General features: G+C 71.3%; 77 protein-coding genes. 21 read left to right on the forward strand and 56 right to left on the reverse strand.

Annotated features, from left to right (window positions below; genetic code table 11):
• Positions 1–167 precede the first annotated feature (167 nt).
• From pheT to infC, 7 genes are all read right to left on the reverse strand, one after another.
• Complete coding sequence (gene pheT / locus ACGFYP_RS23200) at positions 168–2681, reverse strand: phenylalanine--tRNA ligase subunit beta (RefSeq protein ID WP_393496666.1); 2514 nt, start codon at positions 2679–2681, stop codon at positions 168–170.
• On the reverse strand, positions 2681–3808 hold the full coding sequence (gene pheS, locus ACGFYP_RS23205) for a phenylalanine--tRNA ligase subunit alpha (RefSeq protein ID WP_361963539.1): 1128 nt from the start codon (positions 3806–3808) through the stop codon (positions 2681–2683). Before pheS ends, pheT begins: the two co-directional genes overlap by 1 nt.
• A gap of 135 nt (positions 3809–3943) precedes the next feature.
• The gene (locus ACGFYP_RS23210; protein ID WP_393496670.1) at positions 3944–5092 is read right to left on the reverse strand and encodes an ATP-binding protein; all 1149 of its coding nucleotides are present in this window, start codon (positions 5090–5092) and stop codon (positions 3944–3946) included.
• 82 nt (positions 5093–5174) lie between these two features.
• Positions 5175–6014: an RNA methyltransferase gene (locus tag ACGFYP_RS23215; protein ID WP_361963543.1), complete on the reverse strand. Its 840-nt coding sequence runs from the start codon at positions 6012–6014 to the stop codon at positions 5175–5177.
• A 136-nt stretch (positions 6015–6150) separates the two neighbouring features.
• On the reverse strand, positions 6151–6537 hold the full coding sequence (gene rplT / locus ACGFYP_RS23220) for a 50S ribosomal protein L20 (protein ID WP_361963545.1): 387 nt from the start codon (positions 6535–6537) through the stop codon (positions 6151–6153).
• A gap of 107 nt (positions 6538–6644) precedes the next feature.
• A complete protein-coding gene (gene rpmI, locus ACGFYP_RS23225; protein ID WP_019884943.1) occupies positions 6645–6839 on the reverse strand; it encodes a 50S ribosomal protein L35 in 195 nt (64 codons plus the stop codon).
• Between the two features lie 122 nt (positions 6840–6961).
• Positions 6962–7663, reverse strand: a complete 702-nt coding sequence (infC, locus tag ACGFYP_RS23230) for a translation initiation factor IF-3 (protein ID WP_393496677.1) — start codon at positions 7661–7663, stop codon at positions 6962–6964.
• Positions 7664–7997: 334 nt separating this feature from the next.
• Between infC and ACGFYP_RS23235 the strand changes: the two genes are divergently transcribed.
• Positions 7998–8357 carry a DUF1844 domain-containing protein gene (locus tag ACGFYP_RS23235; protein WP_361963549.1) on the forward strand — a complete coding sequence of 120 codons (360 nt, stop codon included), beginning with the start codon at positions 7998–8000 and terminating at the stop codon, positions 8355–8357.
• Positions 8358–8462: 105 nt separating this feature from the next.
• On the opposite strand, the gene ACGFYP_RS23240 is transcribed toward ACGFYP_RS23235, so the two are convergent.
• From ACGFYP_RS23240 to ACGFYP_RS23250, 3 genes are read right to left on the reverse strand one after another with little or no spacing between them, the layout of a single operon-like run.
• Positions 8463–9197, reverse strand: coding sequence for an SseB family protein (locus ACGFYP_RS23240; RefSeq protein WP_393496682.1), 735 nt, complete (start codon positions 9195–9197; stop codon positions 8463–8465).
• Between the two features lie 30 nt (positions 9198–9227).
• A complete protein-coding gene (gene mycP, locus ACGFYP_RS23245) occupies positions 9228–10424 on the reverse strand; it encodes a type VII secretion-associated serine protease mycosin (RefSeq protein WP_393496685.1) in 1197 nt (398 codons plus the stop codon).
• Positions 10421–11815 carry a hypothetical protein gene (locus ACGFYP_RS23250; RefSeq protein ID WP_393496688.1) on the reverse strand — a complete coding sequence of 465 codons (1395 nt, stop codon included), beginning with the start codon at positions 11813–11815 and terminating at the stop codon, positions 10421–10423. Before ACGFYP_RS23250 ends, mycP begins: the two co-directional genes overlap by 4 nt.
• 127 nt (positions 11816–11942) lie before the next feature.
• On the opposite strand from ACGFYP_RS23250, the gene ACGFYP_RS23255 reads away from it, so the two are divergent.
• The gene (locus ACGFYP_RS23255; RefSeq protein WP_361963557.1) at positions 11943–13145 is read left to right on the forward strand and encodes an amino acid deaminase/aldolase; all 1203 of its coding nucleotides are present in this window, start codon (positions 11943–11945) and stop codon (positions 13143–13145) included.
• Between the two features lie 18 nt (positions 13146–13163).
• On the opposite strand, the gene ACGFYP_RS23260 is transcribed toward ACGFYP_RS23255, so the two are convergent.
• Genes ACGFYP_RS23260 through ACGFYP_RS23275 form a run of 4 tightly spaced genes read right to left on the reverse strand, consistent with a single transcriptional unit; the run spans position 13164 to position 17691 of the window.
• On the reverse strand, positions 13164–14120 hold the full coding sequence (locus tag ACGFYP_RS23260; protein WP_393496692.1) for a DUF2510 domain-containing protein: 957 nt from the start codon (positions 14118–14120) through the stop codon (positions 13164–13166).
• A gap of 30 nt (positions 14121–14150) precedes the next feature.
• A complete protein-coding gene (locus ACGFYP_RS23265; protein ID WP_393497182.1) occupies positions 14151–14933 on the reverse strand; it encodes a 3-oxoacyl-ACP reductase in 783 nt (260 codons plus the stop codon).
• 11 nt (positions 14934–14944) lie between these two features.
• The gene (locus ACGFYP_RS23270) at positions 14945–16360 is read right to left on the reverse strand and encodes an aldehyde dehydrogenase family protein (protein WP_393497185.1); all 1416 of its coding nucleotides are present in this window, start codon (positions 16358–16360) and stop codon (positions 14945–14947) included.
• The gene (locus ACGFYP_RS23275) at positions 16327–17691 is read right to left on the reverse strand and encodes a glutamine synthetase family protein (protein WP_361963562.1); all 1365 of its coding nucleotides are present in this window, start codon (positions 17689–17691) and stop codon (positions 16327–16329) included. Before ACGFYP_RS23275 ends, ACGFYP_RS23270 begins: the two co-directional genes overlap by 34 nt.
• 78 nt (positions 17692–17769) lie before the next feature.
• On the opposite strand from ACGFYP_RS23275, the gene ACGFYP_RS23280 reads away from it, so the two are divergent.
• From ACGFYP_RS23280 to ACGFYP_RS23290, 3 genes are all read left to right on the forward strand, one after another.
• Complete coding sequence (locus ACGFYP_RS23280) at positions 17770–18510, forward strand: FadR/GntR family transcriptional regulator (protein ID WP_393496696.1); 741 nt, start codon at positions 17770–17772, stop codon at positions 18508–18510.
• A gap of 131 nt (positions 18511–18641) precedes the next feature.
• Entirely contained in the window at positions 18642–20123 is a 1482-nt protein-coding gene (gene eat / locus ACGFYP_RS23285) for an ethanolamine permease (protein ID WP_393496699.1), read from the forward strand.
• Between the two features lie 35 nt (positions 20124–20158).
• Positions 20159–20836, forward strand: a complete 678-nt coding sequence (locus ACGFYP_RS23290) for a gamma-glutamyl-gamma-aminobutyrate hydrolase family protein (RefSeq protein ID WP_393496702.1) — start codon at positions 20159–20161, stop codon at positions 20834–20836.
• 112 nt (positions 20837–20948) lie between these two features.
• On the opposite strand, the gene ACGFYP_RS23295 is transcribed toward ACGFYP_RS23290, so the two are convergent.
• Positions 20949–21884, reverse strand: a complete 936-nt coding sequence (locus tag ACGFYP_RS23295; RefSeq protein ID WP_393496705.1) for a LysR family transcriptional regulator — start codon at positions 21882–21884, stop codon at positions 20949–20951.
• A 70-nt stretch (positions 21885–21954) separates the two neighbouring features.
• Here ACGFYP_RS23295 and ACGFYP_RS23300 point away from each other — a divergent pair, with 70 nt between their 5' ends.
• The gene (locus ACGFYP_RS23300) at positions 21955–23112 is read left to right on the forward strand and encodes a TDT family transporter (RefSeq protein WP_393496708.1); all 1158 of its coding nucleotides are present in this window, start codon (positions 21955–21957) and stop codon (positions 23110–23112) included.
• Here ACGFYP_RS23300 and ACGFYP_RS23305 read toward each other — a convergent pair.
• The 4 genes from ACGFYP_RS23305 to ACGFYP_RS23320 form a co-directional block, all read right to left on the reverse strand.
• Positions 23039–23785 carry a helical backbone metal receptor gene (locus tag ACGFYP_RS23305; RefSeq protein ID WP_393497188.1) on the reverse strand — a complete coding sequence of 249 codons (747 nt, stop codon included), beginning with the start codon at positions 23783–23785 and terminating at the stop codon, positions 23039–23041. The genes ACGFYP_RS23300 and ACGFYP_RS23305 overlap by 74 nt on opposite strands.
• Positions 23786–23787: 2 nt before the next feature.
• Entirely contained in the window at positions 23788–24339 is a 552-nt protein-coding gene (locus tag ACGFYP_RS23310) for an XRE family transcriptional regulator (protein ID WP_361963574.1), read from the reverse strand.
• 161 nt (positions 24340–24500) lie between these two features.
• Entirely contained in the window at positions 24501–26306 is a 1806-nt protein-coding gene (locus tag ACGFYP_RS23315) for an ABC transporter permease/substrate binding protein (RefSeq protein WP_393496711.1), read from the reverse strand.
• A complete protein-coding gene (locus tag ACGFYP_RS23320) occupies positions 26299–27384 on the reverse strand; it encodes a glycine betaine/L-proline ABC transporter ATP-binding protein (RefSeq protein WP_393496714.1) in 1086 nt (361 codons plus the stop codon). The genes ACGFYP_RS23315 and ACGFYP_RS23320 overlap by 8 nt, the downstream gene beginning before the upstream one ends.
• Before the next feature lie 342 nt (positions 27385–27726).
• Here ACGFYP_RS23320 and ACGFYP_RS23325 point away from each other — a divergent pair, with 342 nt between their 5' ends.
• The gene (locus ACGFYP_RS23325; RefSeq protein ID WP_393497192.1) at positions 27727–28632 is read left to right on the forward strand and encodes a 5'-3' exonuclease H3TH domain-containing protein; all 906 of its coding nucleotides are present in this window, start codon (positions 27727–27729) and stop codon (positions 28630–28632) included.
• Between the two features lie 94 nt (positions 28633–28726).
• Entirely contained in the window at positions 28727–29563 is an 837-nt protein-coding gene (locus tag ACGFYP_RS23330) for a siderophore-interacting protein (RefSeq protein WP_393496717.1), read from the forward strand.
• A gap of 110 nt (positions 29564–29673) precedes the next feature.
• Here the strand turns inward: ACGFYP_RS23330 and ACGFYP_RS23335 are convergent, their stop codons facing one another.
• The 15 genes from ACGFYP_RS23335 to ACGFYP_RS23405 form a co-directional block, all read right to left on the reverse strand.
• Complete coding sequence (locus ACGFYP_RS23335; protein ID WP_361963582.1) at positions 29674–30306, reverse strand: MerR family transcriptional regulator; 633 nt, start codon at positions 30304–30306, stop codon at positions 29674–29676.
• 110 nt (positions 30307–30416) lie between these two features.
• Positions 30417–31562, reverse strand: a complete 1146-nt coding sequence (locus tag ACGFYP_RS23340; protein ID WP_393496721.1) for a winged helix DNA-binding domain-containing protein — start codon at positions 31560–31562, stop codon at positions 30417–30419.
• 19 nt (positions 31563–31581) lie between these two features.
• Positions 31582–32970 (reverse strand): cytochrome P450, encoded by a 1389-nt coding sequence (locus ACGFYP_RS23345; protein ID WP_393496724.1) that lies wholly within the window; start codon positions 32968–32970, stop codon positions 31582–31584.
• Between the two features lie 267 nt (positions 32971–33237).
• Positions 33238–36066 (reverse strand): DEAD/DEAH box helicase, encoded by a 2829-nt coding sequence (locus tag ACGFYP_RS23350; RefSeq protein ID WP_393496728.1) that lies wholly within the window; start codon positions 36064–36066, stop codon positions 33238–33240.
• Between the two features lie 105 nt (positions 36067–36171).
• Entirely contained in the window at positions 36172–37062 is an 891-nt protein-coding gene (locus ACGFYP_RS23355) for a diacylglycerol kinase (RefSeq protein WP_393496731.1), read from the reverse strand.
• Between the two features lie 42 nt (positions 37063–37104).
• Positions 37105–38016 (reverse strand): twin-arginine translocase subunit TatC, encoded by a 912-nt coding sequence (gene tatC / locus ACGFYP_RS23360; RefSeq protein ID WP_393497195.1) that lies wholly within the window; start codon positions 38014–38016, stop codon positions 37105–37107.
• A 107-nt stretch (positions 38017–38123) separates the two neighbouring features.
• A complete protein-coding gene (tatA, locus tag ACGFYP_RS23365; protein ID WP_260230272.1) occupies positions 38124–38405 on the reverse strand; it encodes a Sec-independent protein translocase subunit TatA in 282 nt (93 codons plus the stop codon).
• Between the two features lie 264 nt (positions 38406–38669).
• Positions 38670–38867: a hypothetical protein gene (locus tag ACGFYP_RS23370; protein ID WP_361963597.1), complete on the reverse strand. Its 198-nt coding sequence runs from the start codon at positions 38865–38867 to the stop codon at positions 38670–38672.
• Positions 38868–38902: 35 nt separating this feature from the next.
• On the reverse strand, positions 38903–39157 hold the full coding sequence (locus ACGFYP_RS23375) for a hypothetical protein (RefSeq protein ID WP_361963599.1): 255 nt from the start codon (positions 39155–39157) through the stop codon (positions 38903–38905).
• Positions 39158–39181: 24 nt separating this feature from the next.
• Positions 39182–40138, reverse strand: coding sequence for a WYL domain-containing protein (locus ACGFYP_RS23380; protein WP_361963601.1), 957 nt, complete (start codon positions 40136–40138; stop codon positions 39182–39184).
• A gap of 17 nt (positions 40139–40155) precedes the next feature.
• Complete coding sequence (locus tag ACGFYP_RS23385; RefSeq protein ID WP_361963603.1) at positions 40156–41112, reverse strand: WYL domain-containing protein; 957 nt, start codon at positions 41110–41112, stop codon at positions 40156–40158.
• A gap of 126 nt (positions 41113–41238) precedes the next feature.
• Positions 41239–41619, reverse strand: a complete 381-nt coding sequence (locus ACGFYP_RS23390) for an FKBP-type peptidyl-prolyl cis-trans isomerase (RefSeq protein ID WP_393496738.1) — start codon at positions 41617–41619, stop codon at positions 41239–41241.
• A 60-nt stretch (positions 41620–41679) separates the two neighbouring features.
• The gene (locus tag ACGFYP_RS23395; protein ID WP_393496741.1) at positions 41680–42618 is read right to left on the reverse strand and encodes an FKBP-type peptidyl-prolyl cis-trans isomerase; all 939 of its coding nucleotides are present in this window, start codon (positions 42616–42618) and stop codon (positions 41680–41682) included.
• Between the two features lie 118 nt (positions 42619–42736).
• Positions 42737–44098 (reverse strand): Pup--protein ligase, encoded by a 1362-nt coding sequence (pafA, locus tag ACGFYP_RS23400; RefSeq protein ID WP_361963609.1) that lies wholly within the window; start codon positions 44096–44098, stop codon positions 42737–42739.
• A gap of 9 nt (positions 44099–44107) precedes the next feature.
• Entirely contained in the window at positions 44108–45430 is a 1323-nt protein-coding gene (locus tag ACGFYP_RS23405) for an MFS transporter (protein WP_393496746.1), read from the reverse strand.
• Positions 45431–45555: 125 nt separating this feature from the next.
• On the opposite strand from ACGFYP_RS23405, the gene ACGFYP_RS23410 reads away from it, so the two are divergent.
• Entirely contained in the window at positions 45556–46584 is a 1029-nt protein-coding gene (locus ACGFYP_RS23410; RefSeq protein ID WP_393496750.1) for a LacI family DNA-binding transcriptional regulator, read from the forward strand.
• A gap of 88 nt (positions 46585–46672) precedes the next feature.
• Here ACGFYP_RS23410 and prcA read toward each other — a convergent pair whose 3' ends face one another.
• From prcA to arc, 6 genes are all read right to left on the reverse strand, one after another.
• A complete protein-coding gene (gene prcA / locus ACGFYP_RS23415; RefSeq protein ID WP_361963615.1) occupies positions 46673–47434 on the reverse strand; it encodes a proteasome subunit alpha in 762 nt (253 codons plus the stop codon).
• 45 nt (positions 47435–47479) lie between these two features.
• Positions 47480–48319, reverse strand: coding sequence for a proteasome subunit beta (gene prcB / locus ACGFYP_RS23420; RefSeq protein ID WP_393496754.1), 840 nt, complete (start codon positions 48317–48319; stop codon positions 47480–47482).
• Positions 48271–48864 (reverse strand): endonuclease VII domain-containing protein, encoded by a 594-nt coding sequence (locus ACGFYP_RS23425; protein ID WP_393496757.1) that lies wholly within the window; start codon positions 48862–48864, stop codon positions 48271–48273. Before ACGFYP_RS23425 ends, prcB begins: the two co-directional genes overlap by 49 nt.
• 37 nt (positions 48865–48901) lie before the next feature.
• Positions 48902–49114 carry a ubiquitin-like protein Pup gene (locus ACGFYP_RS23430; protein WP_030315996.1) on the reverse strand — a complete coding sequence of 71 codons (213 nt, stop codon included), beginning with the start codon at positions 49112–49114 and terminating at the stop codon, positions 48902–48904.
• Positions 49115–49250: 136 nt separating this feature from the next.
• Positions 49251–50762, reverse strand: a complete 1512-nt coding sequence (gene dop, locus ACGFYP_RS23435; protein ID WP_393496761.1) for a depupylase/deamidase Dop — start codon at positions 50760–50762, stop codon at positions 49251–49253.
• 167 nt (positions 50763–50929) lie between these two features.
• On the reverse strand, positions 50930–52696 hold the full coding sequence (arc, locus tag ACGFYP_RS23440; RefSeq protein WP_361963619.1) for a proteasome ATPase: 1767 nt from the start codon (positions 52694–52696) through the stop codon (positions 50930–50932).
• Between the two features lie 256 nt (positions 52697–52952).
• Between arc and ACGFYP_RS23445 the strand changes: the two genes are divergently transcribed.
• A complete protein-coding gene (locus ACGFYP_RS23445; protein ID WP_361963621.1) occupies positions 52953–53264 on the forward strand; it encodes a ferredoxin in 312 nt (103 codons plus the stop codon).
• A gap of 4 nt (positions 53265–53268) precedes the next feature.
• Here ACGFYP_RS23445 and ACGFYP_RS23450 read toward each other — a convergent pair whose 3' ends face one another.
• The 3 genes from ACGFYP_RS23450 to ACGFYP_RS23460 all read right to left on the reverse strand — a co-directional run bounded on the left by ACGFYP_RS23450 (position 53269) and on the right by ACGFYP_RS23460 (position 56180).
• Positions 53269–53841 carry a hypothetical protein gene (locus tag ACGFYP_RS23450; RefSeq protein WP_393496766.1) on the reverse strand — a complete coding sequence of 191 codons (573 nt, stop codon included), beginning with the start codon at positions 53839–53841 and terminating at the stop codon, positions 53269–53271.
• A 182-nt stretch (positions 53842–54023) separates the two neighbouring features.
• The gene (locus ACGFYP_RS23455; protein ID WP_015032448.1) at positions 54024–54911 is read right to left on the reverse strand and encodes a tRNA (adenine-N1)-methyltransferase; all 888 of its coding nucleotides are present in this window, start codon (positions 54909–54911) and stop codon (positions 54024–54026) included.
• Positions 54912–54929: 18 nt separating this feature from the next.
• Positions 54930–56180 carry a site-2 protease family protein gene (locus ACGFYP_RS23460; RefSeq protein ID WP_393496769.1) on the reverse strand — a complete coding sequence of 417 codons (1251 nt, stop codon included), beginning with the start codon at positions 56178–56180 and terminating at the stop codon, positions 54930–54932.
• A 124-nt stretch (positions 56181–56304) separates the two neighbouring features.
• Here ACGFYP_RS23460 and ACGFYP_RS23465 point away from each other — a divergent pair, with 124 nt between their 5' ends.
• Both ACGFYP_RS23465 and ACGFYP_RS23470 read left to right on the forward strand, forming a co-directional pair.
• Positions 56305–57243, forward strand: a complete 939-nt coding sequence (locus ACGFYP_RS23465; RefSeq protein ID WP_393496772.1) for a RecB family exonuclease — start codon at positions 56305–56307, stop codon at positions 57241–57243.
• Positions 57244–57253: 10 nt separating this feature from the next.
• Positions 57254–57925, forward strand: coding sequence for a response regulator (locus tag ACGFYP_RS23470; RefSeq protein WP_393496775.1), 672 nt, complete (start codon positions 57254–57256; stop codon positions 57923–57925).
• A gap of 147 nt (positions 57926–58072) precedes the next feature.
• Here the strand turns inward: ACGFYP_RS23470 and ACGFYP_RS23475 are convergent, their stop codons facing one another.
• The 4 genes from ACGFYP_RS23475 to metH all read right to left on the reverse strand — a co-directional run bounded on the left by ACGFYP_RS23475 (position 58073) and on the right by metH (position 66205).
• Positions 58073–59656 carry an ABC transporter substrate-binding protein gene (locus tag ACGFYP_RS23475; RefSeq protein ID WP_393496778.1) on the reverse strand — a complete coding sequence of 528 codons (1584 nt, stop codon included), beginning with the start codon at positions 59654–59656 and terminating at the stop codon, positions 58073–58075.
• A 76-nt stretch (positions 59657–59732) separates the two neighbouring features.
• A complete protein-coding gene (locus ACGFYP_RS23480; protein WP_393496781.1) occupies positions 59733–61322 on the reverse strand; it encodes an ABC transporter substrate-binding protein in 1590 nt (529 codons plus the stop codon).
• Positions 61323–61742: 420 nt separating this feature from the next.
• The gene (locus ACGFYP_RS23485; protein WP_393496784.1) at positions 61743–62441 is read right to left on the reverse strand and encodes an HAD family hydrolase; all 699 of its coding nucleotides are present in this window, start codon (positions 62439–62441) and stop codon (positions 61743–61745) included.
• Positions 62442–62692: 251 nt separating this feature from the next.
• Positions 62693–66205, reverse strand: coding sequence for a methionine synthase (metH, locus tag ACGFYP_RS23490; RefSeq protein ID WP_393496787.1), 3513 nt, complete (start codon positions 66203–66205; stop codon positions 62693–62695).
• A gap of 302 nt (positions 66206–66507) precedes the next feature.
• Here metH and ACGFYP_RS23495 point away from each other — a divergent pair, with 302 nt between their 5' ends.
• The 5 genes from ACGFYP_RS23495 to ACGFYP_RS23515 all read left to right on the forward strand — a co-directional run bounded on the left by ACGFYP_RS23495 (position 66508) and on the right by ACGFYP_RS23515 (position 72351).
• Positions 66508–67272, forward strand: coding sequence for an IclR family transcriptional regulator (locus tag ACGFYP_RS23495; RefSeq protein WP_393496790.1), 765 nt, complete (start codon positions 66508–66510; stop codon positions 67270–67272).
• 258 nt (positions 67273–67530) lie between these two features.
• Positions 67531–68316: an MIP/aquaporin family protein gene (locus ACGFYP_RS23500; RefSeq protein ID WP_393496792.1), complete on the forward strand. Its 786-nt coding sequence runs from the start codon at positions 67531–67533 to the stop codon at positions 68314–68316.
• Between the two features lie 35 nt (positions 68317–68351).
• Complete coding sequence (gene glpK / locus ACGFYP_RS23505; RefSeq protein WP_393496794.1) at positions 68352–69899, forward strand: glycerol kinase GlpK; 1548 nt, start codon at positions 68352–68354, stop codon at positions 69897–69899.
• A gap of 6 nt (positions 69900–69905) precedes the next feature.
• Positions 69906–71510 carry a glycerol-3-phosphate dehydrogenase/oxidase gene (locus ACGFYP_RS23510; RefSeq protein ID WP_361963643.1) on the forward strand — a complete coding sequence of 535 codons (1605 nt, stop codon included), beginning with the start codon at positions 69906–69908 and terminating at the stop codon, positions 71508–71510.
• Between the two features lie 439 nt (positions 71511–71949).
• Entirely contained in the window at positions 71950–72351 is a 402-nt protein-coding gene (locus ACGFYP_RS23515; RefSeq protein WP_393496799.1) for an SMI1/KNR4 family protein, read from the forward strand.
• A 60-nt stretch (positions 72352–72411) separates the two neighbouring features.
• Here the strand turns inward: ACGFYP_RS23515 and ACGFYP_RS23520 are convergent, their stop codons facing one another.
• Both ACGFYP_RS23520 and ACGFYP_RS23525 read right to left on the reverse strand, forming a co-directional pair.
• On the reverse strand, positions 72412–72846 hold the full coding sequence (locus tag ACGFYP_RS23520; RefSeq protein ID WP_393496803.1) for a pyridoxamine 5'-phosphate oxidase family protein: 435 nt from the start codon (positions 72844–72846) through the stop codon (positions 72412–72414).
• Between the two features lie 497 nt (positions 72847–73343).
• Positions 73344–74750 (reverse strand): FAD-binding oxidoreductase, encoded by a 1407-nt coding sequence (locus ACGFYP_RS23525; RefSeq protein WP_393496805.1) that lies wholly within the window; start codon positions 74748–74750, stop codon positions 73344–73346.
• Between the two features lie 775 nt (positions 74751–75525).
• On the opposite strand from ACGFYP_RS23525, the gene ACGFYP_RS23530 reads away from it, so the two are divergent.
• A complete protein-coding gene (locus ACGFYP_RS23530) occupies positions 75526–76692 on the forward strand; it encodes a PAC2 family protein (RefSeq protein ID WP_393496809.1) in 1167 nt (388 codons plus the stop codon).
• 73 nt (positions 76693–76765) lie between these two features.
• Here the strand turns inward: ACGFYP_RS23530 and ACGFYP_RS23535 are convergent, their stop codons facing one another.
• From ACGFYP_RS23535 to ACGFYP_RS23555, 5 genes are all read right to left on the reverse strand, one after another.
• Positions 76766–79804 (reverse strand): NPCBM/NEW2 domain-containing protein, encoded by a 3039-nt coding sequence (locus ACGFYP_RS23535; protein ID WP_393496812.1) that lies wholly within the window; start codon positions 79802–79804, stop codon positions 76766–76768.
• 131 nt (positions 79805–79935) lie between these two features.
• Positions 79936–81165 carry a cysteine--1-D-myo-inosityl 2-amino-2-deoxy-alpha-D-glucopyranoside ligase gene (gene mshC, locus ACGFYP_RS23540; protein WP_393496815.1) on the reverse strand — a complete coding sequence of 410 codons (1230 nt, stop codon included), beginning with the start codon at positions 81163–81165 and terminating at the stop codon, positions 79936–79938.
• 175 nt (positions 81166–81340) lie between these two features.
• Positions 81341–82144, reverse strand: a complete 804-nt coding sequence (locus ACGFYP_RS23545; RefSeq protein WP_361963657.1) for an SCO1664 family protein — start codon at positions 82142–82144, stop codon at positions 81341–81343.
• Complete coding sequence (locus ACGFYP_RS23550) at positions 82141–82731, reverse strand: DUF3090 domain-containing protein (protein ID WP_393496819.1); 591 nt, start codon at positions 82729–82731, stop codon at positions 82141–82143. Before ACGFYP_RS23550 ends, ACGFYP_RS23545 begins: the two co-directional genes overlap by 4 nt.
• A 77-nt stretch (positions 82732–82808) precedes the next feature.
• Positions 82809–83498, reverse strand: coding sequence for a histidine phosphatase family protein (locus tag ACGFYP_RS23555; protein WP_361963661.1), 690 nt, complete (start codon positions 83496–83498; stop codon positions 82809–82811).
• Between the two features lie 74 nt (positions 83499–83572).
• Between ACGFYP_RS23555 and corA the strand changes: the two genes are divergently transcribed.
• Complete coding sequence (gene corA / locus ACGFYP_RS23560) at positions 83573–84565, forward strand: magnesium/cobalt transporter CorA (protein ID WP_393496823.1); 993 nt, start codon at positions 83573–83575, stop codon at positions 84563–84565.
• 24 nt (positions 84566–84589) lie between these two features.
• On the opposite strand, the gene ACGFYP_RS23565 is transcribed toward corA, so the two are convergent.
• Together ACGFYP_RS23565 and ACGFYP_RS23570 are read right to left on the reverse strand one after the other, a co-directional pair.
• Positions 84590–85375 (reverse strand): ferritin-like domain-containing protein, encoded by a 786-nt coding sequence (locus ACGFYP_RS23565; protein WP_393496826.1) that lies wholly within the window; start codon positions 85373–85375, stop codon positions 84590–84592.
• A gap of 211 nt (positions 85376–85586) precedes the next feature.
• On the reverse strand, positions 85587–86636 hold the full coding sequence (locus ACGFYP_RS23570) for an LLM class F420-dependent oxidoreductase (protein ID WP_361963667.1): 1050 nt from the start codon (positions 86634–86636) through the stop codon (positions 85587–85589).
• Positions 86637–86767: 131 nt separating this feature from the next.
• On the opposite strand from ACGFYP_RS23570, the gene ACGFYP_RS23575 reads away from it, so the two are divergent.
• The gene (locus ACGFYP_RS23575; protein ID WP_393496833.1) at positions 86768–87754 is read left to right on the forward strand and encodes an aldo/keto reductase; all 987 of its coding nucleotides are present in this window, start codon (positions 86768–86770) and stop codon (positions 87752–87754) included.
• Positions 87751–89967 carry a helix-hairpin-helix domain-containing protein gene (locus ACGFYP_RS23580; RefSeq protein ID WP_393496836.1) on the forward strand — a complete coding sequence of 739 codons (2217 nt, stop codon included), beginning with the start codon at positions 87751–87753 and terminating at the stop codon, positions 89965–89967. Before ACGFYP_RS23575 ends, ACGFYP_RS23580 begins: the two co-directional genes overlap by 4 nt.
• The last annotated feature ends 87 nt before the right edge of the window (positions 89968–90054 follow it).

Here is a 90054-nt window from a genome sequence, read left to right on the forward strand (position 1 = left end):
CGCCTGGGAGGACGTCCTGGACAGCGACAACTGGCCCTTCTGACGGCCACCCCCACGGGGGGGGGGGGGGGGGGGCAACCCCCCCCCGGCCCCGCCCCCCCCCCCCCGCCGGGGGCCCCCCCCCCCCCCCCCCCCCCCCCCCCCCCCCCCTCCGTGAGCGGGACGCGTCAGGCGCCGCGGAGCACGGCTCCCGTGCGCTCGGACGCGAGGGCGACGGCCGCGTCGCGCGCGGCGCTGGCCTCGTCGACCGTGAGCGTACGGTCCGTGGCGCGGAACCTCAGCGCGTACGCCAGGGACTTCTTGCCCGCACCGACCTGGTCGCCGGTGTACACGTCGAACAGCCGGATGGCCTCGAGGAGTTCACCGGCGCCGTCGCGCAGCGCCGTCTCGACCGTCTCGGCCGGGACCGACGCGTCGACGACCAGGGCGACGTCCTGCGTGGCGACCGGGAAGGAGGAGATGCTCGGGGCCTTCAGGGGGCCCTCGTTGGCCTGCTCCACCAGGTCCAGGTCCAGCTCCATCGCACAGGTGCGGTCGGGCAGGCCGAGCGCCTTGACGACGCGCGGGTGCAGCTCGCCGCCGTGGCCGACGAGGACCTTCTCGCCGCCCGCGACCACGTGGAACGCGGCGCAGCGGCCCGGGTGCCAGGGGGCGTGCTGGTCGGAGCTGATGATCAGCTCGACACCGGCCTCGGCGGCCACCGTACGCGCCGCCTGGATGGCGTCGGCCCAGTCGGCCGGGCGGCCCTTGCCCCACCAGCCGGCCTGCTCGCGCGCCCCGGCGAGGACGACGGCCACGCGGCGCGGCTGCGCGGGCAGCGCGGCGTTGACCGTGGCGATCTCCTCGTCGGTGGGACGGCGGTCGACGGGCAGCCGGACGGCGACGCCCGGACGGTCGCCCGGCCGGAAGACCAGACCGGTCTCGAAGAGCGCCAGGTCGTGGCTGCCGCGCGCGTTGTTGCGGCGCAGCGCGCCGAGCAGGCCCGGCAGCAGCGTCGTACGGAGCGCGGGCTCCTCGTCGGAGAGCGGGTTGACCAGCGTGACCACGCGACGACGGGCGTCGTCCGCGTCCAGGCCGAGCTGGTCGAGGACCTGCGCACCGATGAACGGGTAGTTCGGCGCCTCGACGTAACCGGCGCCGGCCAGCGCGCGGCCGACCCGGCGGTGGGTGCGCTGGCTCTCGGTGAGGCCACGCCCGGCGGGCGGCTTGGGCAGCGTCGAGGGCAGGTTCTCGTACCCCTCCAGCCGGATGACCTCTTCGGCGAGGTCGTTCGGCTCGGCGAGGTCGGGACGCCACGACGGGACGGTGACGATCAGCTCGTCCTGGCCGTAGACGTCGCAGCCGACCTCCTGGAGGCGGCGGACGACGGTCTCGCGACCGTAGGCGACGCCGGCGACGCGGTCCGGGTGGTCCGCCGGCATGGTGACCGTACGGGGTGCGGACGGCGCGAGGATCTCGGTGACGCCGGCCTCGGCCGTGCCGCCCGCGAGCAGCACGAGCAGGTCGACGGTGCGCTGCGCGGCGGCAGCCGCGGCCTGCGGGTCGACGCCGCGCTCGAAGCGCTTGGACGCCTCGGAGGCCAGCTTGTGCCGACGAGCGGTACGGGCGATCGAGATCGGGTCGAAGTGCGCGGACTCGATGACGACCTCGGTGGTGGCGCCCGCGAGGTCCGCGTGATCGGCGATCTCCGTGTTGGCGCCGCCCATGACGCCCGCGATGCCGATCGGCCCGCGGTCGTCGGTGATGACGAGGTCGGCGGCGTCCAGGACGCGCACGGTGCCGTCGAGCGTGGTGATCTTCTCGCCCTGCTCGGCGCGGCGGACCCCGATGGGGCCCACGAGCCGGGTGCGGTCGTAGGCGTGCAGCGGCTGACCGAGCTCCAGCATCACGTAGTTGGTGATGTCCACGGCGAGCGAGATCGGGCGCATGCCGGCCTTCTGCAGTCGGCGCTGCATCCAGATCGGCGTGCGCGCCTCCGGCTCCAGGCCGACGACGGTGCGCGCGGTGAAGCGGTCGCAGCCGATCGGGTCGGTGACCTGGACCGGGTAGCCGTACGAGTTCGGCGCGGGCACGTCGAGCAACGCCGGGTCGCGCAGCGGCAGGCCGTACGCGATGGCGGTCTCGCGGGCGACGCCGCGCATCGAGAGGCAGTAGCCGCGGTCGGGCGTGACGGCGATGTCGAGGACCTCGTCGTGCAGCTCCAGGAGCGCGGCGGCGTCGATGCCGATCTCGAGCTCGGGCGGCAGCACGATGATGCCGTGCGAGCCGTCGTCGCCCATGCCGAGCTCGTCGCCGGAGCAGATCATGCCGCGGGAGACCCGGCCGTACGTCTTGCGCTCGGCGATCCGGAAGTCACCGGGGAGCACGGCGCCGGGCAGGGCCACGACGACCTTGTCGCCCTCGGCGAAGTTCCGGGCGCCGCAGATGATCTCCTGGGGCTCGCCGGTGCCGTTGGCCTGGCCGACGTCGACGGTGCAGAAGCGGATGGGCTTCTTGAACTCCGTCAGCTCCTCGATGGTGAGGACCTTGCCGACGACCAGCGGGCCGGTCAGGCCGGCGCCGAGCCGCTCGACGGTCTCGACCTCGAGCCCTGCCGAAATGAGCTTGGCCTGGACGTCACGTCCGGTCTCCGTCGCCGGCAGGTCGACGTACTCCCGCAGCCAAGAAAGCGGGACCCGCATCAGATCTCCATCCCGAACGGCCGGGTGAACCTGACGTCACCCTCGACCATGTCTCGCATGTCATCGACGTTGTGGCGGAACATCAGCATCCGCTCGATGCCGAACCCGAAGGCGAATCCGCTGTACTTCTCCGGGTCGACACCGCAGGCGACGAGCACCTTGGGGTTGACCATGCCGCAGCCGCCCAGCTCGATCCAGCCCTCGCTGCCGCAGGTGCGGCAGGGCCGGTCGGGGTTGCCGACGGACTCGCCGCGGCAGACGTAGCAGAGCATGTCCATCTCGGCGGACGGCTCGGTGAAGGGGAAGAAGTTCGGGCGCAGCCGGGTCTTCATGTCGGCCCCGAAGAGCGCCTGGACCATGTGGTCGAGGGTGCCCTTGAGGTCGGCCATGGTCAGGCCCTCGTCGACGGCGAGCAGCTCGATCTGGTGGAAGACCGGGGTGTGCGTGGCGTCGAGCTCGTCGGTGCGGTAGACGCGGCCGGGGCAGACGACGTAGACCGGAGGCTTCCGCTCGATGAGCGTGCGGGCCTGCACCGGGGAGGTGTGCGTCCGCAGCACGACACCGGACTCGTCGCCGGTCGTCCCCTCGGGGCCCTGGACGAAGAAGGTGTCCTGCATCTGGCGCGCCGGGTGGTCCGGCACAAAGTTCAGGGCGTCGAAGTTGAACCACTCCGCCTCGACCTCGGGGCCCTCGGCGACCTCGTACCCCATGGATACGAAGACGTCGGCGACCCGCTCCATGAGCGTGGTCAGCGGGTGGCGGGCGCCGGCCGGAACGCGGTCGTACGGCAGGGTGACGTCGACCGCCTCCTCGACCAGGACGCGGGCGTCGCGCTCGTCCTCCAGCTCGGCCTGGCGGGCGGCGAGGGCCTTGGAGACCGCGCCGCGGGCCTGGCCCACGAGCTTGCCGGCCGCGGCCTTGGCCTGCGGCGGCAGCGCGCCGATCTCGCGGTTGGCCAGCGCGAGCGGCGAGGTGCCGCCCGTGTGCGCGACCTTCGCGTGCGCGAGCGCGTCGAGGTCACCCGCGGCGGCGAAGGCGGCGAGCGCCTCGTCCCGCATGCGCTCGATCTCTGCCGGTTTCAAGGCCTCGACCTCGACCGGGTCGTACGACTTATTGGGTGCGGACATCTCTTCCCGTGCTTCCGTTTGGCTGGCTGGGCGGCCCCGCTCGACGACAAGGGCGCAAACGTGCCAAAGGTCGAGTCTAACGGGGCGCGGGGACGCGAATGAGCCCGTGGGCGGCCCGGGCGGCTGGTGATCTCGTCAGGCGAGATAGGCCGGGGCGCCGACGGGCAGGATAAATCGGAACTCGGCGCCGCCGCGGGGACCGCGTCCGACGGTGATCGTTCCGCCGTGGGCCTCGACGATGCCCTTGACGATGTAGAGGCCGAGTCCGGTGCCACCACGCTTGCTCCCCCGCCAGAAGCGGGTGAAGACACGGCCCATCGACTCCTCGGGGATGCCGGGGCCTTCGTCGCTCACGGTGACCGCCGTTCCCTTCTCTCCGTCGGGGGTGTCGCAGGTGGGTGCCACCTCGATGGTGACGGTTCCCTCGCCGTGGCGCACCGCATTTTCGAGGAGGTTGCCGAGGACCTGGTCGACCTTGTCGGGGTCGGCCCACAGGTCGGGCAGCTGGGGCCGTACGCGGACGAAGAAGCGGTCGGGGGACTGGCCGCCGGTGGTGTGGGCCTGGATGTGGCGGCCGACGGCGGCGGCGATGTCGACGGGCTGGCGACGCACCTCGAGACGGCCGGAGTCGATCCGGGAGATGTCGAGGAGCTCGGCGATGAGCCGGGTGACGCGGTTGGCGTCGGCGTCGACGGTCTCCAGCATCAGCCGCTTCTGGTCGTCGGTGAACCGCTCCCACTTGGCGAGCAGCGTCGCGGTGAAGCCCTTGACGGAGGTCAGCGGGGAGCGGAGTTCGTGGGCGACGGTGGCGATGAGCTCGGCGTGGCTGCGTTCGGTACGACGCCGGGCCTCGGTGCCGCGCAGCGAGACGACGACGCGGCGGACCGGCCCTTTGGGGTGCTCGCGGACGTACCGGGCGGAGACGAGGACCTCGCGGCCGCCGGGCAGGAGCAGATTGCGCTCCGGCTGGCCGCGCCGGGTGGCGAGGCCGCCGTAGGGGTCGGTGAGGGTCCACCAGCGGCGGCCCTTGAGGTCCTCCAGGGGCAGCGCCTGGTCGAGCGGGAGGCCGAGGGCCTTCCCCGGGGCCACGGAGGTGATGCGGGCGGCGGCGGCGTTGAAACAGACGACGTGTCCGGTGGCGTCGGCGACGACGAGACCGTCGGGCAGCTCGTCGGGGTCGATGCCGAGGATGCCGGGCGCCGCGGTGGAGGACCCGTCCGGGTCCTCCGGGGCATCCGGCGCGCCGCTCCGTGCCTGTGCGGGACTGTCCGTGCCGACCGTCATCCCCGTTCCCCACCCCTCCGTGTAGCGCAGTGGGCCCCCGAGTTCGTCACCCTACTAGGTGCGGGTGACGCTTAGGAGCCCCTCAGCCGGAGGTTCGGGGGCGCTGCGCACGCGCGGAGGCGTAGAGGCACACGGCGGCGGCCGTCGCGAGGTTGAGGCTCTCGGCCTTGCCGTGGATCGGTACGCGGACCACGGCGTCGGCCAGGGCCCGGGTCTCCTCGGGCAGCCCCCAGGCCTCGTTGCCGAAGACCCAGGCGGTGGGGCCGCCCATGGTGCCGGCGTCCAGCTCGTCGTCGAGGTCGTCCTGCCCTGCGCCGTCGGCGGCGAGGATCCGTACGCCCGCGCTCTTCAGACCGGCGACGGCCTGCTCGACCGGTACGCCGACGACGACCGGGAGGTGGAAGAGGGAGCCGACGGAGGCGCGGACGGACTTGGGGTTGTAGAGGTCGACGGAGGCGTCGGTGAGGATGACGGCGTCGGCGCCGGCCGCGTCGGCGCAGCGCAGCACGGTGCCCGCGTTCCCGGGGTCCCGTACGTGGGCGAGGACGGCGACCAGCTTGGGCTTGGCCGCGAGGACCTCCTCGAACGGCGAGTCGAGGAAGCGGCAGACCCCGACGAGGCCCTGCGGGGTGACGGTCTGGGAGACCTCGGCGAGGACGGCGGCGTCGGCGTAGTGGACCCGGGCGCCGGCCGCGCGGGCGGCGTCGACGATCCCGTCGTACCGCTCGGCGGCCTCGACGGTGGTGAAGAGCTCGACGAGGGTGGGCTCACCGGAGCCGCTGCGGTGCTCGACGGCCTCACGGACGGCCTGCGGGCCCTCGGCGATGAAGAGGCGGTCCTTGCCCCGGAAGTTGCGCTTGGCGAGCCGCCTGGCGGCGACGACGCGCGGCGAACGCGGGGAGATCAGCTCGGGGGTACCCATGGGGTCGGTGGCTCTTTTCGGGGTCCGGGCGGGTCGGGGGTCCGGGGCGTGCTCGGGGCTTGTGCGCCCCGAACACGACCGGACCCGCAGGCCCGAAGGCCTGCGGGTCCGGTGCAGAAGATCTGCGGCCTGGAGATCAGGCAGCGGCCTTCGGGGCGTTGACGTCGGCCGGGAGGGCCTTCTGCGCGACCTCGACGAGCGCGGCGAACGCGTTCGAGTCGTTGACGGCCAGCTCGGCGAGGATCTTGCGGTCCACCTCGACGTTGGCGGCCTTCAGACCCTGGATGAGGCGGTTGTACGTCATGCCGTTGGCGCGGGCAGCGGCGTTGATGCGCTGGATCCACAGCTGACGGAAGTCGCCCTTGCGCTTCTTGCGGTCGTTGTAGTTGTAGACCAGGGAGTGGGTGACCTGCTCCTTGGCCTTGCGGTACAGACGCGAACGCTGACCGCGGTAGCCGGAGGCCGCCTCGAGGATCGCCCGGCGCTTCTTGTGGGCGTTGACTGCCCGCTTGACGCGTGCCACTTCTTAACTCCTTGTAGCGGGGCCGTGGGGGTACTCACACGACCCGGAAAACGGATGGGTCCCGGTCTTGGCCGGATGCCCTCGTCGCCGAGGGCGGGAGATCAAGATCAGATGCCCAGCATCTTCTTGATCTTGGCCGCGTCGCCCGGGGCCATCTCGGCGTTGCCGGTGAGGCGACGCGTCAGCTTGGACGACTTGTGCTCGAGCAGGTGGCGCTTGCCGGCGCGCTCGCGCAGCACCTTGCCGGAGCCGGTGATCTTGAAGCGCTTCTTGGCACCGGAGTGCGTCTTGTTCTTCGGCATCGCGCCGTTATCTCCTCGTCAGTGGCGCTCCCCCGGTGCGGACACCGGACATCCAGGAGCGTCAGTTCTCGTGTGGTGGTTCCGGGCGAGGCCCGGGGCTGCCTGGATGGCAGCCCCTCGGGTCACGCCTCGGGGTTCTCGGCCTCGGCGGGAGCCTCGGCCGAAGCCTCCTCGGCCGGAGCCTCGGCGGTCTCGTCGGACGAGACGCCCTGACGCTCCGCCTTGCGCGCGGCCTGAGCCTCACGCGCCTCGGCCATGGCCTCGGTCTTCTTCTTGTGCGGGCCGAGAACCATGATCATGTTCCGGCCGTCCTGCTTCGGGTTGGACTCGATGAAGCCAAGCTCCTCGACGTCCGAAGCCAGCCGCTGCAGCAGCCGGAAGCCAAGCTCGGGGCGGGACTGCTCACGACCACGGAACATGATCGTGATCTTGACCTTGTCACCCTGCTTGAGGAACCGGACGACGTGACCCTTCTTGGTGTCGTAGTCGTGCGGGTCGATCTTCGGCCGGAGCTTCATCTCCTTGATGACCGTGTGCGCCTGGTTCTTGCGCGCCTCACGGGCCTTCATGGCCGACTCGTACTTGAACTTCCCGTAGTCCATGAGCTTGCACACGGGCGGACGGGCGGTCGCCGCGACCTCGACCAGGTCGAGGTCGTACTCCTGTGCGAGCTCCAGGGCCTTGGCAAGCGGAACAATCCCGACCTGCTCGCCGCTGGGACCGACAAGTCGCACCTCGGGAACGCGAATCCGGTCGTTGATGCGGGGCTCGGCGCTGATGGATCCTCCTCGGTAGCACCACGTGACCGCCTGGCGGACGGACACGTATGTCTGTAACAGTGAGACCAACCGCGCCGGAACATGAAAAACGCCCCGGACGGGACACAGGCGGGGCTCCACGGAAATACCGGAGCACCGCCGCGGTCAACCGCGGGGCGCACATCGGGCGGTTCCATCGTCCGTACGGAACGATGGGCACCACCTGACCGGTGACCCGCCGCCCGCGAGGGCGGCCAGGTGGGAGATCGGAGCCTCCACTTGTGGGCCGGGCACATAGGTGTCCGGCCGGTCGTTACACCAGGTTAGCAGGGACCGTCCCGGTTCGCGAACGGGGACGGCGGCGCCGGGAGTGCGCCCGGGTCCGCATATCGTGTGGGGCATGAGCGAGACGCCCCAGAACGAGTCCCCCGACTTCGACGACATGACCCGTGACATCGCGGAGGTCCCCGCGGTGGAGGTCATCGTGACCGTCGCGGTGAACCTGATGAGCGCCGCCGCGGTGAAGCTCGGTCTCACCGAGGACGGTGAGAAGCACAAGGACCTCGACGAGGCCCGCAAGCTGGTCCACGCCCTGGCCGGGCTCCTGGACGCCGGCGCGACGGAGATCAGCTCCTTCCACGCGGCGCCGCTGCGGGACGGCCTGAAGTCCCTGCAGCTGGCCTTCCGCGAGGCGTCGATCATCCCGGACGAGCCGGGCCAGGGCCCGGGCGAGAAGTACACGGGGCCGGTGTACGGATAAGCCCACGGTCGGGGGTACGGGGGTCGCCCCCCGGGAGATCACAGCCACGGGGCCGGTGTACGGATAAGCCCACGGTCGGGGGTACGGGGGCCCCGACCCCGTCAGTCAGTTCCGTACGTAGAAGGGCTCGCCAGGAGGCGTGGCCGAGGCCGGCAGGAGTGCCAGGTCGAGGCCGCGTACCAGGCGGGCCCTCAGTGTTTCGTCGGCGGCCAGACCACGGGCCACCCGCTGGGCGGCCTCCGCGGGGGCCGCGTCGTCGGCGAGGACGAGCGCGAGGGTGCCGTCGGCGGTGCCGGGGCCGAGGTGGGCGCGGAGGACCGCGGGCTCGGCGGCGACCGCGTTCCGTACCGCCTCCCGTACCGCCGGGTCGTCCAGCGGGTCCAGGCTGGTGCGGCCCTCCGCGAGGGCGAGCAGCGCCGGTCCGGTCAGCTGGTACGGGACGGGGCCCGCGAGGTCGAGGACGACGGTGTCCGCCTTCTCGTGCGCGGCGGCCTGCAGGGCCTGGTGCAGAGGGACGGCCACCGGGCGGGCCTCGGGGTCCCAGAGCGCGAGCGAGGCGATCGAGGTGAACGCGGGGAGCGCGCGGCGGTCGCCCGCGGTGAGCGTGGGCACCGCCATGTCGCTGGTCTTCTCGCGGCGCAGCCCCGTCCCGGGGTCCTCCTCGACCTCGCCGAGGACGGCGACGACGGGGACGAGGAGTCGCGCGTCCTTCAGCGCCGCCAGGACGGGGCCGTGGGCGGTTCTGTCCGTCGCCCAGGCCGCGAGGGCCTCGGCGAGCCGCGGGTCGGCGGTTCCGTCGTCGTCGGAGAAACCGGGGTCAGGGATGTTCTTGAGCGCCACGCACCGAGCCTAACCGCCGTGGCGGGGCGGTCAGCGCGGAGGGCGGGGCCCGGTGGTGCGGCCGCCGCGCCAGAGGACGACCGCCGCGACGAGCAGGACGGCGCCGAGGCCGCCGGCGGCCGGGGCGAGCAGGCCGATCGGCTTGCTCTCGTCGTCGGCGACGGGCTGCGGTCCCGGACCGAAGAAGCGGCCCGCGTACCCGGCGGCCGCGTTCTTGGGGTCGGCGGCCTTGAGCCGGAGGCCCGCCTTGATCGCGGCGGCCGGGTCGACCGTGCCGTAGCCCTTCTCGTCGCTGCGGCCGTTCTTGGGACGGTTGCGGGCGGTGTCGATGAGGAGCTGCTTGACCTGGGCGGGGGTCAGGCCGGGGTGGGCGGAGCGGACGAGGGCGACGGCGCCGGAGACGAAGGCGGCGGCGGCGCTGGTGCCCCAGCCCGAGTAGTAGCGGCGGTCCGGGTCGGCGATGACGATGTCGAGGCCGGGGGCGCTGACGGTGGAGTACCAGCGGCTGGTGGAGAAGGCGGCGGGGGTGCCCCACCGGTCCACGGCGGTGACAGCGACGACGCCGGGGTAGGCGGCGGGGTACGAGATGTGGTCGCCCTTCTCGCCGCCGTTGCCGGCAGAGGCGACGACGGAGACGCCCTTGGCCAGGGCGTACTGGACGGCGGCGTCCTCGCCCGCGTCCGGGTGGGCGGACTTGGAGTCGTCGCCGAGGGAGAGGTTGATGACGTCGGCGCCGTGGTCGACGGCCCAGCGGATGCCCTCGGCGAGGGCGGTGCCACGGGTCTTGCGGGCCTTGTCGCGGGCCTTGTCGGCGCCTTCGAGGATGACGCGGACGGGCAGGATCTCGGCCTTGGGCGCGATGCCGAGGACGCCGTCCTGACGGCCGCTGCCGTGGCCGTGACCGGCGATGATGCCGGCCATGGCCGTGCCGTGCCGGGCCCACGCGCGCTCGCCGGGCGTGGCGCCGAAGCCGACGAGGTCCTTGCCGGGGAGGACGGAGCCGGCGAGGTCGGGGTGGTCGGCGTCGACACCGGTGTCGAGGACGGCGACGGTGATGCCCTCGCCCTTGGTGGTGCGCCAGGCCTCGGTCGTGTGGAGGGCTTCGAGGCCCCACTGGCGGGCGCGGATGGTGTCGGCGTACGCCGGGGTGGTGGTGGCCGGGAGGACGGCGAAGGCGGCGGCGAGGAGGCCCGCGAGGGTGCGGGGGCCGCGGAGGGTCCGGTTCACGTGTCGGCGTCCTTCGCTGCCGTGGCGACCGTGGCGCGCAGGGTGCGTTCGATCTGGTCGGCGACGCCCTTGGCCTCGTGGCCGAGGCCGGACTGCGCGGTGGGGCTGGTCTGTCCGTCGGCCATGGCCTTGGCGGCGGGTTCGGGGGTGGCGACGGGGCGGCCGTCGGCGAAGCCGGAGACGGCGGTGACGAGGACGGGCAGGTCCGCGAGGGCGCGGGTCGACCAACTGGCGCGCTGCGCGGGGCCGAAGCGGGCGGCCACGGTGCCGGGGCCGGCGAGCGCGGGGGGCACGTCGGCGGCGAGGCGGGCGGCGGACCCGGTGGCGAGGGTACGGCTGGTCGTGGGGTCGGCCTGGGTGAAGACGAGGCCGACGGTGATGACGCTGGAGGAGGTCGCGTCGGTGTAGGTGGCGCGCAGGACGCGGTCGCAGCCGACGGGCCCGAGGGTGGTGAGCACGCTCTTGGGCAGGACGGCCGCCGTGCAGGGGGTGTCGGGGGCGACGACGATCCGCGTCCAGGTGCGGTCGGCGGCGCCGGGGCCCTTGCGGGGACCGGCGAGGGTACGGGGGAAGAGCGTGTCGACGGGGACGCTGTGCCACAGGGTGCCCGCCTCGGTGTAGCCCTCCGGCTCGGGGATCGCTCCGGCGTCGGTCGCGGCGAGGACGGCTCCGGCGAGGGCGCCGCCGAGGAGGCCGACGCCGAGGACGAGGCAGGCCCCGGCCGCGACGACCCGGCCGACGCGGCGCTCACGGATGGGCCGGAGGCGGGTGGTGGTCTCGACGGGCGTCTCGGGCGGCGCGGTGAAGGCGCGGTAGGCGCCGTACGTCCCGTACGTCTGCGCACTCCGGGGCACGGCGTCGGTACCGGGTGCGGCATCACGGATCGGCCGCAGCCGCGTGGTCGTCTCGACGCGGTGCACGTCGTCCCCGGCGGTTCCGGGGCGGGGCACGGCGACGCCCGGACGCGGCGGGGTGCCGGGTGCGGGACGTGGGCCGGCGACCGGGCCGGTGGCACGGTCGGACGCGGCACCCGTGCGCGGCGCGGAAGTCGGCCGCGGCGGGATCGCGGCCACGGGCGCGGTGCTCGGAGCGGTCGACGGGCGCGGTGGGAGGCCGGGCGGTGGGGCCGGGACGGTGGGCGCGGGACGCGCGGAGGGGACGTTGGTGGGGGGTACGGAGGGGACGGTCGTGGGGCGTGCGGAGGGGACGGTCGTGGGGCGCTCGGCCGTCGGCGGGGGTGCCGTGGGCCTCGGGGGGACGAGCGGGCCCCGAGGGGCGGGGCCGGGAGCGCTCTCCTCGCCCGGTGCGTCGGCGTCGCGGCCGGTCGGCTCGGAGGGCGGCAGCAGGGCGTCCGGGATGCGGGAGCCGGGACGGTGCGCGTCAGTGGTCAATGCCCGCCCCCCTGGTCGTTCCTACGTCGTGCCTGCCCTCGCAATGCCCGCCACTCTACGGGCTGTTCCCCTCACCACGGGAACTCAGGGGCTACCCACCCGTAAACCCGTCTGGCAAGCTCGGGCCATGACTCCCCGCGCCGCCGACCGGGCCCGGTACGACCGGGCCACCGCCCATCTCGACGCGCCCGTCGCCATCGTCGACCTGGAGGCCTTCGACGCCAACGCCGACGATCTCGTACGGCGGGCCGGGGGCAAGCCGATCCGGGTGGCGAGCAAGTCGGTGCGGTGCCGGGCGCTCCTGGAGCGGGTCCTGGCGCGCGAGGGGTTCGCGGGGATCATGTCGTTCACGCTCGACGAGAGCCTCTGGCTGGCCCGGGCCGGGTTCGAGGACGTGCTGCTCGCGTATCCGTCCGCCGACCGCACGTCGTTCGGCGAGCTGGCGAACGACGCGAAGCTCGCCGCGGCCGTGACCGTGATGGTCGACGACCCGGCGCAGCTGGAGTTGATCGACGCGGCCCGCGCGGGCGGCGGCGAGGAGATCCGGGTCTGCCTGGAGCTGGACACCTCCCTCCGGCTGCTCGGCGGCAAGGTGCGGATAGGCGCGCTGCGCTCGCCGCTGCGCGAGCCCGCCCAGCTCGCCGAGCTGGCCCGCTCGATCGCCCGCCGCCCCGGTTTCCGGCTCGTCGGGATCATGGCGTACGAGGGGCACGTGGCCGGGGTCGGGGACGCGGTGGCAGGGCGGCCGCTGCGGTCCCGGGCGATCCGGTTGATGCAGTCGGCCGCCCGCCGGGAGCTGGCGGCCCGGCGCGCGGCCGTGGTCCGTGCCGTACGGGCGGTGGCGCCGGACCTGGAGTTCGTCAACGGCGGTGGCACGGGCAGCGTGCAGCAGACGGCGGCCGAGGAGGCGGTGACCGAGATCGCGGCCGGTTCGGGGCTCTACGTCCCGCGCCTCTTCGACAACTACACGTCCTTCACCGGCCGTCCCGCGGCCCTCTTCGCCCAGCCGGTCGTGCGCCGCCCGGGCGTCGGTGTGGTGACCGTGCTCGGTGGCGGCTACCCGGCCTCGGGCGCGGCGGGGGCGGACCGGCTGCCGGTCCCGTACCTGCCGGAGGGGCTGCGCTACGACCCGAAGGAGGGTCCTGGCGAGGTGCAGACCCCGCTGCTCGGCTCGGCGGCGGACGATCTCCTCATCGGGGACAAGGTGTGGTTCCGGCACGCGAAGGCAGGGGAGCTGTGCGAGCGGTTCGACAGCCTGCGGCTGATCGAGGGCGACCGGATCACGGCGACCGTACCGACGTACCGGGGCGAGGGCCGCACGTTCCTGTAGGACCGGGCTGCGCGCCGCTCACGTACCCGGGGTGCCCGGAGTACCCGGGGTGATCGAGGTGCCCACTCCCCCGTTGGTGTCGCTGCCGATGGGGCGGATGCCGCGCGTGATCTCGTCCATCACGGTGAGCGCGGGTCCGTCCGGACCGGCGTCGAAGAGGAAGCGCACGACGACCGGGGACTCGCTGCCCGTCGGGGACGGGAAGGCGAGCGACTGGACGTAGCCGCCGGGGCCCTTGTCGGTGACGACCTGCCAGCGGACCAGGTAGCCGGTGCGGCCCGCGACGACGGCGGGGCGGGCGGCGACCACCTTGTGGGAGACCATCGTGCCGTAGGGGAAGGTGTCGAGGATGTCCTCCTGGAAGGTCTCCTTGACGGCCAGGACGATGTCCTCCTTGGCGACGGCCTCGGGGGTCGCGGTGCTGCTGCCCCCTACCGGGTGGGAGGAGACCGTGCCGTGGCGGCACTTCTTCGTGGCGGCCCCGGGGCACTGATAGGTGCCGACGGTCGTGATCGTCGGCGCCGGGTCCGAGGAGAACTCCGGCTTCTCCCAGCCCTTGATCACGGGGAGGGTGATGCCGTTGAGCTGGTCGTCGACCTGCGTGGGCTTCTCGTCCTCCTCCTCGTCGACGGGCGCGTCGGAGGTGGCCGAGGTGGTCGGCGCGGTGGGCGTGGCCCCGGTCGGACCCGCCGCGGGCGGCGCGTCCCCCTTGTCGTCGCCGCCGAACACGAGCACGCCCGCGACGACCGCCGCGACCACGGCCACCGCGACGGCGCCGAGGACGACGGCCCGGCTCCGCCCGTTGCGTACGGACGGAGCCGGTGCGACGACCGTGGACGGCGCCATGGGCGTCGCCGGGTAGGCGCCTGTCGGGGCCTGCCGGGTGTGCGCGGTCCAGTTCGTGCCGTCCCACCATCGTTCGACGGTGGGCGCTGCCGGGTCCGGGTACCAGCCCGGCGGGGTCGTCATGCTCATCCCGCAAGCCTAGGACCCGGGTCGCGGCCGCTACAGCGGGGTCACGTACGCGCCCGAAATGCCGCCGTCGACAAGGAAATCGGTGGCATTGACGAAGGACGAGTCGTCGCTGGCGAGGAAGGCCACCGCGGCGGCGATCTCCTCGGCCTCGGCGAACCGGCCGACGGGGATGTGGACGAGCCGGCGCGCGGCGCGCTCCGGGTCCTTGGCGAACAGCTCCTGCAGGAGCGGGGTGTTGACAGGACCGGGGCAGAGCGCGTTGACGCGGATGCCCTCGCGGGCGAACTGGACGCCCAGTTCGCGGGACATGGCGAGCACGCCGCCCTTGGAGGCGGTGTACGAGATCTGGCTGGTGGCCGCGCCCATGATCGCGACGAAGGAGGCGGTGTTGATGATGGAGCCCCGGCCCTGCTGCCGCATGTAGGGCAGGGCGGCCTTGCAGCAGAGGTAGACGGAGGTGAGGTTGACGTCCTGGACGCGCTTCCAGGCCTCCAGGCCCGTCGTGAGGATCGAGTCGTCGTCGGGCGGCGAGATGCCCGCGTTGTTGAAGGCGATGTCGACGGAGCCGTAGGTGTCGAAGGCGGTCTTGAAGAGCGCCTCGACCTGCTCCGGGTCGGTGACGTCGACCTGCACGAAGGTCCCGCCGACCTCCTCGGCGGCGGCCTTGCCGGCCGTCTCGTCGATGTCGCCGCAGACGACGTTCGCGCCCTCGGAGGCGAGGCGGCGGGCGGTGGCCAGGCCGATGCCGCTGCCGGCGCCGGTGATGACGGCGGTGCGGCCGACGAGGCGGCGGCAGACGGTCTCGTTGCTCAGGGTCTCGTTGCTCACAGTGCGGGGCCCTCCGTGCTGATGAAGACGTTCTTGGTTTCGGTGAAGGCGGTCAGTGCGTCGGGGCCGAGCTCCCGGCCGAGGCCGGACTGCCGGTAGCCGCCGAAGGGGGTCCAGTAGCGGACGCTGGAGTGGGAGTTGACGGAGAGGTTGCCGGCCCGGACTGCGCGCGAGACGCGCAGGGCACGGCCGACGTCGCGGGTCCAGATCGAGCCGGAGAGGCCGTACTCGGTGGCGTTGGCGAGCCGTACGGCGTCGGCCTCGTCCTCGAAGGGCAGGACGACGGCGACCGGTCCGAAGACCTCCTCGACGGCGCAGGGCGCGTCCTCGGCGATGTCGGTGAGGACGGTCGGCGGGAACCAGAAGCCGGGGCCCTCGGGTGCCTTGCCCCGGATGCCGGGCAGGGCGTCGGGGACGTACGCCCGTACGCGCTCCAGCTGGGCCTTGGAGATCAGCGGGCCCATCTGGGTCTTCTCGTCGGTCGGGTCGCCGACGACGATCTCCTCGACGGCGGGGGTGAGGAGCTCCAGGAAGCGGTCGTACACGCTCCGCTGGACCAGGATGCGGGTGCGGGCGCAGCAGTCCTGGCCGCTGTTGTCGAGGAAGGACATCGGAGCGGCGGCCGCCGCCGCCTCGATGTCGGCGTCGGCGAAGACGATGTTCGGGCTCTTGCCGCCGAGTTCGAGCGTCAGGCGCTTCACCTGGTCGGCGCACTTCGCCATGATGCTCTTGCCGACCCGCGTCGAGCCGGTGAAGACGATCTTGGCGATGCCGGGGTGTTCGACGAGCGCGTCGCCCGCGACGGCGCCCTCGCCGGGGAGGACCTGGAAGAGGCCCTCGGGGAGCCCGGCCTCCAGGGCGAGTTCGGCGAGGCGGAGTGCGGTGAGCGGGGTGGTCTCGGCCGGCTTGAGGATGACCGCGTTGCCGGCGGCGAGGGCCGGGGCGGTGGCCCAGGCGGCGATCGGCATGGGGAAGTTCCAGGGCGCGATCACGCCGACGACGCCGAGGGGTTCGAGGATGGTGACGTCGAGCCCGCCGGCGACCGGGATCTGACGGCCGTTCAGCCGTTCCACTCCCCCGGCCGCGTAGTCGAGCAGATCGCGGACGTTCCCCGCCTCCCAGCGGGCGTTGCCGAGGGTGTGGCCGGCCTCGCGGACTTCGAGGAGGGCCAGCTCCTCGGTGTGGGCGTCGACGACGGCGGCGAAGCGGCGCAGCAGCCGGGCCCGGTCGGCGGGGGCGGCCGCGGCCCAGCCGCGCTGGGCCTCGGTGGCCCGTACGACGGCGGCGTCGACGTCCTGCGGCGTGGCGGCGGGGACGGTGGCGACGAGCTCCTCGGTCGCCGGGTTCAGGACAAGCAGTTCGTGCGGCAACTCGTTCCTCACATGCGTTCGAAGGAGCGGCGCAGCTCCCAGTCGGTCACCGCGGCGTCGTACGCGTCCAGTTCGACGCGGGCCATGTTGCGGTAGTGCGCGACGACCTCGTCGCCGAAGGCGGCCTTGGCGATGGGGCTGGTCTCCCAGAGTTCGGCGGCCTCGCGCAGGGTGGTGGGGACGTGGGCGTAGTCGGCGGTGTAGGCGTTCCCGTCGCAGCCCTCGGGGAGTTCGAGCTTCTGCTCGATGCCGTACAGGCCGGCGGCGACCAGGCCCGCGACGGCGAGGTGGGGGTTGACGTCTCCGCCCGGGAGCCGGTTCTCGAAGCGCGTGGAGCGGCCGTGGCCGACGACGCGCAGGGAACAGGTGCGGTTGTCGACGCCCCAGGCCACGGCGGTGGGGGCGAAGGAGCCGGGCTGGAAGCGCTTGTAGGAGTTGATGTTGGGGGCGTAGAGGAGGGAGAAGTCACGCAGGGCGGCGAGCTGCCCGGCGAGGAAGTGCCGCATGACCTCCGACATCCCGGCGGGCCCGTCCCCGGCCATCACGTTCGTGCCCTGCGCGTCCTGGAGCGAGAGGTGGATGTGGCAGGAGTTGCCCTCGCGCTCGTTGTACTTCGCCATGAAGGTGAGCGAGACGCCTTCCTGGGCGGCGATCTCCTTGGCACCGGTCTTGTAGACGGCGTGCTGGTCGCAGGTGACGAGGGCCTCGTCGTACTTGAAGGCGATCTCGTGCTGGCCGGGGTTGCACTCGCCCTTGGCGGACTCGACGATCAGGCCGGCGCCGGCCATCTCGTTGCGGATCCGGCGCAGGAGGGGCTCGACGCGGCCGGTGCCGAGGACCGAGTAGTCGACGTTGTACTGGTTGACCGGTGTCAGGCCCCGATAGTTCGCGTCCCAGGCCTGTTCGTAGGTGTCCTTGAAGACGATGAACTCGAGCTCCGTGCCGACATGCGCGGTGTAGCCGTGCTCCGCGAGCCGTTCCAGCTGGCGGCGGAGGATCTGGCGGGGCGCGGCGACGACGGGCGAGCCGTCGCTCCAGGCGAGGTCGGCGACGAGCATCGCCGTACCCTCGTTCCAGGGGACGCGGCGCAGGGTGGCGAGGTCGGGGCGCATGGCGAAGTCGCCGTAGCCGCGGTCCCACGAGGACATCGCGTATCCGTCGACCGTGTTCATCTCGGCGTCGACGGCGAGGAGATAGTTGCAGCCCTCGGTGCCGTGGTCGAGGACCTCGTCGAGGAAGAACGGTGCGGCGAACCGCTTGCCCTGGAGCCGTCCCTGCATGTCGGGGAAGGCCAGGACGACCGTGTCGATCTCACCGCTCGCGACGAGGGCGCGGAGCTCCTCGACGGAGAGCGGGGCTTTGCGGTCTGCCACGGGATTGTTCCTCCTTGGGTCAGCCGGAAGCCATAAGGTATTGCGGAAGACCATTGCTTGGGAAGGGGAAACGGGAACGTGTCCAGTACGAGTGAATCGCCCGCCCCGCAGGTTGACCGGCTGACGCCCGTGCTGCGGCCGGTCCGGGCGGGCAACGGCTTCGAGGAGGCCCTGGAGCAGATCCTCCAGGTCGTGCGGCTCGGGCTGGTCCCCGGCGGCGAACGGCTCCCCGCCGAACGGGAACTCGCCGACCGGATGGGGATCAGCCGGGTCACCCTGCGCGAGGTCCTGAAGGTCCTCCAGGAGCAGGGGCTCGTGGAGAGCCGGCGCGGGCGGTACGGCGGAACGTTCGTGCTCGCCCGCCCGCAGAGGGCCGACGAGGACGAGCTGCGGCGCCGGATCGCCTCCGTCGACGTCGAGGACACGCTGCGGTTCCGGGAGGTCCTGGAGGTCGGCGCGGCGGGACTGTGCGCGGCGCACGGGCTCGACGACGAGGGCGCGGAGCGGCTCCGTACCGCCCTCGCCGCCACGCACGACGCCCCGCTGGCCGACTACCGGCGCCAGGACACGCTGCTCCACCTCACGCTGGCCGAGCTCTCCGGCTCCCCGACGCTGACCGCGCAGTACGCCGCCGTGCGGGCGACGGTCAACGACCTCCTGGACTGCATCCCGCTGCTCGTACGGAACCTGGAGCACTCCCAGCACCAGCACACGGCCCTGGTGGAGGCGGTCCTCGACGGCGACGCGGACGCGGCGCGCGAGGTGATGCGGGAGCACTGCGGGGGTACGGCGGCGCTGCTGCGGGGATTCCTGACGTGAGGGGCCGCTGTCGCGAGGGGGGCCGGGCGCTCACGTAACCCGAAAGTAACGCACGGGGGTTGCGTTCCAGCCGGGGCGGCGCAAAGGTATGGCACCAATCCATTGGGCCCGACACGGGAGCTGACGCTGCCATGACGCTCGAAGACACCACCGGGGACAAGACGGCACCAGGGAACGGGACCGCACCGGACGACTACCTCGAACGCCGGGCCCTGCGCCGGGGCAGCGCAGGCTGGCTGCTGCTCACCGGGCTCGGCGTCGCCTACGTCGTCTCCGGCGACTTCTCCGGCTGGAACATCGGCCTGTCCAAGGGCGGTTTCGGCGGCCTCGCCATCGCGACCGTCCTGATGGGCGCGATGTACGCCTGTCTCGTCTTCGCGCTCGCCGAACTCTCCGCCATCCTGCCGACCGCGGGCGGAGGCTACGGCTTCGCCCGCCGGGCGCTCGGCACCTGGGGCGGTTTCCTCACCGGCACCGCGATCCTCATCGAGTACATCCTCGCGCCCGCCGCGATCTCCATCTTCATCGGCGACTACGTCGAATCGCTCGGCCTCTTCGGCCTGGAGTCCGGCTGGCCGGTCTATCTCGCCTGCTTCGCCGTCTTCATCGGCATCCATCTCTGGGGCGTGGGCGAGGCGCTCCGCTTCAGCCTGATCGTGACGGCGATCGCGGTCGCCGCGCTCGTCATCTTCGCGCTCGGCGCGCTGAGCGACTTCCACGTCGACGGTCTCGACGACATCCCGGTCGACGGGGAGGCGTTCGGCGCCAACTCCTGGCTGCCGTTCGGCCTCCTCGGGATCTGGGCCGCGTTCCCCTTCGGCATGTGGTTCTTCCTCGGCGTCGAGGGGGTGCCGCTCGCGGCGGAGGAGGCCAAGGACCCGGTCCGCTCGATGCCCAGGGCGCTCGCGCTCTCGATGGGCATCCTGGTGCTGCTCGCCGTGGTGACCTTCGTCGCCGCGACGGGGGCGCGCGGCTCGGCCGCGATCCAGGAGGCGGGCAACCCGCTGGTCGTGGCGCTGCAGGGCGAAGGCGACCCGACGACGCTCAGCCGCTTCGTCAACTACGCGGGGCTCGCGGGGCTCGTGGCCTCGTTCTTCTCGCTGATCTACGCCGGTTCGCGCCAGCTCTTCGCCCTCTCCCGGGCCGGCTACCTTCCCCGGTTCCTCTCTCTGACGAGCCGCCGGAAGTCCCCGTACCTGGGGCTGCTGATCCCCGGCGGGATCGGCTTCGCCCTGGCGGCGGGGACCGGGGACGGCGCCCGGATGCTGAACATCGCGGTGTTCGGCGCGACCATCTCGTACGCCCTGATGGCGCTCTCGCACATCGTGCTGCGGCGCCGCGAGCCGGAGCTGCCGCGCCCGTACCGGACGCCGGGCGGTGTCGTGACCTCGTCGGTGGCGTTCGTCCTCGCCCTGTCGGCGCTCGTGGCGACGTTCCTTGTCGACAAGGACGCGGCGTTCATCGCGCTCGGGGTCTATGTGATCGCCCTCGCCTACTTCGCGTTCTACAGTCGGCACCATCTGGTGGCCAAGGCGCCGGAGGAGGAGTTCGCGGCGCTTGCGGCGGCCGAGGCCGAGCTCGAACGCGACCGCGCCGACGGCGGACGCGACTGACCCACCGTCCATCCCGTACTTCTGGAGGAACATCCGTGTCCAAGCCGCTCATCGGCGTGACGACCTATCTGGACCAGGCCCGTTGGGGCGTGTGGGAGATGCCGGCGGCGCTGCTGCCCGCGCAGTACCCGCGTCTGGTGCAGGCGAGCGGGGGTCTCGCGACGATGCTCCCGCCGGACGAGCCGTCCGCCGCCGCGTCGGTGGTCGCACGCCTCGACGGCCTGGTGATCGCGGGCGGGGCGGACGTCGAGCCGGTACGGTACGGGGCCGAGCCCGACCCCCGTACCGGCCCGCCGGCCCGGGCCAGGGACACCTGGGAGCTGGCCCTGATCGACGCGGCCCTGTCCTCCGGCACCCCGGTGCTCGGCATCTGCCGGGGCATGCAGCTCCTGAACGTGGCCCTCGGCGGCACGCTGGTCCAGCACCTGGACGGCCATGTCGATGCGGTCGGCGTGATCGGCCGCCACGCGGTGAAGCCGGTCCCGGGCACGCGGTACGCGTCCCTGGTCCCGGAGCTGACCTCGGTGCCGACCTACCACCACCAGGCGGTGGACCGCCTCGGCGCGGACCTGACCCCGTCGGCGTACGCGGAGGACGGCACGATCGAGGCGATCGAACTCCCGGACCCGACCTGGGCCCTGGGCGTCCAGTGGCACCCGGAGATGGGCGAAGACCTGAGACTGATGCAGGGCCTCATCATGGCAACGACCTGAGGGACGTCAGGGGCCTTCAGGGGCCTTGGGGGCGCGGGGAACTGCGCGAACAACCACAGCGCGCCCGCACTCGCCCACCGGCCGCTCCCACCCCCACCCACGCCCCCCGCCCTCACCCCGCCGGCGTCGCCCTCGTCAAAGACAGGAGGTCCCGCGCCGGCCCCGTCGGCCGATGCCCCGTAGGCCAGACCGCACGCAGCTCACGCCGCAACAGGACCCCCGCGACCGGGATCTCGACAAGCCGCCGCGACGCCAGCTCCTCCGCGATCGCCAGCTCGCTCAGGACCGCCGGCCCCGCCCCACTCACCGCCGCCGCCTTCACGGCCGTGGTCGAGGCCAGTTCCAGCAGCGGCTGCGCGAGGCCGCCGTGGGCGGAGAGCGCGGAGTCCAGGACCTGGCGGGTGCCCGAGCCGCGCTCGCGCAGGATCAGCGGGGTCGCGGCCAGCTCCCCGGGGTCCACCTCCCGACGCCGCCGGGCCCACGCGTGCGACGGCGCGGCGACCACGACGAGCCGGTCGCGGGCGACGACCGCCCCGTCCAGGCCGTCCGGCACGGCGAGCCCCTCCACGAACCCCAGGTCCGCCTCGTCGCCGAGGAGCCGCTCCGCGACCGCCGCCGAGTTCCCCGCCATCAGCGAGACCGCCGTGTCCGGCCGCTCCGCGCGCAGCGCGATCAGCCACCCCGGCAGCAGGTACTCGGCGATCGTCATCGACGCCGCCACCCGCAGCCGCGAGTCCCGCCGCCCCCGCAGCGCCTGCGCGCCGGCGTCGAAGGCCTCCGCCGCCTCGACGATCCGCCGCGCCCAGTCCGTCACGAGCGCCCCCGCGTCCGTGAGCCGAGAACCGCGCGGCGAACGGTCCACCAGGGCGACCCCGAGCTGCCGCTCCATCGACCGGATCCGGCTGCTCGCGGCGGGCTGGGTGATGCCCACCTCGCGGGCGGCCCGCCCCAGGCTCCCGTGCCGGGCGACGGCGAGCAGCAGTTCGAGCGCGCCGAGGTCGGGGACCCGGTGGGACAGGGGCGAGGTCTCGGCAGGCTCGTTGCTCATAAAGTCAGCTTATGACGTCATAGCGCCAAGATCCCTGGTCGGGCCCGTCCCCCCGCGCGAGTGTGGAGCCATGGCAACACTCGCACCTTCCCGTCCGGCCCCCCTCGCCACCACCCCCGGCGTGCGGGCGGCCGCGGTCCGTCACCTCGGCCCCAACTGGTACGCCTCGGTCATGGGCACCGCGATCGTCGCCAACGCGGGAGCCACCCTCCCCGTCGACGCCCCCGGCCTCCGCACCGCCTGCACCGCCGTCTGGGCGCTCTCCCTCGCGATGCTCCTCACCCTGCTCACGGCCCGCGCGCTGCACTGGATCCACCACCGCGACCGCGCCCGCGAGCACCTCCTCGACCCGGCCGTGGCCCCGTTCTACGGCTGTCTGTCGATGGCCCTGCTCGCCGTCGGCGCCGGCGCCCTGATCGTCGGCCAGGACTGGATCGGCCCGACCGCGGCCGTCGCCCTCGACACCGTCCTCTTCACGGCCGGTACGGTCATCGGCCTGGCCGCCGCCGTGACCATCCCGTACCTGATGGTGGTGCACCACAAGATCGAGGGCGCCTCCCCCGTCTGGCTGCTGCCCGTCGTCGCGCCGATGGTCTCCGCCGCCGTCGGCCCGCTGCTCCTGCCCCACCTGCCCGCCGGGCAGCCCCAGCAGACCCTGCTGATCGCCTGCTACGCCATGTTCGGCATCAGCCTGCTCGCCACCCTCGTCATGCTGCCCCTGGTCTTCGGCCGGCTGGTCACCGGCGGGCCGCTGCCCCTCGCGCTCACGCCGACGCTCTTCCTGGTCCTCGGCCCGCTGGGCCAGTCGACGACCGCCGCGAACAAGTTCGCCGACGCCGCCCCCGGCCTGCTGCCCGAGCCGTACGCCCACGGCTTCGCCGCCTTCGCCGTCCTCTACGGCGTGCCCGTCATGGGCTTCGCCCTGCTGTGGCTCGCGCTCGCGGGGGCGCTGGTCCTGCGGGCACGACGGCAGGGCATGGGGTTCGCGATGACCTGGTGGGCCTTCACCTTCCCCGTCGGCACCTGCGTGACGGGCGCGGAGGGGCTCGCCCACCACACCGGCCTCGCCGTCTTCCGCTGGCTCGCGATCGCGCTGTACGTGTTCCTCGTCGCCGCCTGGCTGGTGGCCGGAACCCACACCCTGCGCGGGCTGTTCAGCGGTGCGCTGCTCGCAGGGCCCGGGCGAGGACCCGTGGCGCCTCGGCCAGTGACGGTCCGTACCAGGTGAGATGACGCCCGCTGACGAGCGCGGCGGCGGTCCCGGGGAACGCCTCGGGGCCGTCGTCGCGCGTGAAGCGGTACGGCTCGTCGGGCAGGACCACGAGGTCGGCGCCGGCCGCCCGGAGCTCGTCGAGCGGGACGCGCGGGTAGCGCTCGGGGTGGTCGGCGTACAGGTGCCGGACGCCGAGACGGGCCAGCAGGTCGCCCGCGAAGGTGTCGCGGCCGAGGACCATCCAGGGGCGGCGCCAGATCGGCACGACGGCGGTCGGCGGCCGGCCCTTCGCCGCGCCGACGGGCACCGCCTCGACGGCGGCCCACGCCTCCTCGGCCTCGTCCAGCCAGCGCGGCCGGTCCGGTAGGCCGCAGGCCCGCAGCACCCGGTCCAGCTCCCGGAACGCCTGGTCGAGGGTGCGCACCTCGGTGACCAGGACCTCGATCCCGGCGGCGCGCAGGGCGGCCAGATCGGGGGCGCGGTTCTCCTCCTCGTTGGCGATCACGAGGTCGGGGCGGAGCGCGGTGATCGCGGTGACGTCGGGGTTCTTGGTGCCCCCGATCCGTACGACGTCGAGGTCCACCGGGTGCTCGCACCAGTCCGTGGCGCCGACGAGCAGGCCGGGCGCGGTGACGGCCACGGCCTCGGTGAGGGAGGGCACGAGGGAGACGACTCGGGCCGGCCGCACGCTCACGTGTCGTCGGCCTCGATGTGCTCGGCGACGGCCACGACCAGGAGGCGGGTGCCGGGCTCGGTGGCGCGCCACCGGTGCCGTACGCCGCCGGAGAGGTAGAGCGTGTCGCCGCGCTCCAGCCGGTACGCCCGGCCCTCGGCCTCGACCTCGGCGGCGCCGTCGGCGACGAAGAGCAACTCGTCGTTGCGGTGCTGGAATTCGCGGCCCGCGTCCCGCTCCCCGGTGAACTCCAGCGCGTGCAGCTGGTGCCGGCCGCGGACCAGGGACCGTACGCCCTCGGGCATCGCGTGCGGATGCTCCTCGGCCCGTACGACATCGACGGTGCGGGCGGCCTCCGCGGCGGCCAGGAGTTCGCCGGCCGAGGTCTCCAGGGCGCCGGCGACGAGCTCGAGGGAGCGCTTGCTGGGGCGGGCCCGCTCGTTCTCGATCTGGCTCAGGAAGGGCACGGACAGGCCGCTGCGGGAGGCCACGACGGCCAGGGTGAGCTTGAGGGCCCTGCGGCGCTTCTTGACGGCCGCGCCCACGCGTAGGGATTCCTTGTCGTCCATGTCGGCTCCCTCCCTCGTGCCTCGGTGCCTGCGTACTGGTCGGTTACCTGAACCTTACGCAGCTTTGGCACGGGGTTTCGCGTCGTGGCGAAAAGGGGTGGCCGCCGAACACGCTCGGCGACCACCCCTTTTCGGACAGGAGTCAGAATCCTGCGTGGGTGCTACTGCGGGGCGAGCTTCTCGGCGAGGCCGGGGTTCTTCTCCAGCCAGCCGCGGACGGCCTCCTGCTCCTTGCCCTTGCCGGTCTCCTGGATGGCCGCTTCGAGATCCGTGAGCTGCTTCTCGGTCAGCTCGAAGTTCTTCAGCCAGGCGCCGACCTCGGGGTTGTCGGCGGTGAAGCCCTTACGGGCGAGGGTGTGGACGCCGTCACCGGCGCCCCAGGTGCCCTTGGGGTCCTTGAGCTTCTTCAGGTCGTACGTGGAGTAGGCCCAGTGCGGCGACCACAGCGTGACGACGACCGGCTCCTTCTTGTCGTACGCGCGCTTCAGCTCGGCGAGCATGCCGGGCGTGGAGCCGTCGACGACCTTGTACTCGCCCTCCAGGCCGTACTCCTTCAGGACCTTGTCCTTGAGGATGCCCATCATTCCGGCGCTCGGCTCGATGCCGATGATCCGGCCCTTGAACTCGCCGCTCTTCCCCTTGAGGTCGTCGAGCGAGTCGACGCCCTTCATGTAGGACGGCACGGACAGTTCGAGCGAGGTGGGGCCGTACCAGGAGCCGAGGTCCTCCAGCTTGTTCTGGTACTTCTCCCAGTACTGGGCGTGCGTGACCGGGAGCCAGGAGTCGGTCTGGAAGTCGATCTGGCCGCCCGCGAGACCGGTGTAGAGCGCGCCGGCCTCCAGCTGCTTGGTGTCGACCTCGTAGCCGCGCCGTTCGAGCAGTTCCTTCCAGAGGAAGGTGGAGGCGATGCCCTCGTCCCAGGGGATGTAGCCGAGGCTGATCTTCTTGCCGTGGCCGATGTCCTTGCCGCCGGCCGTCGTCGACGCCGTACCGCCGCCGAGGAAGCCCATGCCGCCCGCGACGAGGGCGAGGACGACCACGCCGACGAGGGCGGTGACGGGCTGGGGGCGGTGGTTCCAGAGCTTCGCTCCGGCGCGCGCGGCGGTCGCGGCCCGCGCCTTGGCGAGGGCGCGGCGGCCGAGCGGCGAGACCTGGCGGCCGAGCGCGCCGGTCATCCGGTCCAGGTACATGGCGAGGATGACGATGGAGATGCCCGCCTCGAAGCCGAGGCCGATGTCGACGTTGCCGATGGCGCGGTAGACCGCGCCGCCGAGCCCGCCGCCGCCGACCATGCCGGCGATGACGACCATCGAAAGGCCCAGCATGATGACCTGGTTGATGCCGGCCATGATCGTCGGCAGGGCGAGCGGCAGCTGCACGCGCATCAGCGTGGCGCGCGGGGTGGTGCCGAACGCCTCGGCCGCCTCGACGAGTTCGCCGTCGACCTGACGGATGCCGAGCTCGGTCATCCGGACGCCCGGCGGCAGGGCGAAGACGATGGTGGCGATGATGCCGGGGACCACGCCGACGCCGAAGAAGATGATGCCGGGGATCAGATAGACCATGGCGGGCATGGTCTGCATGAAGTCGAGGACCGGGCGCAGCACCGCGCTGACGGTCTTGGACCGGGCGGCCCAGATGCCGAGCGGGACCGCGATCACCAGGGTCACGAGCGTCGCGACGAGCACCAGGGAGAGCGTCGACATGGCGTCGTCCCACAGGTCGACGGAGTCGACGAGCGCGAAGCCCGCGAAGGCGAGCACACCGGCGGGCAGGCCGCGCAGCCACCAGGCGACGACGGCGAGGATGCCGGCGAAGAGCAGGGGCTCGGGCGCGGAGAGGACCGCGTCGATGCCGTCGTAGAGACCGGTGACGACGGTGGTGATGGCGTCGAAGAGCCACGAGAGCTGGGCCTGGAGCCAGTCGACGGAGCTGTCGACCCACTGGCCGAGGGGGAGCCTAGGCATGGGCGGCCACCTCCTTCGTACCGGTGCTGCCGGGGGTGCAGGCGACGGGCGGGCGCTGCTCGTCGCCGATGAAGCCGATCAGCCGGGACTGCGGTACGACGCCGAGGACGGTGCCGTCGCCGTCCTTCACGGCCACCGGGTGCGGGACGCGGGCGCTGACCGCGCACAGGTCCGCGACGAGGGTGTCGGGGCCGACGGTCTCGCAGCCGCAGGCGTCCGCGGCCTTGGGGCCCTCGGCGTCCGTCATGACGGCGGCGGCCGTGAGGACGCGGGAGCGGTCGACGTCCTGGATGAAGGAGGCGACGTAGTCGTTGGCGGGGCGGACCAGGATGTCCTCGGCGCTGCCGAGCTGGACGATCCGGCCGTCGCGCATGACCGCGATGCGGTCGCCGAGGCGCATGGCCTCGTTGAGGTCGTGGGTGATGAAGACGATGGTCTTCTTCAGTCGCTTCTGCAGTTCGAGGAGCTGGTCCTGCATGTCGCGGCGGATCAGCGGGTCGAGGGCGCTGAAGGACTCGTCCATGAGGAGCAGGTCGGCGTCGGTGGCGAGCGCGCGGGCCAGGCCCACACGCTGCTGCATGCCGCCGGACAGCTCGTCGGGCCAGGACTTCTCCCAGCCGGCGAGGCCGCACATCTCCAGGGCCTCGGCGGCCCGGGTCTCGCGCTCGGCGCGCGGGACTCCCTGGACCTCCAGGCCGTAGGCGGCGTTCTCGAGGACGCTGCGGTGCGGGAAGAGGGCGAAGTGCTGGAAGACCATGCTGATCTTCGTGGACCGCACGGTGCGCAGATCGCGGGGGCTGAGCGCCGTGAGGTCGTCGCCGTCGAACAGCACGCGGCCCGCGGTGGGCTCCAGCAGGCCGTTGAGCATGCGCAGGAGGGTGGACTTGCCGGATCCGGACAGACCCATCACGACGAAGATCTGGCCGGGCTCGACGGTGAAGGAGGCATCGATCACCGCCGCCGTGGTGCCGTCTGCGCGGAGCTCGTCGCGGTCCGCACCGTCACTGAGTTTCTTGACGGCTTCGTCGGGTCGTCTGCCGAACACCTTGTACAGGTGGTCGGCCTGGAGCCTGGACACATATACCTCACGCGTTGAAACGAAAACGGCCCTGCCACCCCCGCAGCCAGGCCGTGGAGCGGGGCGGTTTCGGCCCGCGCCTCCCGTGTGTACGTCGATTCGTCGGTGAGTCCGTTGAATCACCTTGAATCCCGTACCGGGTCCGCTCCGGGCCCGCGCCTGCCCGGGGGTCGCGGACGCAAACGCAAAGGTGACGGGGGTCACTGAAAGTGGTCCGGGCGGTCGTGCGTGCGGGGCCATGTCGGCCGGGGCGGGAGTCGGCGTCGGCCGGGGCGGGAGTCGGCGTCGGTCGGGGCGGGTGTCAGTGGGGTGCGGCATGATCGGGGTGTGACGCGACGCCTGATGCTCCTCGACACCGCCTCTCTCTACTTCCGCGCGTACTTCGGCGTGCCGGACTCGGTCCGGGCCCCGGACGGCACGCCGGTCAACGCCGTGCGCGGTCTGCTGGACTTCATCACCCGGCTCGTCCAGGACCACCACCCGGACGACCTGGTGGCCTGCATGGACGCCGACTGGCGCCCGCAGTGGCGGGTGGACCTGATCCCGTCGTACAAGGCGCACCGAGTCGCTGTGGAGACGGAGACGGGCCCGGACGAGGAGGAGATCCCGGACACGCTCTCCCCCCAGGTGCCGGTGATCGAGGACGTCCTTGACGCGTTCGGCATCGCCCGGGTCGGGGTCGCGGGCTACGAGGCGGACGACGTGATCGGCACGCTGACCGGGCAGGCGAAGGGCCCGGTGGACATCGTCACGGGCGACCGTGACCTCTTCCAGCTGGTGGACGACGAGCGCGCGGTGCGCGTGCTGTACCCGCGCAAGGGCGTCGGGGACTGCGATCTGGTCGACGACGAGCTGATCCGTACGAAGTACGGGGTGCGGGCGGACCAGTACGCCGACTTCGCCGCGCTGCGCGGGGACGCCAGCGACGGGCTGCCGGGCGTGAAGGGGATCGGCGAGAAGACGGCCGCGCAGCTGATCACGGAGTACGGCGACCTGGCGGGCGTGCGTGCGGCGGCCGTGGACCGTACGTCGAAGCTGACCCCGGCCAAGCGGCGCGGGATCGTGGAGGCGGCGGAGTATCTGGACGTGGCCCCCACGGTCGTCAGGGTGGCCGGGGACGTACCCCTGCCGGAGTTCGATCCTGCGCTGCCTCGCGTACCCAAGGACCCGGAGGCGCTGGCGGGGCTTGTGGCGCGCTGGGGTCTCGGCGGGGCGGTGGGCCGGCTGCTGCCGGTCCTGGAGCGCTGAGGGCCTGCGGGCCTCCGAGGCGCTCTGGGCTGTCGACCGTACGGAGTGCTAGCTTAGGCAAACCTAAGTTCGCGAGTCAGTCAGGGAGACCGTCGTGGCAGAGCAGCCGGCGCGCAAGGCACCGCAGGCCCATGAGGCACGGGTGGTACGCACGGAGCGGATCACCCCACACATGGTGCGGGTCGTGCTGGGCGGGGACGGCCTCGACGCGTTCTCGGTGGGCGAGTACGCCGACCACTACGTGAAGCTGCTCTTCGCGCCCGAGGGCGTGAGCTATCCGGAGCCGTTCGACATGGAGCGGATCCGCGCGGAGTTCCCGCGCGAGCAGTGGCCCACCACGCGGACGTACACGGTACGGAGCTGGGACCCGGTCCACCGCGAGCTGACCGTCGACTTCGTGGTCCACGGCGACGAGGGCCTGGCCGGGCCGTGGGCGGCGCGGGCCACGGCGGGCGAGACCATGCGCTTCCTGGGCCCGGGCGGCGGTTACGCCCCGGACGCCGAGGCGGACTGGCACCTGCTGGTGGGCGACGAGAGCGCGCTGCCGGCGATCGCGGTGGCCCTGGAGCGGCTGCCGGAGGGCGCGACCGTGCACGCCTTCGTGGAGGTCGCGGACGCGGCCGAGGAGCAGAAGTTCGCGACGGCGGCGGGCATCGAGGTGACCTGGCTGCACCGCGGCGACCGCCCGGCGGGCGAGGCCCTCCTCGACGCGGTCCGCACCCTGGACTTCCCGGCGGGCGACGTCCACGCCTTCGTCCACGGCGAGGCGGGCTTCGTGAAGGAACTCCGCCGCCACCTGCGCCTGGAGCGCGAGGTCCCGCGCGAGCGCCTGTCGATCTCGGGCTACTGGCGCCAGGGCAAGACGGACGAGGCCTGGCGCGCGATCAAGCGCGAATGGAACGACCAGGTGGAACGCGAACAGGAGAACTGAGCGGGAGGCGGCGGGGCCGGGGCGTCGCCCCCGGCCCCGCCGCCGTCGCGAACGGCCCGCAGACCGCCGAGCGCAGAGGGGCGGGCGTCGGCGCCGCGCGAGCCGACCACTCACTTCCCCGTACCGAACACCCTCCCCGACGCGTCCACGTGCGCGAGCCGCCGTAGCGCCGCGAAGATCGCGTCCCCCAGGACCGTCCCCACGACCACGCTCTCCACCAGCTCGTCCCGCTCCACATTGCGTGCGACGTACTCCAGATCCGCCCCGGCCACCTGCTCCGCCGCCCCCGCGTACGCGTCGAGCACCTCCGCGAACCCCGCGTGGCCGATCTCCGTCAGCGCCGCCAGGGCGACCGCGAGCGCCTCCGCCGCCGCGCTGCCCTCGTACGTGTGCCAGCCGCGCCGCTCGATCAGATCGGCGACGGCCGCCCGCGCCTCGACGATCCCCTCACTCGCATCGTCGCTGTAGCGCGGCACCACCCGGTCGGCGGCCGCGCCCAGCATCTTGTGCACGGGTCGGTCGCGGTCCTCGATCGCCTCGAGGACCTCACGGATCGAGGCGACCGACAGCCCGCCCACGTCCAGGAGCGCCCGGATCAGGCGCAGGCGCCGCTCGTGCGCCTCCCCGTACGAGGCCTGGTTCGGGCTCGTCAACTCCCCGGCCGGCAGCAGCCCTTCCCGTACGTAGTACTTGATCGTCGGCACCGACACCCCGGTCCTACGACTCAACTCTCCGATGCGCACCCTGCGTTCACCTTCCCGATCCTGCTCCGGTCTTGCCGACCGACCCACCCATCATAGATAGCACCGCTATCAGATAGCAGAGAGTGCCACTATCGATAATGCCCGACCCCTCAAACCCCAGGCAGCACCCGCGTCTCGCCGGTCGGGAGCTTGGTCCACCAGTGGTTGTAGCGGCGGTAGACGCGGGGGTCGCGGGTGGCGAGGAAGGTCCTCAGGGCGCCGGCCTCCTCCGCGAGGGCTTCCCATGTCTCGGCCGGCAGGTCGTGGAAGGCGGTCGCCTCGATGCCTCCCTCGGTCGGTCTCCATACGCCCGCGACGTAGCCGTCGACCAGCAGGGTCGGCAGCACGTCTCCGTTCCTGCGGATGACCGTCGCCCGGTACGCGGGCGGGATGACCCGTGAGCGGTCGGCGTAGGCCAGCAGGGTGCTGTCCCACATGGCCATCAGCCGGGGCGGGGCGGGGGTGTCCCCGTCCGGGCGGGGTGCGGCCGGTACGTCGAACAGGTCCTCGCCGTCCGGGCCCTCGACCCTTTCCAGGTCGTCCGTCAGCGTCTCCAGCACCCTTCTGACCCTGGCCCGCTGGACCAGCGCGAACTGCGCCATGTCCGCCGCTGACGCGGGCCCGAAGCCTTCGAGGTAGCGAAGGAGCAGCGTCCGCAGCGCGGCGTCGGACGCCTCCGGACCCGCCGGCGCCGGCGGGTCGGGGGGTGCGACGTACGACGGGCGTTCCCCGAAGGACCACGGTGGCGTGGTGGGCGCGTGCACCAGCGGCGTGTAGTGCCGCAGCGCCCACCACGCACCGGACTTCGGCGCGGCCCCCACCCGCTCCTGGATCCAGGCCTCGTACTCGGCACCCGTCCGGGGCCGGTCGCCGAAGGCCAGCAGCTCCGGCACGAGCAGGTCCGCGTCCTCGGCGGTCAGGCCCGACGCCGCGAACCGAGGGTCGCCGATCCTGCCCGCCCTGAGCAGGGGATGCACTGCCTCACGGAAGGTCCGGAAGTCGTCGACGTGGACGGCATGCAGGGTGATCCGCATCAGCGTCGACTTGACGACCGTCCCCCGGGCGAAGGCCCCGTCGAGGTCGGCGGCGTCGAATCCGACGGTCCTGTTCCACAGCGCGAGATACGGGGAGGCCGGCTGCTGGGCCTGCAGCGCGACCACCTTCCGTACCGCTTCGGATGCGCCGATCCGCTCCCGTCGAAGGAGCAACTGCCGTGCCAGAGTCGAGCGGTTGAGCCCCCGCGCGCTGATCTTCATACCGGGATCATCCCGCACCTCACGAACGCGCTCGGACCGTGGCGAGGACCTCCCGGTCCGGCTGGAGGGTCAGGCTCGGCACGGGGCGTATCTCCCCGGCTCCGAGGTCCAGGTCGAGCCGGAACCGGCGGGCGAGGACGGCGAGGATCAGGACGGCCTCGACCATCGCGAACCGGGTCCCGAGGCAGACCCGGGGCCCGCCGCCGAACGGGAACCACGCGTACTCGGGTATCTCCTCCGCGGGCTCGCCCTCCGCGGCGCCCCAGCGCTCCGGCCGGAACTCCTCCGGATCGGTGAACCACCGCCCGTCCCGGTGCGTGGCCCACTGGCTGGACCACACGCGGGTCCCGGGCGGGATCGTCATCCCGCCGAGGGTCGCGCCCTCCCGGGCGATACCGGTGAGCAGCCAGATCGTCGGGTAGAGGCGGAGCGTCTCCTTCACCACGGCCTGGGTGTACGGCAGGCGGGCGTAGTCGTCGAAGCCCGGCTCACGGTCCCCGAGGACCCGGTCGAGTTCCTGGGCGAGGGCGTCCCGCACACGGGGGTTGTGCGAGAGGAGCTGCCACGCCCAGACGAGGGTGGAGCTGGTGGTCTCGTGTCCGCCGATGTACAGCGTGACGGTCTCGTCGCGGATCTCCTCGTCGGAGAGGTGCGCGCCGGTCTCGTCCTGGGCGGCGAGGAGCCGGCTGAGCAGATCGGGCCGCTCGGTGTCACCGTCGCGGTGGCGGGCGACGACCCGACCGACCTCGGCGTCGATGACGGCGGTCGCGCGCTTGATGCGGGCCCGACCCGGCGTGGGCACCCAGTCGGGCAACAGCGCGCCGATCCCGCTGAATTCGGCGCCGATCTCCTTCTGCGCGACATCCATGGCACGGCCGATGGCCTCGGCGTCGGCGGCGGTGTCGACACCGAAGATGGTGCGGACGGCGATCAGCTGGGTGAGGGCGGCCATCTCCTTCTTGATGTCGACGCGCTCCCCGTCACCCCAACGGTCGGCCAGGGCGATGGCGCACTCCGCCATCGTCGCGGCGTAGGACCGCACCTGCTTGGGCCGGACGGAGGGCTGGACGAGGGAGCGCTTGCGGCGCCAGTCGGCGCCCTTGGCGACGACCACTCCGTTCCCCAGCAACGTACGGAACGCGATGCCGAGGTCGGGCTGGTCGAAGGTGCGCTCCACCTCGGTGAGAAGTTCACCGATGGTCTCGGGGTGGGCGATGAAGAGCGCAGGGCCCGACCCGAACCGCCAGCTGACGAAGTCTCCGCGCTCGCGCAGCCGCTCGAAGAAGGCGAGCGGGTCCTTGCCGAACTCCGGCAGGTTCCCGAGCAGCGGTACGCCCCGTGGCCCCGGCACGATCTTCTGTCCGTCGGCCGCCTCGTCGACGGCGGCCGAACCGGCTTGCGTGGTCACGTGGGTCCCCTCCCAGCGGTCTTGCCCGGTGTGTGCGTACGTCCATGGAATCGGAGACCTCCGACCCTCCGCCACCCCTGTGGACAACGCCCTGTGGACAACACCCCGCAGGAAAGTACGGAGACTCGGACAACCCGCCCGCACCCCCGAGCCGCACCCGCCCCCAAGCCGCACCCGCCCGCACCCCCGAGCCGCGCCCGCCCCCACCCCCAACCCAAAGGGCCCGTGGCGTCAACCACGGGCCCCCACAAGCGACATGACAGTACGTCAGCCCACCGAGCTGTACGCCACCACGCCCCGCAGCAGCGAGTCGACCGCCTTGCGCGCGTTCTTGGAGACCGTGCTGGTCTCCTTCGGCGCGGCGGCCGCGATCTGCCCGAGGACGTCGATGACCTGCTTGCACCAGCGCACGAAGTCACCGGCGGGCATCTCCGCCTCCCGCAGGACCTCGTCGAGCCCCTTGTCGGAGGCCCACTGGAAGGCGGCCCAGGCGAAGCCCAGGTCCGGTTCGCGCTGGCCGACGCCCTCCGTCTGGCTGATCTTGAACTCTTCCTCCAGGGCGTCGAGCTTCCCCCAGATCCGCACCATCTCGCCGAGCGCGGCCTTGGCGTTCCCGGTGGGAAGCTTCGGCGGCACGGCGTCGTCGGACTGCCGGGCCTCATACACCAACGCCGAGACGCACGCCGCCAGTTCGGGCGGGGTGAGACCCTCCCAGACCCGGTCGCGCAGGCATTCGCTGGCCAGCAGGTCGAGTTCGCCGTAGAGCCGGGCGAGCCGCTTGCCGTTGTCCGTGACGTCGTCACCGCGCAGATAGTCGAGCTCGGTGAGGAGCGCGACGATCCGGTCGAAGGTACGGGCGATGGTGTTCGTCCGGCCTTCGATGCGCCGCTCCAGCTGCTTGGTGTCACGCTGCAGGCGGTGGTAACGCTCCGCCCACCGGGCGTGGTCCTCGCGCTCGTCGCAGCCGTGGCACGGGTGCGCCCGCAGCTCGGTGCGGAGCCGGGCGATCTCGCGGTCGTCGGCGGCGGCCGAGCGGTCCTTGCGGTGTCGCTCGGGGTTGATGTGTCCCGCCTTGGTCCGCAGGGCGGATGCCAGGTCCCGACGGGACTGCGGGGAGCGGGGGTTGAAGGACTTCGGGATCCTCATCCGCTCCATCGCCTCGACCGGGATCGGGAAGTCGATCGAGGCGAGCCGCTTGACCTGACGCTCGGCGGTGAGCACGAGCGGGCGGGGCCCGTCGTGCTGCTCGAAGCCCCGGTGGCCGTTGGTCCGCCCGGCCGGGATCCCCGGGTCGAGGACGAGGGCGAGTCCGGCGAACTTGCCCGTGGGCACGTGGATGACGTCCCCCGGCTTCAGCTTCTCCAGGGAGGCGGCGGCCGCCGCACGGCGCTGCGCCGCGCCCTGCTTGGCCAGTTCGGTCTCGCGGTCCTTGAGGTCGCGGCGCAGCCGCGCGTACTCCTCGAAGTCTCCGAGGTGGCAGGTCATGCCCTCGCGGTAGCCCTCTAGGCCCTCCTCGTTCTTCTGGACCTGGCGCGAGATGCCGACGACCGACCGGTCCGCCTGGAACTGCGCGAACGAGGTCTCCAGGAGCTCGCGCGAGCGGTGGCGGCCGAACTGGTCGACCAGGTTGACCGCCATGTTGTACGACGGCTTGAAGCTGGAACGCAGCGGGTACGTGCGGGTGCCCGCGAGTCCGGCGAGGTGGCCCGGGTCCAGACCGCGCTGCCAGAGGACGACGGCGTGCCCCTCGACGTCGATGCCGCGCCGCCCTGCGCGCCCGGTGAGCTGGGTGTACTCGCCGGGGGTGATGTCGGCGTGCTGCTCGCCGTTCCACTTGACGAGCTTCTCCAGGACCACGGACCTGGCGGGCATGTTGATGCCGAGGGCGAGGGTCTCGGTCGCGAAGACCGCCTTCACGAGGCCGCGGACGAAGAGCTCCTCGACGACCTCCTTGAAGGTCGGCAGCATGCCGGCGTGGTGGGCGGCGATGCCGCGCTCCAGGCCTTCCAGCCATTCGTAATAGCCGAGGACGTGGAGGTCCTCGGAGGGGATGGCGGCGGTGCGCGCCTCGACGATCTCGCGGACGCGCTGCCGCGCCTCGTCGTTGTTGAGCCGCAGTCCGGCGTAGAGGCACTGCTGGACGGCGGCCTCGCAGCCGGCGCGGCTGAAGATGAAGGTGATGGCGGGCAGCAGCCCTTCGGCGTCGAGGCGTTCGATGACCTCGGGCCGTCCGGGCGTCCAGATGCGGGAGCGCTGACGGCGCTCGCGCTCGCGGTCGGCCTCGCGGATCATCTTGCCGCGCCGCCGCTCACGCGGGTTGTACGTACGGGTGTTCTCCGTGCGGGCCAGGCGCAGCAGGTCGGGGTTGACCTCGCGGCGGGACGCGCCGCGGCCGCCGTGGTCGGTCTCCTCCTCGAAGAGGTCGTACATCCGGCGGCCTGCCAGGACGTGCTGCCAGAGCGGCACGGGGCGGCTCTCGGAGACGATGACCTCGGTGTCGCCGCGTACGGTGTCGAGCCAGTCGCCGAACTCCTCGGCGTTCGAGACGGTCGCGGAGAGTGAGACCAGCGTCACCGACTCGGGGAGGTGGATGATCACTTCCTCCCAGACGGCGCCCCGGAAGCGGTCCGAGAGGTAGTGCACCTCGTCCATGACCACGTAGCCGAGGCCGCTGAGGGCCTGGGAGCCCGCGTACAGCATGTTGCGGAGGACCTCGGTGGTCATGACGATGACCGGAGCGTCTCCGTTGACACTGTTGTCGCCGGTGAGGAGGCCGACCTTGTCAGGGCCGTACCGCTTCACGAGGTCGGCGTACTTCTGGTTCGACAGCGCCTTGATGGGTGTCGTGTAGAAGCACTTGCGCCCTTGGAGCAGGGCGAGGTGGACGGCGAACTCGCCGACGATGGTCTTGCCGGAGCCCGTGGGCGCGGCGACGAGCACCCCCTTGCCCGCTTCGAGGGCCTGGCAGGCCTCGATCTGGAAGGGGTCCAGACCGAACTCGTACATCTCGCGGAAGGGGGCCAGCGCCGTGGCCTGCTCGGCGTTGCGGGCGCGAGCAGCTGCGTACGCTTCGGCTGGTGTGAGGTCCTCTGTCATCTTGTTGTCGAGCCTACCCGCCACCTCTGACAGTGACGCGATCTTTAATGACCGAGCGAGAACCGAGCGAGAACCGAGCGGAATCCGGGCCGCGCGGAGCCCGTCTCACGGCGCCAGCACCCGCAGCGCTCCGGGCACGCACGTCGCGGTGAGCGGCAGCGGTCCGAGCGGCTCGCCGTCCGCGTAGCCGGTGATTCCGGGGGCGTCGACGGAGACGGATCTGGCGCGGTGGACCGTGACGGCCGGGTGGTCGAGGTGGGTGCCCCGGTAGACCTTCGGGAAGACCTTGATCAGGGTCGTGCGGCTGCAGTCTCCGACGACAGTGACGTCGAAGAGGCCGTCGTCCATGCGGGCGTCGGCGCAGATCCGCATCCCGCCGCCGTACGACGTTCCGTTGCCGACGGCCACGAGGGTCGCGTCGACCTCCCGCTCGGTGCCGTCGTCGAGCGTGAGGCGGTACGGCACGGGCCGGAACGCGGCGAGCTCGGCGATCATGGCGAGGTCGTACTTGAACCGCCCGGCGGGGAACCGCATGCGGTTGCCGCGGTCGTTGACGCGTGAGTCGAAGCCGGAGGCGAGGACGGTGCCGAACCAGCGGTCGCCGACCCGGCCGAGGTCGATGTCGCGCCCGCCGCCGCCCTTGAGGAGCTCGGCGGCCAGCCGTCCCGCGGCCGACGGATCGCGGACGGGCAGGCCGAGGGATCTGGCGAAGTCGTTGCCGGTGCCGACGGCCACCACGCCGAGGGGGGTGCGGGTGCCGGCCAGGGCCTGGAGGGCGAGCGAGACCATGCCGTCGCCGCCGACGGCGACCAGCGCACCGGTTCCGCCCGCGACGGCCTCGCGGGCGCGCCGCAGGGCGTCCTCCGCGTCGGCGCCCAGGACGGTCCGGACGGAGAATCCGGCGTCCCGGAGCGCGCGAGCGGCCGGCTGCGCGGCGTGCGCGCCCCGGCCGCGTCCCGCGGTGGGATTGACGAAGAGGGTGATCTCGCTGGTCATGGGTGTCCCCCCGGAGGAGTCTGGGGGGAGGACCCTACAAGATCAGGTGACGTCGTCGTAACTGCCGGGACCGAGGGCCCTGCCGCCGTCCGCCTGTCCGCCGGCCTGCTCGGGCAGGGCAGGGGCCGCACCGACGGGTGCGACGGCTCCGACGGACTCGGGCGTGAGGTCCAGGCTGGAGGCCTCGTCGTCGTCCAGCTCGGCATCCGGGTCGTTGCGGGCACGGCGCCGGTCGTTGAGCATCGAGATGCCGACCGCGATGAAGTAGAGGACGATGATCGGCCCGGAGAGGGCGATCATGCCGAAGGGGTCGGTCGACGGGGTGGCGATCGCTCCGAAGACGAAGACGCCCATGATCACGCCGCGCCACCAGCCGGCCATGCGCTTGCCGGTCACGACTCCGGCGAAGTTCAGCATGATCAGCAGCAGGGGCAGTTCGAAGGCGAGTCCGAAGACGAGCACCATGCGGGTGGTGAAGTCCAGGATGTCGTCGAGCGAGACGAAGTTCGAGGCGACGTCGGGCGTGATGCTGATCAGGACCTTCACGCTGACCGGCATGATCAGGTACGCGACGTAGGCACCGGCGCCGAAGAGGGGCACGGCGACGGCCGCGAAGTAGTACGTGTACCGCTTCTCACTCTTGTGCAGGCCGGGCGCGACGAACGCCCACAGCTGGTACAGCCAGACCGGGGAGGCGGCGATCACACCCGCGAGCATGACCACCTTCACCGTCGAGGTGAAGGGTGACAGCACGGTCTGGTACGCGATGACGACGCAGCGCCCGCCGGTGTTCTCGGCGATCGAGGTGCCGGGCGCGCACTTCTCGACGGGCGAGGAGAGGAATTCCATCAGCTGCTGGCTGAAGAACGCGGCCACGACCGAGGCCACGACGACCGCGAGCATCGCCTTGGCGACCCGGTTGCGGAGCTCGCGCAGGTGCTCCACGAGCGGCATCCGCCCCTCGGGGTCCTTCTCCTTCTTCGTGCGGGCAGGCTTGAGCAACCCACGTCCTCATCTCGTGCGGCAGGCCGGCATGCGGCGGCCTTGGGGGTCGAACGGGGTCAGCGCTGCGTGGTGTCCGAGGGCTCGGTGACGGGCCGGGCGGAGGTGACGTCGCCGGGGGCGGCCTTGATGGTGCGCTGGGCGGCGGGCTGCTCGGCCGGCGGGTCGGCGGGGGCGGGCTGCTGGCCACCCTCCGTCTTCATCGCCTTCGCCTCGCTCTTCAGGATGCGCGCCGACTTGCCGAGGGAACGGGCCATCTCGGGAAGCTTCTTGGCGCCGAAGAGGAGAACGATGACAAGGAGGATCAGGCTGATCTCGAGGGGACCGATCTGACGGAACATAAGCGTGGTCTACCTTCTCATCGAGGCGGCTGGGGTGGGGCTGGCGGTCGCCGCCCGGACTGGTGCCCGAACTCCGACCTCAGCGATCGTAACGCGCACGAGTAAACGCAGGGCAATCCCCGTGCGTACACCCGTTTGCGACCCGCACCTCTTGATCTCGGGGCCGCGATCACGAGCGTACCCCGCGGTGTCGCGCGGGAGGAGAGCACTACCGGCCGCCCGACGGGAGCGCCCGCACGCGCGCCACGGTCCGCCCGACAGCCCCTAGCGCAGCGCCCCGCCGGTCCGGGAGAGATCCGCGGCGGCCTTCTCCAGCTCCTCGGCGGCGCGGTTGATGCGCTCGGTGGTGTGGGTCACCTGGCGGCCGAGCCGCTGGGCTTCGAGGAAGACCTTGATACCGAGGACGCCGAGGACGGCGATGCCGAGGAACCCGAGGGCGATGGCGAGCATGGGCCAGAACATGGGGCGAGCCTAGACGGTGTGCGGTTGTCGGGACGTCAGACGGTGGAGTGCAGACGCAGGGTGCGGACGCCGCCGCCGGTGAGGAGTTCGACGATCCGCTCGCCCGCCGGCTTGCGGACGGAGCTGCCGCACTCGGGGCAGGTGAACGAGTAGAAGGTCGTACGGCGGCTGGCGCCGATGGCGAGGCGCAGGGAGCCCGCGGCGAGCTCGAAGCGGGCGCGGCAGTCCGGGCAGGCGGCCTTGAAGAGGACCGGTGCGATCGAAGCCGTCATTCCGTGCATCAAGGACATGTCCCTCAATCCCTCTCCGGTGCCTCAGGCCTGGCCCTCGTAGGCGGCGAGCGCCGCGGTCGCCGCCTCCCGCGCGCTGTCGGCGAGGTCCTGCGGGGAGACGATCCGGCCGTCGCTGCCCAGCCGCAGCGCGAGGCGCCGCAGCGAGGCGGGGGCGGGGGTCCGCAGCGTGATGCGCAGCCCGCCGTCGGGCAGCTCGTCGGCCCGGTCGTGCGGGTAGTACTCCGCGACCCAGCGGCCGCCGGGGCCCACCTCGACGACGACCTCGGGGTCCTCGGCGGACGGCTGGACCAGCCCCTCCGACAGGTCCCTGAGCTCGATCTCCGGCGGCGCGGACTGCTCCTCCAGGATCCGGATCTCGGCGACCCGGTCGAGACGGAAGGTGCGGCGCGCCTCGGAGAGCCGGCACCAGGCCTCCATGTACGTGTGGCCGACGGCGAAGAGCCGGATCGGATCCACCTCGCGCTCGGTCAGCTCGTCGCGCGCGGGTGAGTAGTACCGCACCCACAGCCGCCTGCGCTCCGAGATCGCCCGGTCCACCTCGGCGAAGACACCGCCCTCGGACTCGAAGGTGACCGAGAGCCGCGCGCTCGCCCCGGCGACCTCACCGGCGGCGGTCTCCAGCTTGGCGGTGGCCCGCAGCAGGGCCTCCCGGTCGCTCTCGCGCAGCCCGGGCAGGGTGGCCACGGCGCGCGCGGCGACCAGCAGGGCCGTCGCCTCGTCGGCGGCCAGCCGCAGCGGCTCGGCCACGTCGTCCGGGTTGTGCCACCAGATCCGGTCGCCGTCGGTGTCGATGTCGAGCAGGTCGCCACCACGGAAGCTCGTGCCGCACATCGGCAGCACGTCGAGGTCCGAGATCAGCTCGTCCTCGGTGATCCCGAAGGCGCGCGCCACATCGGCGACATGCGCGCCGGGACGCTCGCGGAGGTAGGTGACGAGGGAGAGCATCCGCCTCGTCTGGTCGATCGCGTTCGCAGCCATGCTGTACGTCTCCCCCTTCAGCCCTTGGCCACGGCGCGCAGCCGGTCCACCACGTCGGCCCGCAGATCCGCGGGCTCCAGTACGACGACATCGGGACCGAACTCCACGAGCCAGGCGTCCAGGCCGTGCCCGTACGGAATCTCCAGCTCGTCCCAGCCGTCCGCGCCCTCGCGCACGGACTGGGCGCGGGCCCGCAGCGGGTAGCCGCTGCCGGCGCGCAGCCGGATCCGGGCGGACCGGGTGGCGGTCTCGCCGGCCCAGCTCTCCACGGTCTCGCGGACGGTGACGACGTCGGGCACGGGCGCGGTGAAGGCGCCGGCCCGGGAGCGGACCTTGCCGGTGATGCGGGAGAGGCGGAAGACGCGCTCGGCGCCGCGGTCGCGGTCCCAGCCGGCCAGGTACCAGTGGCCGCGCCAGCACTCCAGGGTCCACGGCTCGACCTGGCGGGTCTCCGGGCGGGCGGCCGTGGCCTTGCGGTAGTCGAAGACGACCGGGCGGCGGTCGCGGCAGGCCAGCATCAGGGGCTCGAACGCCGTCTCGTGGACCGGGATCCGCGGTTCGAGGGCGCTGTGCTGGGCGTCGTACGAGTCCTCGGCCTCGGGCATGCCGGCCGCGCGGAGCTTCTGCAGGGCGCCGCTGGCGGCCCCGGCGAGCCGGGCCTGCTGCCAGACCTTGGCGGCCAGACCGAGCGCGGCGGCCTCCTCGGCGTCCAGGGTGATCGGCGGGAGGCGGTTGGAGTCGCGGCGGGCCAGGTAGCCGGTCTCGCCCTCCAGGTTCTCGACGGTCTCGATGACCAGGCCGAGTTCGCGCAGATCGTCCTTGTCCCGCTCGAACATCCGGTTGAAGGAGTCGTCCGTGCCGGCTTCCATGTAGGCCTCGATGGAGCCGCGCAGCTCACGTTTGCTGAGCGGTCTGCGGGTCCCGAGCAGGCAGAGGGCCAGATTCATCAGCCGCTCGGCCTTGGCAATCGCCATCGACGCCCTGCACCTCTTCTGCCGGATTGACTTCGGGGACATCCGACCGTACCGCCCCGGGGTGTCGTGGCAAAAGCCGAGGGCCCGTGCCTGGGCAGGCACGGGCCCTCGTTCGAGCGGATCCGGTCAGCGCTTGGTGACGCCGACCAGGTCGCAGACGAAGATCAGGGTCTCGCCCGGGGCGATCGCGCTGCCCGCGCCCCGGTCGCCGTAGGCGAGGTGCGCGGGGATGACCAGCTGGCGGCGGCCGCCGACCTTCATGCCCTGCACGCCCTGGTCCCAGCCCGCGATGACCTGGCCGACACCGAGCTGGAAGTCCAGCGCGCTGCCGCGGTTCCAGGAGGCGTCGAACTCCTCGCCGGTGGAGAAGGCGACACCCACGTAGTGGACCTTGACGAAGTCGCCCTTGCCGGCCACCTCGCCGTCGCCCTGCCAGATGTCCTTGATCTCCAGGTCGGCCGGCGGCTCGCCGCCCGGGAACTCGACCTCGGGCTTCTCGATGCTCACTGCAGTGTGCTCCTCAAACTGATGAACCGCGCAACGGTGAACTGCGCGACGGGGACAGTCTTACATCTTCGCCAGGATGTCGACGGCGAACACCAGCGTGGAGTTCTTCGGGATGCCCTGCTGCTCCTTGTCGCCGAACGCCTCGGCCGGCGGGGCGACGATCAGGACGCGGCTGCCGACCTTCTTGCCGGTGATGCCGTCCTTGAGGCCCTTCAGGGTCAGCTGCGCCAGCGGGAAGTTGGCGGTCTTGCCCGTCTGGTACGTCGAGTCGAAGACCTTGCCGTCCTTCCACAGCGCGGCGACGTAGTTCACCACGACCGTGTCGGTGGCCGCGACGACCTCGCCCTTGGACTCCAGGACGTAGTTGGAGACGAGCTTGGTCGGCGGGTCGACCTTCGGCACCGTCAGCGAGGGGGCCTTGCCGTCGGTGTTGGTACCGACCTTCGGCAGGTCCTTGTTGTCCTGGGCGACCTCGGTGCCCTCGGCGGACTTCGGGATGGTGGTGGACTTCAGGATGTCCACGACGAAGACGAGGGTGGCGTTCGGCTTGATGTCGCCCTGGCCCTGCTCCCCGTAGCCGAGCTCCGGCGGGATGCCGATCTCGATGCGGCTGCCGACCTTCTGGCCCTCGAGACCCTGGTCCCAGCCCTTGATGACCTGGCCGGCGCCGAGGGTCAGGTCGAACGGCTGACCCCGGTCGAAGCTGTTGTCGAAGGGGGTGGTGGAGTCCCAGGCCTGGCCCAGGTAGTTCACCTGGAGCGCGTCGCCCTTCTTCGTGACGGCGCCGTCGCCCTCGCTGATCACATTGACCTTGAGTTCCTTCGGCGGGTCGCCCTCACCCTTGGCGAGGGTGGGCTTCTCGCCGAACTTCGCACCCGCGGTGATGGCGGGCAGCCCGTTCGTCATCGAGGCGTTATCGGAGCCCTTGTCGTCGCTGCCGCACGCCGCTGTCGAGAGCAGCAGCAGTGGGACGACCAGTAGGCCGGCAAGTCGGCGCACGTGTTCCTCAGATCTCAGACGGCACAGTAGTTGCTCGACACTCTAGGGGACCGTCCGGACAGGGCCAGGGCCCCGCACGTCACACGCACGGGGCCCTGGCGCTTCGTACAGCGTTGTCCTACATTCCCGCGATCAGCTTTTCCACCCGGTCGTCGACCGAGCGGAAGGGGTCCTTGCACAACACGGTGCGCTGCGCCTGGTCGTTGAGCTTGAGGTGGACCCAGTCGACGGTGAAGTCCCGCCGCTGCTCCTGGGCGCGGCGGATGAAGTCGCCGCGCAACCGTGCCCTGGTGGTCTGCGGGGGCACGGACTTGCCCTCGAAGATCTTCAGGTCGTTGCAGATCCGGGCGGTCTGCCCCTTCCGCTCCAGGAGGTAGTACAGCCCCCGGCGGCGGTGGATGTCGTGGTACGCGAGGTCTATCTGCGCGACCCGGGGGTTCGACATGGTCATGTTGTGCTTGGCCCGGTACCGCTCGATGAGCTTGTACTTCATGACCCAGTCGATCTCGGTGCCGATCCGGTCCAGGTCCTCGGCCTCGATGGCGTCGAGGGTGCGGCCCCAGAGCTCCAGGACCTGGGCGACCGTGCCCGTACGGATGCCCCGGCGGTCGACGAAGTCGGCGGCCTTCTCGTAGTACTCGCGCTGGACCTCCAGGGCGGAGGCCTCGCGGCCGCTGGCGAGCCGGACCTTGCGCTGGCCGGTGATGTCGTGGCTGACCTCACGGATGGCCCGGATCGGGTTCTCCAGCGTCAGGTCGCGCATCACGGTGCCCGCCTCGATCATGCGCAGCACGAGGTCGGTGGCGCCGACCTTGAGCAGCATGGTCGTCTCGGACATGTTCGAGTCGCCGACGATGACGTGCAGCCGGCGGTAGCGCTCGGCGTCCGCGTGCGGCTCGTCGCGGGTGTTGATGATGGGACGGGAGCGGGTCGTCGCGGAGCTGACGCCCTCCCAGATGTGCTCGGCCCGCTGGGAGACGCAGTAGACCGCGCCGCGGGGGGTCTGGAGCACCTTTCCGGCGCCGCAGATGAGCTGTCGGGTGACGAGGAAGGGAATGAGGATGTCCGCGAGCCGGGAGAACTCTCCGTGCCGGGCGACCAGATAGTTCTCGTGGCAGCCGTACGAGTTTCCGGCCGAGTCGGTGTTGTTCTTGAAGAGATAGACGTCGCCGGCGATTCCCTCCTCGTGCAGGCGGCGTTCGGCGTCGACGAGCAGACCTTCGAGAATGCGCTCGCCGGCCTTGTCGTGCGTGACCAGTTCGGTCACGTTGTCGCATTCGGGTGTTGCATATTCCGGATGCGAACCCACGTCGAGGTAGAGGCGGGCGCCGTTCCGCAGGAAGACATTGCTGCTGCGGCCCCATGACACGACACGGCGGAAGAGGTAGCGCGCCACTTCGTCAGGAGACAGTCGGCGCTGTCCCCTGAACGTGCACGTGACGCCGTACTCGTTCTCCAGCCCGAAAATGCGGCGGTCCATGTCTGAACATTACGCCTGATGGCCTGAGCTGAAACCGGGTTCGACAACCCCGTTTCGATCATTTTCCGATGAGTGCGTGTTCTTTTCGGTGTGTCCGGCCCCGGCGGTGCCCGCGCTGACGGCGTGTCGCACGCTGCGGCCCGGCACCCACAGCACCCGGCCGGTCGCCAGGAGGACCAGGAGGGCCACGAGACCGCCGGCTCCGGCGACGGCGAAGCCCGCGGTGGTTCCGGCGAGTTCGACGGCCGGTCCCGCGACGGCGGAGCCGAGCGCCGCGCCCACACCGAAGGTGGTGACGAGCCAGGAGAAGGCCTCGGTGACGGTGCCGGTGGGCGCGTGCCGGTCGACGACGATGAAGCCGCAGGCGAGGGCCGGGGCGAGGAAGACACCGGAGAGCGCGGCGAGGGCCGTCATCGGCAGCACTCCGGGGGTGAGCATCAGCGGCAGATAGCCCAGTGCGAGCAGGCCGACGATGACCGTGAGCCGCCGCTCGGGAGCGCCGACCCAGCGCCGGGCTCCGTAGGCGACGCCGCCGATGAGCGCGCCGAGGCCGAGAGCGGCCATCAGCCAGCCGTACGCCGACTCGTTGCCCTGCTCGTCGGCGTAGGCGAGGCCCGCGACGGTGATGGAGCCGAGGGCGAGCCCGACGAAGAAGAAGGAGCCGAGCAGGGCCAGCAGGCCAGGCGAGCGCAGGGCGCCGAGCCAGTGGGCCTCGCGGGGAGCCGAGCGCCACGCTCGCGAGGGCTCGGAGAGGACGACGGAGAGGGCGCCGAGGACGCCGAGGACGTTGATGACCAGCAGGGCGGCGGCCGGGGACCAGAGGGCGACCAGGAGGGTCACGAGCAGCGGTCCGACGGTGAACATGACTTCCTGGGCCACCGCGTCCAGGGCGTAGGCCCGGTGGACCCGGTCCTCGCGGCCGAGGACGCTCGGCCACAGGGCGCGCAGTCCGCCTTCGAGGGGCGGGGTGAAGAGTCCGGCCACGACGACCGCCGCGTAGGCGAGGACGAGGGGGCTGATTCCGGCCACGGCGAGGACGATCATGCCGAGCGCGGAGACCAGCGCCGCGGGCAGCTGGACGCGCGGCTGGCCCTTCAGGTCGACCGCGCGACCGAGGAGCGGCTGGCCGACGGCGGTGGCGATGCCGTACGCGGCGGTGAGCCCGCCCGCCAGGCTGTAGCTGCCGCCCTCGGAGCGGACGAAGAGCACGATGGCGATGGGCCCGGTGCCGTTGGGGAGCCGGCCGACGAGGGTGCCTGTGAGCAGTCGCAGGGCGTGCGGGGCCCTGAGTATGTCGAGATAGCCGCCGCTCTCCTTGGCCTCGGTGGCCATGTCCGTCTCCTCTCCCCCGGCGTCCACCCCCGAGGTTTTACGTATAACGTCAGGGGTCATACGTACCATGGCGGCATCCCGCGGGTCCACCCCGCGGTCGGCGACCACCTCTCGCGGAGGCACGAGTGCAGACCCCAGACTCCCCCGGCGCAGCGCGGCCCACCAGCCGGGACGTCGCCCGGGTCGCCGGGGTGTCCCAGGCCACGGTCTCCCTCGTCCTCGGCGACAAGTGGCGGGGCAGGGTCTCCGAGCGCACCGCGGACGCCGTACGGGAGGCCGCCCGCGAGCTCGGATATCGGCCGAATCTCGCCGCCCGCAATCTCCGTCTCGGCCGCACGAGGACCGCGCTTCTCGTCGTCCCGGCCCTCACCAACGAGTTCTTCGCCCGCGTCTACACCGGCGCGGCCACGGTCGCCGCCCGGCACGGCTTCGGGGTCGTCCTCTACCCCTCCCCCGACGGCGTCGGCCCCGCCAGGGACCCCTTCGCCTCCGCCCGCGCCGCGCTCGACGGCATCATCGCCTCGTCGATGGCCGCCGACGCCCTGAAGGCCTTCCACGGCACCGACCTGCCGCTGGTCATGCTCGACAGCGACCCCTCCGACGCCGGGGCGGCCGCCCACGTCAACCTCGACATCGCCGACGGGATGCGCCAGGTCACGGCGCACCTCCTGGGCCTCGGCCACCGCCGCTTCGTCCATCTCGCCTCGGCGGTCCCGTCCTGGACCTTCGACGTCCGCGCGGCCGCCCTCGCCGACGCGCTGGGCGACCCGGCGGACGGGGCGACGGTACGCACGGTCCGCGCGCCCCTCGACGTGGACGGGGCGCGCACCGCCGCCGAACGCGCCCTCACCGGCCCCGGCCCCCGCCCCACGGCGCTGATCTGCGACGACGACATCCTCGCCGCCGGCGCCTGCAAAGCCGCCCGCCGCCTCGGGCTGCGCGTCCCCGAGGACGTCTCCGTCACCGGCTTCGACGACCTGGCCCTCGCCACCGCCGTGGAGCCGGAGCTCACCACGGTCCGGCTGCCCGCCGAGCGGATCGGCGAGCGTGGCATGGCCGCGCTGCTGGCCGTCCTGGCGGGCCGGAGCCCCGAGCCCGGGGACCTCCCGGTCACGCTCATGGCCCGCGACTCCTCCGGCCCGGCCCCGGCCTGAGCACGGCCTGAGCACGGCCTGAGCACGGCGAAACCCCGGCCCACCGAAGCGGACCGGGGTTTCGTCAGGCACTCTCGGGTCGGCGGGACTACTCCTCCGAGTCCTCCGCGATCTCGTCGGACGGCTCGTCCGTCTTGGCGATCGCCGCGTTGTCCGCCTCCAGGAGGCGGACCAGCTGACGTCCGACGATCCGCTTGAACTTCCGCTGCTGCGGACGCGTGCGGTCCAGGACGGCCACCTCCAGGCGCTCGGCGGGGATCTCCCGCTCGCTGCCGTTGGTGTCCCGGGAGAGGGCCTGCACAGCCAACTTCAGCGCCTCGGCGAGCGACATTCCGTCACGGTGCCGCTGGTCGAGGAAGCTGCCGATCTGCTCCGCGTTGCCACCGACCGCGACCGAGCCGTGCTCGTCCACGATCGATCCGTCGTGCGGCAGCCGGTAGATCTGGTCGCCGTCGGGCTCCGCGCCCACCTCGGCGACGACCAGCTCCACCTCGTACGGCTTCTCGCCGGCGCTGGAGAAGATCGTGCCCAGCGTCTGCGCGTACACGTTCGCCAGGCCCCGGGCCGTCACGTCGTCCCGGTCGTAGGTGTAGCCCCGCAGGTCGGCGTAGCGCACGCCGCCGATGCGGAGGTTCTCGTACTCGTTGTACTTGCCGGCCGCGGCGAACCCGATCCGGTCGTAGATCTCGCTGAACTTGTGCAGCGCGCGGGACGGGTTCTCGCCGACGAACACGATGCCGTCGGTGTACTGAAGGACGACCAGGCTGCGGCCGCGGGCGATGCCCTTGCGGGCGTACTCCGCCCGGTCGGCCATGGCCTGCTGGGGTGAGACATAGAACGGAGTCGACACCGGCTACCCGTCCCTTTCTTCTGAGGTACTGCGGATGACGAGGGATCAGAGCAGGGCCGCGCGCGGGCCGTCGGGCTGCTCCAGGCGCCGATCGGTGACCGAGCGGGCGAGGGCCGAGGACTCGTCTTCGTCGAGCCTTCGGAAGCCCTCGTCGGTGATGACGGTGACGATGGGATAGATACGGCGGTACAGGTCAGGACCGCCGGTCGCCGAGTCGTCGTCGGCGGCGTCGTAGAGGGCCTGCACGACCAGCGTGGCGGCCTGCTCCTCCGTCAGATCGGGGCGGTACAGCTTCTTCATGGAACCGCGGGCGAAGACAGAACCGGAGCCGGTGGCGGCGAATCCGTGCTCCTCGGAACGGCCGCCGGTGACGTCGTAGGAGAAGATCCGGCCCTTCTCCTTGCCCTCGTCCCAGCCGGCGAAGAGCGGCACGACCGCGAGCCCCTGCATGGCCATGCCGAGGTTGCCGCGGATCATGGTGGACAGGCGGTTCGCCTTGCCCTCCAGGGAGAGCGTCGCGCCCTCCACCTTCTCGAAGTGCTCCAGCTCCAGCTGGAAGAGCTTGACCATCTCGACGGCGAGACCGGCGGTGCCGGCGATGCCCACGGCCGAGTACTCGTCGGCCGGGAACACCTTCTCGATGTCGCGCTGCGCGATCATGTTGCCCATGGTCGCCCGCCGGTCACCGGCGAGCACGACACCGCCCGGGAAGGTCACGGCGACGATCGTGGTGCCGTGCGGGGCCTCGACGACCCCCTCGGGCAGCTTCCGGTTCCCCGGGAGCATCTCCGGCGAGTGGTCGGACAGGAAATCCAGGAACGACGACGAGCCCGGCGTCAGGAAGGCAGCTGGTAGACGCCCGGTGCTACGAGTGTTGGCTTCCACGCGTGTCCCTCCAGATATGAGATGGCCCGACGCAGAGTGTTGGGATCGTCTCCCAACTTGCCGATGGCCGAATTGCAGTTGAAGCACAGTACGCCACGGACCCTACCCGTCTCGTGACAATGATCAACATGGACTGCCGGGGCAGCCAGGCAGATCGTGCAGATACCCATCTGGTCGGCGATCATCTCGTCACGTTCGGCTTCGGTGATGCCGTACTGGCGCTTGAAGTACGCTGCGCGATTGTTCTTCGCCCGACACGTCCGGCAATAGCTGGCCCAGCCGTCGGATGACGTCTTGTTGCGCTCCCACTCCGAGTGCGGCTTGATCTCCTCGCACTGAGGGCACCGCTTGTGACCGTGCGGGACGGGCACTTTGACCCGCACCGCACGACCTTTGGCTTCCTGCCGCTGCTTGTAGTACTCGGCGGAGCAATCGCGGCAGTACGCCTGAAGACCGTCGCGCGCCGCACGATTGCTCGCATAGTCCGAGCGCGGCTTCTCTGTGCCGCACCGCGGGCAGCGCTTGCCCTCTGGACGATCAACCACCAAGCCCCACCCCTACACCTTTGAATCTAAGGTGAACTTACTCTCCGCCCTTTTGAACGAAGCTTCGAACGAAGTCCTCGGCATTCTCTTCGAGCACATCATCGATTTCGTCCAGCACGGAGTCCACGTCGTCGCTCAGCTTCTCCTGGCGCTCCTGGAGGTCGGAGCTCGCCTCCGTGGTCGTCTCCTCGACCTCCTCCGTGGAACGCGTCGCCTTCTGCTGTCCGCCGCCGGTGTCCTTGGTCGCCATATACCTCACCCCGCTCGAATCGGCCCGCTCGGTTGGGTCTCTCAAGATCAGACCCTACAAGCCAGGTCTGACATCGGCCCCGCAGTTTGCTACAACGTCCGGGCACTAGTCCCATGATTCCCAGTGCCCGGGTATTTCAGCCGCCCGACAGGACGCGGACCAGTTCTTCCGCCGTACGGCAACGGTCCAGGAGCTCCTTCACGTGGTTCCTGGTGCCCCGCAGGGGCTCCAGGGTGGGCACCCGCTGGAGGGAGTCCCGGCCCGGCAGGTCGAAGATCACCGAGTCCCAGGACGCGGCCGCCACGTCGTCCGCGTACTGCTCCAGGCAGCGGCCCCGGAAATAGGCCCTGGTGTCCTCCGGAGGCTTCGTCTCGGCCCTCTCGACCTCGGACTCGTCCAGGAGCCGTTTCATCCGCCCCCGGGCCACCAGACGGTTGTACAGACCCTTCTCGGGGCGTACGTCGGCGTACTGCAGGTCCACGAGGTGCAGCCGGGCCGCGTCCCAGTCCAGGCTGTCGCGCCGCCGGTAGCCCTCCATGAGCTCCCGCTTGGCGATCCAGTCCAGCTCGCCGGCCAGGCTCATCGGATCGTTCTCGAGCCGGTTGAGGGTGTCCTCCCAGCGGATCAGGACGTCCTTGGTCTGCTCGTCGGCGTCCGCGCCGTAGCGCTCCTCCACGTACTTCCTCGCCAGCTCGAAGTACTCCATCTGGAGCTGGACCGCGGTGAGTGTGCGGCCGCTGCGCAGCGTGACCAGGTGCTGGAGGCCGGGGTCGTGGGAGACCTGGTGCAGGGTGCGGACGGGCTGGTCGACGGCGAGGTCCACGTTGATGAACGAGTCCTCGATCATGGACAGGACCAGGGCGGTCGTGCCCAGCTTGAGGTAGGTGGAGATCTCCGAGAGGTTCGCGTCGCCGATGATCACATGGAGCCTGCGGTACTTCTCCGCGTCCGCGTGCGGCTCGTCGCGCGTGTTGATGATGGGCCGCTTCAGGGTCGTCTCCAGACCCACCTCGACCTCGAAGTAGTCGGCGCGCTGACTGATCTGGAAGCCGTGCTCGCGGCCGTCCTGACCGATACCGACCCGCCCCGCGCCGGTGACGACCTGGCGGGAGACGAAGAACGGGGTGAGGTGGCGGACGATGTCCGAGAAGGGCGTCTCCCGCTTCATCAGGTAGTTCTCGTGGGTGCCGTAGGAGGCGCCCTTGTTGTCGGTGTTGTTCTTGTACAGGTGGATCGGCTGGGCTCCGGGGAGCTGGGCGGCCCGCTCGGCCGCCTCCGCCATGATCCGCTCGCCGGCCTTGTCCCAGAGGACGGCGTCACGGGGGTTGGTGACCTCGGGCGCGCTGTACTCGGGGTGGGCGTGGTCCACGTAGAGCCGGGCACCGTTGGTGAGGATCACGTTGGCCAGGCCGATGTCCTCGTCCGTGAGCTGGCTGTTGTCCGCGGCCTCGCGGGCGAGGTCGAAGCCCCGGGCGTCCCGCAGCGGGTTCTCCTCCTCGAAGTCCCAGCGAGCGCGGCGCGCCCGGTGCATCGCCGCCGCGTAGGCGTTGACGATCTGGGACGAGGTGAGCATGGCATTGGCGTTCGGGTGGCCCGGAACGGAGATCCCGTACTCCGTCTCGATGCCCATTACTCGCCGTACGGTCATGCGGCCCTCCTTGCCCGGCGGCGCTCCCCATCGGGTGCGGCGCTACAAGTACCGACGAGCCTAGAGCGACTCCGCGCCGGTGGGGAGATCGATTACGTCATTCCTGCGGGGAAAAGCGTCCGGCTGCGGAGGTCCGTGGGTCCGGACCTCCGCAGCCGGTGTGCGAACTACAGGTACTGACCGGTGTTGGCCACCGTGTCGATGGAGCGTCCGGTGTCCGCGCCCTGCTTTCCGGTGACGAGGGTGCGGATGAACACGATCCGCTCGCCCTTCTTTCCGGAGATCCGGGCCCAGTCGTCGGGGTTGGTGGTGTTGGGCAGGTCCTCGTTCTCCTTGAACTCGTCCACGCAGGCCTGGAGGAGGTGGGAGACGCGGATGCCCTTCTGGTTGTGGTCGAGGAAGGCCTTGATGGCCATCTTCTTGGCCCGGTCGACGATGTTCTGGATCATCGCTCCGGAGTTGAAGTCCTTGAAGTACAGGACTTCCTTGTCGCCGTTGGCGTACGTGACCTCGAGGAAGCGGTTCTCCTCGGTTTCCGCGTACATCTGCTCGACCACGGACTGGATCATTCCGTGGGCCGCGGCCTCCTTGGACCCGTGGTGCTCGGAGAGGTCGTCGGAGTGCAGCGGCAGGGTGGCCGTGAGGTACTTCGCGAAGATGTCCTTCGCGGCCTCCGCGTCCGGGCGCTCGATCTTGATCTTGACGTCGAGCCGGCCGGGCCGGAGGATCGCCGGGTCGATCATGTCCTCGCGGTTGGAGGCGCCGATGACGATGACGTTCTCCAGGCCTTCCACGCCGTCGATCTCGGCGAGCAGCTGGGGGACGATCGTGTTCTCGACGTCCGAGCTGACTCCGGATCCGCGGGTGCGGAAGAGGGATTCCATCTCGTCGAAGAAGACGATGACGGGGGTGCCCTCGCTCGCCTTCTCCCGGGCACGCTGGAAGACGAGGCGGATGTGCCGCTCGGTCTCACCGACGTACTTGTTGAGGAGCTCGGGGCCCTTGATGTTCAGGAAGTAGGACTTCCCTGCGGGCTGCCCGGTCACCTCGGCGACCTTCTTGGCAAGGGAGTTGGCGACGGCCTTCGCGATCAGCGTCTTGCCGCAGCCGGGCGGACCGTAGAGCAGGATGCCCTTCGGTGGCCGCAGCTCGTGCTCCTTGAACAGGTCCGGGTAGAGGTACGGAAGCTCGACGGCGTCCCGGATCATCTCGATCTGGCCGCCGAGGCCGCCGATCTTGTTGTAGTCGACGTCGGGGACCTCTTCGAGGACGAGCTCCTCGACCTCGCTCTTCGGCACCACCTCGTAGACGTAGCCGGAGCGGGGTTCGAGCAGCAGGGCGTCGCCGGGGCGGATGGTGATGTCCAGCAGCGGCTCGGCGAGCCTGACCACCCGTTCCTCGTCGGTGTGCCCGACCACCAGGGCGCGCTCGCCGTCCTCGAGGATCTCCTTGAGGGTGACGATGTCCCCGGCGCGCTCGAACTCCATGGCCTCGACCACGTTGAGCGCTTCGTTGAGCATGACTTCCTGGCCGCGCCGGAGCTCTTCGAGCTCGACGCTCGGGCTGACGTTCACCCGGAGCTTGCGGCCCCCGGTGAAGATGTCGCACGTGCCGTCCTCGTTGGCGTGCAAGAACACTCCGAAGCCGGCCGGTGGCTGTGCGAGCCGGTCGACCTCCTCCTTGAGGGCCACGATCTGGTCGCGGGCCTCACGGAGTGTGTTGGCGAGCCGCTCGTTCTGCGCGGACACGCCGGCCAGGTTTGTCTGCAGCTCGACGATCCGCTCTTCGAGAATCCTCGTATGACGCGGAGAGTCGGCGAGCTTGCGGCGCAGGACGGCGATTTCCTGCTCAAGATAGGCAACCTGGCCGGCGGGGTCTTCAGACCCCCGCCCCGGCCGGATGCCGCGGTTGATGTCGTCGTCGTGGGCTGCCACGGTCCTCACCTCCTCCAAGGGGAGCTGGACGCTTCCTGACCCTACCTGCGTGGGTGGTGATTGAAACCCCTAGATCACAAAGACTGTCGAGGCGTGTCCGATCTTCACCCTTGCGCTTCCCCTCACGCCAGGTGAATACCCACCCATCAACATCGGAAAGCGGGCGGTTGTATCGTCGTCAGTGGTCAACACCCGTCAGGCTTGACCGGACTTAGAAGAACGAGCTCTTTTTCTACGCTCAGGAACGGCAGGAGACATGACCGTGCAGCACGAGGCCCCGACGCAGGGCGCCGGCGAGGCGCTGGAGGTCTGGATCGACCAGGATCTCTGCACCGGGGACGGGATCTGCGCGCAGTACGCTCCGGAGGTCTTCGAGCTGGACATCGACGGCCTCGCCTACGTGAAGAGCTCCGACGACGAGCTGCTGCAGGACGCCGGGGCGACGACTCCGGTGCCGCTGCCGCTGCTCCAGGACGTCGTGGACTCCGCGAAGGAGTGCCCGGGCGACTGCATTCACGTACGCCGGGTTTCGGACAGGGTCGAGGTCTACGGACCTGACGCGGAGTGAGCGATCACACACGCTGAGCGTCGGACCTGGCGGCGCGCACGAAGCTTCCGCCCTTCCAGCGCCAGCTGACGTCCTCGCGCTCGTCCGGGCAGCAACTGGGCACCTCGGGGGACGAGTAGCCGAGCAGGGTGGCGGTGACCGCCCCGTCGCGTACGGCGAGCTCCGCGACGTTCTGCTGCCGGCTGGGCTCGACGAGCGTGGCGACCACGCGCACGTGCGGGCCCGTCTTGGCGTGGGTCAGGACGTAGAGGGCGTGCGGGGGCGTGCCCGAGCCGGCTTCGCAGTGTACGACTGCGACGGTCTCGGGGTTTCCGTCGCCGTCGAGGTCCCCGCTCGCGCGCTGCGCGATCTTGACGGGGGCCCCTCCGCACTTCAGGGGGTAGTCGGCCGACGACGCGTCGGGCGCGGGGCGTGCGACGGCCGGTTCGCCGCCGGGGGCGGCGGTGGTCGCTGTGGCGGGGCCGGGCTGCAGCAGGCCTGCGGCGGCCACGACGGCGGCCATGGCGGTCGCGGTGGCCAGCCAGTGCACCGGCCGGGCGTGGGTGTGCGCGAGGTCCGGGACGGCGGGGGGCTGCACGCGGGATGTCTCCTGTGAACGTGGTGCGGAAGGAGTTGCGGGCATCGTGCCATACGTCACAGGCGGGCGGAACAGGTGGGGTGCGGGCACCGCAGCAAAGATGCCGAACGTGAAGGTGCCGCCGTCGAGTTCCCTGCCCTGAGGCTGGAACTCGACGGCGGCACGCGTTCGTTGTCGGGGCGTCAGCCCTTGTTGGGGCCTTCGTAGTCCTCGCCGTAGGCGCCCTTCGCGGGGCGGCGGCGGCGCATGGGGGGCTCGACGCCGTCGGCGAGGCGCCGGGCGGTGACGAGGAAGCCGGTGTGCCCGATCATGCGGTGGTCGGGGCGGACGGCGAGGCCCTCCACGTGCCAGTTGCGGATCATGGACTCCCAGGGCTGCGGTTCGGCGTAGCAGCCGAACTCGCGGATGGACTCCACGGTGCGCGCGAGCTGGGTGGTGGTCGCCACGTAGCAGCAGAGGATGCCGCCGGGGACGAGGGCCTTGGAGACGGCCTCCAGGCACTCCCAGGGGGCGAGCATGTCCAGGATGACGCGGTCGACGTCGGTGTCGGACAGGTTGTCCTGGAGGTCGCCGACGGTCAGCTGCCACGCGGGGTGCGGACCGCCGAAGTACCGCTCGACGTTGCCCTTGGCGATCTCGGCGAAGTCCTCGCGGCGCTCGTAGGAGTGCAGCATGCCGCTGTCTCCGATGGCGCGCAGGAGGAAGCTGCTGAGGGAGCCCGAGCCCACGCCTGCCTCCACGACGCGTGCGCCGGGGAAGATGTCGGCGAAGGCCAGGATCTGCCCCGCGTCCTTGGGGTAGACCACGGCGGCGCCGCGGGGCATGGAGAGGACGTAGTCGGGGAGCAGGGGGCGCAGCGCGAGGTAGGCGACGTTTCCGGTGGTGCGGACAACGCTGCCCTCGGGGGCGCCGATCAGTTCGTCGTGCGGGAAAGAACCCTTGTGGGTGTGGAAGTTCTTTCCCTCTTCGAGCGTGAACGTGTAGTGACGGCCCTTGGGGTCGGTCAGCTGAACCTGGTCCCCGACCTTGAAGGGCCCGCGTCGGCGGGCGGCACCGGTCGGTTCGGACATGTGACCAGCTTACCGGGGTTACGCGGAGGGTCTTGCCATGGCCTTGACGAAGGCGCGTTCCACGTCGGTGGTGGAGAGCACTCCGTAGATCTCCCCGGTCTCCTCGACGACGAGGTACTCGGTGGCCGGGCTCGCGCGGAGGTGGTCGAGGAGGGGCTGCCCGGTGAGTTCGGCGGGGACGCTCATGCCGTCGGTGAGGTCCTGGGCGAGCGTGCTGACGGCGACCCAGGGACGGCGGTGCTGTGGGACTCCGGCGATGGCGGTCTCGCGGACGAGGCCGGTGGGGTTGCCCTGGCCGTCGACGACGACGAGTGCGCGGGCTCCGGCCTCGTTGGCACGGCGGAGGGCCTCGGAGAGCGGTGTGGCGGGCTCGACGGGGATGGCGCGGCGGGTGAGGGTACGGGCGCGGAGCTCGGGGAGGTGCTCGCGGAGCCGGGCCATGCGCAGGCTGTTGCCGGCGCCGGTCCAGATGATGGCGGCGAGGATCGCGGCGAGCAGGGCGTCGGTGACGGTGTCCATGCCGCTGATCTCGTCGGTGGAGTTGCCGAGGAGGCCGGTGCGGGTGAGGAGGGGGAGGCCGATGAGGACGAGGACGGCGAGGGCGCGGCCGACCCAGGCGGCAGCGATGGTGCCGCTCATGGGCTTGCCGGTGATCTTCCAGACCACGGCGCGCAACATGCGGCCGCCGTCGAGGGGCAGGCCGGGCAGCAGGTTGAAGATCGCGACGATCAGGTTGGAGATCATCAGGCCGGCGAGGAGGACACCGGGGACGGTGCCGGGTTCGACGGCGTACATCGTGAGGTAGAAGACGCCGGCGAGGACGAGGGAGAGCAGGGGGCCGACGAAGGCGAGCACGAACTCGCGGCCGGGGGTCTCGGTCTCCTTCTCGATCTCGGAGACGCCGCCGAAGAACTGGAGCTGGATGCGGCGCACCGGGAGCTTGAAGCGGAGCGCGGCGATCGTGTGGGCCAGTTCGTGGACGAGCACCGAGGCGTAGAAGGCGATCGCGAAGAAGAGGGAGACCAGGTAGCGGGCGGCGCCGAGGTCGGGCAGGACGCGCTGGATCTGGTCGCCGAAGACCCACGTGATGAGGGCGGCGACAAGGAACCAGCTGGGGGCGACGTAGACGGGCACGCCGAAGGGGCGGCCCATGAGGATCCCTCCGCCGGGTTCCTCGCCGCGCCGGGTGCGGGAGTCGGCGTCGGCCGGCGGTTCCGCGTCGCCGGACCGCGGCCGCTGGTTCTCGCCGCGCTCGTCGTCCTGGTTCACGGGTTCCTCTCGTAGCCTTCCGCCCGACCCTCGTCGTGCGTCACTCTTCGATCATGCAGCGTGACGGGGTCCGACGTCGATGGTATTCGGCTCGCTGTCGGTGGCGGGTCGTAGGGTCTGAGTCATGAGTACGAGCGAGCAGCCGCCCGTGGGCCCCAGGGCGCCCATGTCGTTGTCGCCTTCGCGGGCGAGCGACTTCATGCAGTGTCCCCTGCTGTACAGGTTCCGGGTGATCGACAGGCTGCCGGAGAAGCCGAGCGAGGCGGCGACGCGGGGCACGCTGGTGCACGCGGTCCTCGAGCGGCTCTTCGACGCTCCGGCGGTGGAGCGGACGGCGCCGCGCGCGAAGGCCTTGATCCCGGGGCAGTGGGACCGGCTCCTGGAGTCGCGGCCGGAGCTGGCCGAGCTCTTCGCGGAGGACGCGGAGGGGGAGCGTCTGGCGGGCTGGCTCGTCCAGGCCGAGCAGCTGGTGGAGCGCTGGTTCACGCTGGAGGATCCGACGCGTCTGGAGCCGGCGGAGCGTGAGCTCTTCGTGGAGACGGAGCTGGAGTCGGGGCTGCGGCTGCGCGGGGTGATCGACCGGGTCGACGTGGCGCCGACGGGCGAGGTGCGGATCGTCGACTACAAGACGGGCAAGGCGCCCCGCCCCGAGTACAGCGAGGGCGCGCTCTTCCAGATGAAGTTCTACGCGCTGGTGGTCTGGCGGCTGAAGCAGGTGGTGCCGCGCCGGCTGCAGCTGGTGTACCTGGGCAGCGGTGACGTGCTGACGTACGACCCGGTGGAGGCGGATCTGCTGCGGGTGGAGCGGAAGCTGCTGGCGCTGTGGGAGGCGATCCGGCTGGCGACGGAGACGGGCGAGTGGCGACCCCGGCCGACGAAGCTGTGCGGCTGGTGCGACCACCAGGCGGTGTGCCCGGAGTTCGGTGGGACTCCCCCGGTGTATCCGCTGGAGATCCGGCGGGAGGGCGACGGGGAGATCCGCGCGGAGATCGTCTCCGCGCGCCCGCCGGAGTCGGACGATTCGGAGCAGGGCAGAATGGGGCCGGTCCAGCCCGCGCCGTGAAGGAGTTCTCGTGGCTATCCGCGTCCTACTGGTCGACGACCAGCCGCTGCTGCGCACCGGTTTCCGGATGATCCTGGAGGCGGAGCAGGACCTCGCGGTCGTCGGTGAGGCCGGGGACGGCCTCCAGGCCCTGGACCAGGTGCGGGCGTTGCAGCCCGATGTGGTGCTGATGGACATCCGGATGCCGCGGATGGACGGTGTCGAGGCGACGCGGCAGATCACGGGCCCCGGCCGGGACGGTCCGGCGAAGGTGCTGGTCCTGACGACGTTCGACCTGGACGAGTACGTGGTGGAGGCGCTGCGGGCGGGGGCCAGCGGCTTCCTGCTGAAGGACGCGCCGGCCAACGAGCTGGTGCAGGCGATCCGGGTGGTGGCGGCGGGCGAGGCGATGCTGGCGCCCTCGATCACGCGTCGTCTGCTGGACAAGTACTCGGCGCACCTGCCGTCGGGCGACGAGCAGGTGCCGGACACGCTGAACACCCTGACCGACCGTGAGGTCGAGGTCCTGAAGCTGGTGGCGCGCGGTCTGTCGAACGCGGAGATCGCGGCGGATCTGTTCGTCAGCGAGACGACGGTGAAGACGCATGTCGGCCATGTGCTGACGAAGCTGGGGCTGCGCGACCGGGTCCAGGCGGCGGTGTACGCGTACGAGAGCGGTCTGGTGCGCCCCGGGGCGCAGTAGCGGCAGGCCGGTGGGTACGACCCCGTGTCGGACGTACGACACGCACGCAACGCACGGGACCACACAGAACATCCAGGAGAACGGGAAGGGGCCCGGCGCGCGTGATGCGTGCCGGGCCCCTTTTCGCCGTGGGACGGTGACGGTCCGTCAGCCCTTCTTCAGCTCCCAGAAGCGGAAGACGGTCGAGGCGTCGAGGGTCCACTCCAGGCCGCTGACGCCGTCACGGGCGACGGCGTACTGCTTGCCCTGCCAGAGCGGCAGCAGCGGCAGCTCCTCGGCGACCAGGTCCTGGAGCTTGCCGAAGTCCTGCTCGGTGCTCGCGCGGTCCGCGGCGGCCGAGGTCTTCGGCAGCAGGCTTCCGGTGATGGTGGCGTTGGCGTAGTTGTTGCTGAGGACGTTGCCCTCACCGAAGAACGGGGCGGTGAAGTTGTCCGCGTCCGGGTAGTCCGGCACCCAGCCCTTGACGTACACGCCGTACTTGCCGGCCGCGATGTCCTTCTCGTACTGCTCGAACTCGACCGACTTCACCTCGGCGTCGAACAGGCCGCTGGTGTTGAGCTGCTCGGCTATCGCCTTCAACTCCTGGTCGGTGGCGGGGCCGTAACGGCTGGGCGTGGACCAGAGGGTGAGCTTCACCTTGTCGGTGATCCCGGCCTTGCGGAGCGCCTTCTTGGCCTTGGCGGCGTCGGGCCGGTCGCCGTAGGTGTCGATGAAGGCGGTGTTGTGGCCCGCGACGCCCGCCGGGACGATCGAGTACAGCGGCGTGGCGGTCGACTTGTAGACATTCTGGACGAGCGCCTCGCGGTCCACGAGGTGGGCGATGGCCTGGCGGACGCCGAGCTTGCCGACGACCGGGTCCTTGACGTTGAAGACCAGGTGCTGGACCTCGGCGCTGGTGCCCTGGACGACCTCGACACCCTTTTCCTCGGTGTCGGCGGAGGCTTCGAGCGTGGCGATGTCGTCGGCGGCGAGGCCTCGGTAGGCGATGTCGATGTCGTCGGCGGCCAGCGCCTTGGAGAGGGCTTCGCGGTCACCGCCGTACAGCTTGAGGGTGACACCGCCGTTCTGCGGCTTGGCGTGGCCCGTGTAGTCCGCGTTGACCGAGAAGACGGCCTCGCTGTCGCTGATGGACTCCAGCTTGTACGGGCCGGAGCCGACCGCCTTGCCGTCGGTGCGCAGCGCGTCCTCGGCGTACTCGCGGTGGTCGACGATCGAGCCGGCGCCCGAGGCGATCTTGCTGGGGAAGGTGGCGTCGGGGGTCTTCAGCCGGAAGACGACGGTCCGGTCGTCAGGGGTCTCGATGGACTCGATCGAGGACAGCAGCGGCGCCGGGCCGGACGGGTCGTCGATCTTCAGCGCGCGGTCGAAGGAGAACTTGACGTCCTTCGAGGTCAGCGGGTTCCCGTTGGAGAACTTCAGGCCCTCGCGCAGGGTGCAGCGGTAGACCTTGCTGCCGCCTTCGAAGCCACACTTCTCGGCGGCCTCCGGCTCGGGCTCGGTGTTGCCCTTGGGGAAGCTGAGCAGGGACTGGAAGACGTTGTTGAACAGCAGCCAGGAGCCGGGGTCGTAGCCGGCGGCCGGGTCGGTTGCCAGGACCTCGTCGGACATGCCGACGCGGACGTTGCCCCCGGAGCCCGAGGCGCCGCCGCCCTCCTGGGTGCCGCAGCCGCTGAGCAGTGCGGCGGACAGGCCCGCGGCGAGGGGAGCCGTCAGCCACTTGTTGTGCTTCACAGAACGTGCCTCTTGATCTCTTGCCAGACCGGCCGCGCGCGGGTGCGCGACCGGTGGAGCCGAACTGGTTGAGGGGTCAGGCGCTCCCGCGACCGAGCTCCCAGAGGAGCAGGTCGGAGGAGGTGTTCAGCGCCCATTCGACGCCGGTCACATCGTCGCGAGCGGCGACGTACTGCTTGCCCTGCCAGAGCGGCAGGACGGGGACGTCCTGGGCGACGATCTTCTGGATCTGGCCGAAGACGGGGCCGGCCGCGGTGCGATCGGCCGAGCGACGCGACCGCGGGATCAGCTGGTCCCGTACGGAGGCGTTGACATAAGGGGTGTTGAGGAAGTTGTCCGCGTCGAGGAAGGGGGCGACGTAGTTGTCCGGGTCGGGGAAGTCGGGGAACCAGCCGAGGCCGTAGACGGGGAAGTCGCCGCGCTTCTGCGCGGGGCGGAACGTGGACCACTCGCTGCCCTTGACGGTGACGTCGAAGAGCCCGGTGGCGTTGAGCTGGTCGCGCAGCGCCTCGAACTCCTGCTTCGTGCCGGAGCCGTAGTGGTCGGTGGTGTAGTTGAGGGTGAGCGCGACCGGGGCGGTGATGTCGGCCTTGCGCAGGATGTCGGCCGCCCGGCTCTTGCTGGGCTCGCCGTAGGCGTCGAAGAAGGCCGTGGAGTGGCCGGTGATGCTGGAGGGGATCAGCGAGTAGAGCGGCTGGGCGGTGGGGCCGTAGACCGCGTTGACGATCGCGCCTCGGTCGACGACGGCGGCGATGGCCTGCCGGACGGCCTTGTCCTTGACGGACGGGGCGTCGGTGTCGAAGGCGAGGTAGCGGATCTCCAGGCCGGGGACCTCGGTGAGGTCGATCCCGTCCTTGGGCTTCTCGGTGAGCGTCTTGACCTGTTCGAGCGACATGGCGCGGGTCATCATGTCGATGTCGCGCTTGTCCAGGGCCTCACCCATGGAGGCCGCGTCGACGAAGGAGCGCAGCTCGACCTTCTCGTTACGGAGCTTGATGTCGCCCTTGTACGAGGGGTTCTTGGTGAAGACGGCCTTGACGAAGTGGTCGCCGTCGCGCTCGGTCTTCATCGTGTACGGGCCGGAGCCGTCGACGTCGAAGCCTTCGCGCAGCTTCTTGCCGTCGTACTTGTCCTTGCTGAGGATGCCGGCGACGGGGGTGGAGAGCTTGTACGGGAAGGTCGCGTCGGGCGTCTTGAGGTGGAAGACGACATCGCGCTCGCCCTTGGTCTCGACGGTGTCGATGTTGGCGAGGAGCGCGGCGGTTCCGTTGTCGGACTTGATGGCGAGGACGCGCTCGACGGAGAACTTCACGTCGGCGGCGGTCAGCGGCGTGCCGTCGGCGAAGGTGAGTCCCTCACGGAGCGTGCAGCGGTAGCTCTCGCTGACCCGGTCGCTGAAGGAGCAGCTCTCGGCGGCCTCGGGGACGGGCTCGCCGCCGCCGCGCGGCACGTGCATCAGGGTCTGCACGGTCTGCCGGAGGATGTTCCAGGTGCCGGTGTCGTAGGCGAAGGCCGGATCGAGGGGTGCGGGGGCGTCGCTGGTGGCGACGAACTGGTCCGTGGTGCCGACGACGATGGCTCTGGACTCGTCCGCACCGCCGCACGCGGTGAGCAGGGGGGCGAGCAGACCGGCGACGGCCGGCAGGGCCAAGGTCTTGCGGTGCATCAGGGACTTTCTCCTCATCCGGCACTGGGATACAGCGGCGTACGGACAATCCGCCGCGTCCGCCCGGTCGGGGCGTGACGATCGGGCCGGGATGGTGAGCGATCGGTCCTGTGTTCGCGGCGACCTGGATGCGGCGCCGGTGCACGCGGGGGTGCGGCGAAGTCCTCGAAAAGATTAGTGCGCGACGCCGTGACGCCGGACCGCCGAGGGTCCGCCGTGGATGCGGATAGTGATCATGAATGCGGGGTGCTCGATAGTCATGCGCGGGAATGATTCAGCAGGGAAGGCGCGAATCGGGACAGACGTCCAGCCTCAATCCAGGCCTTACGGACATCGGGTGCGAGGCGGCCGCCCGCGGTCCAGCACGCTGGGTGACGAAGGTCACGCGCGCGCCCGTTCCGCGGACGGCCGGTCACATGATCACGGCCCGGTGATCAGCGTGCGCAGGAAGGGCACGTCCACGTCCTCCAGGGAGCGGACCACGACCCGCCCGGGGGAGGGTGCGATCGGGGCCACGGAGGGCACGGCGACCACGCGGCAGCCGGCGGCCTCGGCGGCCGCCACGCCCGTCGCGGTGTCCTCGATGACCGCGCACAGGGACGGTTCGGCGCCGACCCCGCTCGCCGCCGTCAGATACGGCTCGGGGTGCGGCTTGGTGCGCTCCACCTCGTCGCCCGCCACGGTGAGCGCGAAGCGGTCACGGCCCAAGGAGGCGAGGATCCGGTCGATGATGCGGCGGTGCGACGCGGAGACCAGGGCGGTCGGGATGTTGTGCCGGGCCAGCTCGGCGAGGAGCCGCTCGGCGCCCGGCATCAGCGGAACGCCCAGGCCGATGCGCTGCTCGAACTTCTCGTTGAGCAGGACGGTGAGCTCGGCGACGGTGATGTCGGCGCCGGTGGCCTCGATGAGGTAGCCCGCGCTGCGGGTCATGGGGCCGCCGACGACGATGTCGCGCCAGGATTCGTCCAGCCGGTGTCCGAGGTCGGCGAAGACCTCGACCTCCGCGTCCCACCAGAAGCCCTCGGTGTCGACCAGGGTGCCGTCCATGTCGAGGAAGACCGCTTGCAGCGCGGAGCTTCCGTTGGTGCGGAACAAGGACGCGGGGACCGTACTGGTCATCCGGCACACCTCCATGGAGGGACGAGAAGGCCGGTCTCCCACCCCGGTACGGGGGTAGGGCGACCGGCCTGCACTGGACCGACCAGTGTACGTCGAGAGCATGCGAGGTGCGCTGATTTACCCCCGGGGCGGGCGTTACCGCGCGTTGGTGGGGGTTCACCGCGCGTCGGCGGGGGTTACCACGCGTTGGGGGGTACCGCGCGTTGGCGGGGGCTACCGCGCGTTGGGGGGCTACCGCGCGTTGGCGGGGGCTACCGCGCGTTGAAGTACTTCGCCTCGGGGTGGTGGATCACGATGGCGTCCGTGGACTGCTCGGGGTGGAGCTGGTACTCCTCCGACAGGTGGACGCCGATCCGCTCCGGCTGGAGCAGGTCCGCGATCTTCGCCCGGTCCTCCAGGTCGGGGCAGGCGCCGTAGCCGAGCGAGAAGCGCGCGCCCCGGTACTTCAGGGCGAACATGTCCTCGACCTGGGACGGGTCCTCGCCCGCGAAGCCCAGCTCGGCACGGACACGCGCGTGCCAGTACTCGGCCATGGCCTCGGCGAGCTGCACGGACAGACCGTGCAGCTCCAGGTACTCGCGGTAGGAGTCGGACTCGAACAGCTTGGCCGTGGCCTCGCCGATCTTGGAGCCGACGGTGACGACCTGGAGGCCGACGACATCGGTCTCGCCGGACTCCTCGGGACGGAAGAAGTCCGCGAGGCAGAGGCGACGGCCGCGGCGCTGGCGCGGGAAGGTGAAGCGGGTCCGCTCGTTGCCTGCCTCGTCGAGGATGATCAGGTCGTCGCCCTTGGACACGCACGGGAAGTAGCCGTAGACCACGGCGGCTTCCAGGAGGTTCTCGGTGTGCAGCTTGTCCAGCAGACCGCGCAGCCGGGGCCGGCCCTCGGTCTCGACCAACTCCTCGTACGTCGCACCGCCCGCGCGGGCCTGCTTGAGCCCCCACTGACCCTTGAACAGGGCGCCCTCGTCCAGCCAGGACGCGTAGTCCTTCAGCGGGATGCCCTTGACGACGCGGGTGCCCCAGAACGGCGGGGTGGGGACCGGGTTGTCGACGGCGACGTCGGAACGGCCGCCCGGCTCCGGCTCCTCCACCTGGAGGGCGGCCGGGGTGTCCCGCTTGGCGACCCGGCGCTGCTTGAGCTCGGGCAGGCTGGCGCCGGGGACGCCGCGCTTGACGGCGATGAGCGCGTCCATCAGACGCAGGCCCTCGAAGGCGTCCCGGGCGTAGCGGACCTCGCCCTGGTAGATCTCGTGCAGGTCCTGCTCGACGTAGGCGCGGGTGAGGGCGGCGCCGCCGAGGATCACGGGGTACCTGGCGGCCAGCTCGCGCTGGTTGAGCTCCTCCAGGTTCTCCTTCATGATCACCGTGGACTTCACCAGCAGACCGGACATGCCGATGACGTCCGCCCGGTGCTCCTCAGCGGCCTCCAGGATCGCGGAGACCGGCTGCTTGATGCCGAGGTTGACGACGTTGTAGCCGTTGTTGGAGAGGATGATGTCGACGAGGTTCTTGCCGATGTCGTGGACGTCGCCGCGGACGGTCGCGAGCACGATCGTGCCCTTGCCCTCGGCGTCCGACTTCTCCATGTGCGGTTCGAGGAAGGCGACGGCCGTCTTCATGACCTCGGCGGACTGGAGGACGAACGGCAGCTGCATCTGGCCGGAGCCGAAGAGCTCGCCGACGACCTTCATGCCGTCGAGAAGGGTCTCGTTGACGATGTCGAGGGCGGGGCGCTCCTGCAGGGCCTCGGCGAGGTCGGCCTCCAGGCCGTTCTTCTCACCGTCGATGATGCGGCGCTTGAGGCGCTCCTCCAGGGGCAGGGCGAGGAGTTCCTCGGCCTTGCCGGCCTTCAGGGACTTGGTGGTGGCCCCCTCGAAGAGGGCCATCAGCTTCTGCAGCGGGTCGTAGCCCTCGGAGCGCAAGTCGTAGATCAGGTCGAGGGCGGTGGTGACCTGCTCCTCGTCGAACCGGGCGATCGGCAGGATCTTGGAGGCGTGCACGATCGCCGAGTCGAGCCCTGCCTTGACGCACTCGTCGAGGAAGACCGAGTTCAGCAGGATCCGGGCGGCCGGGTTGAGGCCGAAGGAGATGTTGGACAGGCCCAGCGTGGTCTGGACGTCCGGGCGGCGCCGCTTGAGTTCGCGGATGGCCTCGATGGTGGCGATGCCGTCCTTGCGGGACTCCTCCTGACCGGTGCAGATGGTGAAGGTGAGCGTGTCGATGAGGATGTCCGACTCGTGGATGCCCCAGTTGCCGGTCAGGTCGTCGATGATGCGCTCGGCGATGGCGACCTTGTTCTCGACGGTACGGGCCTGGCCCTCCTCGTCGATGGTGAGCGCGATGAGGGCGGCTCCGTGCTCCTGGGCCAGCCGGGTGACCTTCGCGAAGCGCGACTCCGGTCCGTCGCCGTCCTCGTAGTTGACCGAGTTGATGACGGCGCGTCCGCCGAGCTTCTCCAGGCCCGCCCGGATGACGGGGACCTCGGTGGAGTCGAGGACGATCGGCAGGGTGGAGGCGGTGGCGAAGCGGCCGGCCAGTTCGGCCATGTCGGCGACACCGTCACGGCCGACGTAGTCGACGCAGAGGTCGAGCATGTGCGCGCCCTCGCGGATCTGGTCGCGCGCCATCTCGACGCAGTCGTCCCAGCGCCCGTCGAGCATGGCCTCGCGGAACTTCTTGGAGCCGTTGGCGTTGGTGCGCTCGCCGATCGCCATGTACGCGGTGTCCTGGCGGAACGGGACCGTCTGGTAGAGCGAGGCGGCGCCGGGCTCGGGGCGCGGGTCGCGGACGGTCGGCGTGAGGCCGCGGACGCGCTCGACGACCTGGCGCAGGTGCTCCGGGGTCGTACCGCAGCAGCCGCCGATCAGGGAGAGTCCGTACTCGCGGACGAAGGTCTCCTGGGCGTCGGCGAGCTCTTCGGCGGAGAGCGGGTAGTGCGCGCCGTTCTTGCCGAGGACGGGCAGGCCGGCGTTGGGCATGCAGGAGAGCGGGATACGGGAGTGCCGAGCGAGGTAGCGGAGGTGCTCGCTCATCTCGGCCGGGCCCGTGGCGCAGTTCAGGCCGATCATGTCGATGCCGAGCGGCTCCAGGGCGGTCAGCGCCGCCCCGATCTCCGAGCCGAGGAGCATGGTGCCGGTGGTCTCGACGGTGACGGAGACGATGAGCGGCAGGTCGATGCCGAGGGAGTCCAGGGCGCGGCGGGCGCCGATGACGGACGCCTTGGTCTGGAGCAGGTCCTGGGTGGTCTCCACGAGCAGCGCGTCGGCGCCGCCGGCGATCATGCCCTCGGCGTTCTGCTGGTAGGCGTCGCGCAGGAGGGTGTACGGGGCGTGGCCCAGGGTCGGCAGCTTGGTGCCGGGGCCCATGGAGCCGAGGACCCAGCGCTGCTGTCCGGTGGAGGCGGTGAACTCGTCGGCGACCTCGCGGGCGATCCGGGCGCCGGACTCGGAGAGCTCGTACACCCGCTCGGGGATGTCGTACTCCCCCAGTGCCGCGTGGTTCGCACCGAAGGTGTTGGTCTCGACGCAGTCGACGCCCGCGGCGAAGTACTCCTGGTGCACCGAGCGGACGATGTCGGGCCGCGTCACGTTCAGGATCTCGTTGCAGCCTTCGAGGTTCTGGAAGTCCTCGAGGCTGGGGTCCTGGGCCTGGAGCATCGTGCCCATGGCTCCGTCGGCCACCACCACACGGGTCGCGAGTGCCTCGCGGAGTGCGGCGGCGCGGGTCCGGCTGTCAACGGAAGGGGTAGGCGACGAGGCCATGGATGAGCTCCCTGGGATGCGACGGCTGTCGGCTTTGCACACTCGGAGGAGGGTGCACGGGGCCAGCGTAACCGCGTGGATGCCGGGGTGGACATCGCGTTCCACTGGGCGGACGGCATCCTGTCTTCCGGGGGCTCCCGGTCGGGCCCGTTCATGACCGACACTGTGTAGGTAACGCGCGGTCGACATCGACCGATAGTGTTCAGCATTGTCGAACAGCATGATCCACGCGATCCTGTCCTCAGGATCCACGGGGAAACCCCGGGGTCGTGGACGCATGGACAGGGAGAAGGGGCCGGGCGATGGCGAAGAACATCCAGTCGCTTGAACGAGCGGCGGCGATGCTGCGACTGCTCGCGGGCGGCGAGCGCCGGCTCGGCCTCTCCGACATCGCCTCGTCCCTGGGCCTGGCCAAGGGTACGGCCCACGGCATCCTTCGCACCCTGCAGGCCGAGGGCTTCGTGGAGCAGGAGGCGGCCTCGGGCCGCTACCAGCTGGGCGCCGAACTGCTGCGCCTGGGCAACAGCTATCTGGACGTGCACGAGCTGCGCGCGCGGGCGCTGGTCTGGACGGACGACCTGGCGCGCTCCAGCGGCGAGAGCGTCCATCTGGGCGTGCTGCACCAGCAGGGCGTGCTCATCGTGCACCACGTCTTCCGGCCGGACGACAGCCGGCAGGTCCTGGAGGTGGGGGCCATGCAGCCCCTGCACTCCACGGCCCTGGGCAAGGTCCTGTCGGCGTACGACCCGGTGGCGCACAGCGAGGTCCTGGAAGTGCCGCGCGAGGGGTTCACCCCGCGTACGGTCACCGAGCTGACGGAGTTCGAGACGCTGCTCGACATGACGCGCGCCCGGGGCTGGGCCGCGGACGTGGAGGAGACCTGGGAGGGCGTGGCCTCGGTGGCCGCGCCGATCCACGACCGGCGCAGGATGCCGGTGGGCGCGGTGGCGATCACGGGCGCCGTGGAGCGGGTCTGCGCGGACGGCGAGCTGCGTCCGGAACTGGTCGCGGCGGTACGGGACTGCGCCCGCGCCGTCTCGCGCGACCTCGGGGCTCGCCGCTTCTGATCCCAGCCCAAGGTCATCTCCGACCCGTCGGTAACGATCCCGTTATCGGCGGGTTTTTCGTTACCCCAACCCTTGACGCGCTGTTAACCAGAGGGCAAAACTTCCGTGCATCGGTCGGCATTGTCGAACACCTACCGGCAATACGCGCTAGAGTGTGGCAGTGCCAAGGGCCGGATCAACGCCCTCATAGGAGGGCGCGGACCACCGGAGGGACCCGGGGTTCGCCTTCCCCCTGGACGAAGGACAAAGGAGTCGCGGGTGTCCAGCTCCGACATCTTCATCGGCGAGACCATCGGTACCGCCGTACTCATTCTGCTGGGCGGTGGCGTGTGCGCCGCCGTCACACTCAAGGCCTCCAAGGCCCGCAACGCGGGCTGGCTCGCGATCACCTTCGGGTGGGGCTTCGCGGTCATGACCGCCGTCTACATGACCGCTTCCCTCTCGGGTGCCCATCTGAACCCCGCCGTCACGGTCGCGATAGCGATCAAGGACGGGGACTGGAGCAACGTCCCCGTGTACGTCGCGGGCCAGATGCTCGGCGCCATGATCGGTGCCGCGCTGGTCTGGCTGGCCTACTACGGCCAGTTCCAGGCGCACCTCACGGACCAGGAGATCATCTCCACGCCGCACGAGGAGGGCATGGTCGACCAGAAGGCCGCGCCGAACGCCGGCCCCGTGCTCGGGATCTTCTCGACCGGGCCCGAGGTCCGGAACGTCTGGCAGAACATGGTCACCGAGATCATCGGCACGGTCGTGCTGGTCCTCGCGGTGCTGACGCAGGGACTCAACGACAGCGGCAAGGGTCTGGGCGTCATCGGCGCCCTGATCACGGCCTTCGTCGTGGTCTCCATCGGCCTCTCGCTCGGCGGCCCCACCGGTTACGCCATCAACCCGGCCCGTGACCTCGGCCCGCGTATCGTGCACGCCCTGCTGCCGCTGCCGAACAAGGGCGGCTCCGACTGGAGTTACGCCTGGATCCCGGTCGCCGGTCCGCTGATCGGTGCCGCCGTCGCGGCGGGTATCTACAACATCGCGTTCGCCTGAGCCGTCCTTCTTCCAGACTTCCCCAGGAGCACACCGTGACCGACGCACACACCACCGGTTCTTCCTCCCACGGCAGCGGCCCGTTCATCGCCGCCATCGACCAGGGCACCACCTCCAGCCGCTGCATCGTCTTCGACACGGACGGCCGGATCGTCTCCGTCGACCAGAAGGAGCACGAGCAGATCTTCCCGAAGCCGGGCTGGGTCGAGCACGACGCCTCCGAGATCTGGACCAACGTCCAGGAAGTGGTCGCCGGCGCGATCAGCAAGGCCGGGATCACCGCCGCGGACGTCAAGGCCGTCGGCATCACCAACCAGCGCGAGACCACGCTGCTCTGGGACAGGACCACCGGTGAGCCCGTCCACAACGCCCTCGTCTGGCAGGACACCCGCACCGACGCCCTGTGCAAGGAGCTCGGTCGCAACGTCGGCCAGGACCGTTTCCGCCGCGAGACCGGCCTCCCCCTCGCCTCGTACTTCTCCGGCCCGAAGGTCCGCTGGCTGCTCGACAACGTCGACGGCCTGCGCGAGCGCGCCGAGCGCGGCGAGATCCTCTTCGGCACGATGGACTCCTGGCTGATCTGGAACCTCACCGGCGGTGTCGAGGGCGGTCGCCACGTCACCGATGTCACCAACGCCTCGCGCACCATGCTCATGAACCTGCACGAGATGGCGTGGGACGAGCGCATCGTGCAGTCCATGGAGATCCCGGCCGCCGTGCTGCCGGAGATCCGCTCCTCCGCCGAGGTGTACGGCACGGTCAAGGGCGGCGCCCTCGACGGCGTCCCGGTCGCCTCCGCGCTGGGCGACCAGCAGGCCGCGCTCTTCGGCCAGACCTGCTTCGCCGAGGGCGAGGCCAAGTCCACGTACGGCACCGGAACGTTCATGCTGATGAACACCGGCGACAAGATCATCAACTCCTACAGCGGCCTGCTGACCACCGTCGGCTACCAGATCGGCGACGCGAAGCCGGTCTACGCCCTGGAGGGCTCGATCGCCGTCACCGGTTCGCTGGTGCAGTGGATGCGCGACCAGATGGGCCTGATCAAGTCCGCCGCCGAGATCGAGACCCTCGCGTCCTCGGTCGAGGACAACGGCGGCACCTACTTCGTGCCGGCCTTCTCCGGACTGTTCGCCCCGTACTGGCGCTCCGACGCCCGCGGTGTGATCGCCGGCCTCACCCGGTACGTCACCAAGGCGCACATCGCGCGCGCCGTCCTGGAGGCCACCGCCTGGCAGACCCGCGAGATCACCGACGCCATGACGAAGGACTCCGGCGTCGAGCTGTCCGCGCTCAAGGTCGACGGCGGCATGACCTCCAACAACCTGCTGATGCAGACCCTCTCGGACTTCCTCGACGCGCCGGTCGTGCGCCCGATGGTCGCCGAGACCACCTGCCTCGGTGCCGCCTACGCCGCCGGTCTGGCCGTCGGCTTCTGGCCCGACACCGACGCCCTGCGCGCCAACTGGCGCCGCGCGGCGGAATGGACCCCTCGCATGGACGCCGACAAGCGTGACAGCGAGTACAAGAGCTGGCTCAAGGCCGTCGAGCGGACCATGGGCTGGATCGAGGACGAGGAGTAGATCGACATGACCACCCTGCAGAGCGTCCCTGCCCTGGGGACGCGACCGGCTGCCGGTTCCCTGCCGAGCCGCGCCGAGACCCGGGAGCAGCTTTCCAAGGCGACGTACGACCTCCTGGTCATCGGCGGCGGCATCCTGGGCATCTCCACCGCCTGGCACGCCGCGCAGTCGGGCCTGCGGGTGGCCCTGGTGGACGCCGGCGACTTCGCCGGCGCCACCTCCTCCGCCTCCTCCAAGCTCCTCCACGGCGGTCTGCGCTACCTGCAGACCGGCGCGGTGAAGCTGGTCGCGGAGAACCACTTCGAGCGGCGTGCGGTCTCCCGCCAGGTGGCACCGCACCTCGCCAACCCGCTCACCTTCTACCTGCCCGTCTACAAGGGCGGCCCGCACGGCGCGGCCAAGCTCGGCGCCGGTGTCTTCGCGTACAGCGCGCTGTCCGCCTTCGGTGACGGCGTCGGACACCTGCTCAGCCCGGCGAAGGCCGCGCAGGACGTGCCGGAGCTGCGGACGGACAACCTGAAGGCCGTGGCCGTGTACGGCGACGACCAGATGAACGACGCCCGCATGGCGCTGATGACGGTCCGCGCCGCGGTCGACGCCGGCGCCGTCGTCCTCAACCACGCCGAGGTCACCGGGCTGCGTTTCACCCGGGGCCGGGTCACGGGCGCGGAGCTGAAGGACCGTACGAGCGGCGAGGAGTTCGGCGTCACCGCCCGTCTGGTGCTGAACGCCACCGGGCCGTGGGTCGACCACCTGCGGAAGATGGAGGACCCGAACGCGGCGCCCTCCATCCGGCTCTCCAAGGGCGCGCACCTGGTCCTCAAGCGGACCTCGCCGTGGAAGGCCGCGCTCGCGACCCCGATCGACAAGTACCGCATCACCTTCGCCCTCCCCTGGGAGGACATGCTGCTGCTCGGCACGACCGACGAGGAGTACGAGGGCGACCCCGGCCAGGTCGAGGTGACCGAGAAGGACACCGCGCAGATCCTGGACGAGGCCGCGTTCTCCATCCGCGACCAGCAGCTCTCGCGCGATCTGATCACGTACGCCTTCGCGGGTCTGCGGGTGCTGCCGGGCGGTCCCGGCGACACCTCGAAGGCCAAGCGCGAGACGGTCGTCACCGAGGGCCGAGGCGGCATGCTGTCGGTGGCCGGCGGCAAGTGGACGACCTTCCGCCACATCGGCCGTACGGTGATGAAGAAGCTGGAGGCCCTGCCGGGTCACCCCCTGGGCGAGGACTACGAGTCCGTTTCCACGCTGCCGAAGCGGCTGCCGCTGCCCGGTATCGCCAACCCGAACGCGGTCGCGCACCGGCTGCTCGTCGACGGACCGGCCCCCGGCCCGCGGATGGCCGCCGACACCGCCAAGCACCTGGCGACGCACTACGGTTCGCTCGCCTTCGACATCGCGCGGATGGCGAACGAGAACCCGGAGCTCGGCGAGCGCGTCCACCCGGACGCCCCGGAGATCTGGGCGCAGGTCGCCTACGCCCGGGACCACGAGTGGGCCGAGACGGCGGACGACGTGCTGCGTCGCCGTACGACACTGACGATCCGGGGCCTGGCTACGGACGAGATCCGTGGCAAGGTCGACGACATGCTGCGCAAGTGATGCGCTGACGCCGTGACGTGCTGATGTCGTGATGTAAGGGGCGGCCTCCCTGGAGGCCGCCCCTTACGCGTCCGCTACCCGAGGCCCTGCGGGCCAACCCTCCACCGCGCTGGCCTACATCGACGCCCGTGACCGCCTGACCAGGTGGTTCAACGGCGAGAGCATCAGTGAGCCCCTGCGGCAACGCTGGAACCGGCGACTCGACGTGCTGGACGACGACCCGTTCGGTGATCCCTTCCGTCCCTCCGAGGCCCGGATCGAGCTGGCCACCTACCCGGAAGCCGTCGCTCTCACCGGCCTGTTCTCCGCGCCCTACTGGCGAGACCACCCCAAGTCACCGGCCGAGGCAGCACGCCGTCTCGGCATCGCCCCGCGGCAACTCCTCTCTGCTGAGACTCCCGTGCGGGCAGGGCCGCCCCGGCCTTGCTAGAACGGGCCCATGAGTTCGAACGACGACAAGATCGTGCAGGCCGAGCGCCACTTCGGAGTCCGATTCCCCGCGGACTATCGACAATTCCTGGCCACGGAAGGGAGCATGAGCCAGTTCGTTCTTCCTGCGGACGACTTCCTCATGATCAATGCCGTCGCGGAGCTCATCGAGGTCAATGAGGCCGGCGAGTTCCAGAAGCGCTTCCCCGGGAGCGTTGTCATCGGCGGGGACGGAAGCCGCGAAATGCTCACCTACGACTTCCGGCAGACACCCCCGCCGCTGGTCCTGCTCGACGTCTCCGCTCAGGACTGGTCATCCGCCATCCACCAGGCGATGTCGCTCTCCGCCCTGCTCGAACAGTTCCCCGAAACCGGCTGGAACTGGGACGAACCCGAGTCGTCGCCTTCCTGACCAGTCTCGACGGAAGGGAGATTTGATCTCGTCGTCCTGCTCCGGCACGGCGTGGGTTCTTCAGCCCTGGGCGGGGATGTCCAGGGCAGTCCCGTACAGGCGGGAGACCCGGAGCAGGATGGTCACGCGCCGGTCAGGCAGCGGCTGCTCTCCGGGGGCCGCCCCGTCGGCCGGGTCTACTATCTCCGCCTCTCCCTCGGCAACGGCGAACGACCAGATGTCCGGGCCGCTGACGTGCAGTGAGGCGTGCGGGTCGCTGCGCAATTGGCGGACCTTGAGACGGTTGGCGGTGGAAGAGACCTGCAGTACGCGTTTCCCGGCGTTCCATTCGTAGAGGACGGTAGACAGGTGCGGGTGGCCGGTGCTCCTGACGCTCGCGAGCACGCCGAACTGCTGCCGGCTCAACAGCTGGGAGAGCTCCTGGTCGGTGAGCGCTCGGGGGGCCGGTCCGTCGTTCTGGGTGGTGGCGGTTTCGGTGGCGGTGTGCTCGCTCATGGGGATCAGCCTTTGGTGGTCGGGGTGGGACGAGTCGAGGGATGGGGGCGGGTCGGACAGCCGCGGCGTTGGCAGGAGCCGGCTCATCGGCGACGGGATCCAGGGCAGTCCGCTGCTCGGGGCGGCGGGCGGAGCGCGCGATGGCGCGGAGTTGGATGCGGCAAACACGTGGTCTCTCTTGTCAGTTGACACAGCAATAGAGACCGTAGCAGATAGTTTTGTTGCGGATAATTGGCCTAGGGTTCCACTTGCCGGACCCACCTCGCCCTCCTCAGGGTCGGCGGTCGCCATAGGCTCGCGGCATCCCTCAAGCTCACGGTGGTGACACCTGGTCCTCGACCCGACGGCGCTCGTGATCGCACACCCTCCGAACCTTCTGGACGGAGGGGCCGGGAGGCCGGGATCGGGATCGTCGTGGTCGGCGCCGTACACACGCCCTCTCATCTCTCGTCCATACCCAGCTGCGTCGCACCCGCCACTGACACTCGCCCGGGCCGTCAGGCCGCCGGGGCAATGTTCTGATTGGAGCGGAAGACATTGCCCGGGTCGAACTCCCGCTTGAGCGCGCGCAGGCGGCGGAGCTTGTCCGCCCCGTACGCCTGCTGCACGCGCTCCGCGCCCTCGTCCATCAGGAAGTTGACATAGACACCGGCGTGATAGGGCTCCAGAGCCGACCACCACTCCCGCGCCCAGGCGCGCTCCTCGGCGAAACCCTCGCCGTCGGTGCGGTTGCCGTTGATGTTGAGTGTGTGAGTCACGCCCCGGCCGCCGAACGCCGTCTCGTCCTCACCCACGCGGGCGACCGCGCCACCCAGGTGGAAGATGTTGCACGTCGAAAGGGGGGACGTGATCCGCAGCGCATGCGTCGCGCTGATGTCGATGACCTCGTCGCCGAGCCGTTCGATGTCGCAGGACCGGACGTAGTACCACCACCCCGGACGGAACGAGGGGTCGAACATGGCCTGGAGCTGCACAAAGGGCCGGGGCGCGCAGAGGTCGAGCAGCGGTGTCCCGAACGTCCGGAGCGGCCGGAGCACCCGCTGGCCGGTCTCGATGTCCCCGGCGTAGCAGCTGATCACCGCGATGACCGGCCTGCCGTGCAATTCGGCCGGAATCGACGGGAGGGGTGCGGCCCTGCGGTGGACGACGATGGTGGTCAGCTCGTCGGGGACGTCGGTGATCCAGTCCCGGTAGAAGCGCAGTACGTGCGGCGCCTCTTCCAGCGGCCACAGGATTGGTCCGGCGAGCACCGTGGGTCCCACGGGGTTGAGCCGGAATTCGAATTCCGTGACGACTCCGAAATTGCTGCCCGCGCCGCGCAGGCCCCAGAAGAGTTCGGGGTCGTGGCTCGCGCTCGCCGTGACGAAGGTGCCGTCGGCGGTGACCATGTCGACGGAGAGCAGCTGGTCGATCGTCAGCCCGTACTTGCGCATCAGCCAGCCGATGCCGCCGCCGAGCGTGAGCCCGGCGAGGCCGGTGTGCGTCACGATCCCCGCCGGGACTGCCATCCCGAAGTGCTGCGTCTCTCGGTCGAGAGCTCCGAGCAGGACTCCGGCCTGGGCCCTGACCGTGCGGTTCACGGGGTCGACCCGAATCCCGTTCATGGCCGACAGGTCGATGACGATGCCGCCCTCGCACAGCGACTGGCCCGGGAAGCTGTGGCCCCCGCTCCGTACCGCGACCGGCAGACCGCCGCGCGTCGCGCTCTCCAGCGCGGCGACGACGTCGGCTACACCGGTGCAGTACGCGATGAGGGCGGGAAACTTGCTGACGGACCCGTTCCAGATGCGCCGGCCCTCGTCGTAGGCGGGGTCGTCGGGGCCGACGAGCCTGCCGGAGAAGGATCGCTCCAGCTCCTGGAAGGCTGCCCGGTCCATTCGCGCGGCTGCGGGGGCTGCGCACATGGTCCCTCCTCGGCCGATCTGGCCTTTCTGCCAGGCTCCCACCGGCCTGGAGCCGGTGCCAGCGGAGTCACGCGTGGGGCCCCTCGGGCGCCGACGGTTCCGTCGATGCCCTCGCACAGGACGAAGCGGTGCCATCGCGGCTGGCCCACCCACCTGGTACGCGGGCGGGTGTACTGCGAGGCGGAGGACCGGCACCGTCAGGTTGCGGCGGTCGCCTTGTACGCCCGCCGGGTGGCGGCTGCGCCAGGGATGTCGGCGGGGTCGGTGGGGCCGCTGTTCGTCGTCCACGGCTCGCCGATCGTGGGCGGCCGGCTCGAGTGGGACGGAACCGAGCACGTCGTCGGGCCGGACCTGATGGTGCCGACGCCGGCCGCCGCTCCCCGTGTTCGGGACCCGCAGCGTGCGGCCGCGCTCGCGGCGCGGGTGGACCGGGTGCCGCGGCCGTACGAGGCGGTAGGCAATCGACCCTCGAGTAGATCGCCCAGGAAGTGGTGAGTGACGTCTGGCGGCCTGCGCGCCACCCCAACGACCGCCGCGTGCTGGGTTCCAACGGATGTCACGGTGTGAGACCCGGAAGAACACCCAGGTCGCGGTGTCGTCGTATGACGACGAGCCTGAGAACCTACAGCCCGTGTGCCGAGGGCGGTTCCTGGGTAGTCGATCAAGGCCGCGCGTGGCGCTCGGTGGTGCACGAGGGCTGCGGACGGGCCCCCGGAAAGCCGTAAGGTTGGTCCGTACGACAGGAACGACAGGAACGTCGAAAAGGAGGCGCTGGGTGATCGAGCTCGAGGGGGTTCCCGAGCTGATCGACCCGGTCATGGTGGCCGCGTTCGAGGGCTGGAACGACGCCGGCGACGCCGCCTCCACCGCGGTCGCCCATCTGGACCGGGAATGGAAGGGCGAGGTGTTCGCGGCGCTCGACGCCGAGGACTACTACGACTTCCAGGTCAACCGGCCCACGGTCTGGCTGGACAACGGGGTCCGGAAGATCACCTGGCCGACGACCAGGCTCTCCGTGGTCCGGATCGGCGGCGAGAAGCCGCGCGACCTGGTGCTCGTGCGCGGGATCGAGCCGTCGATGCGCTGGCGCTCGTTCTGCAACGAGATCCTGGGCTTCGCCCATGAGCTGGGTGTGGAGATGGTGGTGATCCTGGGCGCGCTGCTCGGCGACACCCCGCACACCCGGCCCGTCCCGGTCAGCGGGGTCACCTCCGACCCGGACCTGGCGCGGACGATGGACCTGGAGGAGACCCGCTACGAAGGGCCCACGGGCATCGTCGGGATCCTGCAGGAGGCCTGCACGCACGCGGGCGTGCCCGCGGTGAGCCTCTGGGCCGCCGTGCCGCACTACGTCTCGCAGCCGCCCAACCCCAAGGCGACCCTGGCGCTCCTGAACCGCCTGGAGGACCTGATCGACCTGCGCATTCCGCTGGGCGAACTGCCCGAGGACGCACGGGCCTGGCAGCTGGGCGTGGACCAACTGGCCTCCGAGGACAGCGAGGTGGCGGAGTACGTCCAGACGCTGGAGGAGGCGCGGGACACGGCGGAGCTGCCGGAGGCCTCGGGCGAGGCCATCGCCCGGGAGTTCGAGCGCTATCTGCGGCGGCGCGACGGCGGTCCCGGCCAGGGCCCCGGGCCCGGGCCCGGTCAGGGACCTGGGATCGCCACCGAGGGCGGGGACACCTCGTACCTGCGGGAGACCGGCGGGGGCAGGACCCGTCCGCCGAAGCCGGAACAGCCGGGACCGGAAGCGGCCCCGGAGGCAGGGCCGGAGCCGGAGGCAGGGCCGGAGTCGGAGGCAGGGCCGGAGTCGGAGGCGGCACCGGAGTCGGAGGCGGCACCGGAGTCGGAGGCAGGGCCGGAGTCGGAGGCGGCACCGGAGTCGGCGCCGGAGCCGCCCCGTGAGGGCGAGGGCCCCGAGGACGGCGACGGCGAGGAGTGAGCCGTACGGAAAGGGCCGCACCGATCACGGTGCGGCCCTTCCTCGTACCCGGTCCTCGGTTCCGGGCGTGCCGTCAGGCGCAGTCGAAGCGGGCGCCCGCCCAGTCGCCGTGGTCACCGCTCTTGGAACCGTTGGTGTCGGTGATCCGCAGGCGGACGTGGCGGGCGCCGGTGACGTCCACCCGGACGGGGAGCGTCGCCGAGGCGCCCGTCAGCTTCGGTGAGGTCCACAGCACCGCGCCGTCGGCCTCGACCGAGAACGCCACCTCCCCATAGCCGTTGATCTCGTCGTCGATGCCGACGTCGGCGGTGAAGGCGGTGCAGCGGCCGCCGAGGTAGACCTCGATGTCGGAGTCGGCGTGGGCGCCGATGCCCTTCTCGTACGTCGTGCCCGCCAGGGTCAGGGGCCGGCCGTCGCTCGCGCCCGACTCGCCGTTGGAACGGTCGCGTTCGGGCGGTCCCCAGCCGTTGGTGGATGTCAGCCAGGTGAGGTCGCTCGCCCAGACGCCGGCGGACGGCGGCTCGGGCATCACCCCGACGGCGAAGCGCTGTACGGCGGTTCGGTCCTGGTTCGCGGCGCGGTGGCGGACGGTCGCGGTGAGCGTGGCCTCCCCCGGCTTCGCGTCCTTGGCGGGGGTGACGGAGACCTCGACCCGCCGCGTGGTGCCGGCCGGGATCCGGCCGATCGGAGCGGCCGGGGTGACCTGCCAGCCCGCGGGGGCCGTGAGCGACACCTCGACGCCGGTGGCGTCCCTGGTGCCCGCCGTCACGTCGACGGCGACGGTGCCGCGTGCGCCCGCGCCCAGCTCCTGCCCCGCCGGGACGGCTGCGGTGGCGGCGGCGCCCGGGACGGCTCCGCCGACCGCGCTGGTGTCCTCCAGTTCGAGCGTGAAGCCCCGGTCGGTGCGCTGGGCGGGGGTCTTGACCTTCACCACTCCCCCGCGGTCGTCGCGGTCGTACCACCAGCCCTGGCCTGCGGCCTCGAAGGCGGCCTTGGAGGTGAGGCGCGGCAGTTCGCGGCCGCCGAGCGTGACGTCGCTCGGCGCGTCCCCGGTGTGGACGGTGAACTGGTAGGGCCGGGCGGTGGACTTGCCCGCGAAGGTTCCCTTGCTCGCGCCGATCCGGACCGTCACGTCGCCCGCCCCGCGCTTGGGCGCGCGGACCTCGGCGGTCTGGGTGGCGTACTGGCCGGTGCGGTGGGCGCGGGTGACGCCGTCGTCCTCGTACAGCTCGAAGGACGAGTCGCCCTGCGGGTAGATGTCCCAGGCCAGCGGGGAGTCGGGCGTGCGGTCGGTGTACGAGCGGATGCCGCCGGGCCACATGGGGACGGTGGCTCCGGCGCGGACGAAGAGCGGCAGCGTGTCGAGCGGGGCGCTGTAGTCGTCGACGGTGACCGGGCCCTGGTAGGTGCGACCGCTCCAGTAGTCGATCCAGGTGCCCGCGGGCAGGTAGATACCGTCGCGCTCGACCGCGTCCTGGTGGACGGGGGCGACGAGGAAGTCCTCGCCGCTGAGGAACTCGTACTTCGCCGCGTCCGAGGCGGCCTTGGGGTCGTTCGGGTACTCCAGGACGAGCGGCCGGGCGAGGCCGACGCCGGTCGTGGTGGCCCGGTGGGCGTGCGAGTAGATGTAGGGCAGCAGCGACTCGTGGAGCTTCAGGTAGTCGCGGTTGATCGAGGTGTACGGCTCGCCGTAGCGGAAGGGCTGCTTGTCGTTGGCGGCCCAGCCGTCCATGGTCATGGTGACGGGCAGGAACATCTTCCACTGCAGGTCACGGGTGTACGTCTTGGCGCTGCCGCCGAAGATGCCGTCGACGTCACCGGTGGTGTAGGCGAGTCCGGACATGGACGCGCCCGCGTAGGTCGGGATCTGCCAGCGGATGTACTCCCAGGTGCCGGACTGGTCGCCGGACCACTGGACGCCGCAGCGCTGGGCGCCGGACCAGCTCTCGGGGGCCCAGGTGAAGCCGCGGGCGTCGCTGTGCGCCTCGATGCCGGCGTAGGCGTCCTTGCAGCCGTCGAGGGCGAATTTGTAGCCGGGACCGACCCAGGCGACGTCGAGCTTGGCGACCCGCTGGCCGGCCTTGACCTGCTCGCCGAGCTTGTCGAGGCCGTCCTCGGTCCACAGACCGAGCTGCATGCCCCGGTCCTTGAGGCCGTTCGCGGTCTCGGCGAGGTTCTCGTAGCCGCAGCCGTAGCCGTCGTTGACGAGCATCCAGCCGTTGGGCATGTCGTTCTGGACGTAGCCGTCGGCGACCTTCAGAGCGTCGAGCGTGTGGCGCTCGCCCCGGTTGGCGTTGTGGAGGTAGCAGTCGGCGTCGCCGATCTCCAGTCCGTAGACGGGCGGCAGGAACGGTTTGCCGGTCAGATTCGTGTACTGGCCGATGACGTCCTTGAGCGCGTCGGAGCCGGAGCCGGTGAAGTAGTAGGCGTCGAAGCGCTGTTCGCGTGCCGTGGTGGTGACGGGCTCGCCGAAGACGTAGGTGTTCGGGGCGTAGGTGTTGCGGTAGACGCCGTAGCCGGCCGAGGAGAGGTAGAACGGCACGGAGTTGGGGTGGCCGCCGTCGTTCCAGTTGTAGTCGACGCCGACCTCGACGGTCTTGCCCCGGTGCGAGGTGTTGCCGCGTCCGTTCTGCATGCCGGCGCCGTAGAACTGCTCGTCGGCGCCGCGGGCCAGGGACTGGACGGTGCGGTCCTGGCTCCAGCTGAGGCCCGTGGTCTCGGACCAGAGGGGGGTGCCGTCGGCGCGGAACGCGGCGAAGCGGAGCGGCGACTTGTAGGCGCGCAGGGTCACCTTGGCGCTGGTGAGTTCGTAGCGGTCGCCTCGGTCGCTCCAGCCGGTGCGGGGCGGGGCTCCCTGGGGCTGGACGATGTCCTTGCCCGTGGGGTCGGTGAACCGTCCGTCGGGGGCCAGTTCGATGCGGAAGGTCTCGTCGGTGACGAAGCTGACGCGGGCCTGGGCGGCACCGGCGGTCAGCCGGTAGACGGCACCGTCGGCCTCGAAGCCGGTGACGTCGCCGACGGTGGTCGGTGGCGGCTCGGCGGACTGGGCGCTGCCCGGTCCCGCGAACACCGCGAGAACCCCGAGCAGCGCACCGGCGATTGCAGCCTTCATGCGCAATGTTGATTGCATGGACGGTATTTAGCGCAGAAACGAGCACCAGGGCCAGGACAAAACGGAACCGCCCTCGGACTTCGTGAGAAGTCCAAGGGCGGTCGTCCCCAAGGGAGTTGTACGGGGCAGGGCTACAGAGCCACTCCGAGCAGGGCGTCCACGGCGCGGGAGGCGAGACCGGGGGCGGACTCGTCCGTACCGCCCTCGGCGTGCTGCCGCTCGGCCCACCGGTCCATCGCGGCGAGCGCGGCCGGCGCGTCGAGGTCGTCGGCGAGCGCCTCGCGGATCTCCTCGACGAGCGCGTCGGCGGAGGGGCCGTCGGGGCGGGAGACGGCGGCGCGCCACCGGTCCAGGCGCTCCAGGGCGTCCTGGAGGACCTGGTCGGTCCACTCCCAGTCGGCGCGGTAGTGGTGCGACAGGAGCGAGAGACGGATCGCGGCCGGGTCGACGCCCTGGCGGCGGAGCGCGGAGACGAAGACCAGATTGCCCTTGGACTTGGACATCTTCTCGCCGTCCAGGGCGACCATGCCGGCGTGCACGTACGCCTTGGCCATGGGGAACTCGCCGGTCAGCGCCTGGGCGTGGGAGGCGCCCATCTCGTGGTGCGGGAAGATCAGGTCGGAGCCGCCGCCCTGGACGTCGAAGCTCATGCCCAGGTGGTCGAGGGCGATGGCGACGCACTCGATGTGCCAGCCGGGGCGGCCGGCGCCGAGGCTTCCGCCGTCCCAGCTCGGCTCGCCCTCGCGGGCGGCCATCCAGAGCATCGGGTCGAGCGGGTTCTTCTTACCCGGGCGGTCCGGGTCCCCGCCGCGCTCGGCGGAGAGGTGGCGCATCAGCTCGGTGTCGTAGTTCGACACCTGGCCGAAGTGCGGGTCGGACTCGACGGAGAAGTAGATGTCGCCATCGAGTTCGTAGGCAGCGCCGGAGTCCCGCAGCCGCTCGACGAGCGGCACGATGCCGGGTATGGCCTCGACCGCGCCGATGTAGTGCTGCGGCGGCAGCATCCGCAGGGCGGTCATGTCCTCGCGGAAGAGGGCGGTCTCGCGCTCGGCGAGGCCGACCCAGTCGACGCCGTCCCGGATCGCCCGCTCCAGGAGCGGATCGTCGACGTCGGTGACGTTCTGGACGTAGTGGACCTGCCGCTTGGTGTCGAGCCACACGCGCTGAACGAGGTCGAACGCGTTGTAGGTCGCCGCGTGACCCATATGGGTCGCGTCGTACGGCGTGATGCCGCAGACGTAGATACGGGCGACGGGGCCGGGGGCGAGGGTCACTCGTCCGCCGGTCGCGGTGTCGTGGATCCGGAGGTCGCGGCCCTTGCCGGGCAGGGCGGGGACCTCAGAAGCGGGCCAGGCATGCATGACCTGAGCGTAACCGGACACTCGTTCCGGATACGAACCGGATGCGGGATCTTGGCCGAGGAGGCGCTCTTGCAGCTCGCGGCGGTTCGTGCATACCCCCTGGGGGTCCGCACCCCCGAACCCGGGTTGGCCGAATCCGATCGGTCGGACCGGAGGACCGGGCAGCGCCCGAAGGTCAGACCGGGGGCCAGGGGATCGCCGGCCACTGCCCGGAGGGCTCCGGGTGGCGGCCGGTGGTGCGCAGGGCGGTGACGCGGCCGCGCAGGGCGTCCACCTCGGCGGCGGTGAGCAGCTCGGCCAGTCGGGTGGTGAGCGGGGCACCGGGGGCCAGGGAGCCGTCGAGCCGGCCCAGGACGTCGGCGGCCTCGGCGGGCAGCTCCTCGCCCGCCCAGCCCCACAGCAGCGTGCGCAGCTTGTCGTCCACGTGGAAGGTCACCCCGTGGTCGATGCCGTAGAGGTGTCCGTCCGGCGCGGGCAGCAGGTGCCCGCCCTTGCGGTCGCCGTTGTTGATGACGGCGTCCAGGACGGCGAGCCGGCGCAGTTCGGGGCGGTCGGCGTGGACGAGCAGGGCGGTGCGGTCCTCGCCCACCTGGGCGGGCCCGACGGCCTTCCAGCCCTCCCCCGCCTCCTCGTCCTCGGTGAGGGCGAGGAGGCTCGCCCCGGGATCGGCTTCGATCCACAGCTGGACCATGCCCTCGCCGTACGGGCCGTCCCGCAGCACGGTGGGCGGTACGAGTCCCCAGCCGGTGGCCTCGGAGAGCTCGTAGGCCGCGACCTCGCGCTGGGCGAGGGTGCCGTCGGGGAAGTCCCAGAGGGGCCGCTCTCCGGCGACGGGCTTGTAGACGCAGTCGGCCTCGACGCCGTCGAGGGAGACCGAGCAGACGAGCACCGCGTTGGACGCCTCACGGACCTGACCGCGCACGGTCAGCTCGCCCTTGGTGAGCAGGTCGACGACCGCCCGGTTGTCGGGACCGCTCATGCTCCGCGTCGGTATCCGTTCTGGCGGGGGCACACATGGCCCTCGGGGTCGAGCGGCAGGCTGCACAGCGGGCACGGCGGGCGGCCGGCGTTGACCACGTCGAGGGCGCGCTTGGCGAAGGCCCTGGCCTGCGCGCCGGTGAGGCGGACGCGCAGCATCGGCGGCCCGTTCTCCTCGTCCTGGAGCATCTGCTCCTCGGCGGCGGCGAGGTCCTCCTCGGACTCGGCGTCGAGTTCGACGAGCGCCTGCGCCTCGACGATCATGCGCTGCTCCTCGCCGTCCCAGGCGAGCGCCATGGTGCCGACCCGGAACTCCTCCTCGACAGGGACGTCGAGGGGCGCGGTGTCGGCGATGTCGGTGGGGGCGACGGCCGGGACGGGCGCGTTGCCGCCGGTGCGGCGGACGACCTCGTCGAGGAGCTCGTCGATGCGTTCGGCGAGCGCGGCGACCTGGGTCTTCTCCAGGGCCACGCTGGTGACCCGGCCGGCCGCGGACGCCTGCAGGAAGAACGTACGGCGGCCAGGCAGCCCGACCGTGCCGGCCACGAAACGCTCCGGTGGGTCGTAGAGGAACACCTGACGGGACACGTCCCTGACTCCCTAGGGTCTCGGCAGTGATGGAGGCCCGCGCTACAGCGGCCCGTCCACCCTACTGCGCGGATGGATCACGGTGCGCCCGCACCGCCCCCTACCTCGGCGGCCCCGTTCGGATCGGCGCTCTCCTTGGGGGCGAGCGCGGCGAAGTCGCCGGTGTCGCCGAGGCGTACGAGGAAGGGGCGCGTCCGGGTGTAACGGATGACGGTGACGGAGCAGGGGTCGACGTGGATGCGCTGGAAGAGGTCGAGGTGCATGCCGAGGGCGTCGGCGATGACGGACTTGATGATGTCGCCGTGGGAGCACATGGCGTAGACGGCGTCCTCGCCGTGTTCGGCCTCCACGCGCGCGTTCCAGTCCCGTACGGCGTCGACGGCCCGTGCCTGCATGCCGCGCATCGACTCGCCGCCGGGGAAGGCTGCGGCGGAGGCGTGGGCCTGGACGACCTGCATGAGGGGCTCGTCGGCCAGTTCGGCGAGCTTGCGTCCCGACCAGTCGCCGTAGTCGCACTCGCTGATCCGCTCGTCGGTGTGGAGCGGCAGGTCGGGCCGGGCGTCGAGGAGCGGCCGCACGGTCTCGCGGCAGCGCTGGAGCGGGCTGGTGACGACGGCGGCGAGCGGCACCCCGGCCAGTCGCCCGGGCAGCGCGGCGGCCTGCGCGAGCCCGCGCTCGTCGAGGGCGACCCCGGGCAGCCGCCCGGCGAGAACACCCGAGGTGTTGGCGGTGGAGCGTCCGTGCCGGACGAGAATCAGCGTGGCCATGGCGGCAAGGGTAGGCGCACGCACGCGCGCGTGGGGGGTGTCCGGGGGTGCGGGAGGGCGTCGGGCGGGGGAGAATGCGGCGCGTGATCGTGGACTCTGCCATCTACCGGGACGGGCGCCGCACAGAAGGGCCCGCGGATCTGTCCGATGCCCTGGCTGAGGCGCGGACGAGCGGGAACGCCTTCCTCTGGGTCGGGCTCCACGAACCGACGGAGGCCGAGTTCGACCACGTCTCCGACGAGTTCGCGCTGCACCCGCTGGCCGTCGAGGACGCCCTGAAGGCCCATCAGCGCCCCAAGCTGGAGATCTACGACGATTCGCTCTTCGTCGTCCTCAAGCCCGTGGTGTACGAGCCGGAGAGCGACCGGGTCTCCTCGGACGAGCTGATGCTGTTCGTGGGCGACTCCTTCGTGGTGACGGTCCGGCACGGGGAGGGGGCTCCCCTCGCGGCCGTACGGAGCCGTCTGGAGGCCGAGCCCGAGGTCCTGAAGCACGGCCCGACGGCCGTGCTGTACGCCGTCAGCGACACGGTCGTGGACCACTACATCGACGTGGCCGGTGAACTCCAGGTCGACCTGGAGGAGCTGGAGGCGGACGTGTTCGCCCCGGTGGGCGTCCACCCGTCGAACACGGCGGAGCGGATCTACACGGCCAAGCGGCAGGTCCTCGAGTTCCGGCGGGCCGCCGGACCGCTCGCGGGGCCCATGGTCCGTCTCGCGGCCGGAGACGTGCCGTTCGTGCACGAGAGCGCGCGGCCCTTCTTCCGTGACGTCAGCGACCATCTGATCCGCGCCAACGAGCAGGTGGAGGGGCTCGACCGGCTGCTCTCGGACATCCTGTCGGCACATCTGGCGCAGATGGGTGTGCGGCAGAACGACGACGTGCGGAAGATCTCGGCGTGGGCCGCCATGGCCGCGGTCCCCACGATGGTCGCGGGCATCTACGGCATGAACTTCGAGCACATGCCGGAGCTGACGTGGACCTGGTCGTATCCGGCCCTGATGCTGCTCCTGGTCGCCGTCGAGATCGGTCTGTACCGGCTGTTCAAGCGCCGGGGCTGGCTGTAGCCCCGGCGCCGCGGGCCCGGCGGTTCAGAACGCGGGGGCCGGGGTCGCGGGTCCGCCCAGCGCGTCACGGCGCTCCGGCATCTTGAGGTCGACCATCTTGTGCCAGCCGGCGACGCGTTCGTACGCGTACATGCCGTGGATCCCGGCGGCGAGCGCGCCCGCCTTGGCCTTCGGCCACTTCAGGATGCGGCCCATGTGGTTCATCACGGCGAGGCTGACGTCGCGGTAGACCTTGATCTCGGCGAGCGCGGACTCGCGCAGGGTGCGCTGGATGAGCGGGCCGTGTCCGGCGTACGCGAGGCGCAGCAGCTCTTCGTGGCAGTACGCGAGGTGGTTCGCCTCGTCGTTGTCGATCATGTGGATGGCCTTGCCGAGCTCGGGATGGTTCCCGAAGTACGTGACCAGCATGTCCATCTGGTCGGCGGCCCGCTGCTCGGTGACCCGGCTGTGGGCGAGGTAGACGATGATGTCCTCCTCGCTCAGCGGCTCGTCACGGCGGAGTTTGTCGTGGGCGAGGCCGATGCCGCCCTGTTCGAGGAGCATCGTGTAGTCGGTCTCGGGCGGCACGGGCACGGGTTCGAGGCCGCGCTTCTTCAGCAGGGCGTTGAAGATCCGGCCGTGTTTGTCCTCGTCGGCGCCGTGCCGGGTGATCTTTGGGGCCAGTTCCCGCATGCCGGGGGCGACGAGGGCCGCGATCCGGGCGTTCTCCCAGCCTCCCTGGGACTCGCCGCTGGCGGCGATGGAGCAGAAGAGCTGGAAGGACTCGTCGTCGTCGATGATTTCCTGGAACAGGCTCTTGGCCGTGAGCATTGCAGCCACCTCCATACGGGCGTCCGCACGCCGCACGTCCGCAGAGAACGAGTCAAGTGCGGTACGCGCGAGTGGGCAACAGGAGGGGCGGGCCGTTCGGCTGAAAGAAGGAGCGCTCCGCTCGTAACCGTGCGCCCGTGTGAAGCGTTGTGCTGCATGACGGCCGTGGCGGGGAAGACCCCCGAGCCCCCACCACGGCCGCAGACTTCCGCTAGGCGAGGCCCGCGTGCTCCAGGGCCTCGGTGCCCGCCCGCAGGGCCGCCACCCGCTCGTCGAGGGTGAAGCCGGCCGGGGCGATGGTCAGGGTCGTGACACCGGCCTCGGCGTAGGCCTTCATCCGGTCGGCGATCCGCTCGACGGAGCCGAGCAGGGTGGTCTGGTCGATCAGCTGCCGCGGTACGGCCGCGGCGGCGCCGGCCTTGTCGCCCGCCAGGTACTTGTCCTGGATCTCGGCGGCCTGCTTCTCGTAGCCCATGCGCTGGGCGAGCTGGTTGTAGAAGTTCTGCTTGCGGCTGCCCATGCCGCCGACGTACAGGGCGGTGTACGGCCGGAAGATGTCGGCCAGGGCGTCGATGTCGTCGCCGAGGGCGAGCGGCAGGGTGGGGTGGACGTCGAAGCCGTCCATCGTCAGGCCGGCCTTCTCGCGGCCCGCGCGGAGCGGACGGAGCGCGGTCTCCTCCAGGTGCTCGGCGGAGGGGAAGATCAGCAGCGCGCCGTCGGCGATCTCGCCGGTCTGCTCCAGGTTCTTCGGGCCGATCGCCGCGATGTAGAGCGGGATGTGCTCACGCTGCGGGTGGACGGTGAGCTTGATGGGCTTGCCCGGTCCGTCCGGCAGCGGGAGCGTCCAGTGCTCGCCCTCGTACGTGAGGCGCTCGCGCGACATGGCCCTGCGGACGATCTCGACGTACTCGCGGGTGCGGGCCAGCGGCTTGTCGAACTTGACGCCGTACCAGCCCTCGGAGACCTGCGGGCCTGAGACGCCGAGGCCGAGCCGGAACCGGCCGCCGGAGAGCGAGTCGAGGGTGGCGGCGGTCATCGCCGTCATCGCGGGCTGGCGCGCCGGGATCTGCATGATCGCGGAGCCGATGTCGATCCGCTCGGTCTTGGCGGCCACCCAGGAGAGCACGGTGGGCGCGTCGGAGCCGTAGGCCTCGGCGGCCCAGCAGACGTCGTAGCCGAGGCGGTCCGCCTCCTGGGCGACGGCGAGATTGTCGCCGTCCATTCCTGCGCCCCAGTAACCGAGGTTGATGCCGAGCCTCATGACCACACACCCTCTTTACCGATCAGTAACGTCCCTTGCGCCGGACTCTAGCGCGCGGGTGCGGGATCCGTCAGGGGGAGGTTGTCCACAGGCTCTCTCCGCGTGGGGTCTTGGCCAGTAATCTCGCGCCCATGGAGCAGAGGCATCTCGGACGTACCGGCCTGCGCGTGTCCCGGCTCGGGCTCGGCACCCTCACGTGGGGCCGGGACACCGACGAGCACGACGCCGCCGACCAGTTGAAGGCGTTCTGGGACGCCGGCGGCACGCTCGTCGACACGGCGGACGTGTACGGCGGCGGCGAGGCCGAGTACGTGCTGGGGCAGCTCATGGAGCGACTGGTGCCACGGCGGGATCTGGTCATCTCCACCAAGGCCGGCAGCGTGCCCGACCCGGACCGGCGGATGGACGGTTCGCGCGGGCATCTGCTGGCCGCGCTCGACGCGTCCCTGGCCCGGCTCGGCACGGACCACGTGGACCTGTGGCAGCTGCACGCCTTCGACCCGCACACCCCGCTGGAGGAGTCCCTGCAGGCGCTGGACATCGCCGTGAGCAGCGGCCGCGCCCGGTACGTGGGGGTGTCGAACTTCTGCGGCTGGCAGCTGGCGAAGGCGGGCACCTGGCAGCTGGGGGCGGCCGGGGCGGGACGGACGCGCCTCGCGGCGACGCAGATGGAGTACTCGCTGCTCCAGCGGGGCGTCGAGCGGGAGGTGCTGCCGGCCGCCCTGGACCTGGGCATAGGTCTGCTGCCGTCCTCGCCGCTGGGGCGCGGGGTGCTGACGGGGAAGTACCGCACGGGCACCCCGACGGACTCGCGGGGCGGTTCGGAGACCATGGCCCCCTTCGTGGAGCCCTATCTCGACGAGGCGGCGAGCCGGATCGTGGACGCGGTCACCACGGCGGCGGACGGCCTGGCGACGACACCGCTCCAGGTGGCGCTCGCCTGGGTCCGCGACCGACCCGGCGTGGCCGCCCCGATCGTCGGCGCGCGCAACGCGCAGCAGCTCACGGCGGCTTTGTCAGTGGAGAGCCTTAGTCTTCCTGACGAGATCTGCCGGGCGCTCGACGATGTGTCGGCGCCCGTGCACCGCTATCCGGACCAGGACTGGAGCACCTTGTGACCGAGCCTTCGCGGGAGACCCCGCCCGAGGCCACCGAGCCCGAGCCGGGCGAGACCGACGAGGCCGCGACCGAGCGCGCCCCGGAGGCCGAGGCCGCCGACGGGGAGACGAAGGCTGCCGACGAAGAAGCGACGGCCACCGACGGAGAGGCAAAGGCCGCCGACGCGACGGCTGCCGACGGGGAGGCGAAGGCCGCCGAGGTGTCCGAGGCGCAGGCGGAGCTGGCCGCGCAGCGGGAGCTGCGGGCCCGGATCGAGCAGCGCAAGGCCGAGAAGGCGGCGCCCGTGGAGGCGGGCGCGAAGCTGAGCGGCACGGCGGCCGATCTGCTCGCGGCGGTACGGGCGGTGGAGAGCGGTACGAAGTCGGGCACCGCGTTCTTCGAGGCGCCGGAGCCCGCATCCGCGCCCTCACCTTCGCCCGAGGCCCAGCGCCCCGCGTCCGTCCCCGCGCCCGCCGCAGCCGTGCCGGCCGCCGCCGTGCGCCCGGTGGTCCGGACGCGGGCGGCCGCCCCGGAGACGCTGGCGGCCGTGCGGGAGGTCCTGGCGCACGGCGGGGCGCCGGAGTCGCTGGCCGACAAGGTGGCCGCCACCTTGGGCGAGGGCGCCGCGGAGGCGCTGCGGGAGGACCCGTGGCAGCTGCTCTCCGTGCCCGGGGTGCAGCCCGAGCACGCCGACGGCTTCGCCCGGGCCCTCCTTGGCGCCGAGTGCGGGCCCGACGACCCCCGCCGGGCCGTGGCCCTGGTGACGTGGCTGCTCGAACGGGCCGCTCTGAAGGGGCACACGGCCCTGGAGGACACGGCCGTACGGGCAGGGCTTGCCAAGCTGTCGGTGCCCGACCCGGACGAGGCCGTCCGGGAGGCGGCCGCCGAGGGCGCGGTGCTGCTGTTCCAGGAAGAGGAAGAGCACGCCCCCGAGGAGACCGAGGACGAGGACGAGGAACCGTCCGATGCCGAGGCCCCCGAAGTCCCCGAGGCCGCCGAGGCGCCCGATGTGCCGGCCCTCCTCGGGCTCGACCGGTACGCCCTGGCCGAGGAGAGCCTCGCCGACGGTCTGGCCCGACTGGTCAAGACCGTCTCCGCGGAGGTCTGGGAGGGGCCCGACCTTGTCCGCGCGGTCGGCGCGTTCGGCCTGGTCCTGCACACCGGGGGCGAGGCGGCGCGCAGCGAGCCGGTCGCGCTCGCCGAGGCCGCCCGCGAGCGGGGCCTGCGGGTCGCCGTGGCCGCGCACAGCGAGAACGGGGTCGACCGCCTCGGCGCGCAGGCGGTGACCGTCGCCGCCCTGCTGTCCGGCGCCGCAGGTCCCGGCCGGGACGAGGAGGGCGCCCTGGCCCTGGACCTGCTGGTCGTCCTGGACGCGCCGCAGCTGGACGTCGAGGGCGCGACGACCCTCGTGGAGTCCCTGCCCGACGGCTGCCGTCTCGTGCTGAGTGGGGACCCCGGTGTCCTCGGCTCCGCGGGCGCCGGCCGGGTGTTCGGCGATGTGCTGGCCGCTCGGGTGTGCCCGACGGTCGCCTCCCGCCTCCCCGACCCCGGTCCGATCGGCGAGCTGGTCTCCGGCATCGGCATCGGCGAGCTGAACCAGGTGGAGGCGCCCGGCAAGGAGGTCGTGATCGTCCCGGTCCGGGACGCGGGCGAGGCCGTGCACCGCACGGTCCAGCTCGTCGCCGACTCGATCCCCCGGGCGTTCGACGTGCCGGCCGGGGGGACCCAGGTGATCACGGTCGGCCACGGCGGCTCCGCGGGCACCCGCGCGCTCAACGCGGCGCTCAAGGAGCGGCTCAACCCAGGCCCCGGCCGCTTCGGCGGCTTCGACCCGGGCGACCGGGTGGCCTATGTGCCGGCCCCGGGGCGGACGGTCGCCGGGACGGTCGTGGGCGCCGACGCCGAGGGCCTGCGCCTGGAGTGCGCGGGCGAACCACTCGTCGTACCGAAGGAGAGGGTGGAGTCCGCACTCCGGCACGGCTGGGCGCTCACGGCGCACCAGGCTGCCGGGATGCGCTGGCCGGCCGCGGTCGTGGTGCTGCCGGGGGACGCGGCCCAGGGGCTGAGCCGGGCGTGGGTGTACACGGCCTTCGGCCGGGGCGAGCGCCACCTCTCGGTCGTCCACGGCGTGGACCAGGCGCTGCCCCGCGCGGTGGCCGAGGGCGTGACCCAGGAGCGTACGACCCGGCTGAGGCCGCTTCTGGAGGCCCTGCTGGCGGCCTCGGAGGACTGACGGCCCGGGGACCCCGGGCCCGGGGGGGGGCGGGGGGGGGGGGGGGGGGGCCCCCCCCGGGGGGGGCGCCCGGCCGCCGGGCGGGGC

Source organism: Streptomyces sp. NPDC048370, from assembly GCF_043200825.1.
GTDB lineage: Bacteria > Actinomycetota > Actinomycetes > Streptomycetales > Streptomycetaceae > Streptomyces.

Coding starts and splice junctions, on each gene's coding strand:
- metH (WP_393496787.1), bottom strand. CDS start 66,205: ATGGCCTCGTCGCCTACCCCTTCCGTTGACAGCCGGACCCGCGCCGCC.
- ACGFYP_RS23525 (WP_393496805.1), bottom strand. CDS start 74,750: ATGTGCGCAGCCCCCGCAGCCGCGCGAATGGACCGGGCAGCCTTCCAG.
- ACGFYP_RS23315 (WP_393496711.1), bottom strand. CDS start 26,306: ATGCCTAGGCTCCCCCTCGGCCAGTGGGTCGACAGCTCCGTCGACTGG.
- eat (WP_393496699.1), top strand. CDS start 18,642: ATGACGCTCGAAGACACCACCGGGGACAAGACGGCACCAGGGAACGGG.
- ACGFYP_RS23455 (WP_015032448.1), bottom strand. CDS start 54,911: ATGTCCGAACCGACCGGTGCCGCCCGCCGACGCGGGCCCTTCAAGGTC.
- ACGFYP_RS23465 (WP_393496772.1), top strand. CDS start 56,305: ATGAGTACGAGCGAGCAGCCGCCCGTGGGCCCCAGGGCGCCCATGTCG.
- ACGFYP_RS23570 (WP_361963667.1), bottom strand. CDS start 86,636: ATGAGGCTCGGCATCAACCTCGGTTACTGGGGCGCAGGAATGGACGGC.
- ACGFYP_RS23260 (WP_393496692.1), bottom strand. CDS start 14,120: ATGAGCATGACGACCCCGCCGGGCTGGTACCCGGACCCGGCAGCGCCC.
- ACGFYP_RS23510 (WP_361963643.1), top strand. CDS start 69,906: ATGACCACCCTGCAGAGCGTCCCTGCCCTGGGGACGCGACCGGCTGCC.
- ACGFYP_RS23430 (WP_030315996.1), bottom strand. CDS start 49,114: ATGGCGACCAAGGACACCGGCGGCGGACAGCAGAAGGCGACGCGTTCC.
- ACGFYP_RS23575 (WP_393496833.1), top strand. CDS start 86,768: ATGGAGCAGAGGCATCTCGGACGTACCGGCCTGCGCGTGTCCCGGCTC.
- ACGFYP_RS23235 (WP_361963549.1), top strand. CDS start 7,998: ATGAGCGAGACGCCCCAGAACGAGTCCCCCGACTTCGACGACATGACC.
- ACGFYP_RS23350 (WP_393496728.1), bottom strand. CDS start 36,066: ATGACAGAGGACCTCACACCAGCCGAAGCGTACGCAGCTGCTCGCGCC.
- ACGFYP_RS23385 (WP_361963603.1), bottom strand. CDS start 41,112: ATGGCGATTGCCAAGGCCGAGCGGCTGATGAATCTGGCCCTCTGCCTG.
- rpmI (WP_019884943.1), bottom strand. CDS start 6,839: ATGCCGAAGAACAAGACGCACTCCGGTGCCAAGAAGCGCTTCAAGATC.
- ACGFYP_RS23535 (WP_393496812.1), bottom strand. CDS start 79,804: ATGAAGGCTGCAATCGCCGGTGCGCTGCTCGGGGTTCTCGCGGTGTTC.
- ACGFYP_RS23215 (WP_361963543.1), bottom strand. CDS start 6,014: ATGGGTACCCCCGAGCTGATCTCCCCGCGTTCGCCGCGCGTCGTCGCC.
- pheS (WP_361963539.1), bottom strand. CDS start 3,808: ATGTCCGCACCCAATAAGTCGTACGACCCGGTCGAGGTCGAGGCCTTG.
- ACGFYP_RS23310 (WP_361963574.1), bottom strand. CDS start 24,339: ATGGACGACAAGGAATCCCTACGCGTGGGCGCGGCCGTCAAGAAGCGC.
- dop (WP_393496761.1), bottom strand. CDS start 50,762: ATGACCGTACGGCGAGTAATGGGCATCGAGACGGAGTACGGGATCTCC.
- ACGFYP_RS23565 (WP_393496826.1), bottom strand. CDS start 85,375: ATGCTCACGGCCAAGAGCCTGTTCCAGGAAATCATCGACGACGACGAG.
- ACGFYP_RS23545 (WP_361963657.1), bottom strand. CDS start 82,144: ATGAGCGGTCCCGACAACCGGGCGGTCGTCGACCTGCTCACCAAGGGC.
- ACGFYP_RS23445 (WP_361963621.1), top strand. CDS start 52,953: ATGACCGTGCAGCACGAGGCCCCGACGCAGGGCGCCGGCGAGGCGCTG.
- ACGFYP_RS23375 (WP_361963599.1), bottom strand. CDS start 39,157: ATGTCCTTGATGCACGGAATGACGGCTTCGATCGCACCGGTCCTCTTC.
- ACGFYP_RS23515 (WP_393496799.1), top strand. CDS start 71,950: ATGAGTTCGAACGACGACAAGATCGTGCAGGCCGAGCGCCACTTCGGA.
- ACGFYP_RS23255 (WP_361963557.1), top strand. CDS start 11,943: ATGACTCCCCGCGCCGCCGACCGGGCCCGGTACGACCGGGCCACCGCC.
- ACGFYP_RS23520 (WP_393496803.1), bottom strand. CDS start 72,846: ATGAGCGAGCACACCGCCACCGAAACCGCCACCACCCAGAACGACGGA.
- ACGFYP_RS23555 (WP_361963661.1), bottom strand. CDS start 83,498: ATGGCCACGCTGATTCTCGTCCGGCACGGACGCTCCACCGCCAACACC.
- ACGFYP_RS23300 (WP_393496708.1), top strand. CDS start 21,955: ATGGCAACACTCGCACCTTCCCGTCCGGCCCCCCTCGCCACCACCCCC.
- ACGFYP_RS23485 (WP_393496784.1), bottom strand. CDS start 62,441: ATGACCAGTACGGTCCCCGCGTCCTTGTTCCGCACCAACGGAAGCTCC.
- ACGFYP_RS23295 (WP_393496705.1), bottom strand. CDS start 21,884: ATGAGCAACGAGCCTGCCGAGACCTCGCCCCTGTCCCACCGGGTCCCC.
- ACGFYP_RS23340 (WP_393496721.1), bottom strand. CDS start 31,562: ATGAAGATCAGCGCGCGGGGGCTCAACCGCTCGACTCTGGCACGGCAG.
- ACGFYP_RS23210 (WP_393496670.1), bottom strand. CDS start 5,092: ATGACGGTCGGCACGGACAGTCCCGCACAGGCACGGAGCGGCGCGCCG.
- ACGFYP_RS23370 (WP_361963597.1), bottom strand. CDS start 38,867: ATGTTCTGGCCCATGCTCGCCATCGCCCTCGGGTTCCTCGGCATCGCC.
- ACGFYP_RS23380 (WP_361963601.1), bottom strand. CDS start 40,138: ATGGCTGCGAACGCGATCGACCAGACGAGGCGGATGCTCTCCCTCGTC.
- tatA (WP_260230272.1), bottom strand. CDS start 38,405: ATGTTCCGTCAGATCGGTCCCCTCGAGATCAGCCTGATCCTCCTTGTC.
- ACGFYP_RS23495 (WP_393496790.1), top strand. CDS start 66,508: ATGGCGAAGAACATCCAGTCGCTTGAACGAGCGGCGGCGATGCTGCGA.
- ACGFYP_RS23480 (WP_393496781.1), bottom strand. CDS start 61,322: ATGCACCGCAAGACCTTGGCCCTGCCGGCCGTCGCCGGTCTGCTCGCC.
- mshC (WP_393496815.1), bottom strand. CDS start 81,165: ATGCATGCCTGGCCCGCTTCTGAGGTCCCCGCCCTGCCCGGCAAGGGC.
- pafA (WP_361963609.1), bottom strand. CDS start 44,098: ATGGACCGCCGCATTTTCGGGCTGGAGAACGAGTACGGCGTCACGTGC.
- ACGFYP_RS23405 (WP_393496746.1), bottom strand. CDS start 45,430: ATGGCCACCGAGGCCAAGGAGAGCGGCGGCTATCTCGACATACTCAGG.
- tatC (WP_393497195.1), bottom strand. CDS start 38,016: ATGCCGCTCGTGGAGCACCTGCGCGAGCTCCGCAACCGGGTCGCCAAG.
- ACGFYP_RS23355 (WP_393496731.1), bottom strand. CDS start 37,062: ATGACCAGCGAGATCACCCTCTTCGTCAATCCCACCGCGGGACGCGGC.
- ACGFYP_RS23325 (WP_393497192.1), top strand. CDS start 27,727: ATGCTCCTCGACACCGCCTCTCTCTACTTCCGCGCGTACTTCGGCGTG.
- pheT (WP_393496666.1), bottom strand. CDS start 2,681: ATGCGGGTCCCGCTTTCTTGGCTGCGGGAGTACGTCGACCTGCCGGCG.
- corA (WP_393496823.1), top strand. CDS start 83,573: ATGCGGCGCGTGATCGTGGACTCTGCCATCTACCGGGACGGGCGCCGC.